This is a genomic window from Pantoea sp. Ae19-2, assembly GCF_059801205.1.
Genome location: NZ_JBCHWE010000001.1, coordinates 1,381,804 through 1,495,781 on the forward strand (window position 1 = coordinate 1,381,804; position 113,978 = coordinate 1,495,781).

Annotated in this window: 108 protein-coding genes and 1 pseudogene; 65 read left to right on the top strand and 44 right to left on the bottom strand. The window is 54.2% G+C overall.

Annotated elements, in window-relative coordinates; translation table 11 throughout:
- Positions 1–683 precede the first annotated feature (683 nt).
- The 15 genes from flhD to flhE all read left to right on the top strand — a co-directional run bounded on the left by flhD (position 684) and on the right by flhE (position 16,961).
- On the top strand, positions 684–1,034 hold the full coding sequence (gene flhD, locus AAIE03_RS06365; RefSeq protein ID WP_006120236.1) for a flagellar transcriptional regulator FlhD: 351 nt from the start codon (positions 684–686) through the stop codon (positions 1,032–1,034).
- Positions 1,034–1,612: a flagellar transcriptional regulator FlhC gene (flhC, locus tag AAIE03_RS06370; RefSeq protein ID WP_013026109.1), complete on the top strand. Its 579-nt coding sequence runs from the start codon at positions 1,034–1,036 to the stop codon at positions 1,610–1,612. Before flhD ends, flhC begins: the two co-directional genes overlap by 1 nt.
- A gap of 130 nt (positions 1,613–1,742) precedes the next feature.
- Positions 1,743–2,630, top strand: a complete 888-nt coding sequence (motA, locus tag AAIE03_RS06375) for a flagellar motor stator protein MotA (protein WP_006120238.1) — start codon at positions 1,743–1,745, stop codon at positions 2,628–2,630.
- Positions 2,627–3,901, top strand: coding sequence for a flagellar motor protein MotB (motB, locus tag AAIE03_RS06380; RefSeq protein ID WP_013026108.1), 1,275 nt, complete (start codon positions 2,627–2,629; stop codon positions 3,899–3,901). The genes motA and motB overlap by 4 nt, the downstream gene beginning before the upstream one ends.
- An 11-nt stretch (positions 3,902–3,912) precedes the next feature.
- Positions 3,913–5,907 (top strand): chemotaxis protein CheA, encoded by a 1,995-nt coding sequence (cheA, locus tag AAIE03_RS06385; protein WP_498563165.1) that lies wholly within the window; start codon positions 3,913–3,915, stop codon positions 5,905–5,907.
- A gap of 23 nt (positions 5,908–5,930) precedes the next feature.
- Positions 5,931–6,428 (top strand): chemotaxis protein CheW, encoded by a 498-nt coding sequence (gene cheW, locus AAIE03_RS06390; protein ID WP_013026106.1) that lies wholly within the window; start codon positions 5,931–5,933, stop codon positions 6,426–6,428.
- 268 nt (positions 6,429–6,696) lie between these two features.
- A complete protein-coding gene (locus AAIE03_RS06395) occupies positions 6,697–8,259 on the top strand; it encodes a methyl-accepting chemotaxis protein (protein ID WP_014605658.1) in 1,563 nt (520 codons plus the stop codon).
- 111 nt (positions 8,260–8,370) lie between these two features.
- Positions 8,371–10,047, top strand: a complete 1,677-nt coding sequence (locus tag AAIE03_RS06400) for a methyl-accepting chemotaxis protein (RefSeq protein WP_014605659.1) — start codon at positions 8,371–8,373, stop codon at positions 10,045–10,047.
- An 82-nt stretch (positions 10,048–10,129) separates the two neighbouring features.
- A complete protein-coding gene (cheR, locus tag AAIE03_RS06405) occupies positions 10,130–11,002 on the top strand; it encodes a protein-glutamate O-methyltransferase CheR (RefSeq protein WP_013026103.1) in 873 nt (290 codons plus the stop codon).
- Positions 11,002–12,051: a protein-glutamate methylesterase/protein-glutamine glutaminase gene (locus AAIE03_RS06410; protein ID WP_014605660.1), complete on the top strand. Its 1,050-nt coding sequence runs from the start codon at positions 11,002–11,004 to the stop codon at positions 12,049–12,051. Before cheR ends, AAIE03_RS06410 begins: the two co-directional genes overlap by 1 nt.
- 40 nt (positions 12,052–12,091) lie before the next feature.
- A complete protein-coding gene (gene cheY / locus AAIE03_RS06415; protein WP_013026101.1) occupies positions 12,092–12,481 on the top strand; it encodes a chemotaxis response regulator CheY in 390 nt (129 codons plus the stop codon).
- A 9-nt stretch (positions 12,482–12,490) separates the two neighbouring features.
- Positions 12,491–13,132, top strand: coding sequence for a protein phosphatase CheZ (gene cheZ / locus AAIE03_RS06420; protein WP_014593904.1), 642 nt, complete (start codon positions 12,491–12,493; stop codon positions 13,130–13,132).
- Between the two features lie 202 nt (positions 13,133–13,334).
- On the top strand, positions 13,335–14,486 hold the full coding sequence (gene flhB / locus AAIE03_RS06425; RefSeq protein WP_014605661.1) for a flagellar biosynthesis protein FlhB: 1,152 nt from the start codon (positions 13,335–13,337) through the stop codon (positions 14,484–14,486).
- Positions 14,479–16,572, top strand: coding sequence for a flagellar biosynthesis protein FlhA (gene flhA / locus AAIE03_RS06430; protein WP_014593902.1), 2,094 nt, complete (start codon positions 14,479–14,481; stop codon positions 16,570–16,572). The genes flhB and flhA overlap by 8 nt, the downstream gene beginning before the upstream one ends.
- Entirely contained in the window at positions 16,569–16,961 is a 393-nt protein-coding gene (gene flhE / locus AAIE03_RS06435) for a flagellar protein FlhE (protein ID WP_064373919.1), read from the top strand. The genes flhA and flhE overlap by 4 nt, the downstream gene beginning before the upstream one ends.
- Before the next feature lie 95 nt (positions 16,962–17,056).
- On the opposite strand, the gene aqpZ is transcribed toward flhE, so the two are convergent.
- Both aqpZ and argS read right to left on the bottom strand, forming a co-directional pair.
- The gene (gene aqpZ, locus AAIE03_RS06440) at positions 17,057–17,752 is read right to left on the bottom strand and encodes an aquaporin Z (RefSeq protein ID WP_022623264.1); all 696 of its coding nucleotides are present in this window, start codon (positions 17,750–17,752) and stop codon (positions 17,057–17,059) included.
- Between the two features lie 304 nt (positions 17,753–18,056).
- Positions 18,057–19,787 carry an arginine--tRNA ligase gene (gene argS, locus AAIE03_RS06445; RefSeq protein WP_014605664.1) on the bottom strand — a complete coding sequence of 577 codons (1,731 nt, stop codon included), beginning with the start codon at positions 19,785–19,787 and terminating at the stop codon, positions 18,057–18,059.
- A gap of 629 nt (positions 19,788–20,416) precedes the next feature.
- Here argS and AAIE03_RS06450 point away from each other — a divergent pair.
- Positions 20,417–20,977 carry a VOC family protein gene (locus AAIE03_RS06450; RefSeq protein ID WP_013026094.1) on the top strand — a complete coding sequence of 187 codons (561 nt, stop codon included), beginning with the start codon at positions 20,417–20,419 and terminating at the stop codon, positions 20,975–20,977.
- On the opposite strand, the gene AAIE03_RS06455 is transcribed toward AAIE03_RS06450, so the two are convergent.
- A complete protein-coding gene (locus AAIE03_RS06455) occupies positions 20,974–22,116 on the bottom strand; it encodes a MalY/PatB family protein (RefSeq protein ID WP_194761378.1) in 1,143 nt (380 codons plus the stop codon). The genes AAIE03_RS06450 and AAIE03_RS06455 overlap by 4 nt on opposite strands.
- A gap of 86 nt (positions 22,117–22,202) precedes the next feature.
- Between AAIE03_RS06455 and cutC the strand changes: the two genes are divergently transcribed.
- Positions 22,203–22,955, top strand: a complete 753-nt coding sequence (gene cutC, locus AAIE03_RS06460; protein ID WP_014593898.1) for a copper homeostasis protein CutC — start codon at positions 22,203–22,205, stop codon at positions 22,953–22,955.
- Between the two features lie 242 nt (positions 22,956–23,197).
- Complete coding sequence (locus AAIE03_RS06465; protein ID WP_014593897.1) at positions 23,198–24,043, top strand: hypothetical protein; 846 nt, start codon at positions 23,198–23,200, stop codon at positions 24,041–24,043.
- Positions 24,044–24,046: 3 nt separating this feature from the next.
- On the opposite strand, the gene AAIE03_RS06470 is transcribed toward AAIE03_RS06465, so the two are convergent.
- Entirely contained in the window at positions 24,047–25,141 is a 1,095-nt protein-coding gene (locus tag AAIE03_RS06470) for a glycerol dehydrogenase (RefSeq protein WP_014605667.1), read from the bottom strand.
- Between the two features lie 146 nt (positions 25,142–25,287).
- Between AAIE03_RS06470 and AAIE03_RS06475 the strand changes: the two genes are divergently transcribed.
- Complete coding sequence (locus AAIE03_RS06475) at positions 25,288–25,911, top strand: LysE family translocator (RefSeq protein ID WP_041931007.1); 624 nt, start codon at positions 25,288–25,290, stop codon at positions 25,909–25,911.
- A 3-nt stretch (positions 25,912–25,914) separates the two neighbouring features.
- Here the strand turns inward: AAIE03_RS06475 and cmoB are convergent, their stop codons facing one another.
- The 4 genes from cmoB to AAIE03_RS06495 form a co-directional block, all read right to left on the bottom strand.
- On the bottom strand, positions 25,915–26,883 hold the full coding sequence (gene cmoB / locus AAIE03_RS06480) for a tRNA 5-methoxyuridine(34)/uridine 5-oxyacetic acid(34) synthase CmoB (RefSeq protein ID WP_126842911.1): 969 nt from the start codon (positions 26,881–26,883) through the stop codon (positions 25,915–25,917).
- Positions 26,880–27,608: a carboxy-S-adenosyl-L-methionine synthase CmoA gene (gene cmoA, locus AAIE03_RS06485; protein ID WP_014593893.1), complete on the bottom strand. Its 729-nt coding sequence runs from the start codon at positions 27,606–27,608 to the stop codon at positions 26,880–26,882. The genes cmoB and cmoA overlap by 4 nt, the downstream gene beginning before the upstream one ends.
- Positions 27,609–27,687: 79 nt before the next feature.
- Positions 27,688–28,083 carry an MAPEG family protein gene (locus AAIE03_RS06490; protein WP_028715237.1) on the bottom strand — a complete coding sequence of 132 codons (396 nt, stop codon included), beginning with the start codon at positions 28,081–28,083 and terminating at the stop codon, positions 27,688–27,690.
- Between the two features lie 54 nt (positions 28,084–28,137).
- On the bottom strand, positions 28,138–28,959 hold the full coding sequence (locus AAIE03_RS06495; RefSeq protein ID WP_029568853.1) for a DUF72 domain-containing protein: 822 nt from the start codon (positions 28,957–28,959) through the stop codon (positions 28,138–28,140).
- Between the two features lie 220 nt (positions 28,960–29,179).
- Here AAIE03_RS06495 and aspS point away from each other — a divergent pair, with 220 nt between their 5' ends.
- The 6 genes from aspS (at position 29,180) to ruvB (ending at position 34,660) form a co-directional block, all read left to right on the top strand.
- Positions 29,180–30,958 carry an aspartate--tRNA ligase gene (aspS, locus tag AAIE03_RS06500; RefSeq protein ID WP_019105097.1) on the top strand — a complete coding sequence of 593 codons (1,779 nt, stop codon included), beginning with the start codon at positions 29,180–29,182 and terminating at the stop codon, positions 30,956–30,958.
- Positions 30,958–31,389: a dihydroneopterin triphosphate diphosphatase gene (gene nudB, locus AAIE03_RS06505; RefSeq protein WP_013026082.1), complete on the top strand. Its 432-nt coding sequence runs from the start codon at positions 30,958–30,960 to the stop codon at positions 31,387–31,389. The genes aspS and nudB overlap by 1 nt, the downstream gene beginning before the upstream one ends.
- Before the next feature lie 239 nt (positions 31,390–31,628).
- Positions 31,629–32,372, top strand: coding sequence for a YebC/PmpR family DNA-binding transcriptional regulator (locus AAIE03_RS06510; protein WP_013026080.1), 744 nt, complete (start codon positions 31,629–31,631; stop codon positions 32,370–32,372).
- 36 nt (positions 32,373–32,408) lie between these two features.
- The gene (ruvC, locus tag AAIE03_RS06515) at positions 32,409–32,936 is read left to right on the top strand and encodes a crossover junction endodeoxyribonuclease RuvC (RefSeq protein WP_013026079.1); all 528 of its coding nucleotides are present in this window, start codon (positions 32,409–32,411) and stop codon (positions 32,934–32,936) included.
- Between the two features lie 96 nt (positions 32,937–33,032).
- Entirely contained in the window at positions 33,033–33,647 is a 615-nt protein-coding gene (ruvA, locus tag AAIE03_RS06520; protein WP_013026078.1) for a Holliday junction branch migration protein RuvA, read from the top strand.
- Between the two features lie 8 nt (positions 33,648–33,655).
- Positions 33,656–34,660: a Holliday junction branch migration DNA helicase RuvB gene (gene ruvB, locus AAIE03_RS06525; RefSeq protein WP_013026077.1), complete on the top strand. Its 1,005-nt coding sequence runs from the start codon at positions 33,656–33,658 to the stop codon at positions 34,658–34,660.
- On the opposite strand, the gene znuB is transcribed toward ruvB, so the two are convergent.
- On the bottom strand, positions 34,661–35,446 hold the full coding sequence (gene znuB, locus AAIE03_RS06530) for a zinc ABC transporter permease subunit ZnuB (protein WP_014593886.1): 786 nt from the start codon (positions 35,444–35,446) through the stop codon (positions 34,661–34,663). It lies immediately after the preceding gene.
- Positions 35,443–36,198, bottom strand: a complete 756-nt coding sequence (znuC, locus tag AAIE03_RS06535) for a zinc ABC transporter ATP-binding protein ZnuC (protein ID WP_014593885.1) — start codon at positions 36,196–36,198, stop codon at positions 35,443–35,445. Before znuC ends, znuB begins: the two co-directional genes overlap by 4 nt.
- Positions 36,199–36,275: 77 nt before the next feature.
- Between znuC and znuA the strand changes: the two genes are divergently transcribed.
- From znuA to lpxM, 3 genes are all read left to right on the top strand, one after another.
- A complete protein-coding gene (gene znuA, locus AAIE03_RS06540) occupies positions 36,276–37,223 on the top strand; it encodes a zinc ABC transporter substrate-binding protein ZnuA (RefSeq protein ID WP_498562878.1) in 948 nt (315 codons plus the stop codon).
- A 14-nt stretch (positions 37,224–37,237) separates the two neighbouring features.
- Positions 37,238–38,569, top strand: coding sequence for a murein DD-endopeptidase MepM (gene mepM / locus AAIE03_RS06545; RefSeq protein WP_013026073.1), 1,332 nt, complete (start codon positions 37,238–37,240; stop codon positions 38,567–38,569).
- A gap of 113 nt (positions 38,570–38,682) precedes the next feature.
- A complete protein-coding gene (lpxM, locus tag AAIE03_RS06550) occupies positions 38,683–39,657 on the top strand; it encodes a lauroyl-Kdo(2)-lipid IV(A) myristoyltransferase (RefSeq protein ID WP_019105099.1) in 975 nt (324 codons plus the stop codon).
- 29 nt (positions 39,658–39,686) lie between these two features.
- Here the strand turns inward: lpxM and AAIE03_RS06555 are convergent, their stop codons facing one another.
- The 3 genes from AAIE03_RS06555 to AAIE03_RS06565 form a co-directional block, all read right to left on the bottom strand.
- Positions 39,687–40,919, bottom strand: a complete 1,233-nt coding sequence (locus AAIE03_RS06555) for an MFS transporter (RefSeq protein WP_014593881.1) — start codon at positions 40,917–40,919, stop codon at positions 39,687–39,689.
- Positions 40,920–41,004: 85 nt separating this feature from the next.
- Positions 41,005–42,447, bottom strand: a complete 1,443-nt coding sequence (gene pyk, locus AAIE03_RS06560) for a pyruvate kinase (RefSeq protein WP_013026070.1) — start codon at positions 42,445–42,447, stop codon at positions 41,005–41,007.
- A gap of 294 nt (positions 42,448–42,741) precedes the next feature.
- Positions 42,742–43,605, bottom strand: coding sequence for a MurR/RpiR family transcriptional regulator (locus AAIE03_RS06565; protein WP_014593880.1), 864 nt, complete (start codon positions 43,603–43,605; stop codon positions 42,742–42,744).
- A 370-nt stretch (positions 43,606–43,975) separates the two neighbouring features.
- Here AAIE03_RS06565 and zwf point away from each other — a divergent pair, with 370 nt between their 5' ends.
- Together zwf and AAIE03_RS06575 are read left to right on the top strand one after the other, a co-directional pair.
- On the top strand, positions 43,976–45,451 hold the full coding sequence (gene zwf / locus AAIE03_RS06570; protein ID WP_013026068.1) for a glucose-6-phosphate dehydrogenase: 1,476 nt from the start codon (positions 43,976–43,978) through the stop codon (positions 45,449–45,451).
- A gap of 186 nt (positions 45,452–45,637) precedes the next feature.
- On the top strand, positions 45,638–46,276 hold the full coding sequence (locus AAIE03_RS06575) for a bifunctional 4-hydroxy-2-oxoglutarate aldolase/2-dehydro-3-deoxy-phosphogluconate aldolase (protein ID WP_498562879.1): 639 nt from the start codon (positions 45,638–45,640) through the stop codon (positions 46,274–46,276).
- 54 nt (positions 46,277–46,330) lie between these two features.
- Here the strand turns inward: AAIE03_RS06575 and purT are convergent, their stop codons facing one another.
- A complete protein-coding gene (purT, locus tag AAIE03_RS06580) occupies positions 46,331–47,509 on the bottom strand; it encodes a formate-dependent phosphoribosylglycinamide formyltransferase (RefSeq protein ID WP_498562880.1) in 1,179 nt (392 codons plus the stop codon).
- Positions 47,510–47,679: 170 nt separating this feature from the next.
- Here purT and AAIE03_RS06585 point away from each other — a divergent pair, with 170 nt between their 5' ends.
- On the top strand, positions 47,680–48,324 hold the full coding sequence (locus AAIE03_RS06585; protein ID WP_041457676.1) for a tellurite resistance TerB family protein: 645 nt from the start codon (positions 47,680–47,682) through the stop codon (positions 48,322–48,324).
- 116 nt (positions 48,325–48,440) lie between these two features.
- Positions 48,441–50,513: a prolyl oligopeptidase family serine peptidase gene (locus AAIE03_RS06590; RefSeq protein ID WP_498562881.1), complete on the top strand. Its 2,073-nt coding sequence runs from the start codon at positions 48,441–48,443 to the stop codon at positions 50,511–50,513.
- Here AAIE03_RS06590 and exoX read toward each other — a convergent pair.
- Together exoX and AAIE03_RS06600 are read right to left on the bottom strand one after the other, a co-directional pair.
- Positions 50,497–51,168 (bottom strand): exodeoxyribonuclease X, encoded by a 672-nt coding sequence (gene exoX / locus AAIE03_RS06595; protein ID WP_015700171.1) that lies wholly within the window; start codon positions 51,166–51,168, stop codon positions 50,497–50,499. The two genes, AAIE03_RS06590 and exoX, sit on opposite strands and share 17 nt — an antisense overlap.
- Positions 51,168–51,398, bottom strand: coding sequence for a DNA polymerase III subunit theta (locus AAIE03_RS06600; protein WP_019105100.1), 231 nt, complete (start codon positions 51,396–51,398; stop codon positions 51,168–51,170). The genes exoX and AAIE03_RS06600 overlap by 1 nt, the downstream gene beginning before the upstream one ends.
- 150 nt (positions 51,399–51,548) lie before the next feature.
- On the opposite strand from AAIE03_RS06600, the gene copC reads away from it, so the two are divergent.
- Genes copC through AAIE03_RS06615 form a run of 3 tightly spaced genes read left to right on the top strand, consistent with a single transcriptional unit; the run spans position 51,549 to position 53,178 of the window.
- On the top strand, positions 51,549–51,923 hold the full coding sequence (gene copC, locus AAIE03_RS06605; RefSeq protein WP_210494385.1) for a copper homeostasis periplasmic binding protein CopC: 375 nt from the start codon (positions 51,549–51,551) through the stop codon (positions 51,921–51,923).
- Between the two features lie 4 nt (positions 51,924–51,927).
- Complete coding sequence (copD, locus tag AAIE03_RS06610; protein ID WP_105082739.1) at positions 51,928–52,803, top strand: copper homeostasis membrane protein CopD; 876 nt, start codon at positions 51,928–51,930, stop codon at positions 52,801–52,803.
- Between the two features lie 27 nt (positions 52,804–52,830).
- The gene (locus tag AAIE03_RS06615; protein WP_014593872.1) at positions 52,831–53,178 is read left to right on the top strand and encodes a YebY family protein; all 348 of its coding nucleotides are present in this window, start codon (positions 52,831–52,833) and stop codon (positions 53,176–53,178) included.
- Between the two features lie 352 nt (positions 53,179–53,530).
- On the opposite strand, the gene AAIE03_RS06620 is transcribed toward AAIE03_RS06615, so the two are convergent.
- Positions 53,531–55,075 carry a methyl-accepting chemotaxis protein gene (locus tag AAIE03_RS06620; protein ID WP_498562882.1) on the bottom strand — a complete coding sequence of 515 codons (1,545 nt, stop codon included), beginning with the start codon at positions 55,073–55,075 and terminating at the stop codon, positions 53,531–53,533.
- A gap of 490 nt (positions 55,076–55,565) precedes the next feature.
- Positions 55,566–56,270 (bottom strand): GntR family transcriptional regulator, encoded by a 705-nt coding sequence (locus tag AAIE03_RS06625; protein WP_042676428.1) that lies wholly within the window; start codon positions 56,268–56,270, stop codon positions 55,566–55,568.
- A 279-nt stretch (positions 56,271–56,549) separates the two neighbouring features.
- Here AAIE03_RS06625 and AAIE03_RS06630 point away from each other — a divergent pair, with 279 nt between their 5' ends.
- The 3 genes from AAIE03_RS06630 to AAIE03_RS06640 all read left to right on the top strand — a co-directional run bounded on the left by AAIE03_RS06630 (position 56,550) and on the right by AAIE03_RS06640 (position 60,238).
- Entirely contained in the window at positions 56,550–58,172 is a 1,623-nt protein-coding gene (locus tag AAIE03_RS06630; RefSeq protein WP_498562883.1) for an alpha-glucoside-specific PTS transporter subunit IIBC, read from the top strand.
- Complete coding sequence (locus tag AAIE03_RS06635) at positions 58,169–59,491, top strand: 6-phospho-alpha-glucosidase (RefSeq protein WP_498562884.1); 1,323 nt, start codon at positions 58,169–58,171, stop codon at positions 59,489–59,491. The genes AAIE03_RS06630 and AAIE03_RS06635 overlap by 4 nt, the downstream gene beginning before the upstream one ends.
- Positions 59,492–59,764: 273 nt before the next feature.
- Positions 59,765–60,238 carry an MEKHLA domain-containing protein gene (locus tag AAIE03_RS06640; protein WP_282844748.1) on the top strand — a complete coding sequence of 158 codons (474 nt, stop codon included), beginning with the start codon at positions 59,765–59,767 and terminating at the stop codon, positions 60,236–60,238.
- Positions 60,239–60,276: 38 nt separating this feature from the next.
- Here the strand turns inward: AAIE03_RS06640 and AAIE03_RS06645 are convergent, their stop codons facing one another.
- A complete protein-coding gene (locus AAIE03_RS06645) occupies positions 60,277–61,821 on the bottom strand; it encodes a methyl-accepting chemotaxis protein (protein ID WP_498562885.1) in 1,545 nt (514 codons plus the stop codon).
- A 550-nt stretch (positions 61,822–62,371) separates the two neighbouring features.
- Between AAIE03_RS06645 and AAIE03_RS06650 the strand changes: the two genes are divergently transcribed.
- Entirely contained in the window at positions 62,372–62,566 is a 195-nt protein-coding gene (locus AAIE03_RS06650) for a hypothetical protein (RefSeq protein ID WP_064373904.1), read from the top strand.
- Between the two features lie 38 nt (positions 62,567–62,604).
- Here the strand turns inward: AAIE03_RS06650 and AAIE03_RS06655 are convergent, their stop codons facing one another.
- A complete protein-coding gene (locus AAIE03_RS06655; RefSeq protein ID WP_014605688.1) occupies positions 62,605–63,738 on the bottom strand; it encodes an acyltransferase family protein in 1,134 nt (377 codons plus the stop codon).
- A 181-nt stretch (positions 63,739–63,919) separates the two neighbouring features.
- Between AAIE03_RS06655 and AAIE03_RS06660 the strand changes: the two genes are divergently transcribed.
- A complete protein-coding gene (locus AAIE03_RS06660) occupies positions 63,920–64,666 on the top strand; it encodes an SDR family oxidoreductase (RefSeq protein WP_028715235.1) in 747 nt (248 codons plus the stop codon).
- Positions 64,667–64,703: 37 nt separating this feature from the next.
- On the opposite strand, the gene AAIE03_RS06665 is transcribed toward AAIE03_RS06660, so the two are convergent.
- The gene (locus AAIE03_RS06665) at positions 64,704–65,621 is read right to left on the bottom strand and encodes a LysR family transcriptional regulator (RefSeq protein WP_028715234.1); all 918 of its coding nucleotides are present in this window, start codon (positions 65,619–65,621) and stop codon (positions 64,704–64,706) included.
- 82 nt (positions 65,622–65,703) lie between these two features.
- Here AAIE03_RS06665 and AAIE03_RS06670 point away from each other — a divergent pair, with 82 nt between their 5' ends.
- Positions 65,704–66,117, top strand: coding sequence for a GNAT family N-acetyltransferase (locus tag AAIE03_RS06670; RefSeq protein WP_498562886.1), 414 nt, complete (start codon positions 65,704–65,706; stop codon positions 66,115–66,117).
- 34 nt (positions 66,118–66,151) lie between these two features.
- On the opposite strand, the gene mdtI is transcribed toward AAIE03_RS06670, so the two are convergent.
- From mdtI to betI, 5 genes are all read right to left on the bottom strand, one after another.
- Positions 66,152–66,481, bottom strand: coding sequence for a multidrug/spermidine efflux SMR transporter subunit MdtI (gene mdtI / locus AAIE03_RS06675; protein ID WP_498562887.1), 330 nt, complete (start codon positions 66,479–66,481; stop codon positions 66,152–66,154).
- The gene (gene mdtJ, locus AAIE03_RS06680; protein ID WP_498562888.1) at positions 66,468–66,818 is read right to left on the bottom strand and encodes a multidrug/spermidine efflux SMR transporter subunit MdtJ; all 351 of its coding nucleotides are present in this window, start codon (positions 66,816–66,818) and stop codon (positions 66,468–66,470) included. The genes mdtI and mdtJ overlap by 14 nt, the downstream gene beginning before the upstream one ends.
- Positions 66,819–67,216: 398 nt before the next feature.
- Positions 67,217–68,899 carry a choline dehydrogenase gene (betA, locus tag AAIE03_RS06685; protein WP_013026045.1) on the bottom strand — a complete coding sequence of 561 codons (1,683 nt, stop codon included), beginning with the start codon at positions 68,897–68,899 and terminating at the stop codon, positions 67,217–67,219.
- Between the two features lie 23 nt (positions 68,900–68,922).
- Positions 68,923–70,395 (bottom strand): betaine-aldehyde dehydrogenase, encoded by a 1,473-nt coding sequence (gene betB / locus AAIE03_RS06690; RefSeq protein WP_210448338.1) that lies wholly within the window; start codon positions 70,393–70,395, stop codon positions 68,923–68,925.
- Positions 70,396–70,412: 17 nt separating this feature from the next.
- A complete protein-coding gene (gene betI / locus AAIE03_RS06695; protein WP_014593862.1) occupies positions 70,413–71,006 on the bottom strand; it encodes a transcriptional regulator BetI in 594 nt (197 codons plus the stop codon).
- Between the two features lie 256 nt (positions 71,007–71,262).
- Here betI and AAIE03_RS06700 point away from each other — a divergent pair, with 256 nt between their 5' ends.
- From AAIE03_RS06700 to AAIE03_RS06710, 3 genes are all read left to right on the top strand, one after another.
- Positions 71,263–73,293: a choline transporter gene (locus tag AAIE03_RS06700; RefSeq protein WP_014593861.1), complete on the top strand. Its 2,031-nt coding sequence runs from the start codon at positions 71,263–71,265 to the stop codon at positions 73,291–73,293.
- A gap of 131 nt (positions 73,294–73,424) precedes the next feature.
- Positions 73,425–74,792: an MFS transporter gene (locus AAIE03_RS06705; protein ID WP_498562889.1), complete on the top strand. Its 1,368-nt coding sequence runs from the start codon at positions 73,425–73,427 to the stop codon at positions 74,790–74,792.
- Positions 74,793–74,888: 96 nt separating this feature from the next.
- On the top strand, positions 74,889–75,107 hold the full coding sequence (locus AAIE03_RS06710; RefSeq protein ID WP_013026040.1) for a DUF1272 domain-containing protein: 219 nt from the start codon (positions 74,889–74,891) through the stop codon (positions 75,105–75,107).
- Between the two features lie 148 nt (positions 75,108–75,255).
- Here AAIE03_RS06710 and rsmF read toward each other — a convergent pair whose 3' ends face one another.
- The 3 genes from rsmF to yebS all read right to left on the bottom strand — a co-directional run bounded on the left by rsmF (position 75,256) and on the right by yebS (position 80,613).
- Positions 75,256–76,683 carry a 16S rRNA (cytosine(1407)-C(5))-methyltransferase RsmF gene (gene rsmF, locus AAIE03_RS06715; RefSeq protein WP_498562890.1) on the bottom strand — a complete coding sequence of 476 codons (1,428 nt, stop codon included), beginning with the start codon at positions 76,681–76,683 and terminating at the stop codon, positions 75,256–75,258.
- Between the two features lie 77 nt (positions 76,684–76,760).
- Entirely contained in the window at positions 76,761–79,400 is a 2,640-nt protein-coding gene (locus AAIE03_RS06720; RefSeq protein ID WP_498562891.1) for a PqiB family protein, read from the bottom strand.
- Complete coding sequence (yebS, locus tag AAIE03_RS06725) at positions 79,369–80,613, bottom strand: membrane integrity lipid transport subunit YebS (protein WP_498562892.1); 1,245 nt, start codon at positions 80,611–80,613, stop codon at positions 79,369–79,371. The genes AAIE03_RS06720 and yebS overlap by 32 nt, the downstream gene beginning before the upstream one ends.
- Before the next feature lie 211 nt (positions 80,614–80,824).
- Between yebS and AAIE03_RS06730 the strand changes: the two genes are divergently transcribed.
- The 4 genes from AAIE03_RS06730 to htpX all read left to right on the top strand — a co-directional run bounded on the left by AAIE03_RS06730 (position 80,825) and on the right by htpX (position 85,320).
- Complete coding sequence (locus AAIE03_RS06730) at positions 80,825–81,325, top strand: free L-methionine (R)-S-oxide reductase MsrC (RefSeq protein ID WP_013026036.1); 501 nt, start codon at positions 80,825–80,827, stop codon at positions 81,323–81,325.
- A 96-nt stretch (positions 81,326–81,421) separates the two neighbouring features.
- Complete coding sequence (gene proQ / locus AAIE03_RS06735; RefSeq protein ID WP_013026035.1) at positions 81,422–82,123, top strand: RNA chaperone ProQ; 702 nt, start codon at positions 81,422–81,424, stop codon at positions 82,121–82,123.
- A 19-nt stretch (positions 82,124–82,142) separates the two neighbouring features.
- Positions 82,143–84,188: a carboxy terminal-processing peptidase gene (gene prc, locus AAIE03_RS06740; RefSeq protein WP_498562893.1), complete on the top strand. Its 2,046-nt coding sequence runs from the start codon at positions 82,143–82,145 to the stop codon at positions 84,186–84,188.
- A gap of 250 nt (positions 84,189–84,438) precedes the next feature.
- Positions 84,439–85,320, top strand: coding sequence for a protease HtpX (htpX, locus tag AAIE03_RS06745; protein ID WP_013026033.1), 882 nt, complete (start codon positions 84,439–84,441; stop codon positions 85,318–85,320).
- A 51-nt stretch (positions 85,321–85,371) separates the two neighbouring features.
- On the opposite strand, the gene AAIE03_RS06750 is transcribed toward htpX, so the two are convergent.
- Positions 85,372–86,733 carry an MFS transporter gene (locus AAIE03_RS06750; protein ID WP_015700193.1) on the bottom strand — a complete coding sequence of 454 codons (1,362 nt, stop codon included), beginning with the start codon at positions 86,731–86,733 and terminating at the stop codon, positions 85,372–85,374.
- Positions 86,734–86,918: 185 nt separating this feature from the next.
- On the opposite strand from AAIE03_RS06750, the gene kdgR reads away from it, so the two are divergent.
- Positions 86,919–87,713: a DNA-binding transcriptional regulator KdgR gene (gene kdgR / locus AAIE03_RS06755; RefSeq protein ID WP_013026031.1), complete on the top strand. Its 795-nt coding sequence runs from the start codon at positions 86,919–86,921 to the stop codon at positions 87,711–87,713.
- A 30-nt stretch (positions 87,714–87,743) separates the two neighbouring features.
- Here the strand turns inward: kdgR and AAIE03_RS06760 are convergent, their stop codons facing one another.
- The gene (locus tag AAIE03_RS06760) at positions 87,744–87,980 is read right to left on the bottom strand and encodes a YobH family protein (protein ID WP_013026030.1); all 237 of its coding nucleotides are present in this window, start codon (positions 87,978–87,980) and stop codon (positions 87,744–87,746) included.
- 221 nt (positions 87,981–88,201) lie between these two features.
- On the opposite strand from AAIE03_RS06760, the gene AAIE03_RS06765 reads away from it, so the two are divergent.
- The 5 genes and pseudogenes from AAIE03_RS06765 to rlmA all read left to right on the top strand — a co-directional run bounded on the left by AAIE03_RS06765 (position 88,202) and on the right by rlmA (position 91,338).
- The gene (locus AAIE03_RS06765) at positions 88,202–88,474 is read left to right on the top strand and encodes a YebO family protein (protein ID WP_033765958.1); all 273 of its coding nucleotides are present in this window, start codon (positions 88,202–88,204) and stop codon (positions 88,472–88,474) included.
- Positions 88,475–88,492: 18 nt separating this feature from the next.
- Positions 88,493–89,497 carry an MBL fold metallo-hydrolase gene (locus AAIE03_RS06770; protein WP_072138808.1) on the top strand — a complete coding sequence of 335 codons (1,005 nt, stop codon included), beginning with the start codon at positions 88,493–88,495 and terminating at the stop codon, positions 89,495–89,497.
- Positions 89,498–90,025: 528 nt separating this feature from the next.
- Positions 90,026–90,144 (top strand): annotated as a pseudogene (locus tag AAIE03_RS06775) (DUF2627 domain-containing protein).
- A gap of 37 nt (positions 90,145–90,181) precedes the next feature.
- Positions 90,182–90,391 (top strand): transcription antiterminator/RNA stability regulator CspE, encoded by a 210-nt coding sequence (gene cspE / locus AAIE03_RS06780; RefSeq protein ID WP_001062678.1) that lies wholly within the window; start codon positions 90,182–90,184, stop codon positions 90,389–90,391.
- 137 nt (positions 90,392–90,528) lie between these two features.
- Complete coding sequence (rlmA, locus tag AAIE03_RS06785) at positions 90,529–91,338, top strand: 23S rRNA (guanine(745)-N(1))-methyltransferase (protein ID WP_498562894.1); 810 nt, start codon at positions 90,529–90,531, stop codon at positions 91,336–91,338.
- Here rlmA and AAIE03_RS06790 read toward each other — a convergent pair.
- From AAIE03_RS06790 to manX, 4 genes are all read right to left on the bottom strand, one after another.
- Positions 91,335–91,793: a DUF986 family protein gene (locus tag AAIE03_RS06790; protein WP_014593854.1), complete on the bottom strand. Its 459-nt coding sequence runs from the start codon at positions 91,791–91,793 to the stop codon at positions 91,335–91,337. The genes rlmA and AAIE03_RS06790 overlap by 4 nt on opposite strands.
- Positions 91,794–91,882: 89 nt before the next feature.
- Positions 91,883–92,728, bottom strand: coding sequence for a PTS mannose transporter subunit IID (locus AAIE03_RS06795; protein ID WP_013026024.1), 846 nt, complete (start codon positions 92,726–92,728; stop codon positions 91,883–91,885).
- Positions 92,729–92,743: 15 nt separating this feature from the next.
- Positions 92,744–93,544: a PTS mannose/fructose/sorbose transporter subunit IIC gene (locus AAIE03_RS06800; RefSeq protein WP_026020938.1), complete on the bottom strand. Its 801-nt coding sequence runs from the start codon at positions 93,542–93,544 to the stop codon at positions 92,744–92,746.
- 44 nt (positions 93,545–93,588) lie between these two features.
- Positions 93,589–94,563: a PTS mannose transporter subunit IIAB gene (gene manX, locus AAIE03_RS06805; protein ID WP_014605701.1), complete on the bottom strand. Its 975-nt coding sequence runs from the start codon at positions 94,561–94,563 to the stop codon at positions 93,589–93,591.
- A gap of 501 nt (positions 94,564–95,064) precedes the next feature.
- Between manX and AAIE03_RS06810 the strand changes: the two genes are divergently transcribed.
- A complete protein-coding gene (locus AAIE03_RS06810; protein ID WP_014593852.1) occupies positions 95,065–96,633 on the top strand; it encodes a TerC family protein in 1,569 nt (522 codons plus the stop codon).
- An 81-nt stretch (positions 96,634–96,714) separates the two neighbouring features.
- Here AAIE03_RS06810 and pdeD read toward each other — a convergent pair whose 3' ends face one another.
- From pdeD to pabB, 4 genes are all read right to left on the bottom strand, one after another.
- Positions 96,715–98,277, bottom strand: coding sequence for a cyclic di-3',5'-guanosine monophosphate phosphodiesterase PdeD (pdeD, locus tag AAIE03_RS06815; RefSeq protein WP_014593851.1), 1,563 nt, complete (start codon positions 98,275–98,277; stop codon positions 96,715–96,717).
- A 213-nt stretch (positions 98,278–98,490) separates the two neighbouring features.
- Positions 98,491–99,855, bottom strand: a complete 1,365-nt coding sequence (locus AAIE03_RS06820; protein WP_014593850.1) for an L-serine ammonia-lyase — start codon at positions 99,853–99,855, stop codon at positions 98,491–98,493.
- Positions 99,856–100,041: 186 nt separating this feature from the next.
- Positions 100,042–100,605, bottom strand: coding sequence for a CoA pyrophosphatase (locus tag AAIE03_RS06825; RefSeq protein ID WP_013026018.1), 564 nt, complete (start codon positions 100,603–100,605; stop codon positions 100,042–100,044).
- The gene (gene pabB, locus AAIE03_RS06830) at positions 100,606–101,964 is read right to left on the bottom strand and encodes an aminodeoxychorismate synthase component 1 (RefSeq protein WP_498562895.1); all 1,359 of its coding nucleotides are present in this window, start codon (positions 101,962–101,964) and stop codon (positions 100,606–100,608) included.
- A 109-nt stretch (positions 101,965–102,073) separates the two neighbouring features.
- On the opposite strand from pabB, the gene AAIE03_RS06835 reads away from it, so the two are divergent.
- Entirely contained in the window at positions 102,074–102,259 is a 186-nt protein-coding gene (locus tag AAIE03_RS06835) for a YoaH family protein (RefSeq protein ID WP_013026016.1), read from the top strand.
- Between the two features lie 15 nt (positions 102,260–102,274).
- Here AAIE03_RS06835 and AAIE03_RS06840 read toward each other — a convergent pair whose 3' ends face one another.
- A complete protein-coding gene (locus AAIE03_RS06840; RefSeq protein ID WP_014605705.1) occupies positions 102,275–102,619 on the bottom strand; it encodes a RidA family protein in 345 nt (114 codons plus the stop codon).
- Positions 102,620–102,770: 151 nt separating this feature from the next.
- Between AAIE03_RS06840 and AAIE03_RS06845 the strand changes: the two genes are divergently transcribed.
- The 6 genes from AAIE03_RS06845 to rnd all read left to right on the top strand — a co-directional run bounded on the left by AAIE03_RS06845 (position 102,771) and on the right by rnd (position 109,461).
- Positions 102,771–102,938 (top strand): hypothetical protein, encoded by a 168-nt coding sequence (locus AAIE03_RS06845; protein ID WP_498562896.1) that lies wholly within the window; start codon positions 102,771–102,773, stop codon positions 102,936–102,938.
- A 112-nt stretch (positions 102,939–103,050) separates the two neighbouring features.
- Positions 103,051–104,961, top strand: a complete 1,911-nt coding sequence (gene yoaA, locus AAIE03_RS06850) for a DNA repair helicase YoaA (RefSeq protein ID WP_498562897.1) — start codon at positions 103,051–103,053, stop codon at positions 104,959–104,961.
- A 45-nt stretch (positions 104,962–105,006) separates the two neighbouring features.
- Complete coding sequence (tsaB, locus tag AAIE03_RS06855; protein WP_498562898.1) at positions 105,007–105,705, top strand: tRNA (adenosine(37)-N6)-threonylcarbamoyltransferase complex dimerization subunit type 1 TsaB; 699 nt, start codon at positions 105,007–105,009, stop codon at positions 105,703–105,705.
- 60 nt (positions 105,706–105,765) lie between these two features.
- Complete coding sequence (locus AAIE03_RS06860) at positions 105,766–106,359, top strand: Slp/YeaY family lipoprotein (protein WP_013026011.1); 594 nt, start codon at positions 105,766–105,768, stop codon at positions 106,357–106,359.
- 204 nt (positions 106,360–106,563) lie between these two features.
- Positions 106,564–108,240, top strand: coding sequence for a long-chain-fatty-acid--CoA ligase FadD (fadD, locus tag AAIE03_RS06865; RefSeq protein ID WP_143121504.1), 1,677 nt, complete (start codon positions 106,564–106,566; stop codon positions 108,238–108,240).
- A 99-nt stretch (positions 108,241–108,339) separates the two neighbouring features.
- Positions 108,340–109,461 (top strand): ribonuclease D, encoded by a 1,122-nt coding sequence (rnd, locus tag AAIE03_RS06870; protein WP_013026009.1) that lies wholly within the window; start codon positions 108,340–108,342, stop codon positions 109,459–109,461.
- 51 nt (positions 109,462–109,512) lie between these two features.
- Here the strand turns inward: rnd and minE are convergent, their stop codons facing one another.
- From minE to minC, 3 genes are read right to left on the bottom strand one after another with little or no spacing between them, the layout of a single operon-like run.
- Positions 109,513–109,782 (bottom strand): cell division topological specificity factor MinE, encoded by a 270-nt coding sequence (gene minE, locus AAIE03_RS06875; RefSeq protein WP_010616394.1) that lies wholly within the window; start codon positions 109,780–109,782, stop codon positions 109,513–109,515.
- A gap of 3 nt (positions 109,783–109,785) precedes the next feature.
- On the bottom strand, positions 109,786–110,598 hold the full coding sequence (minD, locus tag AAIE03_RS06880; RefSeq protein ID WP_014593844.1) for a septum site-determining protein MinD: 813 nt from the start codon (positions 110,596–110,598) through the stop codon (positions 109,786–109,788).
- A gap of 33 nt (positions 110,599–110,631) precedes the next feature.
- Positions 110,632–111,330, bottom strand: coding sequence for a septum site-determining protein MinC (gene minC, locus AAIE03_RS06885; RefSeq protein WP_013026006.1), 699 nt, complete (start codon positions 111,328–111,330; stop codon positions 110,632–110,634).
- Between the two features lie 154 nt (positions 111,331–111,484).
- Between minC and AAIE03_RS06890 the strand changes: the two genes are divergently transcribed.
- The 3 genes from AAIE03_RS06890 (at position 111,485) to ycgN (ending at position 113,225) form a co-directional block, all read left to right on the top strand.
- On the top strand, positions 111,485–111,760 hold the full coding sequence (locus tag AAIE03_RS06890; protein WP_013026005.1) for a YcgL domain-containing protein: 276 nt from the start codon (positions 111,485–111,487) through the stop codon (positions 111,758–111,760).
- A gap of 295 nt (positions 111,761–112,055) precedes the next feature.
- Positions 112,056–112,715, top strand: a complete 660-nt coding sequence (locus tag AAIE03_RS06895) for a fumarylacetoacetate hydrolase family protein (protein WP_483279482.1) — start codon at positions 112,056–112,058, stop codon at positions 112,713–112,715.
- Between the two features lie 63 nt (positions 112,716–112,778).
- Positions 112,779–113,225 carry a cysteine cluster protein YcgN gene (ycgN, locus tag AAIE03_RS06900; RefSeq protein WP_013026002.1) on the top strand — a complete coding sequence of 149 codons (447 nt, stop codon included), beginning with the start codon at positions 112,779–112,781 and terminating at the stop codon, positions 113,223–113,225.
- 41 nt (positions 113,226–113,266) lie between these two features.
- Here the strand turns inward: ycgN and dsbB are convergent, their stop codons facing one another.
- Complete coding sequence (gene dsbB / locus AAIE03_RS06905) at positions 113,267–113,797, bottom strand: disulfide bond formation protein DsbB (RefSeq protein WP_024472129.1); 531 nt, start codon at positions 113,795–113,797, stop codon at positions 113,267–113,269.
- Positions 113,798–113,978: the final 181 nt, after the last annotated feature.

Here is a 113,978-nt window from a genome sequence, read left to right on the forward strand (position 1 = left end):
TTGCTGTCACCCTTTACAACGGATTGCCAGAACGCGCCTAATCCCCATCGCCTGCCGGACATGGCTGTTCCCCCTTACTCTGCAGTAAAACGCTAACTGACTAATTTAAAAACAAATAATTGTTTCTGCTGGCAGCACATTCCACTGCTTTTATGGTTTTGAATGGTTCTAAATAGGGTACAAATTGCATTCGTGAACATAAACCTGACCTCAACGGTCTGATTTGGCTTTTGCGGCGGTTTTGTTGCTAATTAAGTCCTGGTTAGGACAAATCCCTACAAAAAAAACGTAATTTCGCTCAAAAAACACACAGCTAAAATGTGATCGTAAAGTATTTCTGAAGAAAAAAGGCTCAAAAGTGTGACCTGTGTCACACTTTATCCAAAATTTCACTGAACTGTCGTTGTATGTGAGGATCAGACGATATAGATTTGCCTTGTTTTCGGATTAGTCTTAAAAAATGTATGAAGGCCTCACGGAAGAAGGTTGAAGACTTAAGAATAAGGTGGACTGAAAAAATTGACTTCTGACCCAAAACACAGGGTCGTAAAAAGAAGCAGCACTCAGAACCATTTGCCTTTTATGTTTAATTATTTTTGCCATCTTTAGATTTACCAACCAGCAGCTCGATACGCAGAGATGTTATCTGCGGTAAGTTACGTCGCGTCTCTCAGGATGGAAAAATGGGTACATCTGAATTACTAAAACATATTTACGATATCAACTTGTCATATTTACTGCTCGCGCAGCGATTAATTAACCAGGAAAAAGCTTCGGCAATGTTTCGCCTCGGGATCGATGAAAAGATGGCAGATGCGTTGTCAGAATTAACCTTACCTGAAATGGTAAAATTAGCTGAGACCAATCAACTTGTGTGTCAGTTTCGTTTTACCGATAGCACCGTTATTAATCGCCTGACGCAGGAATCTCGCGTGGATGATTTGCAACAGATCCACACCGGGATTTTGTTATCCAGCCGTTTATTACGCAGCGCGTCTAAAGACGCCGCGCCTACTAAAAAGAGGGCGGTATAATGGGTGAAAAAAGTATTGTTCAGGAAGCGCGCGATATTCAGCTCGCCATGGAGCTGATTACCCTGGGTGCGCGGTTACAAATGCTGGAAAGCGAAACGCAGCTGAGCCGCGGTCGCCTGATTAAACTGTATAAAGAGTTGCGTGGTAGTCCACCACCTAAAGGCATGTTGCCTTTCTCTACTGACTGGTTCATGACGTGGGAACAAAATATTCATGCTTCCATGTTCTGTAACGCCTGGACTTTCTTACTGAAAACCGGTTTGAGCAAAGGTATTGATGCGGTAATCAAAGCCTACCGCCTCTATCTTGAGCAGTGCCCGCAATCGGACGAGGGCCCGCTGTTGGCGCTGACACGCGCCTGGACCCTGGTGCGATTCGTCGAAAGCGGTATGCTGGAATTATCGGATTGTAAAAGCTGCAACGGCAGCTTTATTAATCATGCACATCAGCCTGTTGGCAGCTTTGTCTGCAGCCTGTGCCAGCCACCATCACGTGCCGTAAAAAGACGTAAACTTTCTGCAGATACTGCCGATATCTTTCCACAACTGCTGGATGAACAGGTTAAACACGCCGTTTAAATTTGTTCGCAATGTGGAAGTCATCCAGCAGCGGTTAATCCCGCTGCTTTTTTTTTGCCTCCACGTGGTGAACATCACCTGGGTTTCTGGCTTAACGTCGACCAACACGTTACGGACGTAAGGATTTTTTGTGCTGATAATTTTAGGTTACATCGTTGTATTAGGTTCCGTGTTGGGCGGATACGCTTTAGTGGGCGGCCATCTTGGCGCGCTTTACCAGCCTGCAGAACTGCTGATGATCGCCGGGGCGGGCGTCGGTGCGTTTCTGGTGGGCAACAACGGTAAATCGATCAAGAAGACCCTGAAGGCCCTGCCGCTCCTGTTTCGTGGCTCGAAATACAACAAAGCGGTCTATATGGATTTGATGGCGCTGCTGTATCGCCTGATGGCGAAATCACGCCAGCAAGGCATGTTGTCACTGGAGCGCGATATTGAAGATCCCGCTCAGAGCGAAATTTTTGCTAATTATCCCCGCATCTTAGCCGATAAACAGTTAGTAGATTTCATCACTGACTATTTACGCCTTATGGTCAGTGGCAACATGAATGCCTTCGAAATCGAAGCATTGATGGATGAAGAGATTGAAACCTACGAACACGAGTGTGAAGTTCCTGCGCAAAGTATCGCAGCAGTGGGCGATGGCCTGCCGGCTTTCGGTATCGTCGCCGCGGTGATGGGCGTAGTGCATGCCCTGGCGTCAGCCGACCGCCCAGCCGCAGAGTTAGGTGCGCTGGTTGCCCATGCAATGGTGGGAACCTTCCTCGGGATTTTACTGGCATACGGTTTTATTTCGCCGCTGGCGTCAGTGTTACGTCAGAAATGTGCAGAAACAACCAAGATGATGCAGTGCGTAAAAGTGACGCTGCTTTCAAGCCTGAACGGCTATGCGCCACAAATCGCCGTCGAGTTTGGCCGTAAAACGCTTTACTCCGCCGAGCGTCCTTCGTTCAGTGAACTGGAAGAGCACGTACGCAACGCGAAGAACCCGGCTAAACAGACTTCGGATCAGACCTCATGAAACATGGCAATCGCCCAATTGTGCTGATTAGAAAGCGCAAACATAAGAAACATGAAGGAGGGCATGGTTCATGGAAAATCGCTTATGCCGACTTCATGACGGCGATGATGGCATTTTTTATGGTGATGTGGCTGCTGTCGATCGCCAGCCCACAGCAGTTGATTCAGATAGCGGAATATTTTCAGACGCCCTTAAAAGTGGCGCTGACGGGTGGACAACGCAGCAGCGACAGCAGCAGCCCTATCCCGGGTGGCGGAGACGACCCAACGAAGAAAGAGGGTGAAGTTAAGAAGGTTGTGGATATGGATGCGCAGAAACGCAAGCTGGATGAGATTCGCCTCAACCGGTTACGTGAAAAGCTCGATCAGCTGATTGAAGCCGACCCGCGCCTGAAAGCACTGCGTCCGCATTTGATCATCAACATGGTGGAAGAGGGACTGCGTATTCAGATTATCGACAGTCAGAATCGCCCAATGTTTAAAACCGGCAGCGCAGAAGTTGAACCTTATATGCGCGACATTTTGCGCGCGATTGCCCCGGTTCTGAACGACATCCCAAACCGAATCAGTATCGCGGGGCATACGGATGATATTCAGTACGCCGGTGGTGATAAAGGCTACAGCAACTGGGAGCTCTCTGCTGACCGCGCCAATGCGTCACGTCGGGAACTGGTGATTGGCGGGCTGGATGGTGGAAAGATTCTTCGTATTGTCGGCATGGCTGACACGATGAAACTGAAAAACCGCGGGGGGGATGATGCCGTGAACCGCCGTATTAGTTTGCTGGTGTTGAACCACGATACCGAAGCCGCCATTGAAAAAGAGAATGCTGAAAGTGATGCCGTGCAGGTTAGCGATCCGGCTGCGTTTGAGAAAGTTACCGAACCTTCAGCCTCCATCGGTACAGCAGCAGATAAAGCGGGTGCAGTGAAAACCGCAACCTCAGCACCGTCCGCCTCGGCAGGCGGTGCGATGAAAACGACAGCGTCTTCGCCGTCCGCCCCGGCGAACGGCACAGTGAAAACAGGCACTTCCACGCAGCCCGCGTCTTCAGCGGGTGCGGTGAAAACAGCAACGTCCGCACAACCAGCGTCTTCGACTGGTGCGGTAACAACCGTATCTCCCGCGCCGTCAGCCTTATCGACGGGTACGGTGATAACAGTAACCTCTGCACCGCCAGCGTCATCGGCTGGTGCGGTTAAAACAACCTCCGCGCCGTCAGCTTCGTCGGCTGGTGCGGTCACTACAGCAGCCCCCTCACAGCAGAGGTGATTCCCGTGAGCATGGACATCAGCGATTTTTACCAGACGTTTTTTGATGAAGCCGATGAGCTGTTAGCGGATATGGAGCAACACCTGTTGGGACTCGATCCCCAGGAACCTGACTCTGAACAGCTTAACGCCATCTTCCGCGCCGCCCACTCCATTAAAGGCGGGGCAGGAACCTTTGGTTTTACGGTTTTACAGGAAACAACCCATATCCTGGAAAACATTCTGGATGGTGCTCGTCGCGGCGAAATGCAGCTCAGCACCGACATCATCAATCTGTTTTTGGAAACTAAAGATATTATGCAGGAACAGCTCGATGCTTATAAAACCGCGCAAGAGCCTAACGCGGAAAGCTTCAAGTATATCTGTGAAGCATTACGCCAGCTGGCGTTAGAGGCTAAAGGTCTGCCGGTTGAAGCGCCGGTGGTGGTTGCCCTTGATGCACCGGTCAGTCAGGCAGAGTCCGCGCAAGCAGGCGCCGACGGCGTTCATCTGCAACTGGTCGATCTGAAAGAAAAAGACATTGATTTGATGCTGGAAGAGCTGGGTAACCTCGGCACAATCAGCGATGTCAAGAAAGGCAGTAACTCGCTTGAGTGCCACATTACGGGCGTTGGCAAAGACGATATCGTCGCCGTGCTCTGTTTTGTGATTGATGAATCCCAGATTCGCTTCCCGGAGGCGGGCGACGCAGCCCCAGTCGCGACAGCGCGCGCCGCTGAACCTGAGGTGGCCGAAGTACAGACCGCGACCGTTACCGAATTGCCCGTTGCCGCAGCCAAACGCGAAAGCAAGCGCGTTGCCGCACCGGCGAAGACCAGCGAATCCAGCAGCATCCGTGTTGCCGTTGAGAAGGTCGATCAGCTGATTAACCTGGTGGGTGAGCTGGTGATCACGCAGTCAATGCTGGCACAGCGCTCTGGCGAACTGGATCCGGTGGCGCACGGCGAGCTGCTGAACAGCATGGGCCAGCTGGAGCGTAATGCGCGTGACCTGCAAGAGTCGGTGATGTCGATTCGTATGATGCCGATGGAATACGTATTCAGCCGCTTCCCGCGTCTGGTTCGCGATCTGGCCAGTAAACTGGGCAAAGAAGTCGAACTGACCTTACTCGGCAGCTCGACCGAACTGGATAAGAGCCTGATTGAACGCATTATCGATCCGTTAACGCACCTGGTGCGTAACAGCCTGGACCACGGCATTGAATCGCCTGATAAGCGTATTGCCGCAGGAAAAGTCGCGACGGGCAACCTGACGCTGTCCGCAGAACATCAGGGCGGCAACATCTGTATCGAAGTCTCCGATGACGGTGCGGGCCTCAACCGTGAGCGTATTCTTGCTAAAGCACTGTCATCCGGTCTACCGGTTCATGAAAACATGAGCGACGAAGAAGTCGGCATGTTGATTTTCGCGCCAGGCTTCTCCACCGCAGAACAGGTCACGGATGTGTCCGGCCGCGGCGTGGGCATGGACGTTGTGAAACGGAATATCCAGGAAATGGGTGGTCATGTCGAAATTGCCTCTAAACAGGGCAAAGGCACCACAATCCGTATCCTGCTGCCGCTGACGCTGGCCATCCTTGATGGCATGTCTGTACGCGTCGCGGATGAAGTCTTTATTCTGCCGCTGAATGCGGTGATGGAATCATTGCAGCCTCGCGCAGAAGAGTTGAAACCGCTGGCGGGTGGCGAATGTGTTCTGGAAGTCCGTGGCGAATATCTGCCGCTGGTTGAACTGTGGAACGTCTTTGATGTGAAAGATGCCAAAACAGAAGCGACACAGGGCATCGTGGTCATTTTGCAAAGCGCGGGCAAACGCTACGCCCTGTTGGTAGACCAGTTAATTGGTCAGCATCAGGTTGTTGTTAAAAACCTGGAAAGCAACTATCGCAAAGTACCAGGGATTTCAGCCGCCACCATCCTCGGCGATGGCAGCGTGGCGCTGATTGTTGACGTTTCGGCGTTGCAGTCACTTAACCGTGAAAAACGTGTGGCCGGCGCTGCCGCCTGATTGATAACGAAAGGGTAAATAACATGAGTGGAATGGCAACCGTGACAAAAATTGCTGGCGAAACCGTGGGCCAGGAGTTCCTGGTGTTCACGCTGGGTGATGAAGAGTACGGCATCGATATTCTTAAGGTTCAGGAAATTCGTGGTTACGATCAGGTAACCCGCATTGCCAACACGCCGGATTTTATTCGCGGCGTAACGAACCTGCGTGGCGTGATTGTGCCTATCATCGATCTGCGTGTGAAATTTGCACAGGCAGACGTTGAGTACAATGAGAATACGGTCGTAATCGTTCTTAATCTGGAAAACCGCGTCGTCGGTATCGTGGTTGATGGCGTGTCTGACGTGCTGTCGTTGACGCAGGAACAGATCCGTCCTTCACCTGAGTTTGCCGTGACAATGTCCACCGAGTACCTCACCGGTCTGGGTGCGCTCGGCGACCGCATGTTGATTCTGGTTGACATCGAGAAGCTGCTGAGCAGCGAAGAGATGGCGCTGGTCGACAACCTGCGTACGGCATAATCCTTCTTCACGGGTCAGTCCAGGCTGGCCCGTGAGGTTCTGTGTCTTGTTTACAGCCTGAATTAGTGTGATCCGCTTAACCCACGCATCGCTTCCACCTCTCATTTTGCTCCTGTTGTCTGTGACCTGAGCCACTAAAAAACACCCTCAGCTGATATCAATAATTACAAAAGCCCTAATTGCCGCTTTTTTACTGAAGCTGACTAAACCCTCTCTCTTTCCCGCCGATACAGCCCCTGCACTTTACTTATTATGCTCGGGGAAAAAGATGTTAAAACGAATAAAAGTCGTGACCAGTCTTATCGCGGTACTGATGCTTTTCGGTGCCATGCAGCTGCTGTCAGGCAGCCTGTTCTGGTCAGCACTGAATAATGATAAAGAGGCCTTTGCGCTGTCACAAATTTCCACCCGGAACGTTGCGGCGATGACCGATGCCTATATGGCGCTGAACCAGTCTCGTACCACACTCAACCGCGCAATGTTGCGCCTGCAAACCAGCCTGGCGTCTCAAATGAACGGCGGCCAGCTGGACAGCCTGACAGAGAAAGCCGTTAACGAGGCGAATAAAGGTGAGCAGTACCTGGCAGAATTTAACGCGATTCCGGAAACACCGGGCGCAGATACGGAAATGCGCGATCGACTGCAAAACGATTTTAAGGCCTATCTGACCGGTCTGCGCGGCATGATCGCCAGCCTGAAAGCGAAAGATCTGGAAGGCATGTTTAAACAAAATATTGAACAGAAGCAGCAGGCGATGCAGGCCACCTATTCCGCATGGCGCCTGAAGCAAAGCGAACTGTCCGCACACGGCGCAGAGCAGAATCAACAGGCCTTCACGCAGATGATGTGGATGCTCGGCATGGTGGGCGTGCTGGTGATTGTGGTTATTCTGGGCTGCTGGTTTGGACTGCGTCAGCTCTTGATTCAACCGCTTCAACGTCTGCTGGTGGATATTCGCACCATTGCTTCTGGCGACCTGACGCAACCCATTCTGGTGGAAGGCCGCAATGAGATGAGCCAACTGGCCGCCGGCATCCATGAGATGCAGCATTCGTTGGTATCGACCGTGGGTGAGGTTCGCAGCGGGTGTGATGCCATTTTCACCGGCGCCAGTGAAATCGCGGCCGGGAATAACGATCTGTCTGCGCGTACGGAAGAGCAGGCAGCTTCGCTTGAACAAACGGCAGCCAGCATGGAGCAGTTAACGGCGACGGTAAAACAGAACGCAGATAACGCACGTCAGGCTTCTCAACTGGCACAAACCGCATCCGAAACCGCGCTGCAGGGCGGTAAAGTGGTGGATGGCGTGGTGACCACCATGCAGGAAATTGCCGGCAGTTCGAAGAAAATCGCAGACATTATCAGCGTTATCGACGGCATTGCTTTCCAGACCAATATTCTGGCGCTTAACGCTGCCGTAGAAGCGGCGCGTGCAGGTGAGCAGGGCCGTGGCTTTGCCGTGGTGGCGGGTGAAGTCCGCAGTCTGGCACAGCGCAGTGCTCAGGCAGCAAAAGAGATCAAAGGGTTAATCGAAGATTCAGTGGCACGCGTTAACAGCGGCTCGCTTCAGGTTGAAAGCGCGGGCAGCACTATGAATAACATCGTGGGCGCGGTAACACGCGTGACCGATATCATGGGCGAAATCGCTTCTGCATCTGACGAGCAAAGTCGCGGCATCGATCAGGTGGGCCAGGCCGTAACAGAAATGGATCGTGTGACACAGCAGAACGCCTCGCTGGTCGAAGAGTCAGCCGCCGCGGCCGCCGCGCTGGAGCAACAGGCCAGCGCCCTGTCCCAGGCCGTATCCGTCTTTAAAATCTCGCGCGTTTAAGTTTTCCCAACCTCTTTTTACGGCCAGCGTGAACCTGTCTTCACGCTGGCCGTAAAGTTCCGCACGTCCGGGCCGATAAACAGAATCGAATTGCTAATGAATGAGGTTTCTATGTTTAGTCGAGTACGTGTTGTCTCCGGTCTTCTCTGTGTATTGGCACTGTTCGCGCTACTGCAAATTTTTTCGGGTGGCGTGTTCTATAAGACGGTGACAGAAGATAAAGAAAATTTTGCCTATAACCAACGTCTGAGTACGCTTCAACGCGCCATGGGCACCTCTTGGGTCGCACTGGTACAGGCGCGAAATACCTTAAACCGCGCCGGGATCCGTTATTTGCAGGATGGGCAAATGGCCGGCTCAGGTGCCACCGTTAAAGAGCTGGTGGCGCTGGCAGATAGTGAATTAAAGCGTGCGGAAGAAGGCTATGCCATGTTCAATGCCAATCTTTCTGAGAAAGGCAAAAGTGCAGAAAACGTACTGACGCTGCAGGCAAACTATAAGCAATTCCATGACGGACTCGCGGAACTGATCGTATTTCTTGGCAACGGTAACTTTAAAGGGTTTGTAGACCAGCCGACACAGAGCTATCAGGACAAATTCCAGAAAGACTACGATGCCTGGCTTAACTACAACCTTCAACTCAGTCAGCAGGGCGTGGATGCCAACAATGCCGCCTATCAACGCATGATTATGCTGGTTGTAGGGACGCTATTGGTCACGCTTTTGGTGATTGTGCTGGTCTGGAATCTGATGCGCAGCCTGCTTATTCGACCGCTCAAAGAGAGCATTGAACATATTCAGCACATCGCAGGCGGCGATCTCACGCAGCCCATCAACATTAGCGTACGTAATGAAATTGGCGATCTGCTGACCTCGCTGCAGGACATGCAACGTTCTCTGGTGCGCACCGTCAGCACCGTGCGAGACGGCGCAGATGCAATTTATACCGGGGCCAGCGAAATCGCCGTCGGTAATAACGATCTTTCTTCCCGAACCGAACAGCAGGCGGCATCGCTGGAGCAAACGGCGGCCAGCATGGAAGAACTTACCGCGACCGTAAAACAAAATGCGGAAAATGCCCGTCAGGCTTCAAAGCTGGCGCTGAATGCCTCTGAAACCGCGCAGCAGGGCGGCAAAGTCGTTGATGGCGTGGTCACGACCATGAAAGAAATTGCCGGCAGCTCACGGAAAATTGCGGACATTATCAGCGTCATTGATGGTATCGCTTTCCAGACCAACATTCTGGCGTTGAACGCAGCGGTTGAAGCCGCGCGAGCTGGCGAACAGGGACGAGGCTTTGCCGTGGTAGCTGGTGAGGTTCGTAACCTGGCCCAGCGCAGCGCACAGGCGGCAAAAGAGATTAAAGGCCTGATTGAAGACTCCGTTGGTCGCGTTAACACCGGCTCAGTGCTGGTTGAGAGCGCGGGCGATACCATGAATGAGATCGTCAGTGCGGTGACGCGCGTGACCGACATCATGGGTGAAATTGCTTCTGCGTCGGACGAACAGAGCCGTGGTATCGACCAGGTCGGTCAGGCGGTGACCGAGATGGATCGCGTAACACAACAGAACGCCTCGCTGGTGGAAGAGTCTGCTGCAGCCGCCGCGGCGCTGGAAGATCAGGCCAGTAACTTAAAACAAGCGGTTTCTGCCTTCAATATTGGTAAAGAAATTGTCACGCAGGCCGTTAACAAGACTACGGCGGCAAAAAATTTACGTTTAGAAAGTCCGTCAGAAGGCATTCGCCAGCCATCACCGCGCGGTGATGAGAACTGGGAAACCTTTTAATTGCCTGGATGGCCCAGCCGCTGAGACGCGGTTGGGCGTAGCAGCAGATGTTCAACAGGTTTAGTTCAGGCCAGGTGCAAAGATGAAGAAATCGACGTTATTAGATCAACCGGAAGCGACGACGCTGCTGTCACAAATGGTGCAGCGTCTGCCCCTGTCCGATACCCATTTTCGCCGTATCAGCCAGCTCATCTATCAGCGTGCGGGTATCGTGCTGGCCGATCACAAGCGCGAGATGGTTTACAACCGTCTGGTTCGTCGTCTGCGCACGCTGAATATCGATGATTTTGGTCGCTATCTGGCCCTGCTGGAAAATGATCCAAACAGTGCTGAGTGGCAGGCGTTTATTAATGCGTTAACCACTAACCTGACAGCGTTTTTCCGCGAGGCGCATCATTTTCCAATCCTTGCGGAGCATGCACGTAAACGTCAGGGAAATTTTAGCGTCTGGAGTACGGCAGCGTCCACCGGCGAAGAACCTTACTCTATCGCGATTACGTTGGCTGAAACCTTAGGCATGGGACCGGGTAAATTCCAGGTACATGCCAGCGATATCGATACCCAGGTTTTGGAGAAAGCCGTGGCGGGCGTTTACCGCCAGGAAGAGCTGCGTACGCTGTCGCCCGCGCAGTTACAGCGTTTCTTTTTACGCGGTACAGGTCCACATGCTGGCATGGTTCGTGTCCGTTCCGAACTGGCGAACATGGTGAACTATACCCAGCTTAACCTGCTGGCAAATGACTGGGCCTTACCGGGACCGTTCGATGCGATCTTCTGCCGCAACGTAATGATCTATTTCGATAAAGAAACACAAGAAAAAATTCTACGTCGTTTTGTTCCTCTGCTTAAGCCCGGCGGCATTCTCTTTGCCGGACACTCAGAGAACTTCAGCCAGATTAGTAAAGAGTTTTGGCTGCGTGGGCAAACCGTGTATGGACTGACGAAGGAAAGATGATGAGCAAAATTACCGTGATGTGCGTAGATGACTCTGCGCTGATGCGGCAACTGATGACCGAAATCATCAACAGTCATCCTGATATGGAAATGGTGGCTACGGCCCCGGATCCGTTAGTGGCACGCGATCTGATTAAACAGTTTAATCCGCAGGTGTTAACGCTGGATGTTGAAATGCCGCGCATGGACGGCCTGGACTTTCTTGAAAAACTGATGCGTTTACGGCCCATGCCCGTGGTCATGGTGTCATCCCTGACGGGACAGGGCTCAGAAATCACGCTGCGCGCGCTGGAGTTAGGTGCGATCGATTTCGTGACGAAGCCGCAGTTAGGCATTCGTGAAGGCATGCTGGCCTACAGCCAGATGATTGGCGACAAAATTCGCGCGGCGGCCCGGGCGCGCCTGCATGTTCGTAACGTTATGCCCGCGCCGGTCACGCTGAAAGCCGGCCCGTTGCTGAGTAGTGAAAAGTTGATTGCCATTGGTTCATCAACCGGCGGCACAGAGGCGATTCGCCACGTTTTACAGCCGTTACCGGCCACCAGTCCGGCACTGCTGATTACGCAACATATGCCACCGGGCTTTACCCGATCTTTTGCCGAGCGGCTGAACAAGCTGTGCCAGATCACGGTGAAAGAAGCGGAAGATGGCGAGCGTATTCTTCCCGGCCATGCCTACATCGCGCCTGGCGCAATGCACATGGAACTGGGGCGCAGCGGGGCGAACTACGTGGTGAAGCTGAATGAAGGCCCCCCGGTTAACCGGCATAAACCTTCAGTGGATGTCTTGTTTAAATCGGTTGCGATTAACGCCGGGCGTAATGCCGTCGGCGTCATCCTGACCGGTATGGGTAACGATGGGGCAGCAGGCATGCTGGAAATGCATCGTGCCGGCGCCTGGACCATCGCGCAAAATGAAGCAAGTTGTGTCGTTTTTGGCATGCCACGCGAGGCGATAGCCAGCGGTGGCGTGAGCGAAGTAGTAGATTTAAGCAACATCAGCCAGCACATGCTGGCGAAAATTAGCGCCGGACAGGCATTGCGTATATAACCAGGCCCGTCCTGCCGGGCGAGATAACACAGGAGTAGATATGGCTGATAAAAACATGCGCTTTTTAGTAGTGGACGACTTCAATACGATGCGTCGTATTGTACGTAACCTGCTGAAAGAGCTTGGTTTCAATAACGTAGAAGAAGCGGAAGACGGCGTTGATGCGCTAGGCAAGCTGAAAGCAGGTGGTTTCGATTTCGTTATCTCTGACTGGAACATGCCAAATATGGATGGCCTGCAACTGCTGCAGACTATTCGTGCCGATGCTGCCATGGCGAGCCTGCCAGTTTTAATGGTGACGGCAGAAGCGAAGAAAGAAAACATTATTGCTGCCGCTCAGGCGGGTGCAAGCGGCTATGTAGTCAAGCCGTTTACTGCAGCCACGCTTGAAGAAAAGCTGGGCAAAATTTTTGAAAAACTGGGTATGTAAGGAGATGTGATGAGCGACCTTCCGAAATCAGCTGAGCAAGCCGCGGCACACGATATCATTTCCCGCATCGGTTCACTGACCCGCATGCTGCGTGACAGTCTGCGTGAGCTGGGGCTGGATCAGGCCATTGCAGAAGCTGCTGAAGCCATTCCTGACGCCCGCGACCGTCTGGACTATGTAGTGCAAAAGACCGCTCAGGCGGCCGACAGGGCGCTGAACAGCGTCGAAGCAGCGCAACCGCACCAGGACAAAATGGAAGCGGGCGCGATTGCGCTGAAAGGACGCTGGGATGCGTGGTTTGAAAATCCAATTGAACTTGCCGACGCGCGCGAGCTGGTGACGGATACGCGTGAGTATTTAGGGGAAGTGCCTACGCACACCTCTTTTACTAACAAGCAGTTGCTCGACATCATGATGGCGCAGGATTTCCAGGACCTTACCGGTCAGGTCATCAAGCGCATGATGGATGTGATCCAGGAGATCGAGCGCCAGCTGTTGATGGTGCTGCTGGAAAACATGCCAGAAGTGAGCGCCGAGAAACGTCAGGTTGGCACCACGCTGCTTAACGGACCTCAGGTCAATGCCGCTGCGCCAGGCGTCGTGGCGAATCAGGACCAGGTTGATGACCTGCTGGACAGCCTGGGTTTCTAACCGCGAGTCTGTCTGGTCATCGCCGATCCGTTAACGGTTGGCGATTGCCGCCCCTTCTAAGATGGCCTGTTTCTGACAGGCCACTTCTCTTTTCTCTTTTGCCATCCGTGAAAGAGCGCGCATTTTTCACGTTTTATCCACGCTTTAACCAAACCCAAATTTGGCATTCTATGCTCAGAATTCCTGCCAACCGAGGTTTGTGGTGTCAGAAAATAGCGACGAAGAAAAAACAGAATCGCCCACGGCCCACCGACTTGAGAAAGCACGTGAAGAAGGCCAGATTCCGCGTTCGCGCGAGTTGACCTCATTACTGATGCTGTTAGCCGGCATCATGATTTTATGGGTCGGCGGTGCCATGATGGCCCATCGGCTGGCCGCGATGGTGTCAACCGGATTACGATTTGACCATGCCATGGTGACCGATGACAAAATCATCATTGCGCATGTGGGCAATCTGATTATGCAGGCCATTGCGGCGCTGCTCCCGCTGCTGGGCGGGCTGGTTCTGGTCGCGATTGCCTCGCCAATGCTGCTGGGCGGCGTGGTGATCAGTGGAAAATCCATTAAGGTCGATTTTGGCAAACTGAACCCGCTGTCTGGGTTAAAGCGTATGTTTGCCGCTCAGGCCTGGACCGAACTGTTTAAAGGCATCCTGAAGACTATTCTGGTCGGGTGTGTTGCAGGCTGGTACGTCTGGAGCCACTGGCCCGATATGCTGCGTCTGATTGCCGAATCACCGACAACGGCACTGATTCACGGCATGGATATGATTGCCATCTGCTGCTCGCTGGTCATGCTCGGGTTGATCCCCATGGTGGGGTATGACGTTTTCTGGCAACTGTACAGCCATTTTAAAAAGCTGCGCATGTCGCGTCAGGAAATTCGTGATGAACACAAACAGCAAGAGGGTGATCCGCACGTGAAAGGGCGCATCCGCCAGCAGATGCGCGCAGCCGCCCGACGTCGCATGATGGCCGATGTTCCCAAAGCCGATGTTATCGTCACCAACCCAACGCACTACTCGGTTGCCTTGCAATATAACGAGAAAAAGATGAGCGCGCCGAAGGTCATCGCCAAGGGCGCAGGGGATATTGCCTTACGCATTCGTGAACTGGGCGCGGAACACCGTATTCCGGTTCTGGAAGCGCCGCCACTGGCGCGTGCGCTGTACCGACATACTGAAATTGGACAACACATTCCGGGTGCGCTCTATGGCGCCGTCGCGGAAGTGCTGGCCTGGGTCTGGCAGCTACGTCGCTGGAAGCGCGAAGGCGGCCTGATCCCGGTAAAACCTAAAGACCTGCCGGTCCCGGCAGAGATGGACTTTGCAGGAGAGAACACAAACGATGGCTAATCTGGCCGCTAAATTACGCCTACCGGGCAACTTCAAAGATATGCAGTGGCAGGTGCTTGCTGGCCCGGTACTGATCATCATGATTTTATCGATGATGGTTCTGCCGTTACCGCCATTCATCCTTGATCTGTTGTTCACCTTCAACATCGCCTTGTCGATCATGGTGCTGCTGGTGGCGATGTTTACCCAGCGCACGCTGGAGTTTGCGGCGTTTCCAACCATCCTGCTGTTTTCGACCTTGCTGCGCCTGGCGCTTAACGTTGCCTCAACCCGTATCATTTTACTGGACGGCCACACCGGGGCCGCCGCCGCCGGACGGGTGGTGGAAGCCTTTGGCCACTTCCTGGTCGGGGGCAACTTTGCCATCGGTATTGTGGTGTTTATCATCCTGGTGATTATCAACTTTATGGTTATCACCAAAGGTGCCGGCCGTATCGCTGAAGTGGGCGCGCGCTTTGTTCTTGACGGGATGCCCGGTAAGCAGATGGCCATCGACGCCGACCTGAATGCCGGTCTGATTGGTGAAGATGAAGCGAAACGCCGCCGTGCTGAAGTCACCCAGGAAGCCGACTTCTACGGTTCAATGGACGGTGCCAGTAAGTTCGTACGTGGTGATGCCATCGCCGGCATTTTGATCATGGTAATCAACGTGATTGGCGGGCTGTTGGTTGGTATCGTGCAGCACGGCATGGATGCAGGACATGCGGCAGAAACCTATACGTTGCTGACTATCGGTGATGGTCTGGTTGCTCAGATCCCGGCGCTGGTTATCTCGACTGCGGCGGGTGTTATTGTGACGCGCGTGGCAACCGATCAGGACGTCGGCGAGCAGATGGTTGGCCAGCTGTTTAAAGATCCTCGCGTACTGATGCTGAGCGGCGGCGTAATCGGTTTGCTGGGCCTGGTGCCGGGCATGCCGAACTTCGTTTTCCTGCTGTTTACGGCGGCCTTACTGGGGCTGGCATGGTGGTTACGCGGCCGCGAAATGCAGCCGAAAAAGAGTGTCGAATCACCCAGCAGCCTCACCAAATCTATGGAAACACCCGCATCGGCCGAGGCGTCCTGGACCGATGTACAGCTGGAAGATACCCTGGGAATGGAAGTGGGCTATCGCCTGATTCCAATGGTCGATCATAATCAAAACGGTGAACTGCTGGGGCGTATCCGCAGTATCCGTAAGAAGGTGGCGCAGGACGTCGGCTTCCTGCCACCGGTGGTGCATATCCGTGACAATATGGAATTACCGCCGGCCCGCTATCGCATTTTGATGAAGGGCGTAGAAATTGGCAGTGGTGACGCGTATCCTGGGCGCTGGATGGCGATTAATCCCGGCACCGCAGCGGGCACCTTGCCGGGTGAAGCCACCGTCGATCCGGCGTTTGGCCTGGCGGCCGTGTGGATTGATGGCGCGCTGAAAGAGCAGGCCCAGATCCAGGGCTTTACCGTGGTCGAAGCCAGTACGGTGGTGGCAACCCATCTTAATCATCTGATTGGTCAGTATGCCAGCGAGCTGTTTGGTCGCCAGGAGGCGCAACAGCTGCTGGATCGCGTCTCGTCTGAAATGCCTAAACTGACTGAAGATCTGGTGCCGGGCGTTATTACCCTGACAACCCTGCATAAAGTGCTGCAAAACCTGCTGGTGGAGCGCGTCTCTATTCGTGACATGCGCACCATCATTGAAACGCTGGCAGAGCACGCGCCGGTTCAAAGCGATCCGCAGGAGTTGACCAGCGTGGTTCGTGTTGCGTTAGGTCGCGCAATCACCCAACAATGGTTCCCGGGCAACGGTGAAGTTCAGGTTATTGGCCTGGATGCTACGCTGGAGCGCCTGTTACTGCAGGCTCTGCAGGGCGGTGGTGGGCTGGAGCCGGGCCTTGCCGATCGTCTGCTGGCCCAGACGCAGGAAGCCTTACAGCGTCAGGAGATGATGGGCGCGCCGCCGGTCTTACTGGTAAACCATCCATTACGTGCGTTACTGGCGCGCTTCCTGCGTCGCAACATGCCGCAGCTGGTGGTGCTGTCCAACATGGAATTAAGCGACAATCGTCAGATTCGCATGACCGCCACCATCGGAGGCAAACAATGAGATCGATGATGCTGTTTGCACTGCTCCTGCCGCTGTCTGCCCAGGCCGCTGACGGCGCCTGGAGCGCCAGCGCGGCGGGCCCGCTGATGGCCAATCGCGGTAGCTGGCAATCCTCACAGCCCTTAACGCCGCCGGGCGACGTAAAAGGGGTAATGACTGTGGTGAACTGGCGCTATCAGCTCACCCGGCCTGCGCCATCGGGCCTGCAGGTCCGGCTTTGTGCGGCGCAGCGCTGTACCGAACTGGACGGTGCCAACGGCGCAACGCGGGGTCTGACCGGCGTGACCGCGGATGAAACATTGCATATGGTGTTTGGTTTCGCTGGAAGCGGCAGCTTACCGCCCGGGCTGAAAGTGGTCAGCACAGACGTGACGGTTAATTACCAGTAAGCCTGATTATTTCATTGTTAAGACAGACCGGCAGCGATCGTGCAGGCGTGCACGATCGCTGCCGGTCTGCATAATGAAGTCATTTTCGCATTGAATCAGTCTGTGCTTCGCAGCAGAAAACGAGAGATCAACCCGCCAGCCACACCGCCCACCATCGGCACCAGCCAGAACACCCACAGCTGCTGCAAGGCCCAGGTTCCCTGGAACAGCGCCATCGCCGTACTGCGCGCCGGGTTTACCGACGTATTGGTCACGGGGATGCTAATTAAATGAATAAGCGTTAAGGCCAGGCCAATGGCGATGGGCGCGAAACCCGCAGGCGCGCGTTTATCGGTCGCCCCCTGAATAATGATCAGGAAAAAGGCGCTGAGTACCAGTTCAGTGACCACTGCTGCACAAAGGCTGTAGCCCCCGGGGGAGTGTTCGCCAAAGCCGTTAGCCGCGAACCCGCTGGTGGTGGCATCAAAATCAGACTGACCACTTGCAATCACATACAGCACGGCCGCCGCCGCGATACCGCCCGCGACCTGCATAATGATATAGGGCAAAATGGCCTGATATCCGATACGGCCGCCCGCCCATAAACCCAGCGTGACGGCAGGATTAAAATGGCCGCCCGAAAGATGACCCACAGCAAAAGCCATCGTCAGTACGGCAAGGCCGAAAGCCAGAGCCACTCCGGCAAAGCCAATCCCGGTTTGCGGAAAGGTTGCCGCCAGCAGGGCGCTTCCACAACCCGCCAATACTAACCAGAATGTGCCGATGAATTCGGCAAACGCTTTTTTAATCATCAACTTAGTTTCCTTTCTCGTTAACAGGTCAAGACCTGATGAAATGCGGGCTTATAGTAGAGCGCGCGCATCAGAAAGGAATAACCCCATGATCTTACGCAGATAAACAGGACATTATGGCGGCATGGGCCAGTTTGTCCGTTGCTATGCATCATGATGTCTGGTTTTCAGGCGATAGCGGGCCGATTCATATCGTGGGCAGAGCAGGCGGCGAAAACAGCGGTCGCGGAAATCATGACGCGGCGGCGGGGAAGGCAGGGAAGGCAGGCGCCGGGCCACGGTGGGCACTCAGCGCCTGAAGAGGTTACATGCGATCGACGGTTTTGATACCCAGCGTGTCCAGCCCCAGTTTCAGGGTTTTGGCGGTCAGGGCAGCAATCTGTAACCGGCTCTGACGGGTCGCTTCATCTTCGGCCGCCAGAATCGGGCAATGCTCGTAGAAGCCGGAGAACAGGCCAGCCACGTCATAGAGGTACGCACACATCACATGCGGCGTGCCGTCACGGGCAACCTGAGTAATGACTTCTTCAAACTGCAGTAGGCGTGTAGCCAGCAGGGCTTCACGATCGTCCGTCAGGGTGATGTCGGCCTGAATCGCGTCGGCTTCAATACCGGCCTTACGGAATACCGACAGGACACGCGTGTAAGCGTACTGCATATAAGGCGCGGTGTTACCTTCAAACGCCAGCATGTTGTCCCAGTCAAAGATATAATCCGTGGTGCGGCTCTTTGACAGATCGGCATATTTTACAGCGCTGACGCCGACGACTTCCGCAAGTGCACGCCGCTCTTCTTCGCTCATCTCCGGGTTTTTTTCGCTGACCAGCGAGTAAGCACGATCGTAAGCTTCATCCAGTAGATCCGAAAGTTTGATGGTGCCGCCGCTGCGGGTCTTAAACGGACGACCGTCTTTACCCAGCATCATGCCAAATGCATGGTGCTCAAGCGGCACAGATTCAGGCACATAACCAGCTTTACGCACGATGGTCCACGCCTGCTGTAAATGCTGATGCTGGCGCGAGTCGATGTAATAAATCACCCGATCGGCATGCAGCGTTTCGTAGCGGTATTTGGCGCAGGCAATATCGGTAGTGGTGTAAAGATAGCCGCCGTCTTTCTTCTGAATGATGACGCCCATAGGCTCACCTTCTTTATTCTGGTATTCATCCAGAAAGACCACGGTCGCACCTTCGCTCTCTACGGCTAACCCTTTCGCTTTCAGGTCGGCAACAATACCCGGCAGCATGTCGTTGTAAAGGCTCTCGCCCATGACATCTTTGCGGGTCAGCGTGACGTTAAGGCGGTCATAGATATGCTGGTTCTGGCTCATGGTGATATCAACCAGCTTTTTCCACATCTGGCGGCAGTAGTCATCGCCGCCTTGTAACTTCACCACGTAGCGACGTGCGCGCTCAGCAAATTCCGGATCTTCATCGTAGGTGCGCTTGGCTTCACGGTAAAACCCTTCTAAGTCAGCCAGCGCCATTTCGGCATGGTTTTCGTTCTGCTGTTTCTCAAGGAAAGCTATCAGCATACCGAACTGCGTTCCCCAGTCGCCAACGTGGTTGGCACGGATGACGTTATGGCCCAGAAACGCCAGAGTGCGGACAGCGGCATCACCAATAATGGTGGAGCGGACGTGGCCGACGTGCATTTCTTTCGCGACGTTCGGGGCAGAGTAATCTACGACGATAGTCTGAGGTTCAACGCGGGCGACGCCGAGTCGCGGATGCTGCAGGGCATTCCTGGCATGTTCTGCCAGCCAGCCACGATCGAGAAAGATATTAATAAACCCGGGTCCGGCAATCTCAACCTTGCTGGCAATACCGGTAAGATCCAGATGTTGAATAACAGTTTCAGCTAATTGTCGCGGCGCCTGGCCCAGTTTTTTAGCCACGGCCATGATGCCGTTTGCCTGATAATCACCAAACTGAACTTTGGCCGACTGGCGAACCTGAGGTTCGCAATCGGAGGGAGCACCAGCCAGCACCATAGCCTGACTGACTTTTGCGGAAAGAAGCGCCTGAATATTCACCGGGTTACCTTACATATGCTAAGAAAAGCACGCTGACAGCGCAGCGCGCTTCATCCTCATTCTGCCGGAGGCGATAACCAGAGTCATCACCAGGCAGAACGGAAAAAAATGAGGGGAAAAGTATACGTGAATTGTCAGCTTGAGTCAGTAACTGGATAAACTCGGAGAAACAGAGCTAAGGATGTTTCCCAAAGGATTAGCGGCGGCGCGCGCGGCGCGCATTTTTAACGCTTTTGTCTTCTCGCACCTTCCAGTGGCGCGCAAGGGCAAATCCCATCAGTGCGATCAATGTTGCCACTACGATGAGCATAGTCATAAAAACTTTCCTTATAATGGTATTGATGCAAATTTATAAGAAAGGTGACGCGGCTGCAATCATGTTGTCGGTAAATGGGAATTGTCTTATGGCATTAATTAATGTCAATTTAAACAGATAGTTATGTGGTTTTTGTCAACTTAAAGGTGGATCTAAAAAGAAGATAAGTCTGAATTGAAAGCGTAATTTATCTGCTTTAATGGAAAAGAATCACGTAAATAAGATGAATCTCACCATTATGTCGTTTAGGATTTAATGCTAACAATGAGTTACGATATTTAAGTGTGTAAATTTTAGAGGGGCAGAGGCAACCGTGAGCACCACCTTTCCATCAGAACTGGACGATTTACGCGAAGATTTGGCCGCTTTCGAACAACGGTTACAAAGTTTTTCACAGCGACTCGGATTAGATAATGCCGGACTCGATGTCGATCATGTCGCGGTTCGCTGTCACCAGAACACCACCGCCGAACGTTGGCAGCAGGGTCTGGCGAAAATGGGCCAGCAATTTTCGGCAGCGATGATCAATGGTCGTCCTGTCTGCCTGTTCAAACTGCATCAGCCGCTCCAGATTGCCGGCTGGCATATCGACGTGGTGGAGTTACCCTGGCCCGGCGAGAAACGCTATCGCCATGAAGGCTGGGAGCATGTGGAAGTGGTATTAAGGGGCGAGCCAGAAACGCTTGGGATGCGGGCAATGGCGTTGCTGTCCGACCATGCACTGTCCCAACCCGGTATTTCGTTCAAGACCAGCTCGCCAAAAGGGGAAAATGAACGTTTGCCTAATCCTACCCTCGCAGTAACCGACGGGGAAACCACGATAAAGTTTCACCCGTGGAGCCTGGAAGAGATCGTGGCCAGTGAGCAGTCTTAACCCAGGGCGTCAACCGCGCGTTTAAGCCGCTTTGCCGCTTCTTCCAGCAGCGCGCGTGGACAACCGAAGTTGATACGCACGAAACGATCATCGCCAAAATCGCGACCCGGTGAGAAACCCAGCCCGTACTTTTCAAAATAGAGTGCCGGGCTGGCAACCGGCAATGCGCTGGCATCAATCCAGCCGAGATAGCTGCCTTCTGGTGACACCATCGAGAGTCCGGGGAGCGCATTGACCTGTTCAACCAGCCAGTCACGATTACCGCGCAGATAGTCCAGCTGTGCATCAAGCCAGTCATCATTGTCGCGCCAGGCAACCTCTGCGGCCACCAGTGCCAGAATATCAACCGAGGGAACGATGCCCTGGCGGACGGCGTTGAAACGTTCACGCAGTGCCGGGTCAGGGATGATGGCGACGGATGCGCCCAGGCCTGCGATGTTAAAGGTTTTCGAGGGCGAAAGCAGCGTGACGCTGCGCCGGGCGGCATCGTCGCTCAGGGAGGCGAACGGGATGTGTTGCAGGCCCTCTGTTAACAGCAGGTCGCAATGGATTTCGTCAGAACAGACAATCAGGTCGTGCTGCTGGGCAAACGCCAGTTGGGCCTCCAGCTCTTCCCGGCGATAAACCGTACCGCCAGGATTCTGGGGATTGCACAGCATCAACAGCTTTTTGTCCTGCATTTTCCCTTCGGCCGCGCTCAGGTCCATGACCCAGCGCCCATCCTGTAATATTAATGGCAGACTCAGCTGGTCGCGTTCCGCCAGTTTAGCGGCAGAGCGAAAAGGGGGATAAATCGGTAAGGGTGCCACGGTACCTTGCGGTGGCTGAGTAAAGGCGCGGACCGACAGATTTAAGCCGCAGACAACGCCGGGCAAGACAACAACCCATTCGGGATCGACCTGCCAGTGATAACGTGATGCACAGCGAGCGATAAGGGCCGCAATCAACCCCTGGGGCTTATCGCCATAGCCGAAAACGCCGTGGTCAACGCGGGCTTTAATGGCTTCAATGATACGCTCAGGCGATCGGAAGTCCGTATCGGCGACCCACAGTGGCAGAATATCCTGACCCGCATATTTGTGCCATTTAAGACTATCACTGTGACGGCGGTCTATCCGTTGGTCAAAATTGAATGTCATAGTTAGTTTTCCACGTAAACTGTTCTAAGGGATAAGCGTACCTGACGAATTTGGCGTGAACAGGAAGCCATGTAAAGGAGAAGACAATGACGACACTGGAAATTTGTTGCTATGGGGTGGATTGTGCATTAACCGCCCAGCAGGCGGGAGCCGATCGCATAGAGCTTTGCGCCGCGCCGCGTGAAGGCGGGCTGACGCCTTCTGCAGGCATGCTGGAGGTCGCCCGTCGTGACATTTCAGTTCCGGTGCATCCTATTGTTCGCCCTCGCGGTGGCGACTTTTGCTATTCCAGCCGTGAATTTGAAACGATGAAGTCAGACGTGGCGCGTATCCGTGAGCTGGGTTTTCCCGGCATCGTTCTGGGCATGCTGGATGAAGATGCCAATATCCATGCCAGTCAGATGCGACAAATCATGGCCCTGTGCGACGGGATGGCGGTGACTTTTCACCGCGCCTTCGATCTGTGCCATCGGCCCAAGCGTTCGCTTGATGTGCTGACGGATTTTGGCGTCAGGCGCATCCTGACATCTGGCCAGCAACAAAGCGCGGAAAACGGAATTGCATTATTGAGGGAACTTAATGAATACAGCGCAGGTCCAATCATTATGGCCGGTGCTGGCGTTCGCCTCAGCAACCTGCAAAAGTTTCTGGATGCGGATATTCGCGAGGTACACAGCTCGGCCAGCCACCTTGTGGCATCCCCGATGCGCTACCGTAAAGTGGGTGTTTCCATGTGTTCCGAAGCCGAAATTGATGAGTTCAGCCGCTACTGCGTCGATGGCGATGTCGTTGAGGCAATGAAAAGTGTGATGCAAATGAATACCGCCCGGGTGGCTTGACTCATGACCAGTTTTGCCGCGCAGCACGCCTATTGATGACGTGATGTTTGCAAGTACCAAACCCCAGTAAATTTGCTGGGGTATTTTTTGCCCAAAATTCCTTCAGCGCCCTTTATCGTCGTGCCCGCGAGGCTGAATTCAGTCGCTGCTGGCGCTGAGAGAAGAATTCCGCTTTCCATCATCCGTCGGTTCCTGCTATTTAGGGTAAACCGTTTACGACATTGACGTCCGAGGTGCACACCATGCGATGCGTTCTGCTGTCCGCTGTGATTACGTTATTCTCCTTTCCCGCCGCCTGGGCCGCAGCCTCATGTCAGCCATACAGTAAAGCGGTGACCAACAGCAATAACTGGATCCTGCTGGGCGGCAGTGCCAAAGGTCAGGTGCGTCAGGTGATCGCCGGCGAGTTTGGTAAAGACGTCAACTCACAGAAACGGGTACTGGGGCAGTTTGATCGCTGTGGCGATCTGCTGGTGGCGGACATCAGCTATGACAAAAATGAGCGTAACGTCATCCTGAGCATGGAACAGCACCTGGTTCGGGTTCAGGACGGCTGGGTTGCGGAATATGCCTATCTGGTTAAAGTCATCAAGCAGGGCAGTGAAGTGGTGGTCGATAACCGTCAGGGCACTATTCAGTGGCAGAAGGGCAAAAACGGCAACATCATCAGCGCATCGGATAAATTTATCAGCATGGGTAAAGACGGGTTTACGGATACGACTTACCGTTATGATAAACGTTTCCACTTACTAAAAAGTATTGCGCGAGGTACCGATCCCGTCAGCAACGGGGAATACCGTTATGAGTGGAATCCACAAGGCCTGGTCACCCGTTCGACCTCTGCCCGCCGCAAAGATACCTACACCTATGATAACCAGTGGCGGGAACGGCGCCTGAATGGCACCGCAACGACAGACGTCAGCACATTGCGCACCGTGGATGAATGCCAGTTCTGGGATGAGAAGGGCAACTGCACGCTGAGTTATCTGAATGAAACGGAAGTGTTCGAGAAAGGGACGATTCAACGCCACCTCAGCGCAGTCTATAAATACCAGTACTGGGATAAACCCGCTGAGGTGACGGAATAGCCGTTATTTTACCGTTTGACTGAACGCATCCAGCCCCAGCAGCGCATGGGCAATTTGCTCCGGTGCCAGGTTGGGGTTAAGGTTTTTCAGCGTATCGCCTTCACTGTTTGCCAGTGCGCCTATTTTCACCAGATTTTCCCAGCTTTCGCCCTCCAGATGCATCTCTTTCAGGGTGGTGGGCATCTTGATCGAGCGATAGAAACGGATGTAGCGTGCGATCTCCTCGTCCGGACGCTGCTCCAGCACCATCTGGGTTAAGGTACCGTAGGCCACTTTCTCGCCGTGGGTGAGATGATGGATATCGCCTTCAATAGCAGTAAAACCATTGTGAATGGCGTGCGCAGCTGCCAGGCCGGCATTTTCGAATCCCAGGCCCGACAGCAAGGTATTCGCTTCCACCACCGCTTCCACCGCCGGCGTCACGCGTTTTTCCGAAACGGCAACGTAGGCACTGTAACCCCAGGTCAGCAGGGTTTCCTCACAGGCACGGGCGATGGCTAGCCCGGCAATGGTCGGATCGCCATTGACCATCGATTTGGCATGGCTGCGGGCTACCGCCTGGGCTTCCACCCAGGTTGCGAGGCCATCCGCAATGCCCGAGGCAAACAGGCGGGCAGGCGCAGCGGCACAGACGGCGGTATCCACCAGCACCAGATCGGGGTTCTTATTGTAGAAGCGATAGCTCTCAAACACGCCGCTGTCAGAATAGATAACGGAGAGTGCGCTACAGGGCGCATCGGTAGAGGCAATCGTGGGAACGATCACAACCGGTTGTTGGATCTCATCAGCCACTGCCTTAACGGTATCCAGCGTTTTACCGCCGCCCAGCCCGATGACCACGTTGCAGTTCTGCTGTTGCGCCTGCTGGCTCAACCGGGTGATTTCATTACTGGACGCCTCGCCGTTGAACTGCTGGCGCACCACGTTCACGCCCGCCTTTGTGAGCGTGGCCTGAGCCCGTTCACCGATCAGTCCCCAGACGACATCGTCCGCGACCACAAAAGCCTGAGTACCCAGTTCGGTGACGTAGCTCCCCAGTTCATCGAGTACGCCTGCACCTTGCACATATTTGCGCGGTGACGAGAAAATAAATTTCATAAACGTTGCTCCTGGTTGCATAAATCATGGCCGTGACCGGCCCGTTGATAAAGCCCTTAAAAGGGTAGCAGCTAATGGGGTTTTGCTGGCTGTACAGACAAAAAACCGCTTGTTATTGTGAGCGGATGTTTACCGGGGATACGCTTATGACGGCTTCGTTGCTCTCTTTCCTGCTGGCTATTATTATTTTGACCCTGACGCCGGGCTTTGATACGGCGTTGATCCTGCGATCGGCCGCCGCACAGGGCTGGCAGCGTGCCAGTGCCACGGCGCTGGGCGTGGCAACCGGCTGTTTGCTCTGGGGCATTGCGGTAGGGCTGGGATTAGGCGCGTTGCTGCTGGCGTCGGAGATGGCTTATAACCTCCTGAAATGGGCTGGCGCCGCTTACCTCCTCTATCTGGGCATTAGGCTGCTGTGGCATCCGCGCGCCCAAAGCGTGTCAATGCATGCCGAGGCTGCGGCTCAGCAACGTCATCTTGCCTGCTTCACGCGTGGATTATTGGGGAATCTGCTGAATCCCAAGGTGGGCGTTTTCTATGTGACTTTTTTGCCCCAGTTCATTCCGCAGGGCGCCTCTGTCCCGATCTGGTGCAGCCTGATGGCGTTGACGCACATGCTGGTGGGGTTGGCCTGGAGCACGGTGCTGATCGGCAGCAGCCACTATTTTGCTGAGCAGTTAAAACGGCCACGAATAGTCAAAATCATGGACCGTTTAACGGGCTGCGTCTTTATTGGTTTTGCGGCGAAACTGGCGCTGTCTCGCCGCTGAGGGTCAGGGTTTGGTGGCAACCAGAACGGCGCGCAGCGGTGCGGGATAACCTTCAATGGTTTTGCTGCTGTCGTCGGGATCCAGAAACTCGGCCAGTGATTCACTTGTCATCCAGCTGGTACGACGTTGCTCTTCCGTCGAGGTCAGGGCAAAGTCGACAATGCGCACGTTAACAAAGCCACACTTCTCCAGCCAGCTTTCCAGCGCCTCGGCAGAGGGAATAAAATAGACGTTGCGCATCTGCGCATAGCGTTCGCCCGGCACCAGCACCTGGTTCACATCGCCTTCGATCACCAGCGTTTCCAGTACCAGCTCGCCGCCGCTGACCAGCTGATTTTTTAGCTGAAGGAGGTGGTCAAGGGGGGAACGGCGATGATACAGCACGCCCATCGAAAAGACCGTGTCGAACGCCTGGAGCGCCGGCAGTTGTTCAATGCCCAGCGGCAGTAAATGGGCGCGACGGTCATCATTCAACAGCTTACGCACGGCTTCGAACTGGCATAAAAACAGCTGCATGGGATCGATACCCACAACCAGATGCGCACCCGCACCGATCATCCGCCACATGTGGTAGCCGCTGCCGCAGCCGACATCCAGCACGGTTCGTCCGGCCAGCGAGGAAATATGAGGCAGCACGCGCTCCCATTTCCAGTCAGAACGCCATTCGGTGTTAATCTCCGTTCCGTACAGGGAATAAGGGCCTTTGCGCCACGGCATCAAATTGCGTAGTAGTTTCTCAATGCCCTGACGATGACGATCGCTGATGTCATCCCGATCGGCGCTTACGCTGTTCAGCAGGTCCAGCCGCTGGGGTTCCAGCAGCGGTAAGTATTCCAGCGACTTGTACCAGTCACGGAAGTGCCCGTGCAGATTCTCCCGCTGCCAGTCGCTAATCTGTGCAGGCAGCACGTCAAGCCATTTTGCCAGGGGGCCAACGGCGATTTGCTGATAAAAACGGCCAAAGTCGATCATTTTAATGCCACCAACGAACCAAAATTAAAGCACTGAAACCATAATTCAGCGTGCGAAAAGCCCGCCTGCTTAAGACGAGCCTTATGCGCTTCCACACTGTCGGTCAGCATGACGTTTTCCAGCATGCTGCGCTTCTGGCTAATCTCCAGTTCGCTGTAGCCGTTGGCGCGCTTAAAGTCATGATGCATGTTAAACAGCAGTTCGCCGACATCACGATCTTCAAAGCTGAACTTCTCCGAGAGGACCAGGGCTCCGCCGGGATTCAGCCCCTGCCAGATTTTACTGAGCAGCGTAAGACGGGCAGGCGGCTCAAGAAACTGCAGGGTGAAATTGAGCACCACCAGAGAGGCATTCTCAATCTCAATGTCACAGATGTCCGCTTCCACCACGGTAACCGGCGTGTCGGCGCGAAAGGCATCGATATGGCGGCGGCAACGTTCGACCATGGCCGGAGAGTTGTCTACGGCGATAATCTGGCAGCCTGGCACGTGAATATTACGACGCACCGAAAGTGTGGCGGCACCGAGTGAGCAGCCCAGGTCAAACACCTGGCTGTTGGGCTGGACGAAGCGTTCTGCCAGCATGCCAATCATCGAAATGATATTGGAATAGCCGGGCACCGAGCGCTGAATCATGTCGGGAAACACTTCAGCGACACGTTCGTCAAAGGTCCAGTCGCCCAGTTTTTCAATGGGCGCAGAAAAGAGTTGATCGCGATCAGACATATCGAAAATCCGAAGAGACGGCGGAAAGGGCGCTATTCTGGCAGAAACTGCCGCGGCCTGCACCCTTTAAGCCGCAACATTAATGCAGGCTGAGCACCAGTTGCCAGGGGAGATAGATGAGGTTAAAAATCACCATTCCACTCAGGCCAAACAGGGTCAGCATCATGCCGTATTTGCGTCCACTCATCACGTCATTACGCAGGCCATAAGCATGCAAAAAACGGCCAACAAAAAACACGATGCCCGTCAGGTGAACCATCCAGACATCCGCCCCGTTCATCTCAAGCGTTATCAGCAGCAGCAGCGCCAGGGGAATGGTTTCAACGGCATTGCCATGAATGCGGATGGCCCTGTTCAGGTCGTGATGACCGCCATCCCCAAAAGCAACGTGATGTTGACGCCGAAAGCGGACGACATTGAGGGTGAACTTCATTATCAGTAACGCACCGATAACCACATATAACGCGCTAATCATCATGGATTCCTTTTTTATTCATATCACCAGAGGGGGCGAGGCTGCCCATCGCTATCAGAATAGCGAATCCTGTTGCGGCCAGTCAGGTCCGGGACCGATGCTGGCATCAATTTTTTGTAATGCCGGCCAGAGCGCCTGCACCAGCGGAAACACCTGTCCCATATCGGGCGTGTGGATAAACACCAGAGGGTCACTTTGCGTGTGCCATTCGGCCAGCTTGGCCAGCCAGATTTGAAACAGTGGCAGGCTTTCTTCCAGGTTGTCGCTGCCGACAAAACGGATCATGGGGCGCGAACCGGTCAACAGTGCATGGGGCGGAACGCGAGGCTTTTGCTGGCGGGCGTGAAGTGCCGCCGGGCTTTGCGAGGTTGAGGCATGAACCGGACGGCTGTCCAGCACCACACGATTGACGCCGCGCTGCAGCAGGCCGCGATTCAGCGCGCGCTCAGCCTCGCCTTTGGCAAAAAAGGCGGCATGGCGGACTTCGACGCCGTAAGAGAAATGGGCGGGCAGGCTGTCCAGAAAGCGCCAGAGATCGTTCAGTTGTGCAGGGGAAAAGCTGGCGGGCAGCTGTAGCCAGTACTGACCCATGCGGTCGGCGAGCGGTGCCATCAGGCGAAAAAAATCCGTTACTAAGTCGTCGGTATTTTGCAGGGCGGCCTGATGGCTGATGCTGCTGGGAAATTTAAAACAGAAACGAAACTGGTCATGGGTCATATCCCGCCAGCGCAGGACCGTTTCCGCATCAGGCAGCGCATACAATGTGGTATTGCCTTCCACCGTGCCGAAATAACGCGCATAGTCAGCCAGGGTTTCGATTCCCCATCGCTTCCAGTGCGCGTGATGCCATTGTGGCAAACCAATACGAAGTGTCACGCCTGATTCCCGCCTTTGAGTGTGATGGTAATTATCCTGTAAGGCAGTATATTGACGCAAACAGGTGAAAAGCGAACAGGAAATGCCGCGCTTTAACGTGGCTCCACTTATCCTGTTTGCCTTTTTCCATTATAATAGCGGCCTTTTTTGCGACAGCACCCTACAAGGTGACGCGGCCTGGTGCTGTCAGCTGCAGCGGCGAAGTTAAAAGGATAGTGTTATGCGTACAGAGTATTGTGGACAGCTCAATCTGTCTCATGTAGGTCAGCAAGTCACGCTTTGCGGCTGGGTCAACCGTCGTCGCGATCTGGGAAGCCTGATTTTTATCGATATGCGTGACCGTGAAGGCATCGCACAGGTTTTTTTCGATGCCGATCATCAAGACGCTTTCCAACTGGCATCTGAACTGCGTAACGAATTCTGTATCCAGATTACCGGCACCGTGCGTGCCCGTGACGAAAAAAACAGAAACAGCGACATGGCCACGGGTGACGTAGAAGTCTTTGCCCACGCGCTGAACATCATCAATCGTGCTGAACCACTGCCTTTGGATTCTAACCAGACCAACAGCGAAGAAGCACGTCTGAAGTACCGTTATCTGGATCTGCGCCGCCCTGAAATGGTTGAGCGCTTAAAGACTCGCGCTAAGATCACCAGTTTTGTCCGTCGTTTTATGGATGACGCTGGCTTCCTGGATATCGAAACGCCGATGCTGACGAAAGCCACCCCGGAAGGCGCGCGCGATTACCTGGTGCCGAGCCGCGTGCACAAAGGCAAATTTTATGCGCTGCCTCAGTCACCGCAGCTGTTTAAACAGTTGCTCATGATGTCGGGTTTCGATCGCTATTATCAGATTGTTAAATGTTTCCGTGATGAAGACCTACGCGCAGACCGTCAGCCCGAATTTACGCAGATCGATGTGGAAACTTCCTTCCTGACCGCACCTCAGGTGCGTGAAATTATGGAGCGCATGATTCGCGAACTCTGGCAGAGCGTGAAGGGCGTGGATCTGGGTGAGTTTCCGCAGATGACCTTTGCCGAAGCCATGCATCGCTACGGCTCAGACAAACCCGACCTGCGTAATCCCATGGAGCTGGTGGACGTGGGCGACCTGCTGAAAACCGTTGAGTTTCAGGTGTTTTCTGGCCCGGCTAACGACGAGAAAGGCCGTGTTGCCGCGCTGCGTGTTCCCGGCGGCGCGCAGCTGAGCCGTAAGCAGATTGATGAATACGGCAAATTTGTTGAGATTTACGGTGCCAAAGGTCTGGCCTGGATGAAGGTAAACGAACGTGCGAAGGGCCTGGAGGGCGTACAGAGCCCGGTAGCGAAATTCCTTAATGCCGATATCGTTGAAACCCTCCTCAGCCGCACGAGCGCGCAGGATGGGGATATCATCTTCTTTGGTGCCGACCGTGCCAAAGTGGTGGCCGATGCGCTGGGCGCACTGCGCCTGAAAGTGGGACGTGACCTGCAAATCACCGACGACAAAGCCTGGGCGCCGCTGTGGGTTGTCGACTTCCCGATGTTTGAAGAAGATGACGAAGGTGGGCTGGCTGCCATGCACCATCCGTTTACGGCACCGAAAGAGATGAGTGCGGAACAGCTGGCAGCCGATCCGACCCAGGCCGTAGCGAATGCTTACGACATGGTGATCAACGGTTATGAAGTCGGCGGCGGATCTGTGCGTATCCACAACGGTAACATGCAGCAGACCGTGTTTAGCATTCTGGGCATTGAAGAGCATGAACAGCGTGAGAAGTTCGGCTTCCTGCTGGATGCACTGAAGTACGGCACGCCGCCGCATGCAGGCCTGGCATTTGGTCTGGATCGCCTGACGATGCTGTTAACCGGTACCGACAATATTCGTGACGTTATCGCGTTCCCGAAAACCACGGCAGCGGCCTGCATGATGACGGAAGCGCCAAGCGAAGCGAATCCGGCGTCACTGCTTGAGTTAGGCATTCAGGTCGTCAAGAAAGACAAGTCTGAGACGAAGTAATGCCGTATAAACATCCGGTTTCTGTGTTAGTGGTGATTGTGGCGCAGGACAGTGGCCGGGTGTTAATGCTGCAGCGCCGTGACGACCCGGATTTCTGGCAATCGGTCACCGGCAGCCTGGAAGCGGATGAGTGTCCGCTGCAGGCGGCCGAGCGGGAAGTCGGTGAGGAGCTGGGGATTGATGTAAAGGCCGAGCAGCTAACGATTGAAGACTGTCAGCGTGAAATCGACTTTGAGATTTTCCCGCACTATCGTCATCGTTATGCGCCGGGCACGACGCACAACCGTGAACACTGGTTCAGGCTGGCCTTGCCTACAGAGCGTGATCTGCTGCTCACCGAGCATCTTGCCGCGCGCTGGCTCGATCCCGCCGCCGCCGCTGCCCTCACGAAATCCTGGAGTAATCGCCAGGCGATTGAAGAATTTATCTGAATGCTCGCCGCTGCGCGTTTTTCCCGTGGCGAAGGCATTAGGTTTTATGAATCGGGTGGGTTTTCAATGAACGCACCGAACAATATCGACAGTCAGGCGTAATCGGCGCCGCGAGGGTGTCCACCGCCAGCGCACCGCAACGGATCGTACTTCTGTACGTGGGAATTGCGGGCACGGCCTGGGGACACGTTCGCACGTAAGATAGCCTGCACCCAGTAAAAGATCGGAGAAAATGCAACATGGCTGGACACAGTAAATGGGCGAATACCAAGCACCGTAAGGCCGCTCAAGACGCCAAGCGCGGTAAAATCTTTACGAAGATCATTCGTGAGCTGGTCACGGCTGCCAAACTGGGCGGCGGCGATCCGGGCTCCAACCCGCGCCTGCGTGCGGCAATGGATAAAGCGCTGTCTAATAACATGACGCGCGATACCATGAACCGTGCCATTGCACGCGGCGTAGGCGGCGAAGATGACTCCAATATGGAAACCATCATTTATGAAGGTTACGGTCCGGGCGGGTCGGCCATCATGATTGAGTGCCTGAGCGACAACCGCAACCGTACCGTGGGCGAAGTGCGTCACGCCTTCACCAAAACGGGCGGCAACCTGGGTACCGATGGCTCCGTCGCCTATCTGTTCAGCAAAAAAGGCGTAATCTCCTTCGCACCCGGTCATGACGAAGATGCGGTGATGGAAGCGGCGCTGGAAGCGGGCGCAGAAGACGTGGTCGGTTACGATGACGGCGCGATTGACGTGTTTACCGCATGGGAAGAGATGGGCACGGTGCGCGATGCGCTGGAAGCGGCGGGCTTTAAAGCCGACTCCGCGGAAGTGGCCATGATCCCCTCGACCAAAGCCGAAATGGATGCGGAAACCGCGCCTAAACTGCTGCGCCTGATCGATATGCTGGAAGACTGTGACGACGTGCAGGAGGTTTACCATAACGGCGAAATCTCCGACGAGGTGGCGGAAACGCTTTAATGCTGTACCGCTACACGCTCAGGCTGGAGACGCGTCATGTCGATTATTTTAGGGATTGACCCTGGCTCACGCGTGACCGGTTATGGGGTGATTCGTCAGACTGGCCGCCAGCTCACTTATCTGGGCAGCGGCTGTATTCGTACCAACACAACAGAGTTACCTGCGCGTCTGAAGCTGATCTATGCCGGAGTATGCGAAATCATTACGCAGTTCTCGCCGGATTTTTTTGCTATCGAGCAGGTGTTTATGGCGAAGAATGCCGATTCTGCCCTGAAACTGGGGCAGGCGCGGGGGGCCGCGATTGTGGCGGCGGTTAACCATGATCTGCCGGTGTTTGAATATGCCGCGCGCCAGGTCAAGCAAACGGTCGTTGGCACTGGTGGCGCAGAAAAAAGTCAGGTGCAACACATGGTGAAATCGCTGCTGAAACTGGCGGCGAATCCCCAGGCCGATGCCGCCGATGCGCTGGCTATCGCCATCACGCACTGTCACGTGGCCCAAAACGCGGCGCGCATGAGTGACAGCAAGCTGGTGCTGACCCGCGGCCGGTTGCGTCAGAGTTAACAACCCTTACGTCGTCATCGCTATCAGGCTGGATATTCATCCAGCCTTTTTTATGGTATAAATTCCGCCACATACTTTGGATAAGGAAGGCTTCAGGTGATTGGTCGTTTACGGGGCATTATTCTGGAAAAGCAGCCACCGCTGGTGCTGCTGGAGGCGCACGGTGTCGGCTATGAAGTCCATATGCCAATGACCTGTTTTTATGAGCTGCCCGATCTTAATCACGAGGCGGTGATCTTTACTCAGTTTGTGGTGCGCGAAGATGCACAGTTGCTGTTTGGCTTTAACAGCAAGCAGGAACGTGCACTGTTCCGTGAGTTGATTAAAGTCAATGGCGTTGGGCCTAAGCTGGCGCTGGCCATTCTGTCGGGCATGTCGGCACAGCAGTTTGTGACGGCGGTTGAAAAGGAAGAGATTGCCGCGCTGGTTAAACTGCCGGGCGTGGGCAAGAAAACCGCTGAACGTCTGGTGGTGGAAATGAAAGACCGCTTTAAAGGCATGCATGGCGATCTGTTTGGCGGCGATTCGGCCTTTACGCTGACCACGCCGGGCCCGGAGCCAGAGACCAACGATGCAGAATCGGAAGCGGTTGCAGCGCTGGTGTCGCTGGGGTATAAACCGCAGGAAGCGAGCCGCATGATCAGCAAAGTTGGCCGTCCTGACGCGGATTGCGAAACGTTGATCCGTGAAGCGCTCCGCGCCGCTATTTGAGGTAATTCATGATTGAAGCCGATCGCCTGATCTCCGCTGCCAGCATTAACGAAGAAGAGGGCCTCGACCGCGCCATTCGTCCTAAGATGCTGACCGAATATGTGGGCCAGCCGCAGGTGCGTGAGCAGATGGAAATTTTCATCAAGGCGGCACAACTGCGTGGTGATGCGCTGGATCATTTATTGATTTTTGGCCCTCCCGGGCTGGGCAAAACGACGCTGGCCAACATTGTGGCCAACGAGATGGGCGTTAATCTGCGCACGACCTCCGGCCCGGTGCTGGAAAAAGCGGGCGATCTGGCCGCGATGCTGACCAACCTCGAACCTCATGATGTGCTGTTCATTGATGAAATCCATCGTCTTTCACCGGTCGTGGAAGAGGTACTTTATCCGGCTATGGAAGACTATCAGCTGGATATTATGATTGGTGAAGGTCCGGCTGCGCGTTCCATCAAACTGGATCTGCCGCCCTTTACGCTGATTGGCGCCACCACGCGGGCAGGCTCGCTGACGTCACCCCTGCGCGATCGCTTCGGCATCGTGCAGCGTCTGGAGTTTTATCAGGTAAAAGATTTACAGCACATTGTGGGACGCAGCGCCGCCTGCCTTGGTCTGGCACTCAGTGAAGAAGCGGCCCTGGAAATCGCCCGCCGGTCACGCGGAACGCCACGTATTGCCAATCGCCTGTTACGTCGGGTAAGGGATTTTGCTGAGGTGCGCGCGAACGGTGTACTGAGCGGTGATGTCTCGGTGACGGCGCTGGATATGCTGAACGTGGACAGCGAAGGCTTCGATTATATGGATCGAAAACTGTTGCTGGCCATTATCGATAAATTCACCGGTGGGCCGGTCGGGCTGGACAACCTGGCAGCAGCGATTGGCGAAGAGCGGGAAACCATCGAAGACGTGATTGAGCCGTTTTTAATTCAGCAGGGCTTTATTCAGCGCACGCCGCGCGGCCGGATGGCCACGCAGCATGCCTATCGCCACTTTGGTATCACCAAAGAAGCCTGATCACAGCGCCGGTTTGCGCACCATGCTGAAGAGAAAAAGGATGGCGGCGCACAGCACGACGGAAGGGCCGGCGGGCGTGTCATAAAACGCCGAGAAGGTTAAGCCGCCGGTCACGGCAATCACGCCAATCAGTACGGCCACCGCCGCCATCATTTCGGGTGAACGCGCAAAGCGCCTGGCGGTGGCAGCCGGAATGATCAGCAGCGATGTGATGATCAGCGCACCAACAAACTTCATCGCCACACCAATCGTCAGTGCGGTTACCAGCATCAGCATCAGCCGGGTGCGTTGAATATTCACGCCGTCAACCTGCGCCAGCTCAGGGCTGATTGTCATCGACAGCAGTGCGCGCCACTGCCAGGCCATAACGGCCAGCACGAATATCACACCTGCAGCCATGGCCCAGAGATCGCTGGGCGTTACCGCCAGCAAATCGCCAAACAGGTAGGCCATCAAATCCACCCGCACGTTCGACATCAGGCTCACCACGACCAGTCCGAGCGAAAGCGCACTGTGCGCCATGATGCCCAGCAGCGTATCTATCGCCAGATGCGGGCGACGCTCAAGCCAGACCAGACCCAGTGCCAGACAGACCGTGACCAGGATCACGGCATAGTAAGGGTTGACGTTGAGCAGCAAACCAAAGGCGACGCCGAGCAGTGAGGCATGCGCCAGCGTGTCGCCGAAATACGACATCTTGCGCCAGACGACAAAAGAGCCCAGGGGGCCCGCCGCCAGCGCCAGCATCACGCCGCCCAGCCAGCCCGGAAGCAGTAATTCAATCATGATGGACCCGGTCCTTTGCGTAATACGATACGTCCCTGAAGGTCGTGACGGTGATTATGGTGATGACGATAGATAGCCAGTTCCTGCGCACCGCGCGGGCCGAACATGGCAATGAATTCGGGATGCTGCGACACCGCCTCAGGCGTACCTGAACAGCAAATGTGATGGTTAAGGCACAGCACCTCATCCGTTTTCGCCATGACTAAATGCAAATCATGGGAAACCATAAGCACAGCGCAGTTCAGCTCGTGTCGCAGTTGATTGATCAGATCGTAAAGCGCGACCTGCCCGTTGACATCCACACCCTGCGTCGGTTCATCAAGCACCAGCAACTGAGGCTGATTGAGCAAGGCGCGAGCCAGTAACACGCGCTGCGTTTCGCCGCCCGACAGTTTCTGCAACGGCGAGGTCAACAGGTGACCCGCCTGAACGCGTTTCAGGGCAGGCAAAATATCCTGATTGCGCGCACCGCGCGACAGGCGCATAAAACGTTCGACCGTGACCGGCAGCGTGGGATCGATATGCAGCTTCTGTGGCACGTAGCCGATGCGTAAGCCCGCACTGCGACTGACCCGACCGGAGGAGGGCGCAAGGAGGCCAAGCACCACCCGGACCAGCGTCGATTTGCCCGCGCCGTTAGGACCGAGCAGGGTTAAAATTTTACCAGGATGAAGTTCCAGACTCACGCCAGATAAGACCTGACGTTGATCAAAACTGATGGATACGTTTTCAAGTGTGACAAGTGATGGCATAAGATTTACAGGTTGCACAGAATTTCGAATGTTATAATATCACATCCAATCTGTTGATGACGAAGGAATGACGCATTATGTTACATAATAAAAAAGGGGGCTTTTTGACCCTGACGGCGATGGCTTTCGCCACCTCTGCTGCCTTACCCGCGCACGCCGATATTGTGGCCTCCATTAAGCCCGTTGGGTTTATCGCCTCGGCCATTGCTGACGGCGTCACACCCGTGGAGGTTTTGCTGCCGGATGGCGCATCCGAACACGATTATGCCCTGCGCCCCTCTGATGTAAAACGCTTACAAAACGCGGACTTAGTTGTTTGGGTTGGCCCTGAAATGGAAGCCTTCATGACAAAATCTGCGGCGTCTCTGCCGGAAAAAAAGAATCTTGAGATCGGGCAAATTTCCGGCGTAAAACCCTTGCTACTGCGTGGAGGTGAAGACGATGATCATCACGACCATGATGGCGCAGAGCACGATCATGATGAAGCGCATCATCACCATCATGGTGAGTTTAATATGCACTTGTGGATGTCACCAGAGATAGCGAAAAAAACCGCGGTTGCAATCCACGGAAAATTATTGGAACTTATGCCGCAGGATAAAGCCAAACTTGACGCCAACCTGCAGCATTTTGAGGCAGAATTAGCGGACACAGATAAGCGCATTATCTCACAGCTTGCCCCCGTTAAAGATAAAGGGTATTTCGTTTTTCACGACGCTTACACGTACTTTGAAAAACACTACGGTCTCTCGCCCACCGGGCATTTTACCGTTAACCCTGAGATTCAGCCGGGTGCACAGCGCTTACATCAAATTCGAACACAGTTGGTTGAGAAAAAGGCCGTTTGCGTCTTTGCTGAGCCACAATTCAGGCCGGCGGTCATCGATGCTGTTGCCCGTGGAACCCAGGTGCGTAAAGGCACGCTTGATCCGCTGGGTACAGACATCAGCTTAGGAAAAGACAGCTATGTGAAATTCCTCTCACAGCTGTCGAGCCAGTATGAGACCTGCCTGAAAGGAGCATAGAGGAATAGTTCAACGTGCAGCAGATAGCCCGCTCTGTCGCCCTCGCATTTAATAATTTGCCGCGCCCCCACCGCGTTATGCTGGGATCGTTAACCGTAGTGACTCTGGCCGTCGCCGTCTGGCGGCCTTACGTCTACCATCCCAGTAATGATGTGACGCCCATCGTCAAAACCATCGAACTGGACAAAAACGAATTTCGTACATTGCTTCCCGAAGCCAGTGAACCCATCGATCAAAGTACCCCAGAGCCGGATGAAGAACTCCCTGCAGATGATGTCGATCAGGACGTCGCCGACAGTGCCGGCACGCATGAATACACGGTTTCTTCTGGCGATACCCTGAGCAGTGCACTTAATCAGTACGGCATCGATATGGGGGACATTAACGCCCTGGTCTCCAGCGATCGCGATCTGCGTAATTTGCAGGTCGGGCAGCAGCTCAGCTGGACATTAAACGATGACGGCGCGCTGAACACCTTTAGCTGGGAAATTTCGCGTCGTGAAACCCGCACCTATACGCGCACGGATAGCGGCGGCTTCAAAATGCAGTCGCAGATGCAGCAGGGCGAATGGCGCAACAGCGTGATGCAGGGTGAGATACACGGCAGCTTTGCCGCCAGTGCCCGTCGGGCCGGTTTAACCAGTGGCGAAGCCAGCAGCGTGATCAAAGCGATGCAGTGGCAGATGGATTTCCGTAAGCTGCGGGCAGGCGATAAGTTTAGCGTGCTGATGTCGCGTGAAATGATGGACGGCAAGAGCGCACAAAGCCAGTTGCTGGGGGTGCGTTTGCGCAGTGGCGGTAAAGATTATTACGCCTTCCGTGCTGATGACGGCAAGTTCTATGACCGCAGCGGTGCAGGACTGGCGCGCGGCTTTATGCGCTTCCCCACCGTCAAACAGTATCGGGTGTCCTCTAACTTTAATCCCCGCCGCCTTAATCCTGTGACGGGTCGCATTGCGCCGCACAAAGGCGTTGATTTCGCCTTACCGATCGGTACGCCTGTGCTGGCGGTCGGTGATGGTGAGGTCGTGGTGGCGAAAAACGGCGGCGCCGCCGGAAACTATGTGGCTATCCGGCATGGTCGTCAGTACATGACGCGCTACATGCACCTCAAGAAAGTGTTGGTGAAGCCAGGTGAAAAAGTAAAGCGTGGCGACCGCATTGCGCTGTCAGGCAACACAGGCCGTTCTACTGGCCCGCACCTGCACTTTGAGATCTGGATTAATAACCAGGCGGTTAATCCCTTAACGGCTAAGCTACCGCGTATGGAAGGCCTGACCGGTAAAGAACGGACGCAGTACCTTACCCAGGTGAAAGGCTGGTTACCTCAGCTGGGGCTAAAGTAAGTTTTTCGCTAAAATCGACGGCATTGCCGTCGATTTTTTTATCTCTGGCGCAGGATGATTGCAAATTTACTCGTCGCCACTATCATTAGCCCGTCATTGATTGAGGCGAGTGCATGGAAACCCGTAAAAAAAATAACAGCGAATTTATTCCCGTTTTTGAACGATCTTTTTTAAAGCCTAAATACTGGGGCAGCTGGTTGGGTATTGGTGCACTGGCAGGCATCGCCCTGATGCCTGCCACCGTGCGCGATCCGCTTCTGGGGCGGCTGGGCAAAATGGCCGGAAAACTGGCGAAAGGCGCGCGTCGTCGTGCGCTGATTAATCTCTATTATTGCCTGCCTGAATTAAGCGAATCTCAACGCGATGCGATCGTTGATCAGATGTTTGCCACTGCGCCACAGGCGATGGCCATGATGGCTGAGTTAGGGATGCGCGATCCGGCACAAATTCGTCAGCGCGTTGAGTGGCACGGTCGGGAAATTATTGACCAGTTGCAGGCCGACAAGCAGAACGTTATTTTTCTGGTACCACATGGCTGGGCTGTCGATATTCCTGCTATGCTGCTGGCCTCAGAGGGCCAAAAGATGGCAGCCATGTTCCACAATCAGAGCGATCCGCTGGTGGACTATGTCTGGAACCGTGTCCGTCGCCGCTTTGGTGGCCGTATGCATGCGCGCAATGATGGCATCAAGCCGTTTATCAGTTCGGTTCGTCAGGGCTACTGGGGCTATTATCTGCCTGACCAGGATCACGGTCCGGAGCACAGCGAGTTTGTCGATTTCTTTGCGACCTATAAAGCCACTTTGCCCGCGGTGGGGCGACTAATGAAAGTCTGCCGTGCCCGCGTTGTACCACTGTTTCCGGTCTATAACGGTGAAAGTCACAAACTGGAAATTTATGTTCGCCCTCCCATGGACGACTTACTTGACGCGGATGACCGCCAACTGGCGCGCAGGATGAATGAGGAGGTGGAGGTGTTTGTGCGTCCGCATCCGGAACAATATACCTGGATACTCAAGCTGCTGAAAACTCGCAAAGAAGGTGATATCGAACCTTACTCGCGCGACGAGCTTTATCCACGTAAATAATCATCAGGCCGCATTGCGGCCTGAAAGCTTCAGAGAGGCGTTACTTTTGCGTGACGTTTACGTTCACGCAGGAACATCAGCACCAGCCCAAACCACATCACGCCGCTGATAAAGTTGATCAGGCTAAACCAGATGACCCCGCCGTTGAAATAGAAGTGCTTCGCTAACTCAATGCCGATAGCCAGGGTCAGAATACTGACCATGCCCAGCATGGCCGCCACGCTGCCTTTTCCTTCATCACTGGCATACAGTGTCAGACGATAAAGTCCTGCATTGACCATGCCGCCGCCAAAGGCATACAAACTCAGTCCCGCCGTGATAAAGAGATAGCTGTGCGCGTCAATCAGGGTAGCTGACAGGGCAAGACTCAGGCCCAGCAGTATCGGCCATGCCGCAAACTTTACTGGCTGCTCTATCGGCATGCGGCCTACCACCTTACTCAGCGTCACATTGCCCGCAATCATCGCCAGAAAAACCGGAAGCTGGAGCAGGGCATACTGCATGCGGGAAAGGCCCTCATCGCGCATTAAAATCACGGGTGACAAGGCAACCCAGGTCAGAATGGGAATGAATACCAGCCCGATAGCAAAGGAGCCATACATCACCTGGCGATCTTTCAAAAGACGGCCGTAATTACGTGCGAGCACGGGCAGCGCAACAGACTGAGTGCGATCGCCTGCGGTTTCAGGCATCACCCGCCATAAAACGAGAAAAGCCACGGCGCTGCAGGCGGCAAACAGCCAAAACATACTGCGCCAGCTGCCTACGGTTAGCCAGGCTGCACCCGCCAGCGGTCCGGCGAGCGGGGCGAGCAGGGCCACATTCGCCATGAGCGCCATAATCCGCACTGCTAAGGCTTCTTCAAACGCTTCCTGAATGGCGGCATAGCCCACCGCGCCGATGAAGCACAGACTGATGCCCTGCACAAAACGCAGGCTGACAAACTGCTGAATATCGCTTACCCAGGTTGTGAGAATGCAGGCGGACGCAAAAAAGAGAATGCCGAATAGCAACACGGGCCTGCGGCCATATTTATCCGATAGCGGGCCGAGTAACCACTGGAGCACGACGCCGCCCAGTAAGTAGGCCGTCAGAGAGGTTGATACCCATTCTGCGCCAACGTTGAATTCGGCGGTGACCAGTAACATGCCGGGTTGGATCATGTCGTGCGCAATATAGGTTGCAAACTCGTAGAGCACCATAGCCAGTGGGAACAGCATTATGCGCCCCGTAAGCTGGCTGATGGGTTGGTAACGGGCCATCTGGCCTCCTTGTGAAAAAACAAAAACGCGACTGCAGGGCAGTCGCGTTTCCAATGGTAATACAGGTGATGAGAAAAAGGCGGAATTAATCGACGCGCAGCACACGACCTGTGTTGGTTGTTCCGGTTGCGCCCATCACGTCACCCTGGGTGACCACGACAAGGTCACCCGACAGCAGAAAGCCTTTATCACGCAGCAGATTAACCGCGTCGTGCGCGTTTGCTACGCCCTCATTATTGCTGTCGAAGAATACTGGCGTCACGCCACGGAACAGCGCCGTGATGTTCAGCGTGCGCTCGTGGCGCGACATGGCGAAAATCGGCAGGCCAGAGGTGATGCGCGAGGTCATCAACGGCGTACGGCCTGATTCCGTCATCGTAATAATGGCGGTCACGCCCTGCAGATGGTTGGCCGTGTACATGGCTGACATCGCGATGGCTTCTTCGATGTTGTCAAACTGCACGTCAAGGCGGTGTTTAGAGACGTTCACGCTGGGGATTTTTTCTGCACCCAGACACACTTTTGCCATCGCCGCGACCGTTTCAGCCGGGTACTGGCCTGCGGCGGTTTCAGCAGAGAGCATCACGGCATCGGTGCCGTCCAGCACGGCGTTGGCAACGTCCATGACTTCAGCGCGGGTGGGCATTGGATTGGTAATCATGGATTCCATCATCTGGGTTGCCGTGATGATGGTACGGTTAAGCTGACGGGCGCGGCGGATAAGCGCCTTCTGAATACCCACCAGTTCCGGATCGCCGATTTCAACGCCAAGATCGCCACGGGCCACCATGACCACGTCTGAGGCCAGAATGATGTCGTCCATCGCCTCCTGCGAGGCAACGGCTTCAGCACGTTCTACCTTCGCCACCATCAGCGCATCACAGCCTGCGTCGCGCGCCAGACGGCGCGCATAGTGCATGTCTTCACCACAGCGCGGGAAAGAAACGGCCAGGTAATCCACATTGATTTTGGCTGCGGTGATGATGTCTGCTTTGTCTTTTTCGGTCAGGGCTTCGGCTGATAACCCGCCGCCCAGTTTGTTGATCCCTTTATTGTTGGAGAGCGGGCCGCCTACCGTAACTTCAGTAAAAACTTTTACGCCCTGAACTTCCAGCACCTTTAACTGTACGCGACCATCATCCAGCAACAGAATATCGCCAGGCACCACGTCTTCAGGCAGACCTTTATAATCGATGCCCACGCGCTCTTTGTCGCCTTCGCCTTTACCCATCGCCGCGTCCAGCAGGAAACGATCGCCGACGTTCAGGAACACTTTGCCTTCTTTGAAGGTCGAGACACGGATCTTAGGGCCTTGCAAATCGCCCAGAATGGCAACATGACGTCCCAGTTTTGCGGCAATCTGACGGACTTTATCAGCACGCAACTGATGGTCTTCAGCCGTGCCGTGGGAAAAGTTAAGACGCACGACGTTGGCGCCAGCTGCAATGATTTTTTCGAGGTTGTTGTCGCGGTCAGTGGCTGGGCCGAGGGTAGTTACGATTTTGGTTCTTCTTAAACGTCGAGACATAGGGATTCCTTTGGAGTTTGGAACTGAGCTGAATCGTTACATTTTAAGGTGTTAGCCCATCAGATACTGCTTACCACACAGAGGTATTATTATACATTCGAGTGTGTCAGAACTGTGGCACTGCGCCATAACCCTGTCGAGAAAGGGCGATTTTGTTAGATACAATACTGAGACTCATCAAGGAAGTCATCCCCCTCACGGCATTAGCGAAAGCTTAATTGACCAGGCGCATATGATGTCACTTTTCCGATCGCTTTTACGCGGTATCGGGAAAATGAACCCAGGGCGCAGAGATCAGACGCTATCGTTATCGGCAATGGCAGGTTTGTCGTAACGAGATGACTTTAGCGCCTCTTTTACCCGCTTCAGGTTCTGCCTGAAAGCGGGCCCCCGTTCCAGGGTAAAACCGGTCGCCAGCAGGTCGATCACGGTGAGTTGAGCCAGCCTGGACACCATCGGCAGATAGATATCGGTATCCTCGGGCACATCGACGAGCAGCGCCAGCGAGGCCTCATGGGCAAGTGGCGATCCGGCTGAGGTAATGGCGATAACGGTCGAGCCGTTGGCCTTTGCCATCTGCGCTAGCTCAACCATGTTGCGGGTACGGCCGGTATGAGAGATCAAAACAAACACCTCTTTGTCGCGGCTGTTGATACAGCTCATTCGCTGCATCACCACATCATCTGACCAGATAACCGGCAGGTTGAAGCGTAAAAACTTGTTGAAGGCGTCGTGTGCCACCACAGCGGAGGCACCTAAACCAAAAAAAGTGATTTTATCGGTATGCGTCAGATGGCTCACGGCCTGCTGCAGCGCGGCAAGATCGAGATGCTCCCGCACCCGCTGAAGCCCGGCCAGGGCAGAATCGAATATTTTCTCACTGTAACGCTCAACGCTGTCATCTTCCTGTACGTCCCGACTGAGCCAGTTAGGGGACTTGACCAGCGCCTGAGCAAGTTGAAGCTTGAAGTCGGGAAAACCCGCCGTGCCAAGATGGCGGCAAAACCGGTTGACGGTGGGCTCACTCACTTCCGCCGCCCGTGCCAGCGTAGCAATACTGGAATGTATCGCCTGCTCCGGAGAAGCAAGGATATGTTGTGCCACTTTACGCTCTGACTTACTGAGCGCACTCATCTGCACCCGAATTTTATCCAACATAGTCCTGACCTGATAAGCGTGGAATATCTGTTAATATGAATAATTACTGTTGTTACAGGAAATTAACGGAGAATATACCCCGCCTGACCGAGGTGGGCGCAAGGTCTGATAAGTTTGCGGCCCTTTTTTTTGCGATAATCAGGCCCGTACTGGATTTTAGCCAGACAATATTTGACACAGAAAAATAACTGAAAGCGCACGTGTCAACATACCCCAGACGCTAATTGGGTGCAGAGTTAGCGTCGTGACGCCGCAGGCTGGTTTACCTGGCCTGGGGAAAAAAGTACATTGTGCTGAAAGAAAATGACAACTTGGACCCGGTGCTCAGGACGCAACGCCACCGGGACAATCCTGCAACGAGGAGAGGAAAATGGCGGTAACACAAATAGCCCAGGCATGCGATCTGGTAATTTTCGGCGCCAAAGGCGATCTCGCCCGTCGTAAACTGTTGCCCTCGCTGTATCAGTTAGAGAAAGCGGGCCAGATTCATGAAGAAACCCGCATCATCGGCGTGGGCCGTGCCGAGTGGGATAAAGCCGAATACACCAAAGTGGTGCGTGAGGCGTTAGAAACCTTCATGAAGGAAAAGATCGATGAAGCACTCTGGGACAAGCTCAGCAACCGTCTCGATTTCTGTAACCTTGATGTAAACGATACGTCGCACTTCCCACGCCTGGGTAAGATGCTGGACCAGAAAAGCCGTACCACCATTAACTATTTTGCCATGCCGCCCAGCACCTTCGGTGCGATCTGTCAGGGACTGGGCACGGCAAAGCTGAACGCTAAACCCGCGCGTGTTGTCATGGAAAAACCGCTCGGTACCTCGCTGGAAACCTCAAAAGAAATTAACGACAGCGTGGGTGAGTACTTTGATGAGAGTCAGGTTTTCCGTATTGACCACTATCTGGGCAAAGAAACGGTTCTTAACCTGTTAGCGCTGCGCTTTGCTAATGCCATTTTTGTTAATAACTGGGATAACCGCACGATCGATCACGTGCAGATTACCGTGGCGGAAGAAGTGGGTATTGAAGGACGCTGGGGCTACTTTGATAAAGCGGGCCAGATGCGCGATATGATTCAGAACCATCTGTTACAGGTTCTGACGATGATCGCCATGTCACCGCCTTCCGATCTCAGCGCCGACAGTATTCGTGATGAAAAAGTGAAAGTGCTGCGCTCGCTGCGTCCTATCGATCAAACCAACGTCCGCGAAAAAACGGTACGTGGTCAGTACACCTCTGGCTTCGTTCAGGGCAAGAAAGTGCCAGGCTATCTGGAAGAAGAGGGTGCCAATAAGACCAGCGCCACCGAAACCTTTGTGGCTATTCGCGTGGACATCGATAACTGGCGTTGGGCAGGCGTGCCGTTCTACCTGCGTACCGGTAAACGTCTTCCGACCAAATGCTCAGAAGTCGTGGTGTATTTCAAAAACCCGGAGATGAACCTGTTTAAGGATTCCTACTCCCAGTTGCCGCAGAACAAACTCACTATTCGTCTGCAGCCTGATGAAGGCGTGGATATTGAGATCCTGAACAAAGTGCCGGGTCTTGATCACAAACACAAACTGCAAACCACCAAACTGGATCTGAGCTACTCAGAAACCTTTAATCAGTCTCATCTGGCCGATGCCTATGAGCGCTTATTGCTGGAATCCATGCGCGGTATTCAGGCGCTGTTTGTGCGTCGCGATGAAGTGGAAGCGGCATGGACCTATGTGGATTCCATCATCGATGCCTGGGCAGCCGACGGCGACTCATCCAAGCCTTATCAGGCGGGAACATGGGGGCCGGTGGCCTCTGTGGCAATGATTACGCGTGATGGCCGCTCCTGGAACGAATTTGAATAACCACCCAGCCCGCCGCGAGCGGGCTTTTTTTTGCACCAACTCTCAAAAATGAACTGCCGTTTTAAAAATCTTTCCCGGTCATAGACGGGCAAACGGCGGATCCTGTATGGTAGTAGCGCTGTTAACCGGGCTGGCCTGGCGATGTCCTCGCCGTGCTGCTCCCAATGTTATCCATCAGGGGACGTGATGAAAAACTGGAAAACGAGTGCCGAACAGATTCTGAAAACCGGACCGGTCGTACCGGTAATTGTGGTTAACAAGCTGGAACATGCCGTTCCCATGGCTCAGGCCCTGGTCGCCGGTGGCGTCAAGGTACTTGAGGTCACGTTGCGCACCCCTGTGGCGATGGATGCCCTGCGCGCCATCATTAAAAACGTACCTGACGCCATTGTGGGAGCCGGCACCGTGCTTAACACCCAACAGCTGCAGGAAGTCACGCAGGCGGGTGCCCGGTTCGTCATTAGCCCGGGGATTACCGAGTCTCTGCTTAAGGCCGCCGTTGAAGGCCCAATTCCGCTGATTCCCGGCATTAGCACGGTGTCAGAATTGATGACCGGCATGGACTATGGTTTGCGGGAATTCAAGTTTTTCCCTGCGGAAGCGAACGGTGGAGTAAAAGCGTTGCAGGCCATCGGCGGGCCTTTCCCTCAGGTACGCTTCTGCCCGACGGGCGGTATCTCACCGGCAAATTACCGCGACTATCTGGCTCTCAAAAGCGTGCTCTGTATCGGCGGTTCCTGGCTGGTGCCAAACGATGCACTGGAAGCGGGCGACTGGCAGCGAATCACGCAACTGGCGCGCGACGCTGTCGCTGGCGCAGAGTAATCTCCGGCGGGAAGTCAAACGCGAGCGGTGAGTCACTGACTCACCGCAATGGCACTATCCCTGAACGCTGACAGCCGCCGCGCTGGCAACGGCACGCGCAACGGCTTCTTTAGTTGTATCCGCACAGGCCAGGGCAACACCTAAACGGCGCTGACCGTCGATTTCAGGTTTGCCAAACAGGCGCAGCTGCAAACCTGAACCCAATGCCGCCTCCACATTGACGAACTGCACGTTCTGACTGGTCAATTGCGGCAGGATGACGGCTGACGCGGAAGGACCATACTGGCGAACGGCGCCAATCGGCAGGCCAAGGAACGCACGCACATGAAGCGCGAATTCAGACAGATCTTGTGAAATCAGCGTCACCATACCGGTATCGTGCGGGCGAGGGGAGACTTCGCTGAACACCACTTCGTCGCCACAGACAAACAGCTCTACGCCAAACAGCCCATAGCCACCCAGCGCTTTCACCACGGTTTCCGCAATGTGCTGCGCACGCTGCAGCGCCAGCTCACTCATCTGCTGAGGTTGCCATGATTCACGGTAATCCCCGTCTTCCTGGCGATGACCAATGGGGGCACAGAAATGAATGCCGTCAACGGCACTGATCGTTAACAGGGTGATTTCAAAATCAAACTTCACCACGCCTTCCACGATAACGCGCCCGGCACCCGCACGGCCACCTTGCTGCGCATAGTCCCAGGCTTTTTCCAGCTGGCTGGCATCCCGGATAAAGCTCTGACCTTTACCTGAAGAGCTCATCACTGGCTTCACGATGCACGGAAAACCAATTTCGGCGGCGGCAGACACGAAATTATCTTTGCTGTCGGCAAAACGGTAGTGGGAAGTGGGAAGCGCGAGCTCTTTTGCTGCCAGACGGCGAATGCCCTCGCGGTTCATGGTCAGGCGCGCCGCGCGGGCGGTCGGCACGACGTGCTGGCCTTGCTGCTCCAGCTCCAGGAGTTTTTCAGTCGCAATAGCTTCAATTTCGGGTACGACGAAGTGAGGCTTTTCCTGCGCAATCACCGCGGCCAGCGCGTCACCATCCAGCATATTAATCACGTGGCTGCGATGAGCAACATGCATGGCAGGTGCATCAGCGTAGCGGTCAACGGCAATCACTTCCACACCCAGGCGCTGACATTCCAGCGCAACTTCTTTCCCCAGTTCACCGGAGCCCAACAGCATTACGCGCGTTGCACCAGGGCGCAGCGCAGTTCCAAGAGTCGTCATAAATTCCCCTAAAATCGAAGCAGTCAAAATGCGCGCGCAGTATATACGAAAACGTTTGCGTTCTCACCCTTCAGCTTGTTTGCCTGGGTTTGCGCTACTTTTCCTGCTCTGACGTTTCCTGACATCTTTTTGGTAATGATGTTGTTTCTGAATGGTAAAGGGAGATGATGATGAATAACTGGCTGCAACAGATTCAATCGGTACTGGCTAAAAAAAGCAGCGAGGGTAAATCCAGCGGAGGATTAAGCGATATGCTGGCGCCGGGGGCATTAGGCGGGCTGGCAGCCATGCTGGTGGCCAGTAAGTCATCCCGAAAGTTGTTAACGAAATATGGCGGTCAGGCTTTGATTATCGGCGGCGGGGCCGCGGCGGGTGCCGTGCTGTGGAACAAATATAAGCAGCGGGTACGCGAAACGCATCAAAACGATCCCGGCTTTGGTGCGTTGCAAACGCCAGTGGATCAGCGGGCGGAGCGGCTGGTGACCGCGCTGGTTTTTGCTGCTAAAAGCGATGGCCATATTGACGATCGGGAACGCGCGGCGATTGAACATAATATTCACGAGGCTGGCTATGGTCAGGATGCCGAAAAACTCATCCAGCAGGCCATGCAGCGACCGCTGGACCCCGAGTGGCTCGCGGCGGACGTCAAAAATGAAGAAGAGGCGCTTGAACTCTATTTTCTGAGCTGCGCCGCCATCGATGTGGACCACTTCATGGAGCGCAGCTATCTTTCCGCCCTGGGCGATGCGCTAAAAATCCCGCAGGATGTGCGTGACGGCATTCAGCAGGATATCCTGCAGCAGAAAGCGGGCTAACCCGCACAGGGCCAGCGATATGGCCCTGCACAACCTCACATTGCCTTCACTTTACTTGGCATCTCTTTACATTAGTGCCACGCTTAGTGTTCATTACATTCAGCGGGACGGATGACATGAAAGCACCGAGCGCAAAAAAAATCCCTTACGAATTATCGCTGCATGGCGAAACGCGCATCGACAATTATTACTGGCTACGTGACGACAGGCGTGAAAACAGCGAGGTGCTGGACTATTTACGCGCAGAGAACAATTACGGCCAGAAAATCATGGGCTCACAACAGCCCTTACAGAATCGCATTCTGCATGAGATTATCGATCGCCTGCCGCCGCAGGACCACTCAGTACCCTATGTGAAAAATGGTTATCGCTATCAAAGCCGGTATGAAAGCGGCAATGAATATGCCGCCTATTACCGACAGCCCGCTGACAGCGATGAGAGCGACCCGTGGACACTGCTGCTGGATGCGAATCAGCGCGCATCACACAGTGATTTTTATACCATGGGCGCACTGCACATCAGCCCGGATAACCGGGTGCTGGCAGTGGCAGAGGACTTCCTTTCCCGGCGGCAGTACGGCATTCGTTTTCGCAATCTGGACAGTGGGAGTTGGTATCCGGAAGTGCTTAACGATGCCTCGTCCAGCTTTGCGTGGGCGAATGATTCACGCACCCTCTATTACGTTCGTAAACATCCGCAAACCCTGTTGCCTTATCAGCTATGGCGGCATGAGTTGGGTACGCCCCAGCACGACGATCGGCTCGTGTACGAAGAAAAAGACGATACCTATCACCTCAGCATTCATAAAACCACGTCGAAACAGTTCATCCTGATCGTGCTATACAGCACCAGCAGCAGCGAGATTCAGCTGATCGATGCGGATTTCCCGGACGCCATTCCGCAGGTTTTTTTGCCCCGGCGGCGCGATCATGAATACAGTCTTGATCATTATGATCACACGTTCTTCATCCGCTCGAATCGTGAGGGTAAAAATTTCGGACTCTACCGTAGCCATTATCTGGATGAAGCGCGCTGGCAAACCGTGATCCCCGCGCGCGACCATATCGTAATGGAGGATTTCCAGCTTTTTCGTGACTGGCTGGTGGTAGAGGAGCGCCAGCGTGGGCTGACCAGCCTGCGGCAAATCAACTGGGAGACGGGAGAAACCAGCGGCATTGCGTTTGACGATCCCACTTACGTTACCTGGCTGGCTTACAATCCTACGCCGCGCACCAGTAAGCTGCGCTATGGCTATTCGTCCATGACCACGCCCGCCACGCTGTTTGAACTGGATATGGATACGGGGGAACGTCGCATCTTAAAACAGAGTGCGGTCAAAGACTTCAATCCGGATGAGTACAAAAGCGAGCACCATTGGATCACCGTTTCTGACGGCACAGAAGTGCCGGTCTCGCTGGTGTACCACCGCACCCATTTTCAGAAAGGGCAGAACCCCATGCTGGTGTATGGCTATGGCGCCTATGGCAGTAGCATGGACGCTGACTTTAGCGTCAGTCGGCTCAGCCTGCTGGACCGCGGGTTCATCTATGCGCTGGTGCATGTGCGAGGCGGCGGGGAGATGGGGCAGCAGTGGTATGACGGTGGCCGCCTGCTCAATAAGATGAACAGCTTCACCGATTTTATCGACGTGACAAACGGGCTCGTGGCGCGTGGATTCGGGCACACGGACCGGCTCTATGCGATGGGAGGAAGTGCAGGGGGATTGCTGATGGGCGCAGTCATGAATCTGGCGCCCACGCGCTATCACGGTGTGGTTGCGCAGGTGCCTTTTGTTGATGTGCTCACCACGATGCTTGATGAGTCTATTCCACTGACGACCGGGGAATATGACGAGTGGGGCAATCCGAATGACGCAGAGTACTATCGCTATATCCGGCAATACAGCCCATATGACAACGTTGCGGCGAAAACCTGCCCCCACCTGCTGGTGACAACCGGCCTGCATGATTCACAGGTGCAATACTGGGAACCGGCAAAATGGGTGGCTAAGCTGCGTGAATATAAAACCGATGATAACCTGCTGCTGCTTTGCACCGATATGGACTCGGGGCACGGCGGTAAGTCTGGGCGCTACAAGGCCTATGAAGGCGTTGCCCTGGAGCTCACCTTCATCATCGGCCTTGCTCAGGGCAGTTTGCCTCCGGCCGCGCTTACGGAAGCTGACTAAGACACTTGCGCAGCGCCTGCCGTAACGGTGGGCGCAAATCTTTCACGTTATCCAGCATCCATTTCAGGTAACCCGGATCTTTTCGGGCCACCACGGCCAGCGCCTGACCACGATATTTACCAAACGGCAGCACATCATCACGCTGCGCGGCAGGCTGCGAGCGCAGACTCATTTCGTCCGCACGCCAGCCGGACAGTTCCATAATTCGAATGAGCAGCGCGGCCGTCACGTAGCAGTCGTACAGCGCCCGGTGAGCATGCAAATCCGCTGGCGGCGTCACATCCAGCTTGAGGCTGTGCCGGAGCGCCTGATTACCGTATTTAATGCCGGGCCATAGCTGACGAGCCAGCGTCATGGTACAGATCCACTCGCCGTGCATTTCCGGCAACATCCGGCGGTCAAAGCTGGCGTTGTGGGCCACGTAAAAGGGACTGCCGTGGTAGCGCAGGATGGCCTCTTCAATCGGCGGTTTGCCCATCACCATGGCTTCAGTAATGCGGTGCACGGCCATGGCCTGACGACTGATGGGGCGATCGGGTGAGACAAGATCGCTCATTGGATTGACGATTTGGCCGTCGATCACATCTACCGATGCAACCTCAACCACGCCGCCCTGCAGTCCGCAGGTTTCCGTATCGATAACGCGTAGCATCATTATTTCTGTTTAGGCTCGTAGGGCAGGCGTGACAGGTTGAGAGAGGCCTGGCGGTAATGCATTAAACGCTGACGAAACCAGTCCCGCAGGGCTTCAGGTTGTTCGTTGGCGACCATTTCTGCCACGACAGGCATGTTGTAGCGCTCTTTAAAAGCAACGCCTGCTGCAGCCAGATCGACATTGACTTTGTCTTTCTCTTCCTGCGACAGCAAGGCAAGGTTGTGACTCATGATATTCTCCCGATAAGCGTGACCAAAAGTAATGTTTTCCTCCTCCTGGCGCAAGGGACAGGATAGCATTGCTGGCCTCGACAGTTAAATTTCAGCAGCGTATTCTTGCGCCACGTTCGTGGCCTTTGCCGCCGTTAACAGGATGAAGAGATGAAAAAAACCGCGATTTCACGTGGGGTGCTGGCTCTGATCGCCACTGGCACAATGGTGTTTAGTCAGCTTGCACTGGCGCACGCCCACTTAGCGTCGTCGGTGCCGGCAGCCAACGCGGCGGTAACGCCTGCGCCGCAACACATTACGCTGAGCTTCACCGAAGACGTTGAAGCCGCATTCAGTGGCGTTGACGTCATGAATGCACAGCATAAAGCCGTGGGTGAAAAGGCCCGGCTGGATGGCAAGCAGCACGACCGCTTGCGGGTTGATTTTGCCCAGCCGCTGGCGCAGGGCACTTATCAGGTAAACTGGCACGTGCTGTCCGTTGACGGGCACAAAACGCACGGAAGCTATACCTTCACCGTGAAATAAAACCGTGACCCTGTTGTGGCTGGTGCTGCGCGCACTGCATTTCACGGCATTAATGTTGTTGGTTGGCAGTGCCTTTTACAGCAGGTTGCTGGCACCGGTTGCCTTTCGAACCTCGCTGGCCGCGCGATTATTTCCGCTAATGAAGTGGAGTACATGGCTGGCCCTGCTGTCGGCACTGGCGATGCTGGCCACACAAAATGTGTTGATGAGTGGTGACTGGCACAATTTGTCAGAGACGGCTGTGTGGCTGGCGGTATTCACAACCCGCTGGGGGGCCGTGTGGCAATGGCAGCTCCTCTTTTCGCTGTGTAGTGTGGCTGCGATTGTCATGCGTGACCGTCCCCGTCAGCAGGTTTGGCTGTTAACTGGCCTGCTACAGACAGGCTGTCTGGCGCTAACGGGCCATGCCGCCATGCGCGAGGGTATCGCCGGGCTCCTGCAACAAAGTAACCAGGCCTTACATCTCCTCGCCGCCGCCTTTTGGGCGGGCGGGTTAGTGCCTGTGCTGGTGTTGATGCGCATGGCGCGTAACATCGAATACCGGACAGCCGCAATCCGCACCATGATGCGTTTTTCCCGTTATGGTCACGTTGCTGTCGCCTTAACGATAATTACCGGTGTCGTTAACAGCCTGCTGATTGCCGGGGCGCCAGCAAACTGGCATCTCAACGATTATGTTGTACTGTTGTTGTGCAAGGCAGGGCTGGTCATGCTTATGGTACTGATTGCGCTCTGGAATCGTTACTGGCTGGTGCCGCGCTTTCACATCGCGGGCCTTGCCGCACAAAGACTGTTTATTCGCATGACCCAGCTGGAAATTGTGCTGGCATGCGGCGTAGTGGGGTTGGTCAGCGTGTTTGCTACGTTGTCACCAACCTGAATGATGAAAACCCCATAAAGGTAAGTTATGTTGCTGAAGAAAGCGATCCCCACACTGCTGTTATTAACGCTGGCTGGTCAGGCAGCAGCGGCACAAATCATCACCGTCAGCCGTTTCGAAATTGGTAAAGACAAGTGGCCGTTTAATCGTGAAGAGGTGATGCTGACCTGTGAGAAAGATGGATCGCTGTTTGCCATCAATCCCAGCACGCTGATGCAGTACCCGCTTAATGAGAAGGCGGAGGCTCAGGTCAACGCTAAGCGGGTGAAGGCACAGCCCATCAGCGTGATTCAGGCGCCGGATAAAGCGCATCCGGATCGGATGATGAGTCTGCAACCTGTCGTGGATCGTGCACAGGCGCTGTGCACAAAATAAGACGATGCAGGCAAGCGTGCGCAAATTTGTCTTACGGGTCACAAACCTGTCGGGTTTATGGTCTGAGCCGCGGCGCTGGCTGGAAAATCTGGCGCGTTGTCCTACGCTTTAGAAGCAAGGCGAAAGCCTCTATTAATGCCAACTTTTAGCGCACGGCTCCTTGAGAGCCATTTCCCTGGACCGAATACAGGAATCGTGTTCGGTCTTTTTTTGCCTTTCAACGCTCACCATGACGGCCCAGACAGCAGGGATGGTGTTCACCAGGCCGCACGGTACCGGCCCGGCTCAGGCAACAGGATGGCAGAAACGAAACCGGCGCGATCGCGTTTCTCCCTCCTGTGCGAAAGGGCGTTTACACCCGGAACGCTTCTACCATACCGCGCAGCGCGTGTGCCTGCTCAGAAAGGGATTGTGAAGCGGACGATGATTCCTCAACCAGTGCGGCGTTGTTCTGAGTAACGCTGTCCATCTGGCCCACGGCGACGCTCACCTGAGAAATCCCCTGCATCTGTTCGGAAGAGGCCAGCGAGATCTCATCCATAGCCGTTGCCAGTTCACCCACCATGTTAACGATTTTCAGGATACTTTGACCGGTTCCACTCGCGACGGTTACGCCGGTTTCAACCTGTTGAACGGCCTGTTCAATCAAGGTTTTAATTTCCTTCGCGGCGGTAGCACTCCGCTGGGCCAGATTTCTGACTTCGCCAGCCACCACGGCAAACCCACGCCCCTGCTCACCGGCACGCGCGGCCTCAACGGCAGCATTGAGCGCCAGAATGTTGGTCTGAAAAGCAATGCCTTCAATGACGCCGGTTATATCACGAATCTTCGCAGCACTGTCTGAAATGTCTTTCATGGTTGCCGACATCCGTTGCATATCTGCTTCGCCGCGTTGAGCCAGATTGGCCGTTTCGCGAGCTGATGTGGCTGTATGCTGTGCCCCGGAGGCATTACTCTTCACCGTCGCGGTTAACTGTTCCATGCTGGCAGCGGTTTCCTGAAGCGCGGCAGCCTGCTCTTCGGTACGGGACGATAATTCGGTATTTCCTTGCGCGATTTCATCGGCGGCAAGCGCAACGTTAGCTGAAGAATCTTTGATTTCTGAAACCAGGCCGCGAAGTTTAGCCTGCATTCCGTCAAGGGATGCCAGCAGACTTGACGTATCCTTAGGACGCAGGTGCACCGCCGAGGTCAGATCGCCGTTAGCAATGGCCGCCGCAATGGTTTGGGCCTGAGCAGGCTCGCCCCCTAACTGGCGCATCAGTAAACGGGTAATCATCCATCCGGTGGCGACAGAAAAAACAATGGAAAGCAGGCCCAGGATAACCAAAACGAGTGTTGAGGTTCGGGTTGAACGATTATTCTCTTCCACTGCGTTGCGACTGTTATTCAACTGAACGTTGGTCATTTCGCTAAGTGAACTGAGTAACGCACGCTGAGCAGGACGCACCGTCACCATCAGATAATTTGTGGATTCCTGAGGACGGTTATCCAGGCCAAGCTGACCCGCCTTTTCCAGACCGGAAATCACCTGCGCTTCATTGGCCTGAAGTTTTTCCAGCGCAGCACGTCCGGTGGGCGTGGAATCCGTACGCATGATTGTTTCAAGCGCTTCGCGATTTTTTAAGTAAGCTGCTTTTTGCAGTTTCAGCCTCTCCCACTCTGGCTGCATGGCTTTCACATCGCTGAGAAGCGCGAGGTTTCTCGCGGCAATCGCCATGTCTCTCAGTTCATCTCGCATATCAACGGCGAGCTGATATTTTCGCATCTTAACATTGACCGCATCATCCATACCGGTGCTGGCGGAATGCAGTGCTTTAAAAGAAATAGTAATACAGATAATAAAAAGTAGAATTAACAGGCCAAAACCGATTGCCAGACGCGTGGAGATTTTCATCTTAGAATTCCTGAAAGTTAAGTTCAGAGTTCTTATCGGCAAAGGACGTGTGAAAAGTTAATAAAATAGACATATTTTTGAAACAGTAAATTCCGCAAACAGGGTGAAAGTTTCCAGAGTAATGGTCCTTTAAAAGGACTTATAAGTTCAACTAATCAATTGAGTGCAGGTAATCAGGAGAGGGTAATCGATATTTAAAATGCTTTTAGTAAACACAGCAGCGCGCTGGGCGCAATATATGAACGGCGAGGGCAGCACTGCGTTGACCTTGATTTGAAATAAGTCTTGTCATTTTCCTGATGTGTGGCGTTTTTCGTAAATGCACAGATAAGACGACACGTTCACCCGTGCCCAATAAATATAGCGCCCTGCTGCAGGGTGTGAGCCAGATTCACACTCACGCAAGGCACCTGTGATTCGAACGGGCGATTATATTACACCTGAGAGGCGCTCTGGCGCATTGATGAAGCGTACTGACATCTCTGACCACTCAACCCGTGCGTCGTAAATGGTAGTTAACCTGATAATCGTGGGTGTTTCTGTACATCACGGCGTAGTTGATAAATGAGCCCGTATTGCTGTATGAAAGCGAGTCGACTCTGAGTAGGAGGGTTTTTTCAGCGATATCCATCAGGTGCGACAGGCGCTTATCGGATAAAACCGGTCTTAATGACTCATAATTGCCCTCTAAAACAATGCCACACTCCTGCTCGATATAGTCAAATTTAGATTTTTCCAAATGGGCCAGGCTAAGGTCAGGGAATGTTTTCACTGGCATATAACTTTCTTCGAGCATCAGCAGCTTTTCATCAACATAACGTAACCGACGTGAGAAAAAGAGGCGTTCACCACTGTTTATGCGTAACTGATCGGCTATGGCGGGAGGCGCGGCGATTAACTCGAACGCCAGTACCTTACTGATCACCTCTTTTCCCTGCAGACGTAAGACTTCTGCCAGCCCAGTGAGCGAACTGGTTTCATGACTGATATCCTTTGCGGACACGTAGGTTCCGCTGCCATGCCGTCGCTCCAGCAACCCCTCTCTGACCAGTAAATCTATTGCCTTACGCAGGGTCATTCTCGCCACGCCAAACTCTGTGGCGAGCACTTTTTCAGCCGGAATAGCACTCCCGACCGCGACAAAGGGCGAATTTAGCCGGAGACGCAGTTTGTCAGCGATAAATTTATAGATCACTTTTGTACCTCCTGAGAGGGAGACATAACCGTCAACAGGCCTGGCATAAAGTTAATGCGCGCAGGGGGATAAATAAATAGATTTTTTATTTCCTATAGCCGGGCTGTGAGATGTCTAGTTATTGCCATGAAAATAGACGTCATGATGAAAATTAAAACCATGAAGGCGCTCACGAAGTCGTTAATGTCACCCTCTGCCAGAGGCGTGACTGCCTTATTTTGGCTGCGTTTACATTGACTTTAACGATATATCCTTAGAATCGTTACGTGAGGAACTTAAATGCTCAGTCAAATACAGCGCTTTGGCGGCGCCATGTTTACGCCGGTATTATTATTTCCCTTCGCCGGTATCATCGTTGGTCTTTCCATTATGTTACGCAACCCTTTATTTGTAGGGGAAGCATTAACGCATCCAGAGAGTTTATTTAATCAAATTGTCTTCATTATTGAAGAGGGCGGATGGACGGTTTTTAGAAACATGCCGTTAATATTCGCGGTTGGCCTCCCGGTGGGGTTGGCAAAACAGGCTCAGGGGCGAGCATGTCTGGCCGTTGTCGTCAGTTTTTTAACCTGGAATTATTTAATTAATGCCATGGGCAGCACCTGGGGCGATTTTTTTGCCGTCGATTTTTCCAAAGGAACAGAAGCCGGAAGCGGACTGGCCATGATCGCGGGGATAAAAACACTGGATACCAGCATCATCGGTGCCATCGTCATTGCCGGTCTGGTGACGGCTCTGCACAATCGTTATTTTGAAAAACCGCTTCCGGTTTTTCTGGGTATTTTTCAGGGCTCATCTTTTGTCGTCATTGTTGCCTTCTTAGCGATGATCCCCTGTGCCTGGTTAACGCTGTTTGGCTGGCCCAAAATTCAAATGGGCATCGAGTCGCTTCAACAGTTTTTACGCGATGCGGGCGCGGTTGGCGTGTGGGTTTATACCTTTCTGGAACGTATCCTGATCCCGACAGGACTGCACCACTTTATTTATGGGCCTTTTATCTTTGGCCCGGCAGTGGTTGAAGGCGGCATCCAGGTTTACTGGGCAGAGCATCTGCAGGCCTTCAGCCAGAGTACGCAACCACTCAAACAACTGTTTCCTCAGGGCGGTTTCGCGCTTCATGGCAACGCAAAAGTCTTCGGCGCAGTGGGGATTGCGTTGGCGCTCTATTCGACAGCCTCAGCGCGTCACCGGGTCAAAGTCGCAGGGTTGTTAATTCCGGCCACGTTGACAGCCGTTCTGGTCGGCATCACTGAACCCCTGGAGTTTACCTTCCTGTTTATTTCGCCTCTGCTGTTTGCGGTGCACGCTGTGCTGGCCGCCAGCATGGCGACAGCAATGTATATGTGCGGTGTGGTGGGGAACTACGGTGGCGGCTTACTGGACCAGTTTCTGCCGCAAAACTGGATCCCAATGTTCCCTAACCATGCCGGCATGATCTTTACCCAAATCGGTATAGGCCTGGTTTTCACGGGGCTCTACTTCGTGGTTTTTCACCAACTCATCCTGCGGCTGAACCTGAAAACACCCGGTCGGGAGGACAGTGACGTCAGGCTTTACAACAAGGCCGACTATCGGGCAGCGCGAGCAGCGCCAGCTTCCCCGGGCGGGCATAACCCGCAACGCGATCGGGCTTGGGGTTTTCTGAATGCGCTGGGTGGGGCCAGCAATATAGCCAGCATCAACAACTGCGCCACGCGCCTGCGGATAACACTGGTCGATGAGGCCAAAACGCAGAACGATGCCGCGTTTATGGCGCTGGGCGCCCACGGTGTCGTCCGGCGTGGCAACAGTATTCAGGTCATTGTGGGCTTACAGGTCCCCCAGGTGCGCGAGCAACTTGAAAGCCAAATGAAAGACCCGGCCCGGTCTGAAGCAACACTTACCATGGAGAAACCTTTATGAAGACATTCTCAGTTTTAATTGCGGGCGGCGGTAGCACCTTTACGCCGGGTATTGTGCTAATGCTCCTGGCGAACCGGCACCGCTTTCCTTTACGCCAGCTGAAGTTTTACGACAATGACGCGGCCCGTCAGGAAACCATTGCCCGGGCCTGTAAGATTATCTTGCAGGAACAGGCACCTGACATTGTGTTCAGCTATACCACCGATCCGCAGGAAGCATTCAGCGACGTCGATTTTGTCATGGCGCATATTCGGGTGGGTAAATATCCCATGCGTGAGCAAGATGAAAAAATCCCCTTGCGTCATGGTGTTCTGGGCCAGGAAACCTGTGGGCCGGGTGGTATCGCCTATGGCATGCGCTCAATCGGCGGCGTCCTTGAGCTTGTCGATTATATGCAACAGTACTCACCCGACGCCTGGATGCTGAATTATTCCAACCCGGCCGCCATTGTGGCTGAGGCAACGCGACGCCTGCGACCTGAGGCTAAAATCCTGAATATTTGTGACATGCCGATTGGTATTGAAAGTCGGATGGCAAAAATTGTCGGTCTGCAAGACCGCAAGCAAATGCGGGTGCGTTACTACGGGCTCAACCATTTTGGCTGGTGGACCGCTGTTGAAGATTTGAAGGGGAATGATTTAATGCCACAGCTGCGTGAGTACGTGGCAAAGTACGGCTATGTTCCGCCCTCTGAATCGTCATCAGTGGAGTCCAGCTGGAAGGATACCTTCCTGAAGGCGCGCGATGTGCAAGCGCTGGATCCCCAGACGTTGCCCAATACCTATCTGAAATATTATTTGTTCCCAGATTATGTGGTCGCGCATTCCAACCCTGAACGCACCCGCGCGAATGAGGTCATGGAGCATCGTGAAAAGCAGGTGTTCAGCGCCTGCAGGGCAATCACCGATGCCGGGCATTCATCCGCCGGGGAGTTGGAGATAGACGAACATGCTTCCTATATTGTCGATCTGGCGACCGCGATCGCCTTCAATACCCAGGAGCGTATGCTGCTCATTGTGCCTAATCAGGGCGCTATCTCCAACTTTGATGCGGACGCTATGGTGGAAATTCCCTGTCTGGTGGGGCGCAACGGTGCGGAACCCCTTCAGGTTAGCGACATTCCGACTTTCCAGAAGGGGTTAATGAGTCAGCAGGTTGCGGTCGAAAAGCTCGTGGTGGAGGCATGGGAACAGCGCTCCCGGCATAAGTTATGGCAGGCCATTACCTTATCTAAAACGGTACCAAGTGCCGCCGTTGCAAAAGCGATTCTCGACGATCTTATCGAGGCAAATAAAGCCTTCTGGCCGCCGTTGAGCTAGAGCGCCCGTCAGCCAGCCTGGGTTCGCGTTCAGGCTGGCTGTCTTTAGCGCAGACAGGGCAAACCAGGAGAATCGAATGCCGTGAGGGATAACCCTGTGGATCGCGCGAGAGAGTCGTCAATATTCCAGTGTGCATTGCGCGGCAGTGCAGTCCTGAGCTCGGCGTGCCAGGAAACACACGACCGCGTCATGCCTCTCCACCGTTGCGCGTGCTTGATTTTCAGCGCGCATCCCGCCACATTAGCGCCTCGTATCCTGCCGCTTGCAAAGGAGATGATCGTGTCGACTGTACCCCCACTGACCTTACTGAAGCGTATTGATGAACGCTACCGATCGCTCACCGGACATGGGCTTTACTCTCCTCATGATATCGATGACCGTTATCAGTGGCTGCATGAACAGGCGCCGTACAGCATTCTTGCCCACAGTACCGCAGCCGATCCCGTGTTTGTCTATGCCAATCGTTGTGCTCTGAACTGCTTCAAATACAGTGCAGAAGAGATACGGCAACTGCCGTCACGACTCAGTGCCGGGCCTTTCGACAGGGAAGCACGACAGCGCCTGCTGGATATTGTCAGACGCGATGGCATTGCCACCGGCTACAGCGGACCGCGTGTCGATAAGCAGGGCAAAAGCTTCATTATCTACGATGGCGAAGTCTGGCAGTCAGACGGACGCGATGAGGCGGGATGGGGCCAGGCCGCACTGTTCTGGCCCAGCCCCCGTCACGCGTTGGCAGCGTTCTGATCGGCGCGACGACGCCTTTCTGCCGTGTGCTGACAGGCTTATACCCGGAACGCTTCTACCATGCCGCGTAATGCGTGCGCCTGTTCAGAAAGGGACTGAGAAGCAGAGGATGACTCTTCAACCAGCGCCGCGTTGTTCTGGGTGACGCTGTCCATCTGGCTGACGGCGACGCTCACCTGAGAAATGCCCTGCATTTGTTCGGAGGAGGCCAGTGAGATCTCATCCATCGCGCTGGCCAGGTTGCCGACCATGCTGACGATTTTGAGGATGCTTTCACCTGTGCCGTTAGCGACTTTGACGCCGCTGCCAACCTGTTCAACCGCTTGCTCAATCAACGACTTAATCTCTTTTGCTGCGGTCGCGCTGCGCTGGGCCAGGGTGCGGACTTCACCTGCGACAACGGCAAAACCCCGGCCCTGTTCGCCAGCACGCGCGGCCTCTACTGCGGCATTAAGGGCAAGGATATTGGTCTGGAAGGCGATGCCCTCAATAACGCCGGTGATATCGCGAATTTTAGACGCGCTCAGCGAAATGTCGTTCATGGTTTCCGACATCCGGTGTACGTCGCTTTCGCCACTGCGCGCCAGCACGGCGGTCTCACGGGCAGTTGATGCAGTGCTTTGCGCACCGGCGGCGTTACTTTTCACCGTGGCGGTGAGCTGTTCCATGCTGGCTGCGGTTTCCTGCAGGGCGGCGGCCTGCTGTTCGGTCCGTGAGGACAGCTCCGTGTTCCCCTGGGCGATCTCTTCCGCTGCCAGCGCAACGTTACCCGAGGTCTGTTTGATCTCTGACACCAGAGCGCGCAGTTTAGCCTGCATACCATCCAGTGAAGCCAGCAGGCTGGTGGAATCATTACGGCGGAGCGTGACGCTGGCGGTCAAATCGCCCGAGGCAATCGCGGCCGCCAGTTCCTGTGCCTGGGCAGGCTCACCGCCCAACTGGCGCATTAACACCCGGGTGATGACATAGCCGGTGGCGATGGAGAACAGCACGGAAAGCACGGATAAAAACACCAGCGTCAAGGACGCCCGGCTGGTTGCCACGCTGTTAGCTTCCACCGCATTGCGGCTGTTATGCATGAGAATGTCTGTGGTTTTGTTTAGCGCATCCAGCATATTGCGTTGCAAGGGGCGCAAGGTCTCCATGAGATAACGCGTCGCTTCATCTCGCTCATTCTTCAGCCCCAGTTGTCCGGCAGCTTCGAAAGCGCTCATTACCGTGCCTTCCAGTTCTTTAATGTGGTTTAAGGCAGCCTGTTCTTCCGCCGTGGACTGGCTCTGCATGATCACCTCGAGCGTTTCACGGTTTTCCAAGAACAGTTTTTTTTGCGCTTCAAGACGCTCCCATTCAGGCTGCATTTCCTTAACGTCGCTCAACAAGGCCAGATTTCGCACGGCTATCGCCAAATCCCTGAGTTCGCCGCGCATATCAAGAATCAACTGGTACTTCCGCATTTTGACATTCACGACCTCATCCATTCCGGTTTTAGCGTTATGCAGCGAGTTAAGTGAGACAGAGGTGCAGATAATGGAAAGCAAAATTAACAAACCGAAACCGGTTGCAAGACGAGTGGAGATTTTCATAAATATGTTCCCGATGGATTGCTGTTTTGTTCTCTATCGGCACGCGTCAGGAAAATGATTAACAAAAAGGCCAAAATTTACATAAGTATCGTTAATATTATTGTTTTGAATTTAAAAAATGATCTTAATCAATAAATGACGATATTTTTGTTATGTCCTGAATATCGTAAGGTGATGGCCGAAAAATATGCAACGGGTTGATGTGTTGAGTCAGGTTGAGGGGGCGTTTTCTATTAATTCATAAATTTAAATGGTGGTTGCCACTAACCCGGATCGACGGGCAGCGAAGGGCAGACATGGCCTCGTAGCGGGCCTGGATGCGCGCTCGCCACTCTGTTGCTCATCAGTGATTCCGTCACGCTACCCAACAGATCAAACCCTGAAGTAACGGCGCTGGGTAAGGGGGGCCTGTGCGGCGGACACAGCGCGTATACGTCCGGTAAATATGTGATCGGGGTAACAATCTTGACATGAATTTTAAGTTTATCAGACAGTTCATTACGCCAGTTTCTTCACTATAGCGACTCCATTCACAGCATGGGAAAGCACAATGAGGAAACCGTTAGCAGTGGCCTGGTTGTTTTTGATCATTTCATTCGGCGCAACGGCGCAAAGTCTGACGCACAGCAGGGCCGATCCCGCCCATTATGCGGGATTAAAGACGTACAGCAGCATCGCAGATACGCCGGAATCACCGGATGAGCATGTGAGGGAGAGGCAGCACGACGTGGGTAAAGCATTGTGAAGTAAAAAGATGGCTCGCCAGTGCGAGCCATTTTTTCATCAGCGTGCAGGCCTGGGCGCCAGAAACTTCTTGCCCAGTTTTATTCCCGGTTTTTCCACACAGTTAAACAGTAATGACGCCAGCGCGTAGGTCACCGGAATCGATACGGCACAAACAATCAAAAAACGCGTCAGATCATTTTGATACTCAATGTCCGTTTGATTGAGCAACAGCGCAATGGCCGGGATCACGATCAGCAGATGCAGCAAGTAGACCGAAAACGACACATCGCCCAGCCATGTACTCAGACGGTTGTTTAACACCTTACGCGGAATGCGGATCAGTTTTGCCATCAGGCTGCTTTCCTGATACTGCCAGAGCACGGCCGCCATACCGATAATCATAAAGGCTTCCAGCATCACCTGCAGCTTAATGGCACCCAGCCCAATCAGCACGCTTACGGCCGGTCCGGCAAGGGCAAACAGCACGTACAGCAGGGATTTACGGCGTACCGCTTCAGCCAGCAGCATGCCTGAAATAAACATATTCAGTTTAATCAGAATCATTGACGGCATTTCAAAGGCTTCATAGTAGTCGGGCAGCAGGTAACGGCCTGCGCAACTCAGCGCCATCATGCTTAGCAGGGCGGTCGCGTAACCGAAGCGCATCACCGCCAGCATCATAAACGGAAACAGCAGATAGAACTGCATTTCCAGCCCAATGCTCCAGTCGGGCAGCGTGGTATTGAATCCATAGGCGGGCAGCACGCCAAACAGGAATGACAGATGCGTCAGCACGTTCATGAACGACTGATCCGCATAGCGTGAGGATTCTGTTGCGGTCCCGGAATAAAACTGGGCAATGGTATCGCGCATCTCACCAAACCAGGGGCCATAGATCAGGGCAACCGCCAGCAGCAGATAATAAAGCGGGGCAATGCGGAAAAAACGGCGTAACCAGAATTTTTTAATGGTTTCCGCGCGTTGCCAGGGCTCCTTGTGCTGGCGTTCCACATAGTTTTTTGCCATCAGATAGCCCGAAAGCAGGATAAAGAGATCCACGCCAATGCCGGGTGAGGAGATCAAGGTAATATGGCAATGGATAAGCAGACTTATGTGTCCCAGCAGTACCCAAAGAGAAGCGATGCCGCGTAACCCCTCCAGTTCCGTGGACCAACCTCGTGTCGCAGACATGGTAAAACCCCGTTAATCAGTTAGTTATACTTGCACTAAGGCGGTAACTAAGCCCTAACGTGGTGGTTAAGTCCACCCGTTGAGAAAAAAGTGAGAGGATTCTGACGCTGTGGTTAATAATTAATCGGCGAGATAATGCGCTCGCTGATTATTTATGGCGGTTCAAACGGGAGCACGCAAGATGAATAAGCACGGCAATACATTGTTGATCACCGGTGGGGGAACGGGCATTGGGCGCGCACTGGCGCATCGCTGGCATGACGCCGGGAACAAGGTGATTATTACCGGACGTCGTCAGGACGCGCTGGACGACGCGGCGGCCGGACGAGAAGGCATAGCGACCTGGGTTTTAGATGTCACCGATGCGGATGACGTCAGTCACGCCATTCCTCTGCTGCTCCAGACGTATCCGCACCTGAATGTTTTAGTCAACAATGCTGGCGTCTTTAGCCCTGAGGACATCACTTCACGCCGCGACCTGAGCGATGTTGTGAGAATGACCGAAACCAATTTTATTGCGCCCGTCAGGCTCACTGATGCGCTAATCGATCACCTGAGTGCTCAGCCCGCTGCGGCTATTATTAACGTGTCGTCCGGGCTGGCATTTGTCCCTTTCCCTGCTTCGCCGACCTACAGCGCCACTAAAGCGGCACTTCACTCCTATACCGCAGCCCTTCGGCCGCTGTTAAAAGGGAAGGTTGAGGTGATTGAGATTATCCCGCCACAGGTGCAAACCGAGTTAGCGCCCGGGCAGTCTCAGGATCCTGACAGCATGCCGCTTGATGCCTTCGCCGATGAGGTTATGACGTTATTGCACAGCGGCACAACGCCCACCGAAGTCTGTGTGGAACGCGTGCGCTACTTTCGCGAGGCCGAAGCGAAAGGGCAGTTTGATGAGGCATTGCAGATGCTGGTGCAATACAGCTAAGCCCCGGCCAGGCGCGAGGCGACAACGCGAGCGACGATTACGCTGTTCCACTGATTTCGTGCAGCCAGTCTGTGAGGTCGCGCTCAAGCGTTCCTGCCTTTGCGACCTCAGGCGAGAACAGGCAATACTCTGAGCCATCTTCCACAAACCCCATTGGTGCGGCCAGTATGCCGCTTTGAATATCATCTTTAACGAGCGGCCAGGGTCCAATGGCTACGCCGATCCCGGCTACCGCCGCCTGCAGGCTAAAATAAAAATGTTCGAAACACTGCTGCACGTTAACGGGAGCCGGTATCTGCATCGCCGTCGCCCAGACCTGCCACGCCTCCGGGCGGCTTCTGGAGAGCAGTAAAGGCGCGTCCGGATTCAAACCCGGACGCTCGCTGTCGAACCAGACCGTGACGCGATCGGGGCGGCATACCGGTCCCACCTTTTCCCTGAACAAGTGTTCGATATGGCAGGGCGATACGTGAGTAAAATCATTGCGGCGCAGCGCAAAATCAATCCCCTGATCAAACGAGAATGCGCCACTGGCCGCGACCAGATGGATTTCATTTTTACCGAAGCGCGCCTCAAAATCGCCCCAGCGTGGAATCAGCCAGCGCATTAATAACGTGGGCTCACATGACAGCACGCGCTGGCGCGTTCCCGCGCGTAAGCGGTTTACGCTGCGGGAGATCATGGCGAAGCCGTGACTGACCGCGTCAGCCAGCTGTTCGCCTGCTTCTGTCAGACAGACTTTCCGGTTACGACGCGCAAACAGCGCAACACCTAAATCCTCTTCAAGTACGCGCACCGCCCGGCTGACAGCACCGGGCGTAAGATGCAGTTCGTCTGCTGCACGGGCAAAACTTTCGAAACGCGCCGCCGCTTCAAAACAGCGCAGCGCCATTAACGAGGGCAGGCGGTTGCCTGCTACAGGTGAGTTTAACTCACCGTTTGGCGCAGAAATCATCGTTATATCTCGCGTTTTTTCACCATTAATATCAATCAAACCGAGAAGGGTTGGATATTTATATTACCAGGGGGTCAGTAACGTGGACTATATCATTCGGGAAGAAATACCGTCTGTAGAAACCTATCGCCACATCAGAGTGAGCGCAGGATTAAGTGACAAAACGGAACAGGCCGCAAAGACGGGGTTAAGAAACGGTTTGTACAGCTTGGTGGTTTGCCATCAGGACGCGCCGGTTGGCATGGGAAGAGTGATTGGCGACGGAGGCTGCTTTTTTGTCATTACCGATATTGCTGTGCTGCCACAACATCATAAAAAGGGGGTGGGCGATCGTATTATGACGGCGTTAATGGCCTGGATAGCGCGCCATGCGCCGCCCTCCGCCTACATCAGTTTGATTGCCAGTCATGGCTCGCCGGGTTTTTATGCCCGTTATGGTTTCGAACCGGCATTGCTGCCAGAACGTGCGGGCATGTTTTTGCGAATCCAGGGATAAAGATGAAAAAGGGGACATCAGCGTCCCCCTGTTATCAGGCCAGTTTCAGAATGATCATGCCCAGCAATAACAGCACAAGCCCCGCCCAGCCCTTGAGGTTGAGCCGCTGACCAAACAGTATCCATCCTGCTGCCACGGTCGCGACGATACCAAAGCCGCCCCACAGGGCGTAAGCAACCGACAGATCGATGCCTTTAACCGCCTGAGACAGCGCGCTAAACGCCAGCAGCACGCAGGCCAGAGACAGCATTCCCGGGATGATTTTTTTAAAGCCGTTGCTGTACTTAAGCAAAATATTTGCGGCTATCTCCAGCAGGACCGCCAGTGCCAGCCAGGCAAAATGGATCACATCAGGCAGGATCATGTTCTGCCTCCTTCACCTCACCGCTGCCGACTTTAATGAGCAGAATGCCCGTCATCAGCGTGATCAAAGCGCAGATTTTCATTAACGATAGGGTTTCATCAAAAAGCTGCACGCTAAATAAGGTGATCAGCAGAATGCCAATGCCCTCCCAGAGCGCGTAAGCCACACCCAGCGCAATGCGCTTGATGGCGAAACTCAAAAAAAAATAAGAACAGGCAATCATCCCCAGCATGACCACATAACCCAGCTGACTCTGATTCAGGCTGGACCATTTCATGGTCAGGGTACCTATAATTTCCGTAACAATAGCGAGTACTAATAATCCCCAGGCGCGCATGGGTTTTCTCCATCAATCGACGTCATGATTTACCGTGATGCGTAACGCAACGGCAGAAAAGAAGTTGGCTGGCAGAAAGGGGACTAAAGGGCGCTGCGCCAGTGCTGATCGACGGCGTTAACGCTGACAGGTGCGAGGGTAAAAAGGGGGGTAAAAAGAGTAATGAACATCCTGCTCATAATTAAACAATGCATCCACGTTGTTGCTTCTCTTCAGTGGACGGGGAAAGCCTCCGGTAATGAACACAGTAGCGTTATATCATTAAAACCGCCCCAGGCACAGCCTGTTTGTTCGGGTTTTTGACAAATATCAGGTCAATATTGCTGGGGTTTAGGCACGGTTGCGTTTCGGCAAAAAAAAAGCCGGACAGCAGTCCGGCTTTGATGTCGTAGAAAACCTTACGCTGGGCGCGCGGGTTCCGTACGAACGGGCGCTTCGCCCGCCACATAGTAGTCAGCCGTGCTGCGTGGCAGAGCATCAAGTCCACGAATGCAGTCGGCAATTTTTTCACCGATCATAATGGTGGTCGCATTCAGGTTACCGGTAATGATCAGCGGCATAATTGAGGCATCGACAACGCGTAATCCCTGGAGTCCGTGAACGCGGCCTTCACCGTCAACGACCGACATCTCGTCATTGCCCATTTTACAGGTGCCGCAGGGATGATAGGCCGTTTCGCCGTGATTACGGACAAACTCATCCAGTTCTTCATCGGTCTGGCATTCAATGCCCGGACTGATTTCACGTCCGCGGTATTTATCCAGGGCCGGCTGATTAATGATCTCACGCGTAATGCGGATGGCATCGCGGAATTCGTGCCAGTCCTGCTCATGTGACATATAGTTGAACAGGATCGCAGGATGGCGACGTGGATCGCGCGATTTCAGGCGCACATGACCCCGGCTCGGCGACCGCATAGAGCCAACGTGACACTGGAAACCGTGCGCATCTACCGCATTTGACCCGTTATAGTTAATCGCGACCGGCAGAAAATGGTACTGAATATTCGGCCAGCTAAACTCTTCGCGGCTGCGAATAAATCCGCCTGCCTCAAACTGGTTGCTTGCCCCGACGCCGGTGCCGTTAAACAGCCATTCCGCGCCAATCTTAGGCTGGTTCCACCATTTCAACGCCGGATAGAGCGAGACCGGCTCTTTGCACTCGTACTGCAGGTACATTTCCAGGTGATCCTGCAGATTTTCACCCACGCCTGGCAGGTCATGTACCACCGGAATATCGAACTGGTTCAGCAACTCGGCTGAACCCACGCCGGAACGCTGCAGGATCTGAGGGGAGGCAATGGCCCCTGCACACAGCAAGACTTCACGGCGGGCGTGAACCGTATGCAGCGTATTGCTGTCGCCGATCAGGTACTCGACACCTATTGCACGCTTGCCTTCAAACAAAATGCGATCGGTCGTGGCATGCGTAACGATTTTCAGGTTGGCACGATTTTTCGCCCTGTCCAGATAACCGCGCGCGGTGCTTGAACGACGACCTTCAGGCGTGACAAAGCGGTCCATTGGACCAAAGCCTTCCTGCTGATAGCCGTTAAGGTCATCGGTACGCGGATAGCCAGCCTGAACGCCTGCCTGAATCATCGCCTCAAACAGAACGTTATTGCCTTTCTTCGGCGTGGTCACGCTGACCGGACCCTCTCCGCCGTGGTAATCGTTGGCGCCCGTATCACGGGTTTCTGATTTACGGTAGTAGGGCAGACAGTCCAGGTAGCTCCAGTTTTCCAGACCGGGCATGGTCGCCCAGTTGTCCAGATCCATGGCGTTACCGCGGATGTAACACATGCCGTTGATCAGTGATGAACCGCCCAGGCCTTTGCCTCGGCCACACTCCATCCGGCGGTTGTTCATGTAAGGCTCAGGTTCCGTTTCGTAGGCCCAGTTGTAACGTTTTCCCTGCAAAGGGTAAGCCAGTGCCGCAGGCATCTGGGTTCGGAAATCAAAACGATAGTCGGGGCCGCCCGCTTCCAGCAGTAAGACATTCACATTGCTGTCTTCGGTCAGTCGGGTAGCCAGGACATTCCCTGCGGATCCGGCTCCAATGATAATGTAATCAAATTCCATTCGTCGCTCCTCAGGTAGGGGGATTAAAATACAGACTGAAAACGCGTCAGTTCTACCTGAACCGACTTCACCTGGGTGTAATTTTGCAGCGTCATCAGGCCGTTTTCACGTCCCACGCCAGAGTGCTTATAGCCACCAACCGGCATTTCGGCGGCAGATTCACCCCAGGTGTTAATCCAGCAAATACCGGCTTCAATCTGATGGATCACGCGGTGCGCGCGGTTAAGGTCTTGCGTGACCAGGCCGGCAGCCAGACCGAATTCGGTGTCATTGGCCCGACATATCACTTCGTCTTCAGAGGTGTAGCTCAGAATTGACATCACAGGACCAAAGATCTCCTCACGGACAATCTTCATCTCGTCACGGCAGTCGCTGAATACGGTGGGTTCAACCCAGGCGCCCTGATCAAAGCCTTCGCCCGTTAAGCGTTTTCCGCCACACAGCAGACGTGCGCCTTCTTCAACGCCAGAGGCGATAAAGCGCATGACGTTGTCGCGGTGGCTAAAGCTGACCAACGGACCAAAGTTAGTCTCAGGATCGCGCAGGTCGCCCGCTTTGATGCGCGCAACGCGCTCAAGAATTTTGGCTTCAAACGCCGACTGCAGCCCGGCGGGAATAAACACGCGCGTGCCGTTAGTACATACCTGGCCTGAACTGTAAAAGTTAGCCATCATGGCGATATCCGCGGCGAGATCGAGATCGGCATCATCAAAGATGATCAGCGGTGACTTACCGCCCAGCTCCATCGTAACGTCTTTCAGCGTAGAACCGGCCGCGTTCGCCATTACCTTCTTACCACTGACGACGCCGCCGGTGAACGAGACTTTATCAATGCCAGGATGTTCGGTCAGCAGCTGGCCGGTCACCGCGCCGGTTCCCGGTAGCACGTTGAACACGCCATCCGGCACGCCCGCTTCCGTGTAGATTTCAGCCAGTTTCAGGGCCGTCAGTGGCGTGACTTCACTGGGCTTGAAGATCATGGCGTTGCCGGCGGCCAGAGCAGGCGCTGACTTCCACAGCGCGATCTGGATCGGATAGTTCCAGGCACCGATGCCCGCAACAACGCCCAGCGGTTCGCGGCGGGTATAAACAAACGAGGTATCACGCAGCGGAATTTGCTGGCCTTCCAGCGCAGGGATCAGCCCAGCGTAATATTCCAGTACGTCGGCACCGGTCACGATGTCCACGCTGGAGGTTTCACTGAACGGCTTACCGGTATCAAGCATTTCCAGCTCAGCCAGCTCATCATTGCGCTCGCGCAGGATATCAACCGCACGACGCAGAATGCGTGAACGTTCCATTGCGGTCATCGCTGCCCAGATTTTTTGTCCTTTTCTGGCAGCGGCGACGGCACGATCGACATCCTCGCGTCCGGCGATCTGAACATCAGCCAGAACCTCACCGTTGACCGGATTGATGCTCTGGAAGGTTTCTCCAGAGGTGGCGGCAACGTAGGTACCATTGATGTAGAGTTGTTGCTCGTTGAATCGGGACATAATTTCTCCTGGTTCCGTTACTCGTGTTCGCCAGCTAACTGCTGACGAATGAATTGGGTGGTCAGTGTTCGGGCGGTGGCGGCGTCAAACGGCTTGCCACTCAACGCGGCGCGTAACCACAGACCATCGATCATGGCCGCCAGCCCGTACGCGGCAAGACGGGCCTTTTCCTTTGGTAACTGGCGGCGAAATTCAACCGCTAAAGAGGAAAACAACCGCCGGTGGCTGACCCGTTCCAGACGTTTGAGCTGCGGCTGATGCATGCTGCTCGACCAGAAATCAAGCCAGGCTTTCATTACCGCACGTTCGATCTGACTTTCGTCGAAGTTGCCGTCAACGATAGCGCGTAGCCGGACCTCTGCGGAGGCCTCTGTCAGGGACGCCAGTCGACTCGCGACCGCCTCACGTAGCTGACGCGTCACATCGCGCATGGTGGCTTCCAGCAGGCCGTTCTTATCCTTGAAGTAATGACTGATGATGCCCGTTGAAACCCCTGCGCGCCGTGCAATCTGGGCAATGGTGGCATCATTAATACCCACCTCATTAATTGTTCCCAGCGTTGCATCGATCAGCTGCCGACGTCGTATTGGCTGCATCCCTACCTTTGGCATGACTCTCACTCCAGCCTGAAACCGAACCCCTATTTAAACTTTTTTTGATTGGATGTTCAATATAAATAGAATCCTTGTTAGGATGATGTGTCCTAAAAGTTGAGTAAGTGAAGCGGTAAGTGTGGCAGATTTGCTAGTTTTGACCAGAATGTAACAGCAGGAAACGAAGCGTAAAAACACACGACGCCGGGACGCCGGATTATCCAAACAGGATGATCCCTTGCAAAATTTACACGCCAACAACCAGAGGTAAACGATGACGAGTCCACCTAGTAGTGAAAAAGACAGAATCAATCCTGTAGTGTTTTATACATCGGCGGGATTGATTCTGACCTTTTCACTCATCACCATTTTGTTCAGTAACGAAGCCGCAGGCTGGATCCTCAAGGCAGTCAACTGGGTATCTTCCGCGTTCGGCTGGTATTACATGCTGGCGGCCACGCTCTACATTGTGTTTGTGATTTACATGGCCTGTTCCCGTTTCGGCTCAATCAAGCTGGGGCCGGAGCAGTCAAAGCCAGAGTTTAGTGTGCTGAGCTGGTCGGCGATGCTGTTTGCTGCCGGTATCGGTATCGACCTGATGTTTTTCTCGGTAGCCGAACCTGTTTCGCAATATATGCAGCCGCCGGAAGGTGCAGGGCAGACTATGGAGGCGGCCCGCCAGGCGATGGTCTGGACGCTGTTCCATTACGGCTTAACCGGGTGGTCAATGTATGCCCTGATGGGGATTGCGCTTGGCTACTTCAGCTACCGGTATAATCTGCCGCTCACCATTCGTTCGGCGCTGTATCCCATTTTTGGCAAGCGCATCAACGGGCCGATTGGGCACACGGTTGATATCGCCGCCGTTATCGGCACGATTTTCGGTATAGCCACCACGCTTGGCATCGGTGTTGTGCAGCTCAATTACGGGCTGAAAGTGTTGTTTGATATTCCGGAAGGGTTAACTGCCCAGACCGCGCTGATCGTTTTATCGGTGGTTATCGCCACCATTTCAGTGACCTCCGGTGTGGACAAAGGTATCCGTATTCTGTCGGAACTGAATGTCGCCCTGGCGCTCTGCCTGATTCTGTTTGTTCTGTTTGCAGGCAACACCAGTTTCCTGCTGAATGCGCTGGTGCTTAACGTGGGAGACTACATCAACCGCTTTATGGGCATGACGCTGAACACCTTTGCCTTTGACCGGCCAACGCAGTGGATGAACAGCTGGACGCTGTTTTTCTGGGCCTGGTGGGTTGCCTGGTCTCCGTTCGTCGGCCTGTTCCTGGCGCGTATCTCTCGCGGCCGTACCATCCGTGAATTCGTTCTGGGTACGCTGGTGATTCCTTTTACCTTTACGCTGCTGTGGCTGTCCGTATTCGGTAACGCGGCCCTGTATGAAATTATTCACGGCGACGCCGGTTTTGCACAGGAAGTCATGACGCACGCCGAACGTGGCTTCTACAGCCTGCTGGCGCAGTATCCGGCGTTTAAGCTGAGCGCATCGGTCGCCACCATTACCGGCATGTTGTTCTACGTCACCTCAGCGGATTCCGGATCGCTGGTGTTAGGTAACTTCACCTCAAAGTTGAAAGACATTAACAGTGATGCCCCCAACTGGCTGCGTATTTTCTGGTCGGTAGCCATCGGCGTCCTGACGTTAAGTATGCTGATGACCAACGGCATTACCGCGCTGCAAAACACGACGGTTATCATGGGGCTGCCATTTAGCTTCGTGATCTTCTTTGTGATGGCGGGGTTGTATAAATCACTTAAGGTTGAAGATTACCGCCGCGCCAGTGCTTCACGGGAAACTGCACCCTATCTGGCCCATGCGACCGATCGTCTGACCTGGAAAAAACGCCTGTCGCGCCTGATGAACTATCCTGGCTCGCGTTACACGCTGAAGATGATGGAAGAAACTCTCTTCCCCGCCATGCAGGAAGTGGCGAAAGAGCTGGAGCTGCGCGGGGCTAAGGTGACGCTGGACAGGGTTGCGGCCAATGACGAACATCCCCTGGGTTATCTGGACCTGCGGGTGCAACTGGGCGAGGAGCAGGATTTCCTCTATCAGGTCTGGCCTCAGCAGTACTCTATACCGGGCTTTACCTACCGCGCGCGTAGCGGAAAATCGACCTATTACCGGCTGGAAACCTTCCTGTTGGAAGGCAGTCAGGGCAATGACCTGATGGACTACAGCAAAGAACAGGTGATTATTGATATCCTCGATCAATACGAACGCCATCTTAACTTTATCCATCTTCATCGTGAGGCACCGGGAAACAGTATTACCTTCCCTAACGCCTGAGTCAGCAGCCCGTAAGCCATGTGGTTTACGGGCTTTTTTTATAGTCGGAATTGTCCCGACCTAAACCGTGACAAAATCAACTATGGTTAACTCTGACAGGACACTGACCAACGGGGTAGACAGGGAGTCGTATGCGAAAAATACTCAGAACATTTCTGCCGCTTTATACCACGACGCTGTTAATGCTGCTGGGTTCGGGCCTGCTGACCACCTATGTGTCACTTCGCCTGGCGCATGAAGCGGTAAACGGTGCCTTAATCGGCGCGATTATTGCCGCCTATTACATTGGCCTGGTCATTGGTGGGAAAGTGGGACACAACCTGATTGCCCGCGTCGGCCATATTCGCGCTTACGTCGCCTGCGCCGGGATTATCACCGCCTCGGTAATAGGGCACGGGCTGACGGACTTTATACCGCTGTGGGTTTTCCTGCGTCTGATTATCGGCCTGTGCATGATGTGTCAGTACATGGTGCTGGAGAGCTGGCTCAATGACCAGGCGGAATCTTCCCAGCGCGGCCTGATTTTTGGCTTCTATATGGTGGCGACCTACCTTGGCTTAAGCAGCGGTCAGGTGGTGCTGACGTTGCAAAGCGGGTTTGGTATTAACACGCTCCTGATCGTGGCGCTCTGCTTTGCGCTTTGTCTGGTGCCCATTGCGCTGACGACGCGCACGCACGTCCGCCCCATGTCGCCTGCACCGATGGAGCTGGGCTATTTCATTCGCACCATTCCTAAGTTGCTCAGTACCACCCTGTTAACCGGCATGGTGGTCGGCGCGTTCTATGGTCTGGCGCCGGTCTATGCCAGCAGCAAAGGGTTCAGTGACGCGCAGACCGGTATCTTTATGAGCCTGACCATCTTCGCCGGACTCGTCTCGCAGTTTCCGCTCAGCTGGCTGTCCGATCGCTATGACCGTCAGCGGCTGCTGTTTTATATCTCACTGGTTTTAATGCTGGCCTGTTTGCCGCTGGTCTTGCTGCCAAATCTTCCCTTTAACTGGGTACTGGGTATCGCGTTTGTCGCCAGCATGGTGCAGTTTGCGCTTTATCCTTTACAGGTTGCCCTGGCTAACGATCAGGTGGCTGCCGAGCAGCGCGTTTCCCTGACGGCCTGTCTGCTGATGGCATTTGGCATCGGGGCCAGCATCGGTCCCTTACTGGTGGGTACATTGATGCAGCCCTTCGGCAGCAATCTGCTCTATCTGTTCTTCACCCTGTGTACGCTGCTGATTGCCGCACTGAGCTTCATGAAAACGCCGCAGCCGTTACCCACCACCGAAGTACCCCTGCCGCACGTGGTGTTGCCAGACAGCCTGGCGACATCGCCTTTAGGCGCGGCGCTTAATCCGGTGCTGGAAGACGAGGCGATTCAGGCGGCGATGGTCAACAGTGATGAGATAAACGAGGACGAGGAAGGCGGTGAAGATGATGGAGGGGACGAGAATGATGATGACCCTGCCACGAATAAGACGCTGAATCAGTCATCTCCGCCCCGATGAACAACGGCCCTGAACGTGCCGCTGGCACGATGAAAATCCTCGACAAGGTGCGCGGGTTTTGTCACGCTGAAAGCCGAAATCGCGGAGGAAGATGCCATGCTGGAACTGCGCCCTAACTGTGAACGCTGTGATATTGATTTGCCTGCGGCATCCCACGATGCGCGCATCTGTTCGTTCGAGTGCACGTTTTGCGCCGCCTGCGCTGAGCAGCACCTTAAAGGGCGGTGTCCGAACTGTGGCGGTGAACTGGTCCGGCGTCCTGTCCGGCCTGCCGCTAAGCTGCTGACGCACCCGGCCAAAACGCGTCCCGCCTGAGGTCATGACATCACAACGCCGGGTTCTGCCGGCGTTCTTCCGTTCTCATTACCGCCTGTCTTGCCCGCTAACCACCACGAATCACCCCTTTTGCAGGGTGAAAATGGGATGATTTGGTGACAGTGTCACAAAAATGCGAGTGGGGCGGTTACCGGAACAGCCTGCCGTCGCGCACCAGCTCGCGCGGATAGCTGTTTTTAATACGGCTGCCAACACGTTTAGCCAGCCCGAGCGGCTGATCCTGATAGGTCACTATCATTTCATCCCGCGTGGGGACGCTTTCAGGATAAATATCGCGACCGCGATACCACTCTTCAGCTTCAGCTTCGTTTAGCGCAAACGTCTGATCGGGGCGCGGGGAGGCAAGGGCAATGACGGCCTCGTGTTGCCAGCGATAGCCTTTCGCAAAGGTTTCGGCCAGCTTCAGGCCAATCCGCGAGAAACGGACCTTACCTAACAGCGGTGTCACACCGGCCGGGAACAGCCAGATCTCCTTATCGCGCTGCCAGAGCTGAAGGTTGTCATCCCACTGAATCGCCACCTGCGCCGCCGACTGTACAATCTCGCTTTCCAGTTTGCGACTGACGTGGCTGAACGGCAGCTTACCGACTTTATAGGTGGGCTCAGGTAGCCGTGTGACAGAGACGGTTTTACGCAAGCAGGCGACAAAGAACCCTTCGCTGTCGAACAGGTGCGGGAAAACGTGAAGATAACCTTCAGGTGTCGCGGCCCGCTCCGCCCCGGCAAACAACCCATTCAACGGGGCGATTTCAACGGCGTCCGGATAGCGCGCCAGCAGCCAGGCGACAACCTGTTGGTTCTCAATCTGATTAAGCGTACAGGTAGAGTAAACCAGCGTACCGCCGGGCTTGAGGGCGTGGAACGCGCTTTCGATAAGGTCGCGTTGAGTCTGCGCGATAGTCTGCGTGCTGGTCAGCGACCAGTTTTTCAGGGCATCAGCATCTTTACGCATGACGCCTTCACCCGAGCAGGGCGCGTCCAGCAAAATGGCATCAAACTGTTCCGGCAGCGCAGGCCCAAAGACGCGGGCATCAAAGTGGGTCAGGGCGCTGTTGGTTACGCCGCAACGGGTTATGTTGGCATGAAGCACTTTGACCCGGCTGGCGGAAAACTCGTTGGCCAGAATAACGCCCCGGTTGTGCATGCAGGCAGCAATCTGGGTGGTCTTGGATCCGGGGGCAGCAGCCATATCCATGACGCTCATGGCATCGGGCTGGGCCGCAAACAGTGCTGTCACCGGCAGCATTGAGCTGGCTTCCTGGATATAAAACAGGCCGCTCAGATGCTCCGCAACGCTGCCCAGCGGCAGGCTTTCGTCCTCGCGATTGATCCAGAATCCTTCCGCACACCAGGGAACCGGCGTCAACTGCCAGCCGTAATGCGCGGTTTGTGTCAGAAAGTCACTAACGCCGATCTTTAAGGTGTTAACGCGCAGGCTGCGACGTAATGGCTGCAGGCTGATGTCAATAAACTGCTGCAGGTCAGTATCATCGGGCAAGCTCTGGCGTATCAGATCGAGGAATTCGGCAGGGAAGTGTGAGGCGGAGTCGGACACGGATAAGTTCTCTTTGAGGCAAAGGCGGCAGTGTAGCACGCCAAAAGAAAACGGGCAGCCTGGGCTGCCCGTATGGCTTAAGGTTGATTCGGGTCGGGGATCGCCGTTCCCCAGTTACGCCAGTCTTTAGGCGGTTCATCCTGCAGCAGGAAGTGTTTGTTTGACGTTGCCTGAGGTGCCAGCGGCACGGTCGGCGGCGTAGCAAACTGAATACCGCCACGGATAAACTGCTGGAAGGTGCCGGTTTTCACCACGCCACCAATCAGGCCAAAGTCCAGGTTATAGCCCGAGGCCAGCCAGAACACCGAATTGTTGCGGACCAGGTGCTGGTATTTCTTACTGATACGCAGCGCGATTTGTACGCGGTCTGCCATATTCCCCAGCGATGTACCGGTCACCGTGCCCACTTCTACCCCGCGGAACAGCACTGGCGTACCCAGCGACAGGGAACCCGCTTCGGTCGCATCCACATAGATGTTCAGGCCGTTAAGGTAACGTGAATCCGTAATGGTGCTTTCCTGCAGCTCAAAGGTGCGCGCGCCACGGCCTTTACCCGGATCGACGTTGACATAAGGCTGGAGGATCGTTTCCAGATGATTTACACCTGCGGCAGAAATTTCTGGCGATACCACCGAGAAACGGCTGTCGACGCGGGCAAAACTCTGCACATATTCAGGGTAGAGTACGGCCTTCGCCACCACCTGATTGTTGTCATCGCTCAGCGACAGCGACTCGATTTGTCCCACGTTGATACCGAGGTAACGAATGGGCATGCCGGCGGACAGCTTGCTGGCGTCATAGGTATGTAACGTAATCTGGCTACCCACGGCCCGTGCAGCCGTTTCAGACGGATAAAGCACGCGCTTCGCGCCTTTATCAATTTTCGCGCCCGTCAGGTTGTCGAAGCTAATGGCGCCTTTCAACGCCCGGTTTAGCGGCGAGGCCTGCACGGTTAACCCACTGCCGTTAAGCTGAACGCGTGCGCCGCCTTCTGCCCAGAACACACTTTCAGCAGAGAGCAGTTTGCGGTATTCCGGTTTGATGTGGACCGCGATATCAAACGCATCAGCGCGCGGGGTGACTTGCGTAATTTCACCGACCTGGAATTTACGATAGAGCACAATTGAGCCGGCCTGAACGTCTGGCAGGCTTTTCGCCGTCAGCATCAGCGTGGTGGATGGGCCATCGCCGGTAATGCCTTCTTCCGCGCGTTCAGCATCGGCAAAGAGGGGATAGGCCGTCTTAGGTGCGCCTTGTTTACCCGGCTCCAGACGAATACCGCCATCGACCCACTCGCGGGCGCTGGCGCCCAGCACCTGCATGCCATCCAGGCCGAATTTCACGTCAAGGCGACTGTTCACAATGAATTTACTGTCGCCGTGGACCAGTTGGCGCTGGTCAGGATTGACCGCGACAACAAAATTAACGCCGTTTGCATCCAGATCCCGGGAAATTACCTGACCAATTTTTAGTCCGTGCAACATCAGGGGTTGGCCGGCATCGATGCCGTAGCTTTCGGGGGCGCTCAGTTTCACGGTGAGAACATTGGGTTGCTGCAGCAGCGTTTTATTGGGTGCGACCACCGTAAAATGCTGCTGCGGTGCACCATCGCCAGGCACCAGCTCAAAGGTGTTACCGGTCAGCAGGCTGCTCAGGCTGGTATCCGTGAGGCTGAGTTTGGGGCTGCGCATCTCAATACGCGTGCCTTCACGCATCAGTCCCACGACAGAGGGATCGATCGTCATCTCACCGGTCACTTTACCGCCATCCTGCAGATTCAGTTTGGTCAGGGTGCCGACTTCTAAGCCCTGATACATCAGCGGCGTACGGTTGGCTGAGAGATTATCCCCGCTGGGCAGATCCAGCGATATCAGCACGCCCCGCTGGCTGTGAGCCAGGTCGGGATAGAGCTGATAGTTCTGATCGGTTTTGGCGGCTTCCGCGCCCTCAGGCGAGTCAAAGGCGATAGCGCCGTTGACTAAGGCTGACAGGCTTTCAAGCTGTATTCTGGCCCCGCTCAGGCTGACGTCTGCATTCATTCCTGACACATTCCAGAAGCGGCTGCTGGTTTTCACCAGGTTCACGAAGCGCCGCTCAATCAGGACGTCAATCGACACGCCGTTGTTCTGATTGTTAATGCTGTAATCGTAGACCCGGCCCACCGGGATTTTGCGGTAATACACTAACGAGCCGGTGTTCAACGAGCCGAGGTCGGATGAATGCAGGTGAATCATGAGCTCACCGGTATTCACGCGGTATTTCGGTTGGGTATCCAGCGCGGTAAAGGTGTCACTTTCTTTACCATCGCCTGGCATCATGCCGATGTAGTTACCCCCCACCAGCGCATCCAGACCGGAAACCCCCGCCAGTGAGGCTTTTGGGGTGACCAGCCAGAACTGCGTATTTTCACGCAGCGCATCGCGCATGTCGCTCTTAATGCTGGCCTTGATCTGAATCTTTTTGTAGTCGTCGCTAAGATTGATGCCCTGCACAGTACCGACTTCCACGCCCTGATAGCGGATAGGCGTGCGGCCGGGCACGATGCCATCGGCCGTCTGGAAATTGATGGTGATGGTCGTGCCGCGCTCTTGAAAATTGGTCCAAAGCAGCCAGCCCGCAATCAGCATTGCGATAATGGGCAGAAGCCAAAAAGGTGAAATTTTACGCTTGTTGCGCAGCGTAGCATTAGTCGGTGTAGTCGGCGTTTCCTGTTGCATGTGCATCCCAGAGCAGGCGGCTATCCAGCCACTCAACGGCCATAATGGTCAGGATCACTGCCGCGCCAAAATAAAACGCAGCGGGTCCCATGGTAAAAGCCAGTAGTTGATCGCGATTGACCAACGACATGGTTAGTGAAATGACAAACAGATCCAGCATAGACCAGCGTCCAACCCAGGTCACAAAACGTAGTAGACGAATGCGGGTTTTCAGGCCCTGTTCGCAGCGGAAATGGATACTGAGCAGCAGCGCCAGCATCACCAGCACTTTGGTGAAGGGAACCAGAATACTGGCGATAAACACCACGGCTGCGACGGGCACGTTACCGGATGCCAGAGACAGGATGCCGGAGAAGATCGTGTCTTCACGGCGCGATCCGTTCAGGTACACCACCGAAATCGGCAACAGATTGGCGGGAATCAGCAGCACAATTGACGCGATAAGGGCGGACCAGGACTTTTGTAAGCTGTGGCGGCGTCGAAAATCAAGCGGCGTATGACAGCGCGCGCAGCGGCCGCGGGTGTCAGGAATATCGGTGTAGTGGCAGTTAAGGCAGACCTGAAGATCGTCACGCCGCGTCACCCGGTGCGACTGGGGATAAAAGTGCTCCCAAAGCTGCTCCATGTTCAGATGAATCAACGTAATGACGCTCAGCACGGTTAGCGCCACATAGGCGACCAGCCCATAGCCTAATTCGAGGTCGGCGTAATCCTGGACTTTTATGGAGGCGACGGCGATGCCAATCAAAAAAATATCCAGCATCACCCACTCTTTGAGCTTATCGAGCATCAGCAGCACCGGGCGCAGATTCATCCCTAAACGCTCACCCAGGGCCAGATAGCCAATGCCTGCCACCAGCGTCACCGGCGCGCCGATAGTACAGAACGCCACCATCGAGGCGGTCAGGACATTGCCCTGTAGCGTCATCTGAACGATACCTTCCAGTACGCTGGCGTCAATGCGCATGCCCAGCAGGCGAATGTCGATAAGCGGCATGCTAAAAGCAAAAGGCATCAGCACCAGCATCGTGGCCGCCATCGCCAGCAGACGTGTCATTGACCAGTCGCGGCCGCTCACAATTTGCGCGTTGCAGCGGGGACAGTGGGCTGACTGATACGATTTCACATCTGGTAAGGAAAAAAGGGTATCGCATTGCGGACAACGCTGATAACGTGCCTGAGGCAATGTCTGGCTGATAGCGTGAATTTTCATAAATTAGTGCATGTTTCGCTTATTGTGATTAACGCAAAGGGTCAGTAAGACATCGCCTGGGTACCTGTCTCGGGTATCACGCTTCGATCCACAGAATGTTAAGGTTATAGTAACTAACGCTATGATTCACCTTATGGCTATGGATTTTTAGTGCTTATTTTTAACAAGCGGAGTGGTTAGCCGCTCGGATGTCACTGGTAACGGTTGAATAATGAACAAAACTGCCTTTTACGCCGATTTAGATCGCGATATGCGCGCCTTACTGGCGGGAGAAACGGCGTTCCTCGCTGCAATGGGTAATTTTAGCGCGCTGTTGTATGAACGTCTCGAAGGCGTGAACTGGGCAGGTTTCTACCTGCTAACGGAAGCCGATACGCTGGTTCTGGGCCCGTTCCAGGGGAAAATCGCCTGCGTGCGCATTCCCGTGGGCAAAGGGGTTTGCGGCACCGCACTGGCGCAACAACAGGTGCAGCGTGTTGATGATGTCCATGCTTTCCCTGGCCATATCGCCTGCGATGCCGCCAGTAATGCAGAAATTGTGATTCCTCTGAAAATAAACGGTCAGGTTGTCGGCGTACTGGATATCGACAGTGTGGAATACAATCGCTTTGATAGTGAAGATGAAAAAGGGCTGGTCGCCTTGACTAACGGGCTTTGCGACGTGCTCGCGAACAGTGACTTAGAAAAATATTTGCAGCTGACGCGTAGCTAATCGACTGGATTGCATGGCATTTGGCGATGTTGTCATTATAATGTCGCCTGTTCATGCCTGCTCTGGTCGGCAAACCCGTAGTAATCAGGAAATTTCATGGAAAATCAACCTAAGTTGAATAGCAGTAAAGAAGTCATTAGCTTTCTGGCGGAGCGCTTTCCGCACTGCTTTAGCGCTGAAGGCGAAGCGCGTCCGCTCAAAATCGGTATCTTTCAGGATCTGGTAGAGCGCGTTCAGGGCGAAATGAACCTGAGCAAGACGCAGTTGCGTTCGGCCTTGCGTCTTTATACCTCTAGCTGGCGCTATTTGTACGGTATCAAAGCGGGTGCCACCCGTGTGGATCTCGATGGAAACCCCTGTGGTGTTCTTGATGAGCAGCACGTGGAGCATGCCCGTAAGCAACTCGAAGATGCCAAGGCGCGTGTTCAGGCACAGCGTGACCAGCAGCGAGCCGCTCGTCGCGAAGCCGGTGAAGGCGAAGAGGGTGCCAGCGCACCACGTCGCCCACGCAAGCCTGCTCCGCGTAAACCGGCAGAAGGTGAGGCCGCGCGTAAGCCGCGTCCACAGTCTGCTGAGCGTCCTACTGCATCGCAGAATCGCAAACCGGCACCACGCCCGGAGCAGCAGGCTAAACCCATCACTGATACCTCAACTTTGCAACCCGGCCAGAGTATTAAAGTTAAAGCAGGCAAAAGTGCGATGGACGCAACCGTTCTGGAAGTGTCGAAAGACGGCGTCCGGGTACAGCTCGCTTCCGGCATGGCAATGATTGTGCGCGCAGAACATTTGCAGTTCTGAAACGGAGGCTGACCCCGGCATGAACACCCTTTTAAAAGTTGGATTGATTGCGGGCCTGCTGTTGTCAGGCCCTTCCTTTGCGGCCGAGAACATTACACGTGCCGATCAAATTCCACAGCTGCATGAAGATCCGCAGGATGCGACGGTAAGCGAGCGCGTGACGTCGCGTTTTACCCGTTCTCACTATCGTCAGTTCGATCTTGACGGCGCCTTCTCGGCCAAGATTTTTGACCGCTATCTCAATATGCTCGACTACAGCCACAACGTGTTGCTGGCGTCGGACGTTGCACAGTTTGCCAGCAAGAAGACGCAACTGGGTGATGAGCTGCGTAGCGGTAAGCTGGATATTTTTTACGATCTTTATAATCTGGCGCAAAAACGCCGCTTTGAGCGCTATCAGTATGCGCTTACGGTGCTGGCGCGTCCGATGAACTTTACCGGCAATGACACCATCGATATTGACCGTTCTAAAGCGCCCTGGCCGAAAGACCAGAGTGAGTTGAATGCGCTGTGGGACGCCAAGGTCAAATACGATGAGCTGAGCCTTAAACTCGCCGGTAAAGACGAAAAAGAAATCCGTGAAGTGCTGATCAAACGTTATAACTTTGCCATCCGTCGTCTGGCGCAAAGCAACAGTGAAGATGTATTCCAGCTGGCAATGAACGCTTTTGCCCACGAAATCGATCCGCACACCAACTACCTTTCACCGCGTAATACGGAGCAGTTCAACACCGAAATGAGCCTGTCGCTCGAAGGGATTGGTGCCGTGTTGCAGATGGATGATGACTATACCGTTATCAACTCTATGGTGGCCGGTGGTCCGGCGGCGAAAAGTAAAGCGATCACCGTTGGCGACCGCATCGTCGGCGTCGGTGAGCCTGGCAAGCCAATGGAAGACGTTATCGGCTGGCGCCTGGATGATGTGGTCGCCAAAATCAAAGGGCCGAAAGGCAGCAAGGTTCGCCTTGAGATTCTGCCTGCTGGCAAAGGCACTAAGACCCGTATTGTGACCTTAACGCGTGAGAAAATCCGTCTGGAAGATCGCGCGGTTAAAATGAGCATTCACACTGTCGGTAAAGAAAAAGTCGGCGTGCTCGATATTCCTGGCTTCTACGTTGGCCTGACCGATGATGTCAAAGTGCAGTTGCAGAAGCTGCAAAAGCAGAACGTTGACAGCATCGTCATCGATCTGCGTACCAACGGCGGCGGCGCACTGACCGAGGCGGTTTCGCTTTCTGGCTTGTTTATTCCAAGTGGCCCGGTTGTTCAGGTCCGTGATAACAATGGCCACGTGCGTCAGGATAGCGACAACGACGGCATTGTTTATTACAAAGGCCCGCTGGTGGTGCTGGTTGACCGCTTCAGTGCTTCTGCATCAGAAATTTTTGCAGCGGCAATGCAGGATTATGGTCGTGCGCTGATCGTCGGCGAGCCCACCTTTGGTAAAGGCACCGTTCAACAGTACCGGTCACTGAACCGCATTTACGATCAGATGCTGCGTCCGGAATGGCCTGCGCTGGGTTCGGTGCAGTATACGATTCAGAAGTTTTATCGTATCAATGGCGGCAGTACGCAGCGCAAAGGCGTGACGCCGGACCTGTTGATGCCAACCGGTGTTGAAGCGGCGGAAACGGGCGAGAAGTTCGAGGACAATGCGTTACCGTGGGACAGCATTACGGCCGCGACCTACACCCGCACAGGTGATGTCAAGGCGCTGGCGCCACAGCTGACCAAAGAGCACGATGAGCGCATCGCTAAGGATCGCGAGTTCCAGTACATCATGAAGGACATCGCCCGCTTTAACGCCATGAAAGACAAGCGCAACATTGTGTCGCTCAATCTTGCCCAGCGCGAGAAAGAGAACCACGAGGAAGATGCGCTACGTCTGGAACGCATTAACGCGCGCTATCAGGCTGAAGGTAAAAAGCCGCTGAAGAGCCTTGATGATTTGCCGAAAGACTATAAAGAGCCCGATCCTTATCTGGATGAAACGGTAAAAATTGCCAATGACCTGGCGCAGCTGGAGAAATCCTCACCTGAGGCACCGGCAGCCAAAACCAACTAACGGCATAACCCGGGTTATCCAAAGCACCGCCCAGCGCGGTGCTTTTTTTTATCATTAATTTGGCAGTGATAAGCGTCGTTAATGTGTTCGTCTGAGCGGTTTCCGACAGGTTGCGCGAAAGGTTGTGTCATATTGTAAAGTTATGTCTTTTTAGACACTTAAACGTTAAGGTCGCTTGAAAACCCGCACAATGCTCATAGGATATGTATCCGCGCATGAGCGCATGAACTACTGAGGAAGATTAACCGTTATGATGCGTATTGCTCTTTTCCTGCTGACCAACCTGGCTGTGATGTTGGTATTCGGGCTGATTCTCAGCCTGACAGGAATCCAGTCAAGCAGTGTTCAGGGCCTGATGATAATGGCAGGCTTGTTTGGCTTCGGCGGTGCGTTTGTCTCACTGCTGATGTCGAAGTGGATGGCGCTACGTTCAGTTGGCGGTGAAGTGATTGAGCAACCGCGCAACGAAACCGAGCGCTGGTTAATTGACACGATTGGCCGACAGGCACAGCAGGTCGGTATTGCTATGCCCCAGGTCGCTATCTATCACGCGCCGGATATCAACGCGTTTGCAACCGGTGCGCGGCGTAATGCCTCGCTGGTGGCGGTTTCTACTGGCCTGCTACAAAACATGAGTCGTGATGAAGCGGAGGCGGTGCTGGCGCACGAGGTGGCGCACATTGCGAATGGCGACATGATCACCATGACGCTGATTCAGGGTGTGGTGAACACCTTTGTTATCTTTGTGTCGCGTATCCTGGCACAGATTGCGGCGGGCTTTATGTCCGGCAACCGTGATGGCGAGGAGAGCAGCAACGGAAATCCGCTGGTCTACTTTGCTGTCTCGATGGTGCTTGAACTGGTATTCGGTATTCTGGCCAGCATCATCACGATGTGGTTTTCACGTCATCGTGAATTCCATGCCGATGCCGGCTCGGCCAAACTGGTGGGGCGCGAAAAAATGATTGCGGCTTTGCAGCGTCTGAAAACCAGCTATGAGCCGCAGGAACCCAGCAGCATGATGGCGTTTTGTATTAACGGAAAAGGAAAATCATTTAGCGAACTCTTTATGTCGCATCCACCGTTAGATAAACGTATCGAAGCGCTGCGCAGCGGTGAATACCTGAAGTAACCCTCACGAAAAAGGCGACGGCAACGTCGCCTTTTTTTTTTATCGCTGAACTCAGGCTTTCATTCGTGACAGGCTGAGAAGGGCGGCGACGGTAGAGAATCCTCCCGCTAATAACAGCGAGGCATGGGTTCCACCATTTCCCATCAGATTGAACATCAGCGCGACCAGCGCCGCGCCGCTGCTCTGGCCCAGTAATCGCGCCGTGCCTAACATACCGCTGGCACCGCCGCTGCGGTTGCGCGGCGCAGCAGTGACGATTGTATGGTTGTTTGGCGACTGAAACAGGCCAAAACCGGCTCCGCACAGCATCATGCGCCAGATAATATCCATGTCGTCAGGTTGGGCAGGCAGCCGGGCCAGCAGTAACAGCCCGCTGGCAAACAGTGCCAGACCAATGCCGCCGAGCAGACCGGCATGGACCCGCTCAATCAAACGGCCCGCAATGGGTGAAAGCAGCATGGTAGCAAGAGGCCAGGGCGTCAGCAGCAGGCCTGTTGCGACTTCATCGCGACCCAGTACGCTTTGCAGATAAAAAGGCAGAGAGACCATCGCCAGCATTTGTGCACAGAAAGAGCAGACGGAAGTGCAGATCGACAGCGCGAAAATGGGAATACGCAGCAAGTCAACCGGCAGCAGCGGCACCTCCATCCTTAACTGACGACGGATAAAGAAATAACCGACCAGGATGATCACCACAATTTCGCTGGCGATCAGCCAGTGGGGCTGTCCCTGCGCAAATCCCCCCAGAGCCGAAATCAACAGCCCGAAAAAAAGCGCATTCATCACCGCACTGGTGATATCGAACTTCTGGGTTTTTGCCCGTTGTGGGTTATCGGGCAGATAACGCAACGCCAACCAGAGTGTCACTGCACCCAGCGGCAGGTTAATCAGAAATAACCAACGCCAGCTGGCAACAGAAAGAATGGCTGCCGCGACGGTGGGACCGGCAGCGGTTGAGATCGCCACCAGCAGTGCATTGATGGCAATGCCCCGACCCAGATAGCGAGGAGGATAGATAATGCGTATCAGCGCTGTATTAACGCTCATGACCGCAGCACCGCCAAGCCCCTGCAAGACACGCGCAACGGTCAGCATCGTCAGCGTGGATGACAGCGCGCAGAACACCGATGTCGCGGCAAAGACCACCAGGCCGAACTGATAAACGCGGCGGTATCCAACGATATCGCCCAAAAAGGACAGCGACAGCAGTGAAGCCACAATCGCGATCTGATAGGCGTTAATGACCCAGACCGACTGGGCCGGGCTGGCCTGCAGCTCACGTGAAATGGTTGGGAGAGCCACATTGGCAATTGAGCCGTCTAACACCGCCATGATGAGGCCAATGGCGATTGTCAGAATAGCCCAGTACCGTTGTGGCACAGGAAGTCCGCCGTCAGAAGAAGAGAGTGACATAGAGGCTAATATTAAAGAGTGTGAATATCATCATGCTAATCAATTGGCGGACAAAATGCACCGCGCCGGAATGAAAAATATATTTTACAGATGTTACAGACCTTGAAAGTTTGCCGGAGCGAGGCGCCGCAATCTATACTGCAACCCCGTTCCGTTTTTTTTGAAACACGTATTCAAGGTGAGCAATGGTTCCTGATTCAAAGGACAAACAACCTGATTCTGTCTCTTCGGTGCAAAAGGTGTTTGGCATTTTGCAGGCCTTAAGCGAAGAGCGCGATCATGGTATTACCGAACTGGCTCAGCGGCTGATGATGTCTAAAAGCACCGTTTACCGTTTCCTGCAAACCATGAAATCACTGGGCTATGTCGCCCAGGAAGGGGAAAGCGAAAAATACTCACTGACGTTAAAACTGTTTGAGGTGGGATCGAAAGCGCTGCAGAACATTGACCTGATCCGCAGTGCCGATGTGCAGATGCGTGAACTGTCCCGGTTAACCAAAGAAACCATCCATCTGGGCGCGCTGGACGAGGACAGTATTGTCTATGTCCATAAGATCGATTCGCTGTATAACCTGCGCATGTCGTCACGTATTGGCCGCCGCAATCCGCTGCACTCAACCGCGCTGGGTAAAGTGTTACTGGCGTGGCGCAGTCGGGAAGACATTAACGACATTTTGCAGCGGATAACCTTTACCATTAATACCGCGAATACGCTTTCTGACGCCGGCGCGCTTATTGACGTCCTGAGTCAGGTCAGGAAGCAGGGTTATGGTGAGGATAATGAAGAGCAGGAAGAGGGCGTTTGCTGCATCGCCGTGCCCATTTTCGATCGTTTCGGCGTGGCCGTCGCGGGGCTGAGTATCTCTTTTCCTACGCTGCGCTTCCCGGCATCGAACAAGCACACTTACGTGGCAATGCTGCATGAGGCGGGACGCCGTCTTTCCGCTGAGCTTGGTTACCACGATTACCCTTTAAACTGAAAAAGCGGGCCGTGGCCCGCTTCAGTGCGATCAGTTATCAATCACGTCGCCACTCTTTTTCAACAGCGGGCAGTCGGTAACGCCCACGACGCCGCTGTCGGTGTGCAGATATTGTGCCGTGATCATGCCCCGTGCGGTCAGGTAGTTACACTTCAGGCCCAGACCTGCGGCATTCTTGTTACTTCCGGCCAGCACGCCATATCCGGTAAACAGCATGGCCAGCCAGATGATTCCCACAACAACAATTGCCCGAATGAACAGTTTCATTGTATCTCCTTATGATACCCAACGCAGTGTTCCAGTGACTGCTGCTTAACATGATGTACAGGGGCAGCATGCCTCGCTTTTAAAAGGGATGCGATCAGAGATAACTGAAAGAAGCAGATTGATACACATCATTTACGTCACCATTATCTTTTACTGCGCCACAGGGTAGAATGGCGGGTCGTCCCCTTTATTGTGATTTCACCTGGTATCTTGAGGCAGTTATGAATGAGTTAGCCGCTAATGCGGGTCCTGTGGTCAGCTTTGGCGTGATGGGAATCGTGCTGATTGTGGCATTGATGCTATGGTTCTATGTTAACCGCGCCAGCGTTCGGGCAAATGAACAGATTGCGTTGCTGGCGTCACTGTTAGAAGAGCAAAAGAAACAAAACGCGCTGCTTAAGCGGCTGATCGAGAAGCAAACGGGTGCCGCCGAGCAAAAAGCGGAAGAGCAGGCGGAAAGCAATGATTTTATTCGCCTGATCCCGGAACGTTAAATTCTGCATGGAGGCCGGATGGCCTGGAAAAATCCCTGGTATGACAGCAGTAAACCCCATCATACGCCGGAGGGGTTTCGCAACCCTGAACCTGATATGCGCCAACAGGGTGACCTGAAGCGCTGGCGTAAGGAACGTAAAGCGCAGGGATTACCGCATCCGCCTCAGCAGGGCTATGATGGTTTTAGGGCGCAGTGGTGGCAACCCGTCGACCTGAGCGGTGACGACGATCGCATCTGGTGGCTGGGCCATGCTGCGCTGCTGTTGCGGCTGAATCAACGCTATATTCTGATTGACCCCGCACTTTCCCGGCGGGCATCGCCATTGCCGTTTCTGGGGCCGGAACGCAAAACCCCTTCGCCGCTGACGATCGACCAGTTGCCACATCTGGATTACGTGTTGATCTCCCACAGCCATTACGATCATCTGGATAAGCCGACCATCAAGCAGATCGTACGCCACTTTCCAGAGGCGGTTTTTGTGGTTCCGCTGGGTCTGGCAGACTGGTGTCACCGCCGTGGCGTGAAGCAGGTGCATCAGCTTGACTGGTGGCAGCAGAAAGCCTTCGAGGGTATTCAGTTTCATGCGGTTCCGGCCCGCCACTGGAGTATGCGCACGTTAACTGACCGCAACCGGTCATTGTGGTGCGGCTGGGTCATCCACACCGCGTCGCTGCGCTTTTGGTTCTCGGGGGACAGTGGCTACACTGAAAACCTTCATGCAATTGCCGCGCGTCTCGGGCCGTTTAATCTTGCCGCGCTGCCCGTCGGTGCCTATGAACCCCGCTGGTTTATGGCGGGGCAACATATGGATCCTCAACAGGCGGTGTCGCTCTGGCATGCAATAGGGCAGCCTCTCACGATCCCTGTTCACTGGGGCGTCTTTGAACTTGCTGATGAATCGCTGGATGCGCCCCCGGCAGAATTGCTGCGGGTCTTACAACAACGTGGGGAAGCAAGCAGGCATTTTACGCCCTGGCAGATAGGCGAGAGCCGCAGCCTGAGCTATATCGACCAGGCGTAGTCAGAGGTAATAACCTTTCCTTCTGACGCCACGGGATTCTGGCTGAAATCAATATTCCTTCACGGCCCCCGGCAGGCGTAATTCAAAAAACGCCTGCATGCAAGCTGTAAGTGATTGCGTTAACGCTCAACTTATGATTTTACTGGAAATAAAATTTATATTTGTACGAAATAGAATTTATTGTACAAGCCTGCTGCAATAGTTTACCCGCGCTTCACTTATCGGCTCCTTTATTTGGTGCAACTTTGCCATATTAGTGCAATGTTATTTTTTTAATGTTATCCCTCTGGCTGGACGGCCGAGACGGCGTCAGATATCACCCTGTCTGGGCAGAAAAGCATTATATTATAGGGTTGTTGTGACTATTAGTGGCGTTCAGTACACAGGCTAATGTACCAGAAAGTACATTCTCTGGGAGCTGTCTTGCAAATATGTGAAAAGCGCCGACCGTGTTTATAAAAATGGCTTGCCATTATTTAGCGGATATGTGATAACAATTCGTGGGTTAAACGAGGTACAGTTCTGTTTATGTATGGCATCTTCAGTAAAGAAGTTACGAGTAAAGACGTTGACGTTGAATACCGCTTCCTTGCCGAACTTTAATCAGTGCCTCATTCAGTAATGTCTCTGTTTTATCTGTAGGTTAGCCTCCGGGCAAAATAAACACTTTAAGGAATTAGTAAAATGGCAAAGATTAAAGGTCAGGTTAAGTGGTTCAACGAGTCTAAAGGCTTCGGTTTTATCACTCCAGCTGACGGTAGCAAAGATGTATTCGTACACTTCTCTGCTATTCAGGGCAACGGCTTCAAAACGCTGGCCGAAGGCCAAAACGTTGAGTTCGAAATTCAGGACGGCCAGAAAGGCCCAGCAGCGGTTAACGTTACTGCTATCTGATTTCGCCTCAGACGGGTGCCATGCACCACAGTCTCAGATATTAAAGCCTTGGCCAACTGGCCGAGGCTTTTTTTACGCTTTCGCTATTGTTTCCCGTCAAGTACACTTCCGCGCGTTAATCTTTGCCGGAGCGCCTGATGTCTTTGAACTGCCCACTTTGTCACTTCCCCCTGACCCTGACTGACCGCAGCTGGTGCTGTGAAAATCGCCATCAGTTCGATCAGGCGAAAGAGGGCTACGTCAATTTGCTGCCCGTTCAACATAAAGGTTCACGTGAACCGGGCGACAGTGCAGACATGATGCAGGCGCGACGTGCGTTTCTGCAGGCCGGTCACTACCAGCCATTGCGGGACAACGTGGTTGCCGTCCTTAACCAGCATCTTAACCAACCAGCTGCGCAGATTCTGGATATCGGCTGTGGAGAAGGGTACTACACGGGCGCACTGGCCAGCGAGCTCGCGCCTGAGGGCCAGGTTTATGGTCTGGATGTGGCGAAGATGGCCGTCAGGCTGGCGGCAAAGCGTTACGCCCAGGTTTTATTTTGCGTGGCATCAAGCCACCGCCTGCCGTTTGGTGATGCTTCGCTGGATGCGGTGGTCCGCATTTATGCGCCCTGTAACGAGACTGAACTCAGCCGGGTCATTAAACCGGGAGGCTTTTTACTCACGGTCACGCCCGGGCCTCATCATCTTCAGCAGCTTAAGGCGCTGATATACCGCGACGTTCAACTCCACGCCTCGGAAGAGAAAAGCTACCAGGGATTTCGTCAACTCGCCCAGCATCGTTTAACGTATCCAATGGCGTTGAGCGGGCAGTCTGCCACCACCTTGTTGCAGATGACGCCCTTTGCCTGGCGCGCGCGACCTGATGTGTGGCAGAGCTTAGCGGAACGTACGCAGTTTCCCTGCGACGCAGACTTTATGATCACCCTGTGGCAACGCGATTAGCGTGCCTCCACCAGGGTCTGGTAAATGCGTTCCAGATCGTCAAGCTGTTGCACGGCGATAAGCAACCGCCGCTGCTCAAGCTGCATCACCAAAATACCGTCCTCGGAAAGATTGATGCTCTGTATCTGTGGATACGTTGTCCATCTGCCGGCATAAAACAGCCCCTGACTTTTCATCAGCAATTTGGGGCGGCGCACCCAGAAAAGCCAGAACGATAAAAAGCACAGCACCATCAAAAGCGTGGTTGTGAGTTTCGGCCCCTGATGGGTCAGATTGTTCCACAACAGAATGAGCAGTAAGCCAATAAAAATCAGGCTGTCTGCTTTGTGTTGGCGTTGGAGCGGGACACGTAAAAGCGCAGGGCCATGACGACGTGGCAGCACGGCTTCAACGTAAATAGCCAATAACAGAAGGGCAGCGATGCAGAGGGCGATGACGATGTCGGTCAATGACATTCTTCTTCCTTTACTGATTAAAGCCGGGCGTGAGTCACGCGACCACAATCTGAAAACATCGGGAGCCGCAGCTCCCGATGTGATGCCGGTTACAGCCCGAGCAAACCAATCCAGTAGCCAAAAATACCGATAGCAAAAAAGCCCACAATGATCCACAGGGCATTGACCTTACGGCGCAGCAGCCACATACAGGCGAAGGTCAGCAGGAGCGGTACGATCCCCGGCATCAGCTGATCCAGAATCGACTGCACGGTTGTCACCGTGGTTTTTCCGGTTTGATCGGTGATGCGTGAAACCACCAACGGAATGTTGACGTGCGTCCACTTATTGACCAGCGCCCCCATGACAAACAGGCCGAGTATAGATGCCCCCTCGGTCAGTTTTTGCAGGAAGCCACCGCCCATATCGCTGACGATATCAATCCCCTTACGGTAACCATAAGCGACGCCGTAATAACGGGTTAACAGACGCGCCAGGTTAAACAGGATAAAGAACAGCAGCGGACCGAGCAGACTGCCGCTCATTGCAATCCCCGCGCCTAATGCCGCAAACACGGGACGAACGGTTCCCCAGAAAATCGGGTCACCAACGCCAGCCAGCGGGCCCATCAGGCCCACTTTGATGCCGTTGATGGCACCGTCATCAATCGCGGCACCGTTGGCGCGCTGCTCTTCCATTGCCATCGTCACGCCCAGCACAGGCGCGGCGACGTAAGGATGTGTATTAAAAAACTCCAGATGGCGTTTGATCGCCTGCTTACGATCGTCATTGTTTTCAGGATAAAGACGGCGAATGACCGGCACCATTGAGAAACAGAACCCCAGCGCCTGCATACGTTCAAAGTTCCAGGAGCCCTGAAACAGGTTTGAGCGTAAAAACACAGCGCGTACGTCACCCGGCGTCAGTTTCTTTTCGACTTTTGTTATATCAACCATGTTGTCACCTGTTCCTTAATCGAGTTCGTTGTCGAGGTCGTTAGCTGACGGCGATGCCGCAGGCGCACCGGCTGCGCGGTTATATTTCGGGCTGAGCTGGATATAGAGCACCGCCATCACCACGCCAATCACGCCCAGTGCCACCAGGTTAAAGCTGGTAAACGCGGCAGTAACGAAACCCAGATAGAAGAACGGCATCAGGTAGCCTGCGCGCATCATGTTGATAACCATGGCATAACCCACCACCACGATCATGCCACCCGCGATGTTCAGGCCGTTGGTGACCACCTCCGGAATAGAGCTGAGCAGGGAGTGAACCGCATCCGTTCCTACCGAGATAGCCACAATCAGCGCCGGAATCGCGATGCGCATGGCCTGAAGCAGTAAGGCGGAAACGTGGATCCATGAGATGGCCGTGAGGTTGCCTTTCTCCGCCGCTTTGTCAGCGGCATGCTGGAAGGCTACGGTCAGCGTACGCACGATGATAGTCAGCACCTGACCGGCTGCCGCCAGCGGGATGGCCAGGGCGATACCGGCACCGACGCTCTGTCCACCGGCAATAACCAGAATGGTGGAGATAATCGAGGCCAGCGCAGCGTCCGGGGCAACCGCAGCACCGATGTTCATCCAGCCCAGCGCAATCATCTCCAGCGTACCGCCGATGATGATGCCCGTTTTCATATCACCCAGCACAATGCCAATCAGCGTACAGGCGACTAACGGACGGTGAAACTGGAACTCATCCAGGATCGAACCCATCCCGGCAATACAGGCAATGATAAAGATTAATACAATTTGAAGTGTGGTTATTTCCATCATACTGCTTGTCCTCTACAGGATAGAAAAAGACGGCTGGCGCGTTATGCGCTCACCTTTGCCACCAGATCCATCATTTTTAGTTTTGGATCGCCCGAAACTTTACGCACCTCAAGTTCGATGTTGCGCGCGTTAAGCTGGCGAAATGCGGCGATATCTTTTTCATCGACCGAGACGGCATTGTTGACCTGGGTTTTACCCTGGCGAAAAGCCATGCCGCCAATGTTAACGCTCTTGATATCAACCCCTTGCTCAACAATCCGCAGGACATCCGTCGGGTTGGTAAACAGCAGCATGACCCGATCCCGGGCATATTTGGGGTTATTCCAGACGCGCACCATCTTATCGACGCCCACCACATGCGCGGTGACGCCCGGCGGTGCCACCTGGGTTAACAGCGTTTTGCGCACGTTGTCGTTGGCCACTTCATCGCTGACAACGATGATGCGGCTGACGTTGGTTTCCTTGGTCCAGCGTGTAGCGACCTGCCCATGAATCAGGCGGTCGTCGATGCGTGCCAGGCAAATGTTCATATGGTCGTCGGGGGTGAGAGGGCGACTGGCATGCGGGGCGCTGGCCGGGGCGGAGGGCGAGGCGGCAACCGCTGCGGGTTTTTCTTCAGGTTGTGCTTTTAAGGCTCTAACGCCTTCGCGACCGGTTTCTACCGCAATGGCCACCAGCTCGTCAAAAGAGGGGTTATCATCCCGCGCCATCAGGGTTTCCACCAACATGGGAATGTTTACCCCGGCGACCACCTCATAATGTGTTTTATCAACGACCAGCCGGCTGGCTGCATTGAAAGGGCTGCCGCCCCAGGTATCAACCAGAAAAAGCACGCCCTGTGAGGTGTCCAGTTCTGTCAGTCTTGCCTGATATTTCTCAATCAGCGTGTCCGCGTTTTCTCCCGGGACAAAATCAATCCATCCCACATTTTCCTGTTCGCCTAAAAGCATCTCTGCCGTTTTTAGCAGCTGCTCCGCTGCCCAGCCGTGTGTACCAATTACAAGAGCAATGGTCACGTGCTACCTCCGTTCGCTTGTTAGTTCCTCAGAACCTGAGGAACCGTTAAGAATTATCGCGTTAACAATATCCAAATCTTGTTAATGTGATTTAACCTGACTTCAACATTGCAGGGATAACTAACTCACTACGTGATGCCGGATTTATTTTAGTGTCCGAAAAAATAAATTTTGTGACATTGGTTGGTTATTTGCAGCATGAAAGAGGGAAGTTGAGTTTTTATGTCACTCAATGCCGTCTGGCGAAAATGTAAAAACAGGAAAATTTTTTGACCTCGTTGTACGAACTGATACATTAGCGATCTGTTTATTATTCAGGAGTAGCGGGCAGCAGCCCACCCTTATGGATCGTCACCGACGTTGCTTAACCTTGTCTTTGCGCTCTTCAGCGCGCCAATTTACGCCAGACCGCGTTTTCTCTGCTTTTCCGGGCTTCTCTCTGTCACGTCCTTCGACGCGGGCATGCGTTAGCGTAATCACATCCTTTTTCTGGAGTCACTAATGGAATTTCTGTTCGACCCCTCAATTTGGGCGGGATTGCTCACGCTCATCGTGCTGGAAATCGTACTCGGCATTGATAACCTGGTCTTTATTGCCATTCTTGCGGATAAGCTGCCTCCTAAGCAGCGTGATAAAGCGCGGTTAATTGGTCTTTCTCTGGCACTGGTGATGCGCCTGGGGCTGTTGTCACTTATCTCCTGGATGGTAACCCTGACGCGCCCTCTGTTCAGCGTGGGGGATTTTAGCTTTGCCGGACGCGATCTGATTTTGCTGGCGGGCGGGATATTCCTGTTGTTTAAGGCCACCATGGAACTGCATGAGCGGCTGGAAAACCGTCAGCTGGAAAACAGCGGTAACCGTAGCTACGCCAGCTTTTGGGCGGTGGTGACCCAGATTGTCATACTGGATGCGGTCTTCTCACTGGATGCCGTGATAACGGCGGTAGGGATGGTGAATAACCTGCCGGTCATGATGACTGCGGTCGTGATTGCGATGGTGGTGATGCTGCTGGCTTCCAAGCCGCTAACCAAATTCGTTAACGCGCATCCTACTGTTGTGGTGCTGTGTCTGAGTTTCCTGTTGATGATCGGCCTGTCACTGGTGGCTGAAGGCTTTGGCTTTCATATTCCGAAAGGCTATCTGTATGCGGCGATTGGTTTCTCGATTCTTATCGAGTTGTTCAATCAGATTGCCCGTCGCAACTTCATTCGTCATCAGTCCCATCGTCCGATGCGTGAGCGCACCGCCGAGGCCATTCTGCGGTTGATGGGGGGACGTAACCGGGTGCAGAGCGCACCTGCGAGCACTGAAGAGCAGGCGATTGCCGTCGCGATGCCGCAGGAAGCGTTTAAAGATGAAGAGCGCTACATGATTAACGGCGTACTGACGCTGGCGTCACGTTCCATCCGCAGCATTATGACACCGCGCGGCGATATTTCGTGGGTGGATGCCAACCGTCCTGTGGATGAAATTCGTATTCAACTTCTGGATACGCCGCACAGCCTGTTCCCGGTGTGTCGGGGGGAACTGGATGAGATCATCGGCGTGGTCAGGGCCAAAGAGCTGCTGGTGGCGCTGGATCACGGCGTTGACGTCGCGACCTTTGCCGCCAGCACACCGACGATTATTGTGCCGGAAACGCTTGACCCAATTAACCTGCTCGGCGTGCTGCGTCGTGCCAAAGGTAGCTTCGTGATCGTGACTAACGAGTTTGGTGTGGTGCAGGGCTTAATTACGCCGCTGGACGTGCTGGAAGCGATTGCCGGTGAATTCCCGGATGAAGATGAAACGCCGGATATCATCATGGATGGCGACGGCTGGTTAGTAAAAGGCGGCACTGACCTGCATTCTCTGCAGCAGCTCCTGGACTTCCATGAGCTGGTGAAGCCGGAGGAAGATCATGCTTCACTGGCTGGCTTGTTGATTGCGCAAAAAGGGCAGTTACCTAAGCCCGGCGACGTGATCGATATCGAACCGCTGCACTTCCAGATTATCGACGCGACGGAGTACCGCATTGATCTGGTCCGGGTAACCAAAGATCAGCGTGACGACGACGAAGAAGAAGGTTAAGGCCACACCTGAAGATAAAACGCATCACTCCGTGATGCGTTTTTTTTGCGCGGAATAACGCGATGGCACACTTTTATCGCATTACAGGCCGAGGGTAAGCTGGTGCTGACGCAACCATTCCGGGAAGTCCTCCAGCGGCATGGGGCGGGCAAAGTAATAGCCCTGTAAATGTTCCACGCCCCGATCCCTCAGATAGTGGGCCTGTTCCTCGGTTTCAACGCCTTCCGCAACCAGACTGATGTTCAGGCGCTGTGCCAGAGAAATCACCATATCCGTCACGATGGCGTTGATGGCATCTGTGCCAATTGACGCGGTAAAAATTTTATCCAGCTTTAACACGTCCGGCTGCAAATCTTTCAGGTAGGACAACGAGCTGTGCCCGGTGCCGAAATCATCAATCGCCAGACGCACCCCAATGTCGTGCAGTTGAGAAATTACGGCCTGATCGACGACGGGCAGCGCATCACGTTCGGTTAATTCAACAACCAGCGTGGGAACGGGCTCGGCGGGCCACCAAAGCGTTTGCAGGTCTTCCAGAATGGCGCGGTCGCGGAAGTGGCTGGCAGCCACGTTAATGGCAATGTGAAAATGAGGGCTATGCGGAAGATCGGGTAAGGCTTCGACAACGCGGTTCAGTACAAAGCGGGTTAACGGCTTAATCAGGTTCTGACGCTCAACAAGAGGGATAAAGACGTCAGGCGGAATCCAGCCCTGCCGAGGATTGTGCCAACGCAACAGTAGCTCAATGCCTTCACACTCAGACGTACGAGCATTGATCAACGGCTGGCAGTAAACCATAAACTCCCTGGCCGTAATGCCGTAACTAATCTGCCAGCTCAGACTCATACGATTGGCGGTCGCCAGCCAGACCACGTAGCCAATCAGTAAACTCAGCATCAGCGCCAGCGGCAACTGCGAGGGTAAAGATTCCAGCGCCAGGCGGGAAGGTGACGGACCATAGAGCGTCACGGTGTAAGGATAACGCAGTGAGGCCTCGGTATAGGTGACTTCATCTTCAGAAGGCTGCGTGGACTCAATCAACGGATTACCGTATTCCAGGCTTTTACCGTTGACGTTAAAAATGGCCCGTTCAACCCAGGGCGCCTGCGGCTCCAGCAGGTAGCTGCTCATTAATTCAATATTAATGGCCTGAAGAATGCCAGAACGATTATCCAGCGTCGTTGGCGTCCACAGTAATAAAACGGGTGAACCTTTAAGCAGATACTCATCCGTGGATAACACCATGCGCCGATCGTTAAGGGCCAGTTCGGGGTAGGTCTGACTAAATGAGATGTCCCGGGTGCCAAAAATACTGGAACAGTAGAGCGTGTCCCCATCGACCAACAGAACAGCGCGCACCGTTTGTAGTGACGAAATCTTTTCAATTAATGGAAAACGGGCATCCTGGCAGGGCATACCCACCAGGCCCAGCATGTTGTTCGCTGAGACGTCGAGAGGTGAAAACATGCGATCGAAACGCGTGATCGCCGTGTCGGCAAAGCTGATTGCTCGCTTTTGAATACGTGATTTTTCTTCAAAATAGCGAAAAGCCAGCGTTAATGTAAGAACAATCGAAGCAATCACCAGCGCAATAAGCAATCGCTTACGTCTGTATTGTCCAACATATTGCTGGGCCATGAACATCAAGAATCACCTTCCCAAAACCAGAAAATAGATATAGCTGGGTTGTTATCGGCACGGCCCGAAGCAAATTTAGGACCTGAGCGTAAAATGAAAGGTCATAAAAAAAGGAGAGCGACCCGAAGGTCGCTTTAACATTGTTAATATTTATAGCAGGCAGGGCTGACTAATGCACTGGTTAAAAAGCAGAAAGTTAGAAACAAATCTCAAAAAATATTAGTCACACTGAACTTTTATCGCCAGTCCGCCGCGGGAGGTCTCGCGATATTTGGCATTCATGTCTTTTCCTGTCTCGTACATGGTTTCAATGACCTTATCCAGCGAAACGCGCGGCTCGCTGGTGCGGCGCAGGGCCATACGTGCAGCGTTGATGGCCTTCACGGAGGCAATGGCATTGCGTTCAATGCAGGGCACCTGGACCTGACCCGCCACGGGATCGCAGGTCAGACCCAGATTGTGCTCCATGCCGATCTCCGCAGCGACACAGACCTGCTCTGGACTGGCACCTAACAGTTCCGCCAGACCGGCTGCAGCCATAGAACAGGCAACGCCCACTTCGCCCTGACAGCCCACTTCGGCACCGGAGATAGAGGCATTCATTTTATAAAGAATGCCGATCGCGCCGGAGGCGAGAAAATAGCGAATAAAGATATCGGGCGTGACCGGTTCGATAAAGTGGTCGTAGTAGGCCAGCACGGCTGGCACGATGCCGCAGGCACCGTTGGTTGGTGCGGTGACCACGCGCCCCCCGGCGGCATTCTCTTCATTTACCGCCAGAGCAAACATGTTAATCCAGTCAATAACGACCATGGGATCGTTAGAGTGCTTGGCAGAGGAGATCAGCAGGCGGCGCAGTGACGCGGCGCGGCGCGGCACGCGCAAGGGACCGGGCAGCACGCCTTCGGTATTCAGGCCGCGATCGATACAGGCCTGCATGGTTTGCCAGATTGTTGCGAAATAGGCGTTAATGTCGTCACGCGAATGCAGTGCCAGTTCATTTTTCATCACCAGCCCTGACAGGGAAAGCCCGGTTTCACGGCAGTGCGACAACAACTCTTTTGCCGAGTGGAAAGGCCAGGGAACCGAAACTTCATCCAGCGCAGACTGACCAAAATGCTCTTCATCGACAATGAAGCCGCCGCCAACGGAGTAATAGGTCTTTGACAACACCAGCAGATCGCCCGAAAACGCCAGCAGGCGCAGGCCATTTTCATGCAGAGAAAGGTTCTCGCTGCGGAAGACCATGCCGCCTTCGCGAGGAAAATCGACTTCATGCGCGCCTTTCGCAACCAGCAGACGTTCCCGCTGCTGCACGTCTTTGATAAAGGCAGGAATTGAATCAATGTCTACGCTGTCAGGTGACTCACCCGCCAGGCCCATGATGATAGCGATATCGGTATGGTGACCTTTACCGGTCAATGAGAGGGAACCATAGACATCGACGGCGATGCGTGTCACCTCATGCAGTTTGCCCTGTTCAGACAACAGATCCACAAACTGCTTACCCGCTTTCATCGGACCGACCGTATGAGAACTGGATGGGCCAATGCCCACTTTAAACATGTCAAAAACCGAAATCATGGGTGACACTCCTCACAAAAAAAACTTACCCTGCCGTGGCAGTTTATGGCGCTAATAGTAAACGGCGAAGCAGGATGAACGCGCTGCTTTTCGCATGAAATAAACTAATTAAAACCACGAAAAAAAATTATAGTGTGGGATCGCGCGGAAGCCCGTAAACAGGGTTAAAAATGAAAGCTGCGTCAACTAAAACGCAATTTGCTGACTCAGTGAACGAATAATGCCTGCTGTCATGCCCCAGACCAGGTAATCCTGATAGCGCGACAGCCACACAGGATGGCGAATACCGGCGCGGTAGTAGTCAAGCTCTGCGTAGCGGCTGAGGCGCAACGCTTCGGTCAGGGGCATTTCAAAAGTACTCACCACTTCATCGGGGTTGATGCGCAGCGCGAGGCGGTCCGGGATGATGCCTAACACAGGCGTGACCTGAAATCCTGTGCTGCTGGTCACCGCAGGCAGGCAGCCCAAAACCTCCACCTGAGCGGGTGAAATGCCCACCTCTTCCTGCGCTTCCCGCAAAGCGGTAGCGACCAGCGAACCATCTTCGGGGTCCTGCATGCCACCGGGAAAAGCCACCTGACCGGCGTGCTTACGCAGCCCGTGTGAACGCTGGGTCAGCAGAAGACCGGGCTGCTGACGTGCAACAATGGGAATTAACACCGCCGCATGGCGCCCAGAAAGCGGCTGCGTAGGTTGCTGAGGGGGCTGCAGCAGAAAGCGGGTGCGGAAATCCGCCAGGGTCAACGCCATTCAGGCCCCTTTTTCCAGCGCGGGCAAAATGCGGCTGACCTTATCCAGGGTTTCCTGATATTCCGATTCCAGCTCGCTGTCGGCCACTAAACCGCCGCCAGCCGAACAGTAGAGGTAATGATCTTCGGCAATCAACGTACGAATCGTAATACTGGTGTCCATACGACCACACACACTCAGATATCCGATGCTGCCACACCAGGCGTTACGGCGTTGCGGTTCCAGTTCATCGATAATTTCCATTGCACGAATTTTCGGCGCACCCGTAATCGAACCGCCGGGAAAGCAGGCGCGTAACAGATCGCAGGCCTGCAGATTTTCGGGCAGCGTGGCGCGAACGGTGCTGACCAGATGATGCACTGCCGGAAAGGGCTCCACCACAAACAGTTCGGGTACGCTTACGGAACCGGCCACGGCGACCCGGCCTATATCATTACGCAGCAGATCGACAATCATCAGATTCTCTGCCCGGTCTTTGGCGGACGTCCGCAGACTTTCGGCCAGGGCGGCGTCCTGCACCGGATCGCTGTCACGCGGTCGCGTACCTTTAATCGGGCGGGTCGTAATGACGTGTTGATCCAGCGCCATAAAGCGCTCGGGGGAAAGGCTGAGAATGGCGCTATCCGGCAGGCGTAAAAAAGCGCTGAAAGGCGCGCGATTAGCCTGATTCAGCAAGCAGAACGCACGCCATTCGTCACCCTGATAACCGGCCTTGAAGCGCTGTGACAGGTTGACCTGGTAGCAGTCACCCGCCTGGATATAGGCCTGGACCTTGCGAAAACGTTCCGCGTAGTCATCAACGCTGAGGTTAGCGGACCATTCGCTGGTCAGTGAAAACGGCGCGCTTTCGCGTGTGGGCCAGCCTTCCAGCCAACTGAGCCGCTGCGCAACATCCTCTACAGCAACCAGGGTCAATGTCTGACGATGATGATCGGCAATTAACGCCCAGTTGTAGATGCCCACCGCCATATCCGGCGTCTGCAGATCGGCGGTGGCGATCTGAGGTAACTGCTCAAAGCGCCGTCCCAGGTCATAGCCAAACAGCCCCAGCGCGCCGCCCACAAAGGGTAAATCCGGATGGCGTGTTGGGGAGATGCCCAACGCGTTGCAGTAGTGCTGCACGAGAGAGAGAGGATCGTCCTCACTGTTTTCATGGCCATGTGCATGGCGAATTTCTGTTATCCTGCCACGCGTCGTCAGTGTGGTAAGGGGATCGGCGGTCAGGATATCAAAACGGTTATCGCTGTGATCGGCGTGCCCTGACGACAGCAGCATCGCCCATGGCAGATGCGCAATACGGGAAAAATAGTGCGTAAGGGCGTCAGGAGAATAACGTAGGTTATGAGTTTGAACGTTCATTGAGCACAAAATCTGACATCAGAAATGCCGTTAGACTGACATATTTTTTCCTGACTGGCACCTGTTTGTTCCCCATGAAATAATGGCAGCCCTAAAGCAGGAGTGAAACATGATTACAGGATTACCCGCACTTTCACACGACCAGCAGCAACGCGCGGTAGAACGCATTCAACAGTTAATGGCAGAGGGCATGTCCAGCGGCGAGGCGATAACCCTGGTGGCGCAGGAAATTCGTGAAAGTCACACCGGAGAACTGATTCGGGCGCGCTTCGAAGATGAAGACGACGAAGGCTGACGCCCGGAACCGGGGTTAACGCGCGGCGATAATTTTTATTTCGACTTTATACTTCGGATTCATTAAGGCTGCCTGAACCGTGCAGCGCACTGGGGCATTGCCGGGTGAAACCCAGGCGTCCCAGGCGCGGTTCATTGCCGCAAAATCAGCTTTATCGACCAGAAAAATGGTGGCATCCAGGATTTTGCTTTTGTCACTGCCCACGCGTGTAAGCAGGGCGTCAATCACCGCCAGCGCATTGGCGGTTTGCGCTTCGGCATCCGCATCAAGGTTTTCAGGCACGCTGGTATAATAAATCGTGTCGTTATGAACAACCGCTTCGGACATACGATGTTCGGGATCAATGCGCGTAATGCTCATCATCTTCTCCTTATTTTTTGGACGCCTAGCCTGACATATTCCCGATGCCATTGTCATCCATTGCAAACGCCTGCGGGCGTCGGTCGCGCATCGTGGCCGGAAAAATGGTATAAAACGTCGCTTATCAGTTCAGGACTCCTGGGAAGAAGGCATGGCGAATACGCAATATTTGTTTTGGGTGATGTTTGGCGCACTGGCGTTGCTGTCTGTGGTGGTGTCAACTTTTGTGGGCATGTCGCGTTCGGCCAGACAGGGGTTTATCACGCTGGCGGTTTTATGGGTGATCCTGGCGGCGGGTGCGCTTTATATCAGTCATTAGCGGCATTCCCTGCATCCAGCTAGCATAATGGAGACGCCCGCGTCAGCAATTTCCTTAAGGCGGGAAAGACTGACATAATATACAGTGTTTTTTGCCGGAATTGAGAGGATACGTGGCAGACGATTTTGCATCAGATGGCGCGCTGGCAAAGCGTATTACGGGGTTCAAACCGCGTGAAGCACAGCGTGAAATGGCCCAGGCTGTCACCGAGGCCGTGCAGAGCAGCGGTGAGCTGGTTGTTGAAGCGGGCACGGGGACGGGCAAGACCTATGCCTACCTGGCACCGGCGTTACGCGCCAATAAAAAAGTGATTGTGTCCACGGGCTCAAAAGCCCTGCAGGATCAGCTTTATGCTCGCGATTTGCCCACCATCGCTAACGCGCTAAAATTTACCGGTAAAACGGCGCTGCTTAAAGGGCGATCTAACTACCTGTGCCTGGAGCGGATGGATCAGCAGTCTGCCACCGGCGGCGATCTGAGCGTTCAGTCGCTTACCGACCTGGTGACGCTGCGCGCCTGGGCCTCACACACCGTCGACGGCGATATCAGCGCCTGTGCAGACGTGACGGAAGACAGTCCGATATGGCCGCTGGTGACCAGTACCAACGACAACTGTCTGGGAAGCGATTGCCCGCAGTATAAAGCGTGTTTTGTCGTCAAAGCGCGCAAGAAGGCTATGGATGCCGATGTGATCGTCGTCAATCATCATCTTTTTCTTGCCGATCTGGTGGTGAAAGAGGGGGGCTTCGGTGAGCTGATCCCTGAAGCGGACGTCATGATTTTTGATGAAGCCCATCAGTTACCGGATATCGCCAGCCAGTATTTCGGTCAGCAGATCTCCAGCCGTCAGTTAGCCGATCTGGCGAAAGACATCATTATTGCCTATCGCACCGAAGTGCGTGACGTTCAGCAACTGCAAAAATCGGCCGACAGGCTGGCTCAGTGCGCTCAGGATTTTCGGCTGGCGCTGGGCGAACCTGGCTATCGCGGAAATCTGCGGGACTTGCTCAGTGATAACAACATCATGCGCATGTTCACGCTGCTCGATGATGCCCTGGAACTGTGCTATGACGTCATTAAACTCTCACTCGGGCGTTCTGCGCTGCTTGATGCGGCCTTTGAACGCGCAGCGCTTTACCGTACGCGACTGAAGCGAATACGATCCATCAGCGAACCGGGATTCAGTTACTGGTATGAATGCACATCGCGGCACTTTGTGCTGGCGCTAACGCCGTTATCCGTGGCCGAACGCTTCCGGGAAATGATGGATGACCGCAAAGCGGCATGGATTTTCACCTCAGCGACCCTGGCCGTCGATGAAAAGATGGACCATTTTGCCGATCGGTTAGGCGTGAGCAAGGCGAAGAGTTTGATTCTCAGTAGCCCGTTTGACTACTCACAGCAGGCATTACTGTGCGTTCCCCGCAATCTGCCGGAACCGAATCGTCCCGGTGGCGCACGTCAGCTGGCTAAAATGATGAAGCCCTTGATCGATGCAAACCAAGGCCGCTGCTTCTTCTTATGTACCTCACATCTGATGATGCGTGAGCTGGCGGCCGAGTTCCGCGCCTCCATGACGTTGCCGGTGTTGGTGCAGGGCGAAACCAGTAAAGGGCAACTGCTGAAACAGTTTATCGAAAAGGGCAATGCCCTGCTGGTGGCTACCAGCAGCTTCTGGGAAGGGGTGGACGTACGTGGCGATGCGCTGTCGCTGGTCATCATCGACAAGCTGCCGTTTACCTCACCGGAGGATCCGCTGTTAAAAGCCCGCATGGAAGACTGCCGTTTGCGGGGAGGCGATCCCTTCAGTGACGTGCAACTGCCCGACGCCGTGATTACGTTGAAACAGGGCGTTGGCCGTTTGATTCGCGATACCGACGATCGTGGCGTGCTGGTGATTTGCGACCAGCGTCTGGTATCCCGGCCTTATGGCGCGCTGTTTCTTAACAGCCTGCCGCCCACTCCACGCACGCGGGATATCGCGCAGGCTATTGCCTTTATTCGTCAGCAACCTGACGCGTAATTTTATGCTAAGATGCGCGCCGTTTTTGAATCCTCTGAGGTCGTTATGTCGGTCCGAATTTTAGCGCTGGATACAGCGACAGAAGCCTGTTCTGCAGCCCTGCTCAACGGGCAGCAGATTGATGCGCGCTTTGAGATCGCGCCGCGCGATCACACCCAACGAATTTTACCCTTAGTGGCAGAACTGCTGCAGTCTCAGCAGTTGGAACTAACACAACTTGATGCGCTGGCATTTGGCCGCGGTCCGGGCAGCTTCACCGGCGTGCGTATTGGTATCGGGATCGCTCAGGGGCTGGCACTGGGCGCGGCGTTGCCCATGGCGGGCATCTCTACGCTGGCCACGCTGGCGCAGGGCGCCTGGCGGCTGCACGGCGCCACGCGGGTATTAACCGCGATAGATGCCCGTATGGGCGAAGTCTACTGGGCCGAGTATCAGCGTGATGAGCAGGGTCACTGGCAGGGTGAAGCGAGCGAGAGCGTACTGTCGCCCGCCGCGGCCTTTACGCGGATGCAGGCGCTGGAGGGCGAATGGTTTACTGCCGGAACCGGCTGGCAGGCCTGGCCGAATCTCCAGCAGGGCCATGCTCTTCAGCTGGTTAACAGCCATGTGGAACTGCCTGCGGCAGAAGATATGTTGCCCTTGGCCGTCGCCGCTTTGCAGCAGGGCGCGACGGTATTGCCTGAGAACGCAGAACCCACCTATCTGAGAAACGAGGTGGCCTGGAAAAAACTGCCTGGACGCTGAAACGTGACGCAACTTATTGTTATCGGAGCACTCTAAACAGCAACTTTCAGGAGAATACCCATGTCAATTCGTCGTCACGGTGTTGCCGGTCTGCTACTGGCCTGCGCCCTGGTTTTAAGTGGTTGTGTTTCAGTGCCGGATAATATTAAGGGCAATTCCGCCATGCCCCAGCAGGACTTATTGCGGGTGATGAAAGATCCGGCCATCTATGTCGGTCAGGAATCGCGCTTTGGCGGCAAGGTGGTTAACGTGTTCAACCGTAACGGCAAAACCCGGCTGGAAATAGCGACGCAGCCGCTGGATGAGGGCGCGCGTCCCGTACTGGGCGCCAGCTCTGTGGGTCGCATCTATGCCGACATTCCCGGCTTCGTCGATCCGACGGATGTCAAAGATCAGTACGTTACGGTGCTCGGTACGATAAAGGGCACTGAGCAGGGCAAAATTGGCGAGGCCACCTATCAGTTTGTGGTCATCGACGTTCGTGGCTATCAGCGCTGGCATCTGACGCGCCAGATTGTTGCGCCTCCGCAGCCCATTGACCCGTGGATTTGGTATGGCCCGACGCGCCATCGTGGTGGCTACTGGGGACCTAACCCGTACTGGGGAATGTATAACAGCGGGCCCGCACAGGTTGAAACTATCCTGACACAGTAAGCATTACCTGTTTTATTCAGCCCGGTAGCGGTGCTCGCTGCCGGGCTTTTTATTTGTATTGTCTGCAAAGACGAAATTTAGTGATGGACTTCGCAACCTCAACATGACAAGAAGAGCAAACTGGTACAATCAGTTAAAATATTGTTAACAAATGCGATTATCGAGGCGGCGATGAGTACACAACAAGATTATCGGGGTGAATCCTTGAATAAGGTTTGGCTAAAACGCTACCCGGCAGACGTCCCTGCCGAAATTAATGCTGATCGTTACCGCTCTCTGGTTGATCTGTTTGAGCAGGCCGTTTCCCGTTACGCCGGGCAACCTGCTTTTTACAACATGGGTCAAAAGATGACCTATCGCCAACTGGACGAAAAAAGTCGGGCCTTTGCCGCCTATCTGCAACATGAGTTGAAACTGAAACAGGGCGACCGTGTTGCCCTGATGATGCCTAATCTGCTGCAATATCCGGTTGCGCTCTTTGGCGTTTTGCGGGCCGGAATGGTCGTGGTCAACGTCAACCCACTCTATACGCCGCGCGAATTAAAACACCAACTTAATGACAGCGGTGCCAGCGCGATCGTTATTGTCTCTAACTTTGCGCATACGTTAGAAAAAGTCGTCAGTGAGACCGCGATCAAACACGTTGTTCTGACCCGCATGGGCGACCAGCTTGCACCGGTCAAAGCCACCCTTGTGAACTTTGTGGTGAAGTATGTGAAGCGACTGGTACCAAAGTACCATTTGCCGGGTGCGATAGCGTTTCGCCACGTACTGGAAGCCGGAGAGAAAATGCCGTATCAGCGCCCGGATGTCAGTAATGAGGATCTGGCGTTTCTGCAATACACGGGCGGCACGACAGGCGTGGCGAAAGGTGCCATGCTGACGCACCGGAATATGCAGGCAAACCTTGAACAGACGAAAGCCACCTACGGCAAGCTGTTACGGGATGGCAAGGAGTGCGTTGTCACAGCGTTACCGCTTTACCATATCTTTGCGCTGACCGTTAACGGCTTGCTGTTTGTTGAGCTGGGTGGGCAGAATCTGCTGATCACCAATCCGCGTGATATTCCCGGTTTTGTTAAAGAGATCGCCAAATATCCGTTTACCGCCATTACCGGCGTGAATACGTTGTTCAACGCGCTGCTTAATGACGATGGCTTTACCAAACTCAATTTTTCTACCCTGCGCCTCTCTGCCGGGGGCGGGATGGCGGTACAAAAGGCCGTCGCTGAGCGCTGGGAAAAACTCACCGGCCACTATTTACTGGAAGGCTACGGTCTGACCGAGTGCTCTCCGCTGGTCTCCGTCAATCCTTATGACATTAGCTGCCACACGGGCAGTATTGGCTTACCGGTGCCCTCAACGGACGTGATCATTCTGGATGAAAACGGCAATGAAGTGCCAACCGGAGAGCCCGGCGAATTGTGTATCCGGGGTCCGCAGGTGATGCATGGCTACTGGCAGCATCCGGAGGCCACGGCAGAAGTCCTGAAAAATGGCTGGCTCCACAGCGGGGATATTGTTACCGTTGACCACGAAGGATTTATCCGTATCGTGGACCGCAAAAAGGATATGATTCTGGTGTCAGGTTTTAACGTCTATCCGAATGAAATTGAAGACGTTCTGATGCAGCATCCCAAAGTGCGCGAAGCGGCTGCGATTGGCGTGCCCAGCGAACTGTCGGGCGAGGCGGTGAAGGTCTGTGTGGTGAAGAAAGATCCCTCGCTGACCAAAGAAGAGTTGCTCGATCACTGTCGTCGTCAGCTCACCGGCTACAAAGTGCCGAAAATCGTTGAGTTCCGCGATGAACTACCCAAAACGAATGTAGGAAAAATTCTGCGTCGTGAACTGCGCGACGAGGTGAAAACCCACACGGGTTGATTCACCGTCAGGATTCAGGTTGAACGCCGGCTCTGTCCGGCGTTTTTATTGCTTTTAACATGGAGCACCGCACGTTGTCGGCTGCGGTGAAAACTGAACGTGAACTATTCCCTGATCGATAACGATGATCGCCTGGCCGAGGTGTGCAACAAAGCACGCCAGCATACGGCCGTCGCCCTGGATACGGAATTTGTCCGTACCCGTACCTACTATCCACAGCTGGGACTGATTCAGCTGTTTGATGGCGAACAGCTGGTGTTGATCGATCCGTTACCTGTCCGTGACTGGTCACCGTTTATCGAACTGTTAACGGATACCCGCGTCACGAAATTTTTGCACGCGGGCGGCGAAGATTTGGAAGTCTTCCTGCACCGTTTTGCTGTACTGCCACAGCCGATGATTGATACACAGATTCTGGCGGCCTTTAGCGGTCAACCGCTTTCCTGGGGATTTGCCTCCATGGTGGCGCACTTTACCCAGGTCGAATTAGATAAGAGTGAGGCGCGCACGGACTGGCTGGCGCGTCCGCTGACGGAACGGCAGTGCCAGTATGCCGCTGCCGATGTGCATTACCTGTTGCCGATTGCTCATCAACTCATGCAACAGGTTGAGCAGGCAGGGAACATGGCGGCGGCGCTGAGCGAATGTGAAAACCTGTGCCAGCGTCGGCTGGATAGCTTAGCGCCGGAAGATGCCTGGCGCGATATCACCAATGCCTGGCAGCTGCGTCCGCGCCAGCTGGCGGCGCTGCAACGTCTGGCGGCCTGGCGGCTCAAGGTTGCCCGAGAAAAAGACATGGCAGTGAATTTTGTGGTGCGGGAAGAGAACCTGTGGAAAGTCGCCCGTTTCATGCCGGGCTCGCAGGGTGAGTTAGATCACCTGGGCTTGTCTGGCCATGAGATTCGTTTTCACGGCAGGGCGATGCTGGCGCAGGTCGCAGACGCAGCCGGACTGGCTGAAAGCGAGCTGCCGCCGCCGTTAAGCAATCTGGTCGATCATGTGAACTATAAGCGGGCGTTTAAAGCGATCAAAGCACTGGTGCAGCAGGTAAGTGAGCAGAGCGGGTTTAGTCAGGAACTGCTGGCATCGCGCCGACAGATCAATCAGGTACTGAGTCAGCACTGGGGGCTGAAGCCACAAAACCGCGAACCTGAACTGTTAACAGGCTGGCGAGGCGATGTGCTGAAACCCGGCATTATGACCATCCTTGCCGAGATGTAAGAAATTTCCCCTGCCAGTACAGCGCAGGGGAAAATCAGGAAACGGTCGACGTCATTTAGGCACGTCTTCCGTTTCAGGTAGCGTGACGTTCAGTTCCAGAATGGAGATATCATCCCCTTTCTGGTCGAGTTGAACCGTCACCATGTCCGGATCAATCTTCACGTACTTGCAAATCACTTCGAGAATGTCACGCTTAAGTTGCGGAAGATAGTGGGGCTCACTGTCGCCCCTTCTCCGTTCTGCCACAATAATCTGTAGCCTTTCCTTGGCTATGTTGGCAGTGTTCTTCTTCCGGGATAAAAAGAAATCAAGTAATGCCATGGTTTATCCCCCGAACAGGCGTTTCAGGAAACCCTTCTTCTCTTCTTCAATAAAGCGGAAGGGGCGACTTTCACCGAGTAACCGGTCAACGGTATCGGCATAGGCTTTACCAGCATCAGACTCACCATCGAGAATTACCGGCTCACCCTGGTTAGAGGCACGAAGAACCGACTGGTCTTCCGGGATGACGCCGACCAGAGGAATACGCAGGATTTCCAGAACATCTTCCATGCTCAGCATATCGCCACGATTCACGCGGCCAGGATTGTAACGGGTCAGCAGCAGATGCTCTTTAACCGGTTCCTGGCTGGTTTCCGCACGGCGGGATTTGGAAGAAATAATACCGAGAATACGGTCAGAGTCGCGTACAGAGGAAACTTCCGGGTTCGTGGTGATGATGGCTTCGTCGGCAAAATAGAGCGCCATTAACGCACCGGTTTCGATGCCGGCCGGCGAGTCACAAACGATGAAGTCAAACGCCATCTCTGCCAGATCGTTCAGCACCTTCTCAACACCTTCGCGGGTAAGGGCGTCTTTGTCGCGGGTCTGCGAGGCAGGCAGAATATAAAGTTGTTCTGTGCGCTTATCACGAATCAATGCCTGGTTCAGCGTGGCATCACCCTGAATGACATTAACAAAATCATAAACCACACGGCGTTCGCAGCCCATGATTAAATCAAGGTTACGCAGGCCGATATCAAAGTCGATGACAACCGTTTTTTTGCCTTTCTGCGCTAAACCGGTGGCGATGGCCGCGCTTGACGTGGTCTTACCAACGCCCCCTTTACCGGATGTAACTACAATAATGCGTGCCATAAATGTTGATTTCCTTAACGAAAGAAAAGGGGCCTAATTAAGTGTCTGGATAGTCAGCGCGCCGTCCTGAAGGCAGAGGCGTGCCGCTTTAGCAAAAAACGCTTCGGGGATTTGATCCATGATCCAGTACTCCCCGGCGATAGAAACCAACTCTGCTGCCAGGTTGGTGCAAAAAATCTGGCAATCTCTGTCACCGCTGGCACCCGCCAGCGCGCGGCCGCGCATCATGCCATAGATATGAATATTGCCATCGGCAACCAGTTCCGCGCCGGCGCTGACGCTGCTGGTGACAATCAAATCCGCATTGCGGGCATAGATTTGCTGACCAGAACGCACCGGCGTGTTAACGATGCGTGTTTTCGCCACCAGCGCTTCCGTCGCAACGGGTTTTGACTCCGGCTCCGGCGCTTCGCGCTTGTGGCTCTCTTTACCTTCGGCCAGCACCGGAAGACCGACGCGGGCGATCATTTTTTTCAGCGCCTCGTCTTTGCATCCACTGACGCCGACGATACGGAGCCCCGTTGCGCTGACGGCCTGCTGCATCTGTTTCCAGTTTACGGCCGCATCAAGGGCCGCAACATTCAGCACCACGGGTGCGTTTTTCAGGAAATCTGGAGCCTGGTCAATTTTGTCCTGTAGCGCTTTGCGGATCACCTCTGGCTCATGGTGATGCAAATGAACAACGGACAAGGTAAAACTGCTTCCCTTAAATTCGATTGGCGATTGCGGCATCTGTCCCGACTCAGTCCTGTTTTACTACCCTGTGCTAAGCGATCATAAAAGCATCGTTAAAGCGCGATCGGCGAATATTCGAAGTACTGCAAGCATGTTATAGTTACCGCTATATTCAAACAAGCCTCACGGCTGGTTAATTCGAGTAAAAAATATGTTTTGTGTGATCTACAGAAGTCCCGTCCGCGACCAGACTTATCTCTACGTTGAAAAAAAAGACGATTTTTCGCGCGTTCCTGAGGCCCTGCTAAAAGGCTTTGGTAAGCCTCAGTTAGCGATGGTGGTGAACCTGGCCCAGCGCGACAAACTGGCCAATGCGGACATCAATAAAGTGAAGCAGGGGTTAAGCGAGCAGGGATATTATTTGCAAATTCCACCACCCATCGAAAGTTTGTTAAAAACGCATCTCGAACTGGATAGAAAAGATTAACTCGGATTGTTCCTTTAATATAAATTTTGCAGGGCCGTCATCAGCAAATTTATATTCCCGTGAGGCTGAATAATAATTGCACAGTCGCGCCGCTGCGGCGCGCTGTTTGCAACCTGACCGGTCAGATGAAGGCGGCGACGCACAAATAGCCTGGCTGACTTATTGACAATTCTCGCGCATCTGTCAGGTTTATGCATCTCAGTGATAGCTGGCAGGCTGGCTTTAGGTGTTGTCTGTCAGTAACGTCAATCCGCCGACATGACTGGCATTTCGGCACTCTAAGCAGGGGATTAGCATGTATCAGCATCGTAACTGGCAAGGCGCTTTGTTAGATTATCCCGTGAGCAAAGTGGTTTGCGTGGGCAGCAACTATGCGAAACACATCAAAGAAATGGGCAGTGCGACACCGACCGAGCCGGTTATTTTTATTAAGCCGCAAACGGCCTTGTGCGATCTGCGCCAGCCTTTATCTGTTCCCGATGAGTTTGGTGAAGTGCACCACGAAGTTGAGCTGGCCGTACTGATAGGCACCACCCTGAAGCAGGCTTCAGAAGCGCACGTGGCGCAAGCGATCGCCGGTTACGGTGTGGCGCTGGATTTAACCCTGCGTGACCTGCAGGCAGGCTTAAAAAAAGCCGGGCAGCCGTGGGAAAAAGCGAAAGCCTTTGATAACGCCTGTCCGGTGTCGGGATTTATTCCGGTCGCTGAGTTCTCAGGCGACCCGCAGAATACCGAGCTGAAGCTGGTGGTCAACGGTGAGGTTCGCCAGCAGGGCAACACCGCCGATATGATCCACAAAATTCTGCCACTGATTGCACATATGAGTCAGTATTTTACCCTGCATGCGGGTGATGTCATCCTGACCGGCACGCCTGAAGGCGTGGGGCCGATGCGCTCGGGCGATACGCTTGAGGTTTCTGTTGCGGGCCACGGCATCAGCACGCGCGTACTCTAAAACTTGCATCATCGCGTCAATATCTTTATAAGGTGCGGTTTAGGCTAAATCTGGACAATCATCATGACTGAAACCCCTTTCTGGCAACATAAGCGCCTGGCACAAATGAGCGATGAGGAATGGGAATCCTTGTGTGATGGTTGTGGCCAGTGCTGCCTGAACAAATTACAGGACGCCGATACGGATGAAATCTATTTCACCAACGTCGCCTGTAATCAGCTCAATATAAAGACCTGTCAGTGTCGCAATTACGAACGTCGGTTTGAATTTGAAGAAGACTGTATCAAGCTGACGCGCGAAAACCTGACCACCTTCAACTGGCTGCCCCGTACCTGCGCCTACCGGCTGCTGGGCGAGGGGAAGCCGCTCCCGGCCTGGCATCCGCTGCGCGCGGGCTCCAAAACCGAGATGCATGCTCAACGTATTTCGGTGCGTTATATTGCGGTGCGGGAAAGCGAAGTGCGTGACTGGGAAGATCACATTATTGATCGGCCGGATCGTAACGGCTGATGCACATACATTAAAGGCTGCCAGTGGCAGCCTTTTTAACGTTAGCGGCCAAATAGATCCCGGCGCTTAGGTTTTAACGGCTGCGCGATCAGAACCAAAATGCCGACCAACAGATAGGCAGCGAAAACACCGATCATCCACTGTGGCATGCTGAGCGACAGGAATTCCCACCCACGATCTGAGCAGTCTCCGCTGGCGACGAACACCGACGGTAGCCATTTATCCAGCGGCAGCCACGTTGGAAAACGGGCCGCGAAATCACAGGTCACAAAAGGATTGGGATGCAGCAGGATCATCGTGTGTTCGTAAGACAGCCGCAGGCCTTCCCAGGCGCTGTAGATCCAGACCAGAATGGCCACCAGCCGCAACGGTGAACGTGGTAGAAGAAACCCGATAAGCCCTGCAGCCACTACGCCAAACAGCGCACAGCGCACATAAATACACATCACACAGGGTTTGAAGCCCAAACCATACTGGAACCACAACGCCGTAAGCTCCAAGGCCAGTGCAGAGAGGGCCAGTAATAACCAGGCCCCGCGACCACGCGAACATTGGTTTAAATATCGCAACATATTGCATTCCCTGTAAACGTTAATGCCCCGCAGTGTAAACCAAAAGTCGCTGCGCGCCATCCTGCGTTGGGTAAAAATTATGTACAAACATGACCTGGCACTGATCCAGATTAATGACTTAACAAAAATTCTGATAACCGCGTGATATTGATGTTCTTTTGCGCGTTAAATCCCGCAAGCA

What these genes read in the sequence shown, in the direction of transcription:
- flhD (WP_006120236.1), top strand. Translation starts at nt 684, where the DNA reads ATGGGTACATCTGAATTACTAAAACATATTTACGATATCAACTTGTCA.
- flhC (WP_013026109.1), top strand. Translation starts at nt 1,034, where the DNA reads ATGGGTGAAAAAAGTATTGTTCAGGAAGCGCGCGATATTCAGCTCGCC.
- motB (WP_013026108.1), top strand. Translation starts at nt 2,627, where the DNA reads ATGAAACATGGCAATCGCCCAATTGTGCTGATTAGAAAGCGCAAACAT.
- cheA (WP_498563165.1), top strand. Translation starts at nt 3,913, where the DNA reads ATGGACATCAGCGATTTTTACCAGACGTTTTTTGATGAAGCCGATGAG.
- cheW (WP_013026106.1), top strand. Translation starts at nt 5,931, where the DNA reads ATGAGTGGAATGGCAACCGTGACAAAAATTGCTGGCGAAACCGTGGGC.
- AAIE03_RS06395 (WP_014605658.1), top strand. Translation starts at nt 6,697, where the DNA reads ATGTTAAAACGAATAAAAGTCGTGACCAGTCTTATCGCGGTACTGATG.
- AAIE03_RS06400 (WP_014605659.1), top strand. Translation starts at nt 8,371, where the DNA reads ATGTTTAGTCGAGTACGTGTTGTCTCCGGTCTTCTCTGTGTATTGGCA.
- cheR (WP_013026103.1), top strand. Translation starts at nt 10,130, where the DNA reads ATGAAGAAATCGACGTTATTAGATCAACCGGAAGCGACGACGCTGCTG.
- AAIE03_RS06410 (WP_014605660.1), top strand. Translation starts at nt 11,002, where the DNA reads ATGAGCAAAATTACCGTGATGTGCGTAGATGACTCTGCGCTGATGCGG.
- cheY (WP_013026101.1), top strand. Translation starts at nt 12,092, where the DNA reads ATGGCTGATAAAAACATGCGCTTTTTAGTAGTGGACGACTTCAATACG.
- cheZ (WP_014593904.1), top strand. Translation starts at nt 12,491, where the DNA reads ATGAGCGACCTTCCGAAATCAGCTGAGCAAGCCGCGGCACACGATATC.
- flhA (WP_014593902.1), top strand. Translation starts at nt 14,479, where the DNA reads ATGGCTAATCTGGCCGCTAAATTACGCCTACCGGGCAACTTCAAAGAT.
- flhE (WP_064373919.1), top strand. Translation starts at nt 16,569, where the DNA reads ATGAGATCGATGATGCTGTTTGCACTGCTCCTGCCGCTGTCTGCCCAG.
- aqpZ (WP_022623264.1), bottom strand. Translation starts at nt 17,752, where the DNA reads ATGATTAAAAAAGCGTTTGCCGAATTCATCGGCACATTCTGGTTAGTA.
- AAIE03_RS06455 (WP_194761378.1), bottom strand. Translation starts at nt 22,116, where the DNA reads ATGACATTCAATTTTGACCAACGGATAGACCGCCGTCACAGTGATAGT.
- cutC (WP_014593898.1), top strand. Translation starts at nt 22,203, where the DNA reads ATGACGACACTGGAAATTTGTTGCTATGGGGTGGATTGTGCATTAACC.
- AAIE03_RS06465 (WP_014593897.1), top strand. Translation starts at nt 23,198, where the DNA reads ATGCGATGCGTTCTGCTGTCCGCTGTGATTACGTTATTCTCCTTTCCC.
- AAIE03_RS06470 (WP_014605667.1), bottom strand. Translation starts at nt 25,141, where the DNA reads ATGAAATTTATTTTCTCGTCACCGCGCAAATATGTGCAAGGTGCAGGC.
- AAIE03_RS06475 (WP_041931007.1), top strand. Translation starts at nt 25,288, where the DNA reads ATGACGGCTTCGTTGCTCTCTTTCCTGCTGGCTATTATTATTTTGACC.
- cmoB (WP_126842911.1), bottom strand. Translation starts at nt 26,883, where the DNA reads ATGATCGACTTTGGCCGTTTTTATCAGCAAATCGCCGTTGGCCCCCTG.
- cmoA (WP_014593893.1), bottom strand. Translation starts at nt 27,608, where the DNA reads ATGTCTGATCGCGATCAACTCTTTTCTGCGCCCATTGAAAAACTGGGC.
- AAIE03_RS06490 (WP_028715237.1), bottom strand. Translation starts at nt 28,083, where the DNA reads ATGATTAGCGCGTTATATGTGGTTATCGGTGCGTTACTGATAATGAAG.
- aspS (WP_019105097.1), top strand. Translation starts at nt 29,180, where the DNA reads ATGCGTACAGAGTATTGTGGACAGCTCAATCTGTCTCATGTAGGTCAG.
- nudB (WP_013026082.1), top strand. Translation starts at nt 30,958, where the DNA reads ATGCCGTATAAACATCCGGTTTCTGTGTTAGTGGTGATTGTGGCGCAG.
- AAIE03_RS06510 (WP_013026080.1), top strand. Translation starts at nt 31,629, where the DNA reads ATGGCTGGACACAGTAAATGGGCGAATACCAAGCACCGTAAGGCCGCT.
- ruvC (WP_013026079.1), top strand. Translation starts at nt 32,409, where the DNA reads ATGTCGATTATTTTAGGGATTGACCCTGGCTCACGCGTGACCGGTTAT.
- ruvB (WP_013026077.1), top strand. Translation starts at nt 33,656, where the DNA reads ATGATTGAAGCCGATCGCCTGATCTCCGCTGCCAGCATTAACGAAGAA.
- znuB (WP_014593886.1), bottom strand. Translation starts at nt 35,446, where the DNA reads ATGATTGAATTACTGCTTCCGGGCTGGCTGGGCGGCGTGATGCTGGCG.
- znuC (WP_014593885.1), bottom strand. Translation starts at nt 36,198, where the DNA reads ATGCCATCACTTGTCACACTTGAAAACGTATCCATCAGTTTTGATCAA.
- znuA (WP_498562878.1), top strand. Translation starts at nt 36,276, where the DNA reads ATGTTACATAATAAAAAAGGGGGCTTTTTGACCCTGACGGCGATGGCT.
- lpxM (WP_019105099.1), top strand. Translation starts at nt 38,683, where the DNA reads ATGGAAACCCGTAAAAAAAATAACAGCGAATTTATTCCCGTTTTTGAA.
- AAIE03_RS06555 (WP_014593881.1), bottom strand. Translation starts at nt 40,919, where the DNA reads ATGGCCCGTTACCAACCCATCAGCCAGCTTACGGGGCGCATAATGCTG.
- pyk (WP_013026070.1), bottom strand. Translation starts at nt 42,447, where the DNA reads ATGTCTCGACGTTTAAGAAGAACCAAAATCGTAACTACCCTCGGCCCA.
- AAIE03_RS06565 (WP_014593880.1), bottom strand. Translation starts at nt 43,605, where the DNA reads ATGTTGGATAAAATTCGGGTGCAGATGAGTGCGCTCAGTAAGTCAGAG.
- zwf (WP_013026068.1), top strand. Translation starts at nt 43,976, where the DNA reads ATGGCGGTAACACAAATAGCCCAGGCATGCGATCTGGTAATTTTCGGC.
- AAIE03_RS06575 (WP_498562879.1), top strand. Translation starts at nt 45,638, where the DNA reads ATGAAAAACTGGAAAACGAGTGCCGAACAGATTCTGAAAACCGGACCG.
- purT (WP_498562880.1), bottom strand. Translation starts at nt 47,509, where the DNA reads ATGACGACTCTTGGAACTGCGCTGCGCCCTGGTGCAACGCGCGTAATG.
- AAIE03_RS06585 (WP_041457676.1), top strand. Translation starts at nt 47,680, where the DNA reads ATGAATAACTGGCTGCAACAGATTCAATCGGTACTGGCTAAAAAAAGC.
- AAIE03_RS06590 (WP_498562881.1), top strand. Translation starts at nt 48,441, where the DNA reads ATGAAAGCACCGAGCGCAAAAAAAATCCCTTACGAATTATCGCTGCAT.
- exoX (WP_015700171.1), bottom strand. Translation starts at nt 51,168, where the DNA reads ATGATGCTACGCGTTATCGATACGGAAACCTGCGGACTGCAGGGCGGC.
- AAIE03_RS06600 (WP_019105100.1), bottom strand. Translation starts at nt 51,398, where the DNA reads ATGAGTCACAACCTTGCCTTGCTGTCGCAGGAAGAGAAAGACAAAGTC.
- copC (WP_210494385.1), top strand. Translation starts at nt 51,549, where the DNA reads ATGAAAAAAACCGCGATTTCACGTGGGGTGCTGGCTCTGATCGCCACT.
- AAIE03_RS06615 (WP_014593872.1), top strand. Translation starts at nt 52,831, where the DNA reads ATGTTGCTGAAGAAAGCGATCCCCACACTGCTGTTATTAACGCTGGCT.
- AAIE03_RS06620 (WP_498562882.1), bottom strand. Translation starts at nt 55,075, where the DNA reads ATGAAAATCTCCACGCGTCTGGCAATCGGTTTTGGCCTGTTAATTCTA.
- AAIE03_RS06630 (WP_498562883.1), top strand. Translation starts at nt 56,550, where the DNA reads ATGCTCAGTCAAATACAGCGCTTTGGCGGCGCCATGTTTACGCCGGTA.
- AAIE03_RS06635 (WP_498562884.1), top strand. Translation starts at nt 58,169, where the DNA reads ATGAAGACATTCTCAGTTTTAATTGCGGGCGGCGGTAGCACCTTTACG.
- AAIE03_RS06640 (WP_282844748.1), top strand. Translation starts at nt 59,765, where the DNA reads ATGATCGTGTCGACTGTACCCCCACTGACCTTACTGAAGCGTATTGAT.
- AAIE03_RS06645 (WP_498562885.1), bottom strand. Translation starts at nt 61,821, where the DNA reads ATGAAAATCTCCACTCGTCTTGCAACCGGTTTCGGTTTGTTAATTTTG.
- AAIE03_RS06650 (WP_064373904.1), top strand. Translation starts at nt 62,372, where the DNA reads ATGAGGAAACCGTTAGCAGTGGCCTGGTTGTTTTTGATCATTTCATTC.
- AAIE03_RS06655 (WP_014605688.1), bottom strand. Translation starts at nt 63,738, where the DNA reads ATGTCTGCGACACGAGGTTGGTCCACGGAACTGGAGGGGTTACGCGGC.
- AAIE03_RS06660 (WP_028715235.1), top strand. Translation starts at nt 63,920, where the DNA reads ATGAATAAGCACGGCAATACATTGTTGATCACCGGTGGGGGAACGGGC.
- AAIE03_RS06665 (WP_028715234.1), bottom strand. Translation starts at nt 65,621, where the DNA reads ATGATTTCTGCGCCAAACGGTGAGTTAAACTCACCTGTAGCAGGCAAC.
- mdtI (WP_498562887.1), bottom strand. Translation starts at nt 66,481, where the DNA reads ATGATCCTGCCTGATGTGATCCATTTTGCCTGGCTGGCACTGGCGGTC.
- mdtJ (WP_498562888.1), bottom strand. Translation starts at nt 66,818, where the DNA reads ATGCGCGCCTGGGGATTATTAGTACTCGCTATTGTTACGGAAATTATA.
- betA (WP_013026045.1), bottom strand. Translation starts at nt 68,899, where the DNA reads ATGGAATTTGATTACATTATCATTGGAGCCGGATCCGCAGGGAATGTC.
- betB (WP_210448338.1), bottom strand. Translation starts at nt 70,395, where the DNA reads ATGTCCCGATTCAACGAGCAACAACTCTACATCAATGGTACCTACGTT.
- betI (WP_014593862.1), bottom strand. Translation starts at nt 71,006, where the DNA reads ATGCCAAAGGTAGGGATGCAGCCAATACGACGTCGGCAGCTGATCGAT.
- AAIE03_RS06700 (WP_014593861.1), top strand. Translation starts at nt 71,263, where the DNA reads ATGACGAGTCCACCTAGTAGTGAAAAAGACAGAATCAATCCTGTAGTG.
- AAIE03_RS06705 (WP_498562889.1), top strand. Translation starts at nt 73,425, where the DNA reads ATGCGAAAAATACTCAGAACATTTCTGCCGCTTTATACCACGACGCTG.
- AAIE03_RS06710 (WP_013026040.1), top strand. Translation starts at nt 74,889, where the DNA reads ATGCTGGAACTGCGCCCTAACTGTGAACGCTGTGATATTGATTTGCCT.
- AAIE03_RS06720 (WP_498562891.1), bottom strand. Translation starts at nt 79,400, where the DNA reads ATGCAACAGGAAACGCCGACTACACCGACTAATGCTACGCTGCGCAAC.
- yebS (WP_498562892.1), bottom strand. Translation starts at nt 80,613, where the DNA reads ATGAAAATTCACGCTATCAGCCAGACATTGCCTCAGGCACGTTATCAG.
- AAIE03_RS06730 (WP_013026036.1), top strand. Translation starts at nt 80,825, where the DNA reads ATGAACAAAACTGCCTTTTACGCCGATTTAGATCGCGATATGCGCGCC.
- proQ (WP_013026035.1), top strand. Translation starts at nt 81,422, where the DNA reads ATGGAAAATCAACCTAAGTTGAATAGCAGTAAAGAAGTCATTAGCTTT.
- prc (WP_498562893.1), top strand. Translation starts at nt 82,143, where the DNA reads ATGAACACCCTTTTAAAAGTTGGATTGATTGCGGGCCTGCTGTTGTCA.
- htpX (WP_013026033.1), top strand. Translation starts at nt 84,439, where the DNA reads ATGATGCGTATTGCTCTTTTCCTGCTGACCAACCTGGCTGTGATGTTG.
- AAIE03_RS06750 (WP_015700193.1), bottom strand. Translation starts at nt 86,733, where the DNA reads ATGTCACTCTCTTCTTCTGACGGCGGACTTCCTGTGCCACAACGGTAC.
- kdgR (WP_013026031.1), top strand. Translation starts at nt 86,919, where the DNA reads ATGGTTCCTGATTCAAAGGACAAACAACCTGATTCTGTCTCTTCGGTG.
- AAIE03_RS06760 (WP_013026030.1), bottom strand. Translation starts at nt 87,980, where the DNA reads ATGAAACTGTTCATTCGGGCAATTGTTGTTGTGGGAATCATCTGGCTG.
- AAIE03_RS06765 (WP_033765958.1), top strand. Translation starts at nt 88,202, where the DNA reads ATGAATGAGTTAGCCGCTAATGCGGGTCCTGTGGTCAGCTTTGGCGTG.
- AAIE03_RS06770 (WP_072138808.1), top strand. Translation starts at nt 88,493, where the DNA reads ATGGCCTGGAAAAATCCCTGGTATGACAGCAGTAAACCCCATCATACG.
- cspE (WP_001062678.1), top strand. Translation starts at nt 90,182, where the DNA reads ATGGCAAAGATTAAAGGTCAGGTTAAGTGGTTCAACGAGTCTAAAGGC.
- rlmA (WP_498562894.1), top strand. Translation starts at nt 90,529, where the DNA reads ATGTCTTTGAACTGCCCACTTTGTCACTTCCCCCTGACCCTGACTGAC.
- AAIE03_RS06790 (WP_014593854.1), bottom strand. Translation starts at nt 91,793, where the DNA reads ATGTCATTGACCGACATCGTCATCGCCCTCTGCATCGCTGCCCTTCTG.
- AAIE03_RS06795 (WP_013026024.1), bottom strand. Translation starts at nt 92,728, where the DNA reads ATGGTTGATATAACAAAAGTCGAAAAGAAACTGACGCCGGGTGACGTA.
- AAIE03_RS06800 (WP_026020938.1), bottom strand. Translation starts at nt 93,544, where the DNA reads ATGGAAATAACCACACTTCAAATTGTATTAATCTTTATCATTGCCTGT.
- AAIE03_RS06810 (WP_014593852.1), top strand. Translation starts at nt 95,065, where the DNA reads ATGGAATTTCTGTTCGACCCCTCAATTTGGGCGGGATTGCTCACGCTC.
- pdeD (WP_014593851.1), bottom strand. Translation starts at nt 98,277, where the DNA reads ATGTTCATGGCCCAGCAATATGTTGGACAATACAGACGTAAGCGATTG.
- AAIE03_RS06820 (WP_014593850.1), bottom strand. Translation starts at nt 99,855, where the DNA reads ATGATTTCGGTTTTTGACATGTTTAAAGTGGGCATTGGCCCATCCAGT.
- AAIE03_RS06825 (WP_013026018.1), bottom strand. Translation starts at nt 100,605, where the DNA reads ATGGCGTTGACCCTGGCGGATTTCCGCACCCGCTTTCTGCTGCAGCCC.
- pabB (WP_498562895.1), bottom strand. Translation starts at nt 101,964, where the DNA reads ATGAACGTTCAAACTCATAACCTACGTTATTCTCCTGACGCCCTTACG.
- AAIE03_RS06835 (WP_013026016.1), top strand. Translation starts at nt 102,074, where the DNA reads ATGATTACAGGATTACCCGCACTTTCACACGACCAGCAGCAACGCGCG.
- AAIE03_RS06840 (WP_014605705.1), bottom strand. Translation starts at nt 102,619, where the DNA reads ATGAGCATTACGCGCATTGATCCCGAACATCGTATGTCCGAAGCGGTT.
- AAIE03_RS06845 (WP_498562896.1), top strand. Translation starts at nt 102,771, where the DNA reads ATGGCGAATACGCAATATTTGTTTTGGGTGATGTTTGGCGCACTGGCG.
- tsaB (WP_498562898.1), top strand. Translation starts at nt 105,007, where the DNA reads ATGTCGGTCCGAATTTTAGCGCTGGATACAGCGACAGAAGCCTGTTCT.
- AAIE03_RS06860 (WP_013026011.1), top strand. Translation starts at nt 105,766, where the DNA reads ATGTCAATTCGTCGTCACGGTGTTGCCGGTCTGCTACTGGCCTGCGCC.
- minE (WP_010616394.1), bottom strand. Translation starts at nt 109,782, where the DNA reads ATGGCATTACTTGATTTCTTTTTATCCCGGAAGAAGAACACTGCCAAC.
- minD (WP_014593844.1), bottom strand. Translation starts at nt 110,598, where the DNA reads ATGGCACGCATTATTGTAGTTACATCCGGTAAAGGGGGCGTTGGTAAG.
- minC (WP_013026006.1), bottom strand. Translation starts at nt 111,330, where the DNA reads ATGCCGCAATCGCCAATCGAATTTAAGGGAAGCAGTTTTACCTTGTCC.
- AAIE03_RS06890 (WP_013026005.1), top strand. Translation starts at nt 111,485, where the DNA reads ATGTTTTGTGTGATCTACAGAAGTCCCGTCCGCGACCAGACTTATCTC.
- AAIE03_RS06895 (WP_483279482.1), top strand. Translation starts at nt 112,056, where the DNA reads ATGTATCAGCATCGTAACTGGCAAGGCGCTTTGTTAGATTATCCCGTG.
- ycgN (WP_013026002.1), top strand. Translation starts at nt 112,779, where the DNA reads ATGACTGAAACCCCTTTCTGGCAACATAAGCGCCTGGCACAAATGAGC.
- dsbB (WP_024472129.1), bottom strand. Translation starts at nt 113,797, where the DNA reads ATGTTGCGATATTTAAACCAATGTTCGCGTGGTCGCGGGGCCTGGTTA.